Origin of the sequence: Pedobacter suwonensis (assembly GCF_007833675.1) — a bacterium.
GTDB classification, from domain to species: Bacteria; Bacteroidota; Bacteroidia; order Sphingobacteriales; family Sphingobacteriaceae; genus Pedobacter; species Pedobacter suwonensis.
Map to the genome: position 1 here is coordinate 576,716 of NZ_CP031708.1, position 115,343 is coordinate 692,058.

General features: G+C 41.4%; 109 protein-coding genes and 1 tRNA gene (1 of these 110 cut by a window edge). 39 read left to right on the top strand and 71 right to left on the bottom strand.

What is annotated here, in order from left to right; all coding sequences use genetic code 11:
- Positions 1–309 precede the first annotated feature (309 nt).
- The 3 genes from DV942_RS02265 (at position 310) to DV942_RS02275 (ending at position 3,072) form a co-directional block, all read left to right on the top strand.
- On the top strand, positions 310–1,149 hold the full coding sequence (locus DV942_RS02265) for a heme/hemin ABC transporter substrate-binding protein (protein ID WP_145854946.1): 840 nt from the start codon (positions 310–312) through the stop codon (positions 1,147–1,149).
- A complete protein-coding gene (locus tag DV942_RS02270) occupies positions 1,146–2,189 on the top strand; it encodes a FecCD family ABC transporter permease (protein WP_145854948.1) in 1,044 nt (347 codons plus the stop codon). The genes DV942_RS02265 and DV942_RS02270 overlap by 4 nt, the downstream gene beginning before the upstream one ends.
- A 67-nt stretch (positions 2,190–2,256) precedes the next feature.
- Positions 2,257–3,072, top strand: a complete 816-nt coding sequence (locus tag DV942_RS02275; RefSeq protein WP_450091372.1) for a heme ABC transporter ATP-binding protein — start codon at positions 2,257–2,259, stop codon at positions 3,070–3,072.
- Between the two features lie 144 nt (positions 3,073–3,216).
- Here DV942_RS02275 and DV942_RS02280 read toward each other — a convergent pair whose 3' ends face one another.
- Positions 3,217–4,194 (bottom strand): helix-turn-helix transcriptional regulator, encoded by a 978-nt coding sequence (locus DV942_RS02280; protein ID WP_090979809.1) that lies wholly within the window; start codon positions 4,192–4,194, stop codon positions 3,217–3,219.
- Between the two features lie 897 nt (positions 4,195–5,091).
- Here DV942_RS02280 and DV942_RS02285 point away from each other — a divergent pair.
- Complete coding sequence (locus DV942_RS02285) at positions 5,092–5,817, top strand: LytR/AlgR family response regulator transcription factor (RefSeq protein ID WP_090979810.1); 726 nt, start codon at positions 5,092–5,094, stop codon at positions 5,815–5,817.
- 110 nt (positions 5,818–5,927) lie between these two features.
- Here the strand turns inward: DV942_RS02285 and DV942_RS02290 are convergent, their stop codons facing one another.
- The gene (locus tag DV942_RS02290) at positions 5,928–6,107 is read right to left on the bottom strand and encodes a histone H1 (protein WP_057933955.1); all 180 of its coding nucleotides are present in this window, start codon (positions 6,105–6,107) and stop codon (positions 5,928–5,930) included.
- 581 nt (positions 6,108–6,688) lie between these two features.
- Between DV942_RS02290 and DV942_RS02295 the strand changes: the two genes are divergently transcribed.
- The 3 genes from DV942_RS02295 (at position 6,689) to map (ending at position 9,395) form a co-directional block, all read left to right on the top strand.
- Positions 6,689–7,615, top strand: coding sequence for a helix-turn-helix domain-containing protein (locus DV942_RS02295; protein WP_186462400.1), 927 nt, complete (start codon positions 6,689–6,691; stop codon positions 7,613–7,615).
- Positions 7,616–7,790: 175 nt separating this feature from the next.
- Positions 7,791–8,390 carry a Crp/Fnr family transcriptional regulator gene (locus tag DV942_RS02300; RefSeq protein WP_145854954.1) on the top strand — a complete coding sequence of 200 codons (600 nt, stop codon included), beginning with the start codon at positions 7,791–7,793 and terminating at the stop codon, positions 8,388–8,390.
- Between the two features lie 204 nt (positions 8,391–8,594).
- The gene (gene map / locus DV942_RS02305) at positions 8,595–9,395 is read left to right on the top strand and encodes a type I methionyl aminopeptidase (protein ID WP_145854956.1); all 801 of its coding nucleotides are present in this window, start codon (positions 8,595–8,597) and stop codon (positions 9,393–9,395) included.
- Between the two features lie 81 nt (positions 9,396–9,476).
- Here map and DV942_RS02310 read toward each other — a convergent pair whose 3' ends face one another.
- On the bottom strand, positions 9,477–10,601 hold the full coding sequence (locus DV942_RS02310; protein WP_145854958.1) for an AI-2E family transporter: 1,125 nt from the start codon (positions 10,599–10,601) through the stop codon (positions 9,477–9,479).
- A gap of 237 nt (positions 10,602–10,838) precedes the next feature.
- Between DV942_RS02310 and mnmE the strand changes: the two genes are divergently transcribed.
- Complete coding sequence (gene mnmE / locus DV942_RS02315) at positions 10,839–12,197, top strand: tRNA uridine-5-carboxymethylaminomethyl(34) synthesis GTPase MnmE (RefSeq protein ID WP_145854962.1); 1,359 nt, start codon at positions 10,839–10,841, stop codon at positions 12,195–12,197.
- Between the two features lie 124 nt (positions 12,198–12,321).
- Entirely contained in the window at positions 12,322–13,158 is an 837-nt protein-coding gene (locus tag DV942_RS02320) for an AbiJ-NTD4 domain-containing protein (RefSeq protein ID WP_145854965.1), read from the top strand.
- 350 nt (positions 13,159–13,508) lie between these two features.
- Here DV942_RS02320 and DV942_RS02325 read toward each other — a convergent pair whose 3' ends face one another.
- The 6 genes from DV942_RS02325 to DV942_RS02350 form a co-directional block, all read right to left on the bottom strand.
- Positions 13,509–15,476, bottom strand: a complete 1,968-nt coding sequence (locus tag DV942_RS02325) for an OmpA family protein (protein WP_145854967.1) — start codon at positions 15,474–15,476, stop codon at positions 13,509–13,511.
- A gap of 40 nt (positions 15,477–15,516) precedes the next feature.
- Positions 15,517–16,482 carry a PorP/SprF family type IX secretion system membrane protein gene (locus DV942_RS02330; RefSeq protein ID WP_145854969.1) on the bottom strand — a complete coding sequence of 322 codons (966 nt, stop codon included), beginning with the start codon at positions 16,480–16,482 and terminating at the stop codon, positions 15,517–15,519.
- A gap of 87 nt (positions 16,483–16,569) precedes the next feature.
- A complete protein-coding gene (locus tag DV942_RS02335; RefSeq protein WP_186462401.1) occupies positions 16,570–17,850 on the bottom strand; it encodes a gliding motility-associated C-terminal domain-containing protein in 1,281 nt (426 codons plus the stop codon).
- A 61-nt stretch (positions 17,851–17,911) separates the two neighbouring features.
- Positions 17,912–21,853, bottom strand: a complete 3,942-nt coding sequence (locus tag DV942_RS02340) for a hypothetical protein (RefSeq protein WP_145854974.1) — start codon at positions 21,851–21,853, stop codon at positions 17,912–17,914.
- Positions 21,854–21,907: 54 nt separating this feature from the next.
- On the bottom strand, positions 21,908–24,835 hold the full coding sequence (locus DV942_RS02345) for a collagen-like protein (protein ID WP_145854976.1): 2,928 nt from the start codon (positions 24,833–24,835) through the stop codon (positions 21,908–21,910).
- Between the two features lie 353 nt (positions 24,836–25,188).
- On the bottom strand, positions 25,189–25,404 hold the full coding sequence (locus tag DV942_RS02350; RefSeq protein ID WP_145854978.1) for a hypothetical protein: 216 nt from the start codon (positions 25,402–25,404) through the stop codon (positions 25,189–25,191).
- Between the two features lie 496 nt (positions 25,405–25,900).
- Here DV942_RS02350 and DV942_RS02355 point away from each other — a divergent pair, with 496 nt between their 5' ends.
- From DV942_RS02355 to DV942_RS02370, 5 genes are all read left to right on the top strand, one after another.
- On the top strand, positions 25,901–26,965 hold the full coding sequence (locus DV942_RS02355; protein ID WP_145854980.1) for a sensor histidine kinase: 1,065 nt from the start codon (positions 25,901–25,903) through the stop codon (positions 26,963–26,965).
- A complete protein-coding gene (locus DV942_RS02360) occupies positions 26,962–27,675 on the top strand; it encodes a LytR/AlgR family response regulator transcription factor (RefSeq protein ID WP_145854982.1) in 714 nt (237 codons plus the stop codon). Before DV942_RS02355 ends, DV942_RS02360 begins: the two co-directional genes overlap by 4 nt.
- A gap of 82 nt (positions 27,676–27,757) precedes the next feature.
- Positions 27,758–27,886 carry a hypothetical protein gene (locus DV942_RS23950; protein ID WP_280525550.1) on the top strand — a complete coding sequence of 43 codons (129 nt, stop codon included), beginning with the start codon at positions 27,758–27,760 and terminating at the stop codon, positions 27,884–27,886.
- 423 nt (positions 27,887–28,309) lie between these two features.
- Positions 28,310–29,056: a LytR/AlgR family response regulator transcription factor gene (locus DV942_RS02365; protein ID WP_145854984.1), complete on the top strand. Its 747-nt coding sequence runs from the start codon at positions 28,310–28,312 to the stop codon at positions 29,054–29,056.
- Positions 29,057–29,309: 253 nt separating this feature from the next.
- Complete coding sequence (locus tag DV942_RS02370) at positions 29,310–30,041, top strand: LytR/AlgR family response regulator transcription factor (protein ID WP_145854986.1); 732 nt, start codon at positions 29,310–29,312, stop codon at positions 30,039–30,041.
- Between the two features lie 18 nt (positions 30,042–30,059).
- Here DV942_RS02370 and DV942_RS23380 read toward each other — a convergent pair whose 3' ends face one another.
- Entirely contained in the window at positions 30,060–30,203 is a 144-nt protein-coding gene (locus tag DV942_RS23380; protein ID WP_186462402.1) for a hypothetical protein, read from the bottom strand.
- Between the two features lie 96 nt (positions 30,204–30,299).
- Here DV942_RS23380 and DV942_RS02375 point away from each other — a divergent pair, with 96 nt between their 5' ends.
- Positions 30,300–31,439, top strand: a complete 1,140-nt coding sequence (locus tag DV942_RS02375) for a sensor histidine kinase (protein ID WP_186462403.1) — start codon at positions 30,300–30,302, stop codon at positions 31,437–31,439.
- On the opposite strand, the gene DV942_RS02380 is transcribed toward DV942_RS02375, so the two are convergent.
- The 5 genes from DV942_RS02380 to DV942_RS02395 all read right to left on the bottom strand — a co-directional run bounded on the left by DV942_RS02380 (position 31,432) and on the right by DV942_RS02395 (position 36,234).
- Positions 31,432–33,615, bottom strand: coding sequence for a hypothetical protein (locus DV942_RS02380; protein WP_222431148.1), 2,184 nt, complete (start codon positions 33,613–33,615; stop codon positions 31,432–31,434). The two genes, DV942_RS02375 and DV942_RS02380, sit on opposite strands and share 8 nt — an antisense overlap.
- 505 nt (positions 33,616–34,120) lie before the next feature.
- Positions 34,121–34,948: a GLPGLI family protein gene (locus DV942_RS02385; protein ID WP_145854992.1), complete on the bottom strand. Its 828-nt coding sequence runs from the start codon at positions 34,946–34,948 to the stop codon at positions 34,121–34,123.
- 114 nt (positions 34,949–35,062) lie between these two features.
- Positions 35,063–35,233 carry a hypothetical protein gene (locus tag DV942_RS23385; protein WP_186462404.1) on the bottom strand — a complete coding sequence of 57 codons (171 nt, stop codon included), beginning with the start codon at positions 35,231–35,233 and terminating at the stop codon, positions 35,063–35,065.
- A 200-nt stretch (positions 35,234–35,433) separates the two neighbouring features.
- Positions 35,434–35,766 carry a hypothetical protein gene (locus DV942_RS02390; protein WP_145854994.1) on the bottom strand — a complete coding sequence of 111 codons (333 nt, stop codon included), beginning with the start codon at positions 35,764–35,766 and terminating at the stop codon, positions 35,434–35,436.
- Positions 35,767–35,850: 84 nt separating this feature from the next.
- On the bottom strand, positions 35,851–36,234 hold the full coding sequence (locus DV942_RS02395) for a DUF805 domain-containing protein (RefSeq protein ID WP_145854996.1): 384 nt from the start codon (positions 36,232–36,234) through the stop codon (positions 35,851–35,853).
- A gap of 278 nt (positions 36,235–36,512) precedes the next feature.
- On the opposite strand from DV942_RS02395, the gene DV942_RS02400 reads away from it, so the two are divergent.
- Both DV942_RS02400 and DV942_RS02405 read left to right on the top strand, forming a co-directional pair.
- Entirely contained in the window at positions 36,513–37,757 is a 1,245-nt protein-coding gene (locus DV942_RS02400; protein ID WP_145854998.1) for a DUF2252 domain-containing protein, read from the top strand.
- A gap of 195 nt (positions 37,758–37,952) precedes the next feature.
- On the top strand, positions 37,953–38,192 hold the full coding sequence (locus DV942_RS02405) for a hypothetical protein (protein WP_145855000.1): 240 nt from the start codon (positions 37,953–37,955) through the stop codon (positions 38,190–38,192).
- Between the two features lie 285 nt (positions 38,193–38,477).
- Here DV942_RS02405 and DV942_RS02410 read toward each other — a convergent pair whose 3' ends face one another.
- Positions 38,478–39,308 (bottom strand): M12 family metallopeptidase, encoded by an 831-nt coding sequence (locus DV942_RS02410; protein WP_145855002.1) that lies wholly within the window; start codon positions 39,306–39,308, stop codon positions 38,478–38,480.
- 716 nt (positions 39,309–40,024) lie between these two features.
- Here DV942_RS02410 and DV942_RS02415 point away from each other — a divergent pair.
- Positions 40,025–41,503: an ArnT family glycosyltransferase gene (locus tag DV942_RS02415; RefSeq protein WP_186462405.1), complete on the top strand. Its 1,479-nt coding sequence runs from the start codon at positions 40,025–40,027 to the stop codon at positions 41,501–41,503.
- A gap of 22 nt (positions 41,504–41,525) precedes the next feature.
- Here the strand turns inward: DV942_RS02415 and DV942_RS23955 are convergent, their stop codons facing one another.
- Together DV942_RS23955 and DV942_RS02420 are read right to left on the bottom strand one after the other, a co-directional pair.
- Positions 41,526–41,660, bottom strand: a complete 135-nt coding sequence (locus DV942_RS23955; protein ID WP_280525551.1) for a hypothetical protein — start codon at positions 41,658–41,660, stop codon at positions 41,526–41,528.
- 43 nt (positions 41,661–41,703) lie between these two features.
- Complete coding sequence (locus DV942_RS02420; protein ID WP_090979836.1) at positions 41,704–42,159, bottom strand: PA2169 family four-helix-bundle protein; 456 nt, start codon at positions 42,157–42,159, stop codon at positions 41,704–41,706.
- Between the two features lie 333 nt (positions 42,160–42,492).
- On the opposite strand from DV942_RS02420, the gene DV942_RS02425 reads away from it, so the two are divergent.
- The gene (locus tag DV942_RS02425) at positions 42,493–42,786 is read left to right on the top strand and encodes a hypothetical protein (protein ID WP_145855006.1); all 294 of its coding nucleotides are present in this window, start codon (positions 42,493–42,495) and stop codon (positions 42,784–42,786) included.
- A 188-nt stretch (positions 42,787–42,974) separates the two neighbouring features.
- The gene (gene infC / locus DV942_RS02430) at positions 42,975–43,544 is read left to right on the top strand and encodes a translation initiation factor IF-3 (protein WP_145855008.1); all 570 of its coding nucleotides are present in this window, start codon (positions 42,975–42,977) and stop codon (positions 43,542–43,544) included.
- A 331-nt stretch (positions 43,545–43,875) separates the two neighbouring features.
- Here infC and DV942_RS02435 read toward each other — a convergent pair whose 3' ends face one another.
- The gene (locus tag DV942_RS02435) at positions 43,876–44,709 is read right to left on the bottom strand and encodes an alpha/beta fold hydrolase (RefSeq protein WP_145855010.1); all 834 of its coding nucleotides are present in this window, start codon (positions 44,707–44,709) and stop codon (positions 43,876–43,878) included.
- Between the two features lie 158 nt (positions 44,710–44,867).
- Complete coding sequence (locus DV942_RS02440; RefSeq protein ID WP_145855012.1) at positions 44,868–45,347, bottom strand: hypothetical protein; 480 nt, start codon at positions 45,345–45,347, stop codon at positions 44,868–44,870.
- Between the two features lie 395 nt (positions 45,348–45,742).
- Here DV942_RS02440 and DV942_RS02445 point away from each other — a divergent pair, with 395 nt between their 5' ends.
- Positions 45,743–46,741, top strand: coding sequence for an OmpA family protein (locus DV942_RS02445; protein ID WP_145855014.1), 999 nt, complete (start codon positions 45,743–45,745; stop codon positions 46,739–46,741).
- 127 nt (positions 46,742–46,868) lie between these two features.
- Here DV942_RS02445 and DV942_RS02450 read toward each other — a convergent pair whose 3' ends face one another.
- Both DV942_RS02450 and DV942_RS02455 read right to left on the bottom strand, forming a co-directional pair.
- Positions 46,869–47,483 carry a class I SAM-dependent methyltransferase gene (locus DV942_RS02450; protein WP_145855016.1) on the bottom strand — a complete coding sequence of 205 codons (615 nt, stop codon included), beginning with the start codon at positions 47,481–47,483 and terminating at the stop codon, positions 46,869–46,871.
- Between the two features lie 184 nt (positions 47,484–47,667).
- Entirely contained in the window at positions 47,668–48,033 is a 366-nt protein-coding gene (locus DV942_RS02455) for a hypothetical protein (protein ID WP_145855019.1), read from the bottom strand.
- A gap of 141 nt (positions 48,034–48,174) precedes the next feature.
- On the opposite strand from DV942_RS02455, the gene DV942_RS02460 reads away from it, so the two are divergent.
- The 3 genes from DV942_RS02460 to DV942_RS02470 all read left to right on the top strand — a co-directional run bounded on the left by DV942_RS02460 (position 48,175) and on the right by DV942_RS02470 (position 52,012).
- The gene (locus DV942_RS02460; RefSeq protein WP_145855021.1) at positions 48,175–49,341 is read left to right on the top strand and encodes a hypothetical protein; all 1,167 of its coding nucleotides are present in this window, start codon (positions 48,175–48,177) and stop codon (positions 49,339–49,341) included.
- A 154-nt stretch (positions 49,342–49,495) separates the two neighbouring features.
- Positions 49,496–50,365 (top strand): helix-turn-helix domain-containing protein, encoded by an 870-nt coding sequence (locus DV942_RS02465; RefSeq protein WP_145855023.1) that lies wholly within the window; start codon positions 49,496–49,498, stop codon positions 50,363–50,365.
- 54 nt (positions 50,366–50,419) lie between these two features.
- The gene (locus DV942_RS02470; RefSeq protein WP_186462406.1) at positions 50,420–52,012 is read left to right on the top strand and encodes a S41 family peptidase; all 1,593 of its coding nucleotides are present in this window, start codon (positions 50,420–50,422) and stop codon (positions 52,010–52,012) included.
- Positions 52,013–52,316: 304 nt separating this feature from the next.
- Here the strand turns inward: DV942_RS02470 and DV942_RS02475 are convergent, their stop codons facing one another.
- A complete protein-coding gene (locus tag DV942_RS02475; protein WP_145855027.1) occupies positions 52,317–53,150 on the bottom strand; it encodes an XAC2610-related protein in 834 nt (277 codons plus the stop codon).
- Between the two features lie 120 nt (positions 53,151–53,270).
- Positions 53,271–53,594, bottom strand: a complete 324-nt coding sequence (locus DV942_RS02480) for a hypothetical protein (protein WP_145855029.1) — start codon at positions 53,592–53,594, stop codon at positions 53,271–53,273.
- 218 nt (positions 53,595–53,812) lie between these two features.
- On the opposite strand from DV942_RS02480, the gene DV942_RS02485 reads away from it, so the two are divergent.
- Positions 53,813–54,304 carry a 2'-5' RNA ligase family protein gene (locus DV942_RS02485; protein ID WP_145855031.1) on the top strand — a complete coding sequence of 164 codons (492 nt, stop codon included), beginning with the start codon at positions 53,813–53,815 and terminating at the stop codon, positions 54,302–54,304.
- 83 nt (positions 54,305–54,387) lie between these two features.
- Here DV942_RS02485 and DV942_RS02490 read toward each other — a convergent pair whose 3' ends face one another.
- The 9 genes from DV942_RS02490 to DV942_RS23960 all read right to left on the bottom strand — a co-directional run bounded on the left by DV942_RS02490 (position 54,388) and on the right by DV942_RS23960 (position 61,535).
- Positions 54,388–55,023 (bottom strand): alpha-ketoglutarate-dependent dioxygenase AlkB, encoded by a 636-nt coding sequence (locus DV942_RS02490; RefSeq protein ID WP_145855033.1) that lies wholly within the window; start codon positions 55,021–55,023, stop codon positions 54,388–54,390.
- Between the two features lie 146 nt (positions 55,024–55,169).
- Entirely contained in the window at positions 55,170–55,403 is a 234-nt protein-coding gene (locus tag DV942_RS02495) for a hypothetical protein (protein ID WP_134203675.1), read from the bottom strand.
- Between the two features lie 163 nt (positions 55,404–55,566).
- Positions 55,567–56,031, bottom strand: coding sequence for a hypothetical protein (locus DV942_RS02500; protein WP_145855035.1), 465 nt, complete (start codon positions 56,029–56,031; stop codon positions 55,567–55,569).
- A gap of 483 nt (positions 56,032–56,514) precedes the next feature.
- Positions 56,515–57,426 carry a helix-turn-helix domain-containing protein gene (locus DV942_RS02505; protein WP_145855037.1) on the bottom strand — a complete coding sequence of 304 codons (912 nt, stop codon included), beginning with the start codon at positions 57,424–57,426 and terminating at the stop codon, positions 56,515–56,517.
- Between the two features lie 74 nt (positions 57,427–57,500).
- Positions 57,501–58,238, bottom strand: a complete 738-nt coding sequence (locus DV942_RS02510; protein WP_145855040.1) for an SDR family oxidoreductase — start codon at positions 58,236–58,238, stop codon at positions 57,501–57,503.
- A complete protein-coding gene (locus DV942_RS02515; protein WP_145855042.1) occupies positions 58,192–59,151 on the bottom strand; it encodes an NmrA family NAD(P)-binding protein in 960 nt (319 codons plus the stop codon). The genes DV942_RS02510 and DV942_RS02515 overlap by 47 nt, the downstream gene beginning before the upstream one ends.
- A 330-nt stretch (positions 59,152–59,481) precedes the next feature.
- Entirely contained in the window at positions 59,482–59,889 is a 408-nt protein-coding gene (locus tag DV942_RS02520) for a S41 family peptidase (RefSeq protein ID WP_145855044.1), read from the bottom strand.
- Positions 59,890–59,940: 51 nt separating this feature from the next.
- Complete coding sequence (locus tag DV942_RS02525; protein ID WP_145855046.1) at positions 59,941–61,257, bottom strand: right-handed parallel beta-helix repeat-containing protein; 1,317 nt, start codon at positions 61,255–61,257, stop codon at positions 59,941–59,943.
- Positions 61,258–61,406: 149 nt separating this feature from the next.
- A complete protein-coding gene (locus tag DV942_RS23960) occupies positions 61,407–61,535 on the bottom strand; it encodes a hypothetical protein (protein WP_280525552.1) in 129 nt (42 codons plus the stop codon).
- Between the two features lie 102 nt (positions 61,536–61,637).
- Between DV942_RS23960 and DV942_RS02530 the strand changes: the two genes are divergently transcribed.
- From DV942_RS02530 to DV942_RS02540, 3 genes are all read left to right on the top strand, one after another.
- On the top strand, positions 61,638–61,937 hold the full coding sequence (locus DV942_RS02530) for a RebB family R body protein (RefSeq protein WP_145855048.1): 300 nt from the start codon (positions 61,638–61,640) through the stop codon (positions 61,935–61,937).
- A gap of 108 nt (positions 61,938–62,045) precedes the next feature.
- On the top strand, positions 62,046–62,252 hold the full coding sequence (locus tag DV942_RS02535; RefSeq protein WP_186462407.1) for a hypothetical protein: 207 nt from the start codon (positions 62,046–62,048) through the stop codon (positions 62,250–62,252).
- A gap of 267 nt (positions 62,253–62,519) precedes the next feature.
- A complete protein-coding gene (locus DV942_RS02540) occupies positions 62,520–63,080 on the top strand; it encodes an AAA family ATPase (RefSeq protein ID WP_145855050.1) in 561 nt (186 codons plus the stop codon).
- 61 nt (positions 63,081–63,141) lie between these two features.
- On the opposite strand, the gene DV942_RS02545 is transcribed toward DV942_RS02540, so the two are convergent.
- The 12 genes from DV942_RS02545 to DV942_RS02600 all read right to left on the bottom strand — a co-directional run bounded on the left by DV942_RS02545 (position 63,142) and on the right by DV942_RS02600 (position 73,479).
- Positions 63,142–64,236, bottom strand: coding sequence for a PepSY-associated TM helix domain-containing protein (locus DV942_RS02545; protein ID WP_145855052.1), 1,095 nt, complete (start codon positions 64,234–64,236; stop codon positions 63,142–63,144).
- 14 nt (positions 64,237–64,250) lie between these two features.
- Positions 64,251–66,437 carry a TonB-dependent siderophore receptor gene (locus DV942_RS02550; RefSeq protein WP_145855054.1) on the bottom strand — a complete coding sequence of 729 codons (2,187 nt, stop codon included), beginning with the start codon at positions 66,435–66,437 and terminating at the stop codon, positions 64,251–64,253.
- A gap of 67 nt (positions 66,438–66,504) precedes the next feature.
- The gene (locus DV942_RS02555) at positions 66,505–66,798 is read right to left on the bottom strand and encodes a hypothetical protein (protein ID WP_145855056.1); all 294 of its coding nucleotides are present in this window, start codon (positions 66,796–66,798) and stop codon (positions 66,505–66,507) included.
- A gap of 32 nt (positions 66,799–66,830) precedes the next feature.
- Entirely contained in the window at positions 66,831–67,085 is a 255-nt protein-coding gene (locus tag DV942_RS02560; RefSeq protein WP_145855058.1) for a YHS domain-containing protein, read from the bottom strand.
- 32 nt (positions 67,086–67,117) lie between these two features.
- Positions 67,118–67,795: an SCO family protein gene (locus tag DV942_RS02565; RefSeq protein ID WP_450091365.1), complete on the bottom strand. Its 678-nt coding sequence runs from the start codon at positions 67,793–67,795 to the stop codon at positions 67,118–67,120.
- Positions 67,776–68,285, bottom strand: a complete 510-nt coding sequence (locus tag DV942_RS02570) for a hypothetical protein (RefSeq protein ID WP_244950807.1) — start codon at positions 68,283–68,285, stop codon at positions 67,776–67,778. Before DV942_RS02570 ends, DV942_RS02565 begins: the two co-directional genes overlap by 20 nt.
- A gap of 23 nt (positions 68,286–68,308) precedes the next feature.
- Positions 68,309–69,235: a transporter family protein gene (locus DV942_RS02575; RefSeq protein WP_342354899.1), complete on the bottom strand. Its 927-nt coding sequence runs from the start codon at positions 69,233–69,235 to the stop codon at positions 68,309–68,311.
- A 9-nt stretch (positions 69,236–69,244) separates the two neighbouring features.
- Positions 69,245–70,291 (bottom strand): cytochrome-c peroxidase, encoded by a 1,047-nt coding sequence (locus DV942_RS02580; protein WP_145861568.1) that lies wholly within the window; start codon positions 70,289–70,291, stop codon positions 69,245–69,247.
- 5 nt (positions 70,292–70,296) lie between these two features.
- Entirely contained in the window at positions 70,297–71,157 is an 861-nt protein-coding gene (locus DV942_RS02585; protein ID WP_244950808.1) for an MbnP family protein, read from the bottom strand.
- A gap of 3 nt (positions 71,158–71,160) precedes the next feature.
- Positions 71,161–72,243 (bottom strand): cytochrome-c peroxidase, encoded by a 1,083-nt coding sequence (locus DV942_RS02590; RefSeq protein WP_145855062.1) that lies wholly within the window; start codon positions 72,241–72,243, stop codon positions 71,161–71,163.
- Between the two features lie 5 nt (positions 72,244–72,248).
- Positions 72,249–73,046 (bottom strand): MbnP family protein, encoded by a 798-nt coding sequence (locus DV942_RS02595; protein ID WP_145855064.1) that lies wholly within the window; start codon positions 73,044–73,046, stop codon positions 72,249–72,251.
- A gap of 217 nt (positions 73,047–73,263) precedes the next feature.
- Positions 73,264–73,479: a hypothetical protein gene (locus DV942_RS02600; protein WP_145855066.1), complete on the bottom strand. Its 216-nt coding sequence runs from the start codon at positions 73,477–73,479 to the stop codon at positions 73,264–73,266.
- Between the two features lie 322 nt (positions 73,480–73,801).
- Between DV942_RS02600 and DV942_RS02605 the strand changes: the two genes are divergently transcribed.
- A complete protein-coding gene (locus DV942_RS02605) occupies positions 73,802–74,098 on the top strand; it encodes a hypothetical protein (RefSeq protein ID WP_145855068.1) in 297 nt (98 codons plus the stop codon).
- A 131-nt stretch (positions 74,099–74,229) separates the two neighbouring features.
- Here DV942_RS02605 and DV942_RS23620 read toward each other — a convergent pair whose 3' ends face one another.
- Positions 74,230–74,529, bottom strand: a complete 300-nt coding sequence (locus DV942_RS23620; RefSeq protein WP_222431149.1) for a TonB-dependent receptor — start codon at positions 74,527–74,529, stop codon at positions 74,230–74,232.
- Between the two features lie 2 nt (positions 74,530–74,531).
- Positions 74,532–76,436: a TonB-dependent receptor gene (locus DV942_RS02610; RefSeq protein ID WP_222431150.1), complete on the bottom strand. Its 1,905-nt coding sequence runs from the start codon at positions 76,434–76,436 to the stop codon at positions 74,532–74,534.
- 517 nt (positions 76,437–76,953) lie between these two features.
- Between DV942_RS02610 and DV942_RS02615 the strand changes: the two genes are divergently transcribed.
- Both DV942_RS02615 and DV942_RS02620 read left to right on the top strand, forming a co-directional pair.
- Complete coding sequence (locus tag DV942_RS02615; protein ID WP_145855070.1) at positions 76,954–77,478, top strand: helix-turn-helix domain-containing protein; 525 nt, start codon at positions 76,954–76,956, stop codon at positions 77,476–77,478.
- Between the two features lie 29 nt (positions 77,479–77,507).
- On the top strand, positions 77,508–77,894 hold the full coding sequence (locus DV942_RS02620) for a VOC family protein (protein WP_145855072.1): 387 nt from the start codon (positions 77,508–77,510) through the stop codon (positions 77,892–77,894).
- 110 nt (positions 77,895–78,004) lie between these two features.
- Here the strand turns inward: DV942_RS02620 and DV942_RS02625 are convergent, their stop codons facing one another.
- Positions 78,005–78,784 (bottom strand): AraC family transcriptional regulator, encoded by a 780-nt coding sequence (locus tag DV942_RS02625; protein ID WP_145855074.1) that lies wholly within the window; start codon positions 78,782–78,784, stop codon positions 78,005–78,007.
- Positions 78,785–78,876: 92 nt separating this feature from the next.
- Here DV942_RS02625 and DV942_RS02630 point away from each other — a divergent pair, with 92 nt between their 5' ends.
- From DV942_RS02630 to DV942_RS02645, 4 genes are all read left to right on the top strand, one after another.
- Positions 78,877–79,137, top strand: a complete 261-nt coding sequence (locus tag DV942_RS02630; RefSeq protein ID WP_145855076.1) for a hypothetical protein — start codon at positions 78,877–78,879, stop codon at positions 79,135–79,137.
- Positions 79,124–80,458: a TolC family protein gene (locus tag DV942_RS02635; protein WP_145855078.1), complete on the top strand. Its 1,335-nt coding sequence runs from the start codon at positions 79,124–79,126 to the stop codon at positions 80,456–80,458. The genes DV942_RS02630 and DV942_RS02635 overlap by 14 nt, the downstream gene beginning before the upstream one ends.
- A gap of 10 nt (positions 80,459–80,468) precedes the next feature.
- Positions 80,469–81,515, top strand: coding sequence for an HlyD family secretion protein (locus DV942_RS02640; protein ID WP_145855080.1), 1,047 nt, complete (start codon positions 80,469–80,471; stop codon positions 81,513–81,515).
- Positions 81,516–81,595: 80 nt separating this feature from the next.
- Positions 81,596–83,107 carry an MFS transporter gene (locus DV942_RS02645; protein ID WP_244950809.1) on the top strand — a complete coding sequence of 504 codons (1,512 nt, stop codon included), beginning with the start codon at positions 81,596–81,598 and terminating at the stop codon, positions 83,105–83,107.
- A gap of 206 nt (positions 83,108–83,313) precedes the next feature.
- On the opposite strand, the gene DV942_RS02650 is transcribed toward DV942_RS02645, so the two are convergent.
- The 14 genes from DV942_RS02650 to DV942_RS02715 form a co-directional block, all read right to left on the bottom strand.
- Positions 83,314–83,985: a response regulator transcription factor gene (locus tag DV942_RS02650; RefSeq protein ID WP_145855084.1), complete on the bottom strand. Its 672-nt coding sequence runs from the start codon at positions 83,983–83,985 to the stop codon at positions 83,314–83,316.
- Between the two features lie 214 nt (positions 83,986–84,199).
- Positions 84,200–85,375, bottom strand: a complete 1,176-nt coding sequence (locus tag DV942_RS02655) for a Wadjet anti-phage system protein JetD domain-containing protein (protein WP_145855086.1) — start codon at positions 85,373–85,375, stop codon at positions 84,200–84,202.
- Positions 85,372–88,776 (bottom strand): ATP-binding protein, encoded by a 3,405-nt coding sequence (locus DV942_RS02660; RefSeq protein WP_145855088.1) that lies wholly within the window; start codon positions 88,774–88,776, stop codon positions 85,372–85,374. The genes DV942_RS02655 and DV942_RS02660 overlap by 4 nt, the downstream gene beginning before the upstream one ends.
- Before the next feature lie 8 nt (positions 88,777–88,784).
- Positions 88,785–89,798, bottom strand: coding sequence for a PDDEXK nuclease domain-containing protein (locus DV942_RS02665; RefSeq protein ID WP_145855090.1), 1,014 nt, complete (start codon positions 89,796–89,798; stop codon positions 88,785–88,787).
- Between the two features lie 11 nt (positions 89,799–89,809).
- Positions 89,810–90,379: a DUF4194 domain-containing protein gene (locus DV942_RS02670; protein ID WP_145855092.1), complete on the bottom strand. Its 570-nt coding sequence runs from the start codon at positions 90,377–90,379 to the stop codon at positions 89,810–89,812.
- A gap of 2 nt (positions 90,380–90,381) precedes the next feature.
- On the bottom strand, positions 90,382–91,806 hold the full coding sequence (locus DV942_RS02675) for a DUF3375 domain-containing protein (protein ID WP_145855094.1): 1,425 nt from the start codon (positions 91,804–91,806) through the stop codon (positions 90,382–90,384).
- A 226-nt stretch (positions 91,807–92,032) separates the two neighbouring features.
- The gene (locus DV942_RS02680; RefSeq protein WP_145855096.1) at positions 92,033–92,431 is read right to left on the bottom strand and encodes a type II toxin-antitoxin system VapC family toxin; all 399 of its coding nucleotides are present in this window, start codon (positions 92,429–92,431) and stop codon (positions 92,033–92,035) included.
- Positions 92,428–92,676 (bottom strand): hypothetical protein, encoded by a 249-nt coding sequence (locus DV942_RS02685; RefSeq protein ID WP_145855098.1) that lies wholly within the window; start codon positions 92,674–92,676, stop codon positions 92,428–92,430. The genes DV942_RS02680 and DV942_RS02685 overlap by 4 nt, the downstream gene beginning before the upstream one ends.
- Positions 92,677–92,958: 282 nt before the next feature.
- On the bottom strand, positions 92,959–93,237 hold the full coding sequence (locus DV942_RS24120) for a SymE family type I addiction module toxin (RefSeq protein ID WP_403001349.1): 279 nt from the start codon (positions 93,235–93,237) through the stop codon (positions 92,959–92,961).
- A gap of 227 nt (positions 93,238–93,464) precedes the next feature.
- The gene (locus DV942_RS02695) at positions 93,465–95,219 is read right to left on the bottom strand and encodes a UvrD-helicase domain-containing protein (protein WP_145855100.1); all 1,755 of its coding nucleotides are present in this window, start codon (positions 95,217–95,219) and stop codon (positions 93,465–93,467) included.
- Between the two features lie 3 nt (positions 95,220–95,222).
- Positions 95,223–97,355, bottom strand: coding sequence for an ATP-dependent nuclease (locus tag DV942_RS02700; protein ID WP_145855102.1), 2,133 nt, complete (start codon positions 97,353–97,355; stop codon positions 95,223–95,225).
- A gap of 184 nt (positions 97,356–97,539) precedes the next feature.
- Positions 97,540–98,118, bottom strand: coding sequence for an SbcC/MukB-like Walker B domain-containing protein (locus DV942_RS02705; protein WP_222431152.1), 579 nt, complete (start codon positions 98,116–98,118; stop codon positions 97,540–97,542).
- Positions 98,085–101,273, bottom strand: coding sequence for an AAA family ATPase (locus DV942_RS02710; protein WP_145855106.1), 3,189 nt, complete (start codon positions 101,271–101,273; stop codon positions 98,085–98,087). Before DV942_RS02710 ends, DV942_RS02705 begins: the two co-directional genes overlap by 34 nt.
- A 1-nt stretch (position 101,274) precedes the next feature.
- Positions 101,275–102,510, bottom strand: coding sequence for an exonuclease SbcCD subunit D (locus DV942_RS02715; RefSeq protein ID WP_145855108.1), 1,236 nt, complete (start codon positions 102,508–102,510; stop codon positions 101,275–101,277).
- 554 nt (positions 102,511–103,064) lie between these two features.
- On the opposite strand from DV942_RS02715, the gene DV942_RS02720 reads away from it, so the two are divergent.
- Positions 103,065–103,138: transfer RNA gene (locus tag DV942_RS02720), tRNA-Arg, on the top strand.
- Between the two features lie 227 nt (positions 103,139–103,365).
- Here the strand turns inward: DV942_RS02720 and DV942_RS02725 are convergent.
- A complete protein-coding gene (locus DV942_RS02725) occupies positions 103,366–103,491 on the bottom strand; it encodes an immunity protein Imm33 domain-containing protein (RefSeq protein WP_145855110.1) in 126 nt (41 codons plus the stop codon).
- 184 nt (positions 103,492–103,675) lie between these two features.
- Here DV942_RS02725 and DV942_RS02730 point away from each other — a divergent pair, with 184 nt between their 5' ends.
- Positions 103,676–104,062: a hypothetical protein gene (locus DV942_RS02730; protein WP_145855112.1), complete on the top strand. Its 387-nt coding sequence runs from the start codon at positions 103,676–103,678 to the stop codon at positions 104,060–104,062.
- 186 nt (positions 104,063–104,248) lie between these two features.
- Here DV942_RS02730 and DV942_RS02735 read toward each other — a convergent pair whose 3' ends face one another.
- From DV942_RS02735 to dinB, 3 genes are all read right to left on the bottom strand, one after another.
- Positions 104,249–104,491 carry a hypothetical protein gene (locus tag DV942_RS02735; RefSeq protein WP_145855116.1) on the bottom strand — a complete coding sequence of 81 codons (243 nt, stop codon included), beginning with the start codon at positions 104,489–104,491 and terminating at the stop codon, positions 104,249–104,251.
- 271 nt (positions 104,492–104,762) lie between these two features.
- On the bottom strand, positions 104,763–107,780 hold the full coding sequence (locus DV942_RS02740) for a DNA polymerase III subunit alpha (protein WP_145855118.1): 3,018 nt from the start codon (positions 107,778–107,780) through the stop codon (positions 104,763–104,765).
- 2 nt (positions 107,781–107,782) lie between these two features.
- The gene (gene dinB, locus DV942_RS02745) at positions 107,783–109,099 is read right to left on the bottom strand and encodes a DNA polymerase IV (RefSeq protein WP_145855120.1); all 1,317 of its coding nucleotides are present in this window, start codon (positions 109,097–109,099) and stop codon (positions 107,783–107,785) included.
- Between the two features lie 165 nt (positions 109,100–109,264).
- Here dinB and DV942_RS02750 point away from each other — a divergent pair, with 165 nt between their 5' ends.
- Both DV942_RS02750 and DV942_RS02755 read left to right on the top strand, forming a co-directional pair.
- Positions 109,265–109,471: a hypothetical protein gene (locus DV942_RS02750; RefSeq protein WP_145855122.1), complete on the top strand. Its 207-nt coding sequence runs from the start codon at positions 109,265–109,267 to the stop codon at positions 109,469–109,471.
- 57 nt (positions 109,472–109,528) lie between these two features.
- A complete protein-coding gene (locus DV942_RS02755) occupies positions 109,529–109,714 on the top strand; it encodes a hypothetical protein (RefSeq protein ID WP_145855124.1) in 186 nt (61 codons plus the stop codon).
- Positions 109,715–109,740: 26 nt separating this feature from the next.
- Here DV942_RS02755 and DV942_RS02760 read toward each other — a convergent pair whose 3' ends face one another.
- The 5 genes from DV942_RS02760 to proS form a co-directional block, all read right to left on the bottom strand.
- A complete protein-coding gene (locus tag DV942_RS02760; protein WP_090987053.1) occupies positions 109,741–110,388 on the bottom strand; it encodes a response regulator in 648 nt (215 codons plus the stop codon).
- A gap of 599 nt (positions 110,389–110,987) precedes the next feature.
- A complete protein-coding gene (locus tag DV942_RS02765; RefSeq protein ID WP_145855126.1) occupies positions 110,988–111,602 on the bottom strand; it encodes a Crp/Fnr family transcriptional regulator in 615 nt (204 codons plus the stop codon).
- A 112-nt stretch (positions 111,603–111,714) separates the two neighbouring features.
- Entirely contained in the window at positions 111,715–112,560 is an 846-nt protein-coding gene (locus DV942_RS02770) for a TIGR02757 family protein (protein WP_145855128.1), read from the bottom strand.
- 213 nt (positions 112,561–112,773) lie between these two features.
- The gene (locus DV942_RS02775; RefSeq protein WP_145855130.1) at positions 112,774–113,913 is read right to left on the bottom strand and encodes a cystathionine gamma-synthase; all 1,140 of its coding nucleotides are present in this window, start codon (positions 113,911–113,913) and stop codon (positions 112,774–112,776) included.
- A gap of 88 nt (positions 113,914–114,001) precedes the next feature.
- Positions 114,002–115,343: the 3' portion of a proline--tRNA ligase gene (proS, locus tag DV942_RS02780; RefSeq protein ID WP_145855132.1), read on the bottom strand. Its footprint extends 131 nt past the window's final position; 1,342 of the gene's 1,473 nt are visible here — the last part of the coding sequence; the start codon falls outside the window, past its right edge — the gene reads right to left on this strand; the stop codon is at positions 114,002–114,004.

Here is a 115,343-nt window from a genome sequence, read left to right on the forward strand (position 1 = left end):
CTAAATAAGAACACTGCAAACATCCCAATTAAGCGTCAGAATTGGTTTGTGCAATCCGTATTTTAATTTGTGCAATCCGTATTTTATTTTGTTCAAAACGTATTTTTTCCATCCCTCTTTTGCTCAAATCGACAGAAAAACCTCAATAAAATAACAGACAAACACCTTAATACCAATTACTTAATCGCAAAAATCCTTTACTTTTTTTTTCAAAAATGTTTAATTCAGTTTTACTCAGTTTCAATTTGAAATACTTGTATTTAGACTAATTAAATACTTTTTTTGTCTCATCAAGTAGCAGGTTTAAGCATGAAAAAATATTACGCCACAATTCTCATCATTTATTTCTCAATTGGTCTGCAATCAGTTAAGGCGCAGGCCAAGCGTATCATTACTTTAAGCAGCGCCATTAGCGAAACCGTATATGCTTTAGGGTATGGCAAGTATTTGGTGGCAACAGACGTGACCAGCGTATGGCCCGAAGAAATTAACAGGTTGCCGAAAGTAAGCAGGAACAGATCATTTTCTGTTGAAGCCATTATGGCCTATCGGCCAGATCTTGTGCTGGTTCCCGAAGGGGATTTTTCAAAAGAAAACCTCTACCAGTTTAAATCCTTAGGCATCCGCGTAATTCCCGTCCGCCAGGAATTTTCGGTTGATGGTGCAACCAAATTCATCAGGCAGGTTGGGGCAGCCATTGGCGATAAAGCCCGGGGTGAACAACTTGCACAGCAAACCACATTGCGAATCCGTAATACATTGAGTCAGTTAAAAAAGGGCATCAAGGTGCCGAAAGTGCTATTTATTTATGCGCGCGGTGTAGGCACCATGAATGTGGCCGGAAAAGGGAGCAGTATAGACGCCCTCATTAAACTGGCCGGTGGTAAAAATGCGATACAGGAGTTTAGCGATTTTAAACCTTACACCACAGAGGCGCTGATTAGAAGCAATCCAGATGTGATTCTGATGTTTGATTTTGGTTTAAAGAGTTTAGGTGGAAAGGAATCTTTTTTAAATTTCCCTGGTGTAGCTTATACCAACGCCGGAAAAAACAAAAGGATTGTGGAGATGAATGGTCCATTGCTCATCAATTTTAGCAATCGTTTACCTGAAGCCATTAAAGCCCTAAACAGCCAGATTTTCCAATGAGACGGTTATCAATATATACATTACTCAGCGCAGGCTTACTGGTTTCCATCTGTTTTTCGCTTGCTTCAGGCGCCATGCGCATTCCGATAAAAGAAGTGATCGACACGCTGACCCACAACCTGGGATTTACGCTGTTTGGAAATACCGGTCATGGCATCAACCAAAGCGTAATTATGATGATCAGGTTACCACGCACCTTGTTGGGTATATTGGTTGGTGCTGCACTGGGCGTTTCAGGGGCAGCCATCCAGGGTATATTCAGGAATCCACTGGCTGAGCCGGGCCTGGTGGGTATATCTGCAGGTGCATCTTTGATGGCAGTACTGATTATTGCTTTTGAAACCTTTTTATTTTCTGGTTTAAGCCAGCTTTTAGGTTATTATCTATTGGCTTTTGGTTCTTTTGCCGGCGCAGGAATTACGGCTATGCTGGTGTACAACCTTTCGAAGGTTAACGGACAGGCCAATGTTCCGACCATGTTGCTGGCCGGTATTGCAATTAATGCCATGGCAGGTGCATTAACCGGATTGGTTACCTACCTGGCCGATGAGCAGAAGCTGAGGAGTATTACTTTCTGGATGATGGGTAGCCTGGGCGGTGCCACCTGGCAAAATGTAGGTTGTTTGTTTCCTTTCGTAGGTATTGCCGTGTTTGGCCTCCCGTTTTTAGCCAAAGGTTTAAATTTGTTTGCCATTGGCGAAAACCAGGTTGAGCTGATCGGCCTGAACCCCCACCGCATCAAAATCCTGGTCGTGGTAATGGCCACCATGGCCGTAGGTGCTTCGGTTGCCGTTTCGGGCATTATCGGATTTATCGGTTTACTTATCCCCCACCTTACACGTTTAATTGGCGGTGTAGACCACCGTTTTGTACTTCCGGTTTCAGCATTGATGGGCGCGTTGGTACTCACCGTGGCGGATCTGGTTTCGAGATTAATCGTACAGCCTATCGAATTGCCAATAGGCGTGGTTACTGCCCTGATGGGTAGTCCCGTTTTCCTATACATCCTCATTAAAGACAAAAAGAAATTAGTTAATTAATTACCGGTTTATGCTTCGAGTAGAATCCATTACCTATAAACTGAACAAGAGGCTCCTCTTAAAAGACATATCGTTTAGCATCAGGCCGGGCGAAATGGTTGCGCTTTTAGGCTCGAACGGTGCCGGAAAGTCTACCCTGATGCGCTTACTTTCTGGTGAGCGGAAGCCCGATAGCGGGCGCATTATGCTGTATGGAGATGATCTTCGGGATTATAAGCGAAAGATACTGGCCACCAAAAGGGCGTACCTGCAACAGCACAACCCGGTTACCATGGCTTTTAGCGTGAAAGAAGTAGTAATGATGGGGAGGTATGGCTTTAAAGGCCTACCATCTGCAAAAAACGACGAGACTGCAGTATCAGAAACGATGGAACTTTGCGGATTGCTTGATTTTGCAGACCGCTCGATGCTTAGCCTTTCAGGCGGCGAGCAGCAAAGGGTACACCTGGCCAGGGTTTTGACTCAACTGTGGGATAACCCGGATGCTGTATTGCTGTTAGATGAGCCGACCAACAATATGGACTTGCAGTTTCAGCATCAAACCCTGTCTATCGCTGCTGCGATGGCTAAAAAAGGTTATATGATTATTGTGGTACTGCACGATGTTAACCTTGCTGCCCAATATGCCAGCCGGCTGATCATTTTAAAAGATGGCCGCAAATGGTGGGATGGCACCCCTGCGCAGGTGCTTACACCGCAGCACATTTATACGGCATTCGGCATTCACGCCCAGGCATATACAGACCAAAGCAGTTTAAAAACAGTTATCGTACCTAAAGAAATTAAACTTGATGCCGCAAAGTTCAATTCTAACCTGCAAGCTGCAGGGCAGCCCATTTATAATTTGGCAAATACCAGTATCGATGAATTGGCGACAATCTAATTATTCATTTGGCCAATCGTGCTATCCTGATAGCAACATTTTGAAAACGACATTTCTGCATCCACTATTACTTTCATAAAAACTAAGCCAGGCCATTGGTATTAACGGTACAAAAAGTAAGAATACGGGGCCCAGCTTATCGAATCAGAGCCGCAAATCGCTAGGTAAAATCCCATAATACTTTTTAAAAGCATTGGTGAAACTGGCTTGATGTTTAAAACCGATATTTACGCCTACTTCGTACATGTTTTTTCCTTCCTCTAAAATCAACCTTTTGGCTTCCTCCATCCTCAGGCGGGTTACAAAATCGTAAATGGTACTGCCAAAATATTTTTTAAAGCCCGTTCTCAATTTAAATTCGTTCAGCAATATCATCTTTGAAAGTTGCTTATGGGTTGGCGGATTGATATAATCGCGCTCCAGAATTTCCCGGGCTTCTTCCAGCTTTGGAATATCGCGATCAAGCAGCGGTTCCCTGCCGCCCTGCAGGTGCTGACTAAATTGCTCCAGCTGATACATAATCAGCTCGGTAATGCGTGCATCAGTAAACAAACGTTTCAATTCTCCGTCCTGCCTGCAGGTAATAATGGCATCAATCGCCCTGTACATTTCGGGTGTCATAAAAAGATCCTGGTCCGCAAAAGAGGTTGATATTCCTTTTTCCATTTCCTGTACAAACTGTTCATGTAAGGGAGAATACAGATCAACCAGACGGAGGTAATAATCTTTAGAAAGAACAATCAAAAAATATACAAACTCTGCATCCGGTTTCACATCATAAGCTTCTTTTGCCGAGGGGATATATCTGATGTTATGTCTGCTCAATCCATATTTAGCTGATGGATTACCTATTCCCGAAGTATTTTTGCGGCTAAAGATAAACTGACAGGTGATGGCCTCTCCTTCTACTTCAGTGAGGATGCGGGCCGGACCATCAAATTTCATCTCGGCGTGCACCAGGAACAGGCCATTTGTAGATAGCTGATAGTTTTTGATGGCTACAGGAGCATCCTTAATGGCTATTGATTTTTCTGACAATCGATGATCAGGCACATACCGATCTGGAATTTCTTCGCTAAACAGAAAATCTTTTTGATGTGCTAGTCTTGCCTTTACAATCATTTCAGGTCGGTTATCATTTAATCACTTACCAGACAAATATAATATTATTATTTATATTAATTCTAAATAAGGATGATTATTAATGATCAGCTATTTGAGAAAACAATGCTCAACTGTCAGGTAATCGTTTATTCATTGGCCTTACAGCGTGCTGAACGGGCCTTTGGCTTAAAGGGTGCCAACCTGAAATGAACGTGGAAAAAATTACCTAAGGGCGTTTATTTAGGGGTCTTTTAATAAGATATAGAAAGATGGACTCAGCAGGATATTAAAATAACATCTGTGTAAAACAGCCATTCTATTATTCGTATTAACAGATGTACAATGAATTTCGGCAAAAGGCCTGAAGGATAAAAAATTCCTATCTAAAAAAGAGCGCTGATTTAGATAGGAAAGAGAGATAATTTAAATCTGATGAGTTAATAGGTAGATGTTAGTATGGTGATCAATCTCAAGATGAAAATGATACATAAAATTGAGGCATTTTTCTTTAGGTTAAACTAAGATCGCATTCTGCACTCATTTTTAGCACTAACTTACATAGATCGGTGTATTTTCGTTATGGATAGGTGAAATTGGTAATCGAATCCACGGTTGCTTATCAAAATACCCCGCCATTTCTACCGGTATTTCATACCATTTATGTTGCCGCCTTTCGAACAAATCAAATAAATATCAATTAAACTGGCTTTCATCTACTCCCTTCAATTTTTATGGATAATGCAGTTATGAATTCTGTTAATTACGAAATTTAAAAGGGTCTCTGACATACTATAATGTAATTTTCATCATATAAATTACATCTAAAGAAGAAAATTCAAGGTAATACAGGATAAATTTTCTATTTTCAGAGCGAAAAGGTGTAATTTCGTTATATATGCAAAAGGAGTTTAACAAATGATTAGGTGTATAGCCATTGATGACCAGCAAAACTCGATATTGGGTCTTGAAAAATATATAGCAGATACGCCAAATATGGAACTCCTGGCTAGCTACACCGATCCGATGGCAGCTTTGAGCGAACTCAAAAATATCGATCTCGTAGATGTAATATTTATGGACATTGAAATGCCACAGCTTTCAGGCATTGAACTTTCTAAAGCAATCCGCTCCAAAACCCGAAAACTGATCTTTACTACCTCGCATGCGGAATATGCCTATGAAGCTTTCGAAGCAGAGGCAGATGCTTATCTGCTTAAACCTTACGGCTATGCTAAATTTGCCTTAACGCTAAACCGTGTTTTTGGAGAGGAGATAGAAGATTTTGCGCAGGAATCCTACTTCTTCGTCAAGAATAAATCTGAAGCACATAAAGCTGTTTTAGTACGATATGCAGACATTATCGCTTTTGAAAGTTTTCACAACTACATCAAAATCCATACAACAGAAAAAGTGATTATTGCTTATTTAAGCCTGAAAGATGTTAAAGAGCAGCTAAATATAGAAAAAGGCTTTATTCAATTGCACAGAGGTTATATTATTTCCATCAATCATATCTCACATGTTGAAGGTACAAGGATCACACTTTCTAACCAAACCAGCTTTACCGTTGGCGATCTGTACTATAATGATTTCCGTGATTTTTTTGCTGATAAACTGGTAACCAGCAAACGAAGCAAATAAGGTTTTCGTATCACATAACGTGCAGGGCACGAATAACGAGATCAGGAAGAAGGAGTTATATCATAAAACTTCATCACTTTTATGATATAACCTCTCTTTTAAGCGGTAAATTATTTTGCACTGTTTTTTTTATCGGTTACTTCAGCTCTGATTTCCTGGGCCAGAACTTTTAAGTCTTGCATGGCTTTACGTACACGTGTACCAGCAGCTGCATTACCGCCATCATAAAATTTGGTTACGTCTGCTTCAACTGAAGAGATTAAATCTTGCACTTTTTTAAATTTGTCCATAATTTTCTTTTGTAGGGATGATCTACATCCATTAGTTAAATAATATCACTTTCCGCTAGCAATAAACGGGCCGCAAAACTATTGTTTTTATAAGTTAAACTAACGTTTTTGCTACATCATTATTACAAACTACCTCAAAAAAACAGTGCAGTAACGAAGTATGGTAACAAAAATAGCTGCCGCAACACACAAAAGCTTCCTCATTTTTAACGCTTTATGCGTAGTGCCTGTTGTCGTCAAAAAAATTAAAATCGAGCCATTTAATTTTGTAATTATGTCTTATCTTGGTTGGAAATATGCAGTCGTTAAATCTTCTCATTTGCACCACTTGTTTATTACTACTCACCTTCTCCATACATCTCTTTTTTGCGAAAAAGGGGAATAGGTTTTTAAACCTATTGCTTTCCCTTGTATTTTTCGCACGTTTCGGACAGATCTTCACCTCGTTGCTTTTCAAAGCTGGTCAACCCGAGGCTTTGGCCATCTTCCATCAAACGTTTACACCGTTTTATTATGCTGCCCCAGCTTGTTTTTATTTATATGTTACAGGCTTTCTTCAGCACCGTAAACGGTTACAAAAAATGGAATGGCTTCATTTTATACCAGCTTTACTGGCCGTTATCCATGTTATCCCCTGGCATCTTTCCGTTATGCCTGATTGGAATTTGGTGGGAACACAGTTAGCCCAGAAAGGATACTTCTTTTTAAATGTAAAAACGGGGCTTTTTCCGCCATACTTCCATTATATATTTCGGCCATTAATGGTCATTTGTTATTTATGTGCCAGTTGGATTGCGGTCATCCGCCTCAAAAACAAACCTCAACAGTTCTTCGATAGCGAAGGCAGAAAATGGATCATCTTTTTTCTAAGGATCGGAACTTTTTTTCAGGTGTTTGGTCTGGCGCCCTTTATGTTAAAATACCTGAATATACCGTATGTTAATACCTATTTTATCGTATTAAACTGTTTGGCCCTGCTGCTTATTTTGTGGTATACGCTTCACAAGCCTTATATTTTTTATGGCTATTTGCTGGTGGCGGTTAACTGGACTAAAAAGCCTGAAGCCGGGGAAAACAGCACTGATGACCTACTAGTTCCTTTAAAAACAGAAAATCTGATACCTAGCCCTTCAAAAGCTAAAAAGTTTAACCTTTTAGATGAGCAGTTGGCAGACTATGCCCTCGCCATGAAAGAAATAATGGAAAGGGAGCAGCTCTACCTCCTTCACGATTTTCAGATTATGGACCTGGCGGCAAAACTTAACCTGCCGATCCATCACTGTTCTTTTGTAATCAACAAACACATCGGCAAAAATTTCCGCGATTGGATAAACGGTTACCGGATTGATCATTTTTTGAAACAATATCCCCTAAAATCAGATAAAATAACCATCGAAGCCATGGCATCAGAAGCTGGCTTTAAAAGCCACGCCACTTTTTATAATGCATTTAAAAAGGAAACAGGATTAATGCCAACTGCCTATTTTGCACAGGAAATGAGTTATTAACCCGTCAAATAACCATTTTGTAGTCTAACTATCGTATCGTTAGAGATGACAAAACACCTCATTCGTGAGTGTAGACCATAAACAGGATACCTTTGATTCCGGAATATTACAGGTGTATATCATTTCAATTGAATATGCTGGTACTATAATATTCTGTAATCAATATTAGTTTCATATGCACCACTCAACATCTTATTTACGTCCCCTCTTTAATTATCTTGAGCAATTTTGTCCTTTATCCAATGTGATCAAAGCCCAACATGAAAGATCCTGCAAGCTTATCCATGTAAAGAAAAATAAATATATTCTTTCTCCACTGGATAGTAATGCTTCTCTATATTTTTTGATAAGCGGGGTTGTACGTGGTTTTGTTCGCGATGGTAAAAAAGATATCAGTACCTGGTTCAGTTTAGGGAATGAATTAATAAGCGCTATACGTCATCCCGACCAGCAGTCTGGTCCTTCTATAGAATATCTTCAGGCCCTTGAAGACTGCAAGCTCATCTGCATTCCATACACTTTAATGGATTTCCTGTACAATAACTATCCTGAGACGAACCTGATCGGTAGAAAGCTGATGGAACGGCATCATTATGCGGCCTCAGAGCGCGCAATACTGTCGCGCATTCCCAAAGCTACCGGCAGATACCGAAAACTTCAGGAGAGTGGCCTCGATATCGACCGAATACCACAGCGTTACCTGGCCAGTTACCTGGGGGTACGTGGAGAAACCATGAGCAGAATAAGAAGCAAGATTTTGGAACCAAATTATTAAAACGCACTCAAATATTCCGGCAAACTTATAGCTAAACGCCAATGCTTTCAGTATATAGTTCACAGATCCTGGTTTTAGGTAAAGAAGTATATTTTTTAGCAATGAATATCAGGAGTGGTTATAGGAGCTTGCAGTTTACCCGACCATAAGGTATACGAAGATAAAAATAGCACGCTTTCAGCTTCTTTTGTTAAATTTGCAGCAATGATTTTATATAAAACCAACGAAGAAGTAGAACTGATGCAGATTAGCGCACTATTGGTGAGCGATACCCTTGCAGAAGTAGCTAAAATATTAAAGCCTGGCATCACCACCCTCGAAATAGACCGGTTAGCCAACGAATTTATTATGGATAATGGTGCTGTTCCATCCTTTTACAATTACAATGGCTTTCCTTTTCATATTATTACCTCGGTAAATGATGTAGTGGTACATGGTTTCCCTAGCAAGGATGAATTGAAAGATGGTGATATTATTTCAGTAGATGTTGGCACGATTAAAAACGGTTTTCACGGCGATCACGCTTATACTTTCATCATAGGCGAAGTATCACCTGAAATACTAAACCTGGTAAAAACGACCAAAGAGTCGCTTTTTCTGGGGATTAAGGAAGCCGTTGTGGGCAAACGCATCGGCGATATCAGTGCAGCCATTCAAAGCCATAACGAAAAGCAGGGATATGGCGTGGTAAGAGACCTGGTTGGCCACGGTTTGGGCAAAGAGATGCACGAAGATCCGCAGGTGCCGAACTATGGCAGAAGAGGCACTGGCTTACTTTTAAGGGAAAATCTGGTGATGGCCATTGAACCGATGATCAATATGGGAAAAAAAGATGTTTTTCTGGATGAAGATGGCTGGACGATCAGGACGGCAGACGGAAGTATGTCTGTACATTTTGAACACGACGTTTGTGTTAAAAAAGGCGAGGCACTTATCCTTTCCAATTATGCACCTATTGAGGCCGCAGAAAAGCAAAACAGCAACCTAAACACTTCTTATTATTAATATAGCAGAAAACGCAAGGAACTCTGACGATTATCAGAATCCTTGCGTTTATTTGTTTCTTTAAAATCTGTGATTTAGAAACTATTCTTTTTCGGTTCCCGATTTGGTAGCCACCGGTTTTTTCTTTCTGAAAATAGGAAAAGTCATCGGACTTCTGGCCGGGCGCTCGTCGCCAAGCAATACACCCCATTGTTTAAATGATTCGGTACGATCGAATATAATTTTAAGCACGGCCACAATAGGCAAGGCCAGGAACATCCCGGAAATCCCCGCTATACTGCCGCCTATAAATACCCCGATAATTGCAAATAAAGCATTTATCTTCACCTTCGAGCCTACAATACGCGGCATCAGGATATTATTATCCAGAAACTGAACAAAAGCAATTACACCTAAAACGGTAAGTACCGGCCATAACTCCTGCGATGAAGTAAGCGTTAACAGTACACCGATCACGTTACCGATTAAGGCACCCACATAAGGGATCAGGTTTAATATCGCGAAAATTACCCCGATTAGCAGGGCATGTTTAATACCGATTAACATCAATATCCCCCCCAATAAAATGGTCATATAGGTAATCTGAATTAACAGTCCGATCAGATAACTTTTAATAATCGATTCGGTTTCATAAATGGCTTCTTTAACTTTCGGGTGGTCATCCGCTTTAAACCACATAAAGATAAAACGCAAAATAATGTCTTTATAAAAAAGCATCAGGTAGATATAAATAGGCAACAAACCGATAAACACGAATATACCACTCAGGGTAACAGCAGCACCACCTGCCATTGATGTCCCCATGTTCATCAGGTCATCGCTTTTGGCCTGAATAAACGCTTTTTGCTGTTTATCATTGTAATGGGTAATGCGACTGATCCAATCGCTTAACGAATTGATATGTTGTGTTACATTGGCCTTTATCTGCGGAAAATCTTTAACCAAAATTCCAATCTGGTTGGAGAAAAACCAAATAATTAAAGCCACAAACAGGGCCACCAGTAAAATGGGTAAAATGATGGCTAACGATTCCGGCACTTTTTTTCTTTTTAAAAAGCGGTATACGGGCAGCAGCATAATGCTGATGAAAAAAGCCATCAATATCGGCATGATGATGTCTCGTCCGATCACCATCACCGCTGCAATGGCCATCAGGCCCAGTAATTCTATTGATCGTTTTACGGTTAGGGGTAATTTATTCGTCATAAAAAGCTTATTCTGATTTGAGATTTAAACACCGTCCGGTTTGAAATGTTTTGAATAATTGCTTTGCGTGTGGGGTTTAGCGTTTGGCGGCGAGAATTATTTTAAAGTTGGGAGCGTGGAGTTGCGAGACAATTAACCGGTTAACCAATTAAGCAGTTAACCCTAGTTAAAAAAATTACTTCCTGTACACCATATCCCCATAGATTAGCCTTATTTTTGCAGCTTTTAATACCCGATATGAACAATCAAGATACCATTATTGCTTTATCTACTCCTTCAGGTTCCGGCGCCATCGGCGTAATCCGTTTATCCGGTCCGGAGGCTATTTCATTGACCAATGCCGTATTTGCCGGAAAAGATTTAGAAAAGCAGGCCTCGCATACTTTACATTTTGGCCTGGTTAAAGATGGCGATCATATTGTGGATGAGGTGGTGACAGGTTTGTTTGTTGCCCCAAAATCTTACACAAAAGAAAATGTAGTCGAAATTTCCTGCCATGGGTCTAACTACATTATCCAACAGATTATTAATCTGCTGATCAGCAAAGGTGCCCGGGCAGCCAAACCGGGTGAATTTACCTTACGTGCCTTTTTAAATGGCGCTTTCGACCTGAGTCAGGCAGAAGCAGTCGCCGATTTAATTGCCTCCAACTCAAGGGCATCGCATGATGTGGCCATGCAGCAGATGCGCGGCGGTTTCGCCAACGAATTAAAAGGCCTGCGCGAACAGCTGATCCATTTTGCTTCGATGATTGAGCTCGAACTCGATTTTGCTGAGGAAGATGTAGAATTTGCCAACCGCGAACAGCTTAAAAGCCTGGTAAACAAAATCAATTACGTTTTGCAACGCCTAATTTCATCTTTTGAAATGGGAAATGTGATCAAAAACGGCGTGCCCATTGTTATTGCGGGTAAACCCAATGTAGGTAAATCTACCTTATTAAATGCCCTTTTAAATGAAGAACGTGCCATTGTTTCAGATATTGCCGGTACCACACGCGATACGATTGAAGATGAACTAACCATTGGCGGGGTAGTTTTCCGTTTTATCGATACGGCGGGAATACGTGATACGGCCGATATTATTGAAGCTTTGGGTGTAGAACGTACGCTGGAGAAAATGAAACAGGCCAAACTGATCATTTATATGGCCGATGCTACTCAAAGCATTGCCGAAATTGAAGAGCAGATCCGCGGTTTAACGCAATTGGGCATCCCCTATTTAATCCTGGTCAATAAAGCCGAACTCCTTAGCGATATGCAGCGTAAAGCTTTACAAACTTTAAATGTTGTTTTTACTACGGCTAAAGAGAAACAGGGTATTGATGAACTCAAAACCACCTTGCTGGAACAGGTTAACCTGCACCATATCAATACCAGCGAAACTTTGGTCACCAATATCCGCCATGTAGAAGCTTTAAAACAAACCGAACAGGCACTGCAAAGGGTTTTGGCGAATGTCGATAATCCGGTAACCTCTGATTTTTTAGCGATGGATATTAAACAGGCCCTGCATTACCTTGGTGAAATTACCGGTACCGTAACTACCGATGATTTGCTGGAGAATATTTTTACCAAGTTTTGTATCGGAAAGTAATAGAACATTCTCAAATCTGCTGAAGGATTTTTGAAAATTTGTTCCGTAGAGATAGATAATTATGAAGATGCACAAATTACTATTTTAATCTAGTAAGTAGATATAATTTTATAAAATTTAGATAATGCGTTTTTCTCAAAGGATAGGCAAAAAACCAGTCAAAAACATTTTTCAGGTAGAGAATATTGATGATGATTTGAAAACTAGATTATGGAATATTTTCTACTCTGCTCTAGAAAATATCGAATTCAAAGACATTGGTAGTTCTTCAAGAAAATGGTTTTATAATGCTTTATGGAAAGATTTCTTTAATTTACCATTAGATGAAATCCCTAAAACCAGATTTGGACTCGATGATCATCTTATAAAGAAATACATTAAGAGTTGGTTTGATGCCTCAGAATGGCATGAAGTATATGATTTTATAGAATATCTAGTACAAAAAAATGATCTTAAATTCAGTGGGGCATTCATTGAAAACATCAATGATGCATTGAGAATTGAAGTTTCAGCTTACAGAATTTTAGATAAAAATATTGTTCAAATAAATTCGGAAGAGGAAATATCAGAAATAAATCAAGCAATTGAAATTACTGATACAAGAAGTTCAGTTAATATACATTTAAAAACTGCTTTAAATATGCTTTCTGATAGGTCTTCACCAGATTATAGAAATTCTATTAAAGAATGTATATCTGCATTAGAGGCATATTGTAGAATCCTGATAGGTGAAGAAAAAGTAACACTAGGTAAAGCCCTAGCAATTCTTGAAAAGAAGTATGGATTACATACATCACTTAAAACAGCATTTACGGCGCTTTATGGTTATACAAGTGATGCAGGAGGGATAAGACATGCTATTTTAGAGGATGATGTTGAAATCAAATTTGAAGATGCTAAATTTATGATGGTGTCGTGTTCATCTTTCATAAATTATCTTTCCTCCAAACTTGCTCTATAAGTTCTGAGAGATTATTCATTTTAACCTATAATTACTTTTAGTCAACTATTTTTAGTTACATTTTTGGTAATGTTGATGACAACTTATTGATTTACAATACACTTTACTTTTTGTATCGGAAAGTAACCCCTAAAATAACCGTCGATTCCAACCACTACACGAAGATTAAATATATCATTTACAATACTTTAAACAAAAAACTTTACCACCACTCTTTTGGGATTTAATCTCCCGCTTAGCTTAAGTTTCTGTAAAATGAGAGGTTACTGAACAACCTGCCAGGCGTTCAGTAACGCAATTTCGTTATTCTATGAAATTGCTCTCTCTTTATTCTCTAGCAATCTTTTATTTTATTTCTTAACAATCGTAAACTCTGTTCTTCTGTTTAACTGATGCTCAGCAGGAGTACACTTTACTCCGTTTGCACATTGATTTAACAATCTGGTTTCTCCGTAACCAACTGCCGTAATCCTGTTTTTACTGATTCCTTTATCTACAATATATTGTACTGCAGCATCTGCCCTTCTTTGTGATAAAGCAAGGTTATAGGCATCATTTCCACGACTATCAGTATGTGAACCCAATTCAATCCAGATCGTTGGATTATCTGTCATTATTTTAACCAGCTTATCAAGTTCAATCGCGGCATCAGCGCGGATATTCGATTTGTCGAAATCATAATAAATGTTTTCCAGTTTAATCGCCTTATTGATTTCAATCGCCACCAGGTATAAATCTTTTTTAATCTCTGTCGACACAGTAAGGCCTACCGTCGTTAAAGACTTTCCGTCGCTTCTAAAACTGGTCTTTTCTCCTGTTAAAAGATAGTAAGCTTCCTTTTCAAGATTAAATTTGAATCTACCATTACTATCCGTTTCTACCTTTAATGCAGAACCACTGGTTTTATTTAGGGTAACAATGGCATTGCCTAGTGGCTGTCCTGTTGTTTTATTATAAACAATCCCGGTCAATTTAAAATTCAGCATTAATTGTTGGCTGAAGCTGTAAATATCATCTTCTCCTAAACCATCAATACGGTTAGAGGACAAAAACCCTGTTGTGGCCGTACTTAAATTGAACGTAAAGTCGTCTTGAGGAGAATTAACCGGGTAACCCATATTCTGAGGTTCAGATATCTTTCCTCCAAGTAGCCTGGCGCTAAAAATATCCAGGCCGCCCATCCCTATACGTCCATCACTACTAAAATAAAAATTATGGTTACCATCAAAAGATGGGCTTCGTTCATTACCCTCCGTATTAATTTCTGTTAAATTAACTGGTAAACCCCAATCTCCGGCATCTGTTTTATGGCAAACATATAGATCGGTACCACCTTTACCACCTGGCATATTTGAACTAAAATATAAAATTTTTCCATCTGCACTGATAAAGGGATCGCCTACCGAATATTCATTTGCCATATTGTATTTAAAAGCAACCGGCTTAGTCCATTTTCCTGAAGCATCCTTTTTGCTGTTATAAATTTCGATGTTAACCGTAGCCAGCTTTCCATTTAAGATTTTAACTTTTGTATAATCTAATTTCTCCGGAATCCGCGTAAGCGTGAAATACATTTCATCCCCCTTTTGGGTAAAGCTTGCCGGACCAACGTGGTATTCTGTTCCTGCTTCGATTGGGAATAAGGCAATACTATCTGAACCGGTTTTGGTGTAAAGCCTCAGGTAATGATTCCCTGTCCAGCCGTATATTTTTTTAGCAGTTGCTTTCAAACCATCGAATTTTAAAAATGGCTTATTCCCGCTTTGTTCATCTTTACTTGTTAAACCTCTGTCTGAGGAGAATACGATCATTCCTTTTTGCATCACTGCACCCCAGTCTGATTGTGGGCTGTTTAACGCTTTTTCATTATTGATGATAACGGATTTCGGTTCCTTCATCCAGTACATCGCCGAATCGCAGGAACGCAACCACATATTTTTTAATGACGGGTCAAGATTTTTATTTAAATCTGCATACTTATTAAACTGAATCCTGGCTTCGCTGTATTTTGAATTATTTTGCAGTGCTTTGGCGTACAATAAAGTGTTTTCCGACGGGCTTTTTTCCATCCCTGCAGCGATTGCATACCAACTTTCGGTTTGCTTATAATTGCGCTGGTATTGATAACAGGCCGCTAACCTTTGGGCAGCATGCAGCGTTGCCTTTTTCTTATAGGCCTGCTCGTAAAGATCAATTGCTTTCTCGTAATTATATTGCTCAAACTCTTTATCAGCTTCATTTAATACATATTGTGCTTTAACACTGTCCTGAAAACAGCACAGCATCAAAGCACAGATAATCAATACTTTTATCCTCATAAGTTCATTAATTTATTATTCTTATTGTTGTAGCGTTTATCTAGAAATACCTTGGTGTCATTAACCGGATGCTTTTCTTATTGAAGAAATAACCAACCGAAATCTCGTGGGTACCACCACTATACCCCTGTAAAGGTCCGATAGAAAAATCGTAGGCATAACCAATCCTTAAATTACTGCTTGCAAAAAACTGTGCCGCCGCCACGCCTGAATTTAAATTGCTCAAATCTTTCTGAAGATATTTCTTATCATAAAGCTTTACGCCCGTACGGTAAGAACCACCCAGCCATACTTTATCTGCAATAATAAAGAAAGCATTAACATCGAAGCTTGTAGGTCCTCCACGGTCGTCCTTTAGTAAAAATGAAGGCTTTAACTGTAGATCCTCATTAAGCGGCAGCAACATGCCTGCAGTTAAATAATAGTGTGGTTTGGGTTGGGCAATAAAAGCATAACGGTCAATATCGATGTACTGCGAAACCAGGTTATCTGCTGAAAAACCTGCGTAAAAGCGGTTGTTGGAAAAGTAAACACCGGCACGCGCATCAGGTACTATTGTACTCTGGATACCTACAGGCTGGTTCACCTCAAAATCGTTCGGATTTAACATCGATCCGTCAATCCCCAGTTGCAATGCTCCGACACCCACACCAAAGGCCAACCTCGAGGAGCCGTCTGCATTCATCGGGATACGGTAAGCGTAGTTTGCATAGGCCGACAGGTTGCGCTGCGATCCGATCCGGTCACTCGAAATCTGTAAGGCCAAACCAACATTGCCGTTGTTTGCAATCGCATCTACCGCGATAGACATGGTGGTGGGAGAACCCACAATACCCGTCCATTGGTTACGGTAAAACGCGTGAAGGTTTAACTGCTCTTTATAACCCGCATACGCCGGGTTAATGTAGATCCCGTTAAACATGTACTGACTAAACTGAGCATCCTGTTGTGCTTTCGCAAAAATTATGCTGAAAGTTAGTATTGTTAGTATGAATATCTTTTTCATTTTTATCTTAATTATGGGGCAAGCTGAATGGGGAACCAGTTAAAATCTGTTCTGCTTGTTTAACCATTCAGCATCCAATACTTAATCCTATTTCTTAAATGCCCTGATCAAAGTGATGTAGCCTTTAAACACCTGCCACGCTGCCCCTGCTGATTCCTTTACCCGAAGCACATAAAAATAAGTACCCTCATTCAAGCCTTCGCCAGTCCAGTTGTTCTGGTAGCCGGTTGCTTTATAAACCTGGTTGCCCCAGCGGTTAACGATAACCAGGTCATTCTCCGCAAATAGTTCCAATCCACGGATCTCGAAGGTTTCGTTCGTACCATCGCCGTTTGGTGTAAATAAATTGGGGATGAACAAGGCAGAGCCCGAAACAGCCAGCTTGGTAAAGTAACCGCCATTTGCTGCTATATCTGTAGCAAGAGCTACATTGTTGCGTGTATGGATACCAACACCAGGATTAGTTCCTTTCAAAATGTCCCAGTTATCACCGCTTAAATAACGGGCAATGGCGGCATTCCCATCTTTAAACAAACTGCCGTTGGTATTGCTGTTGTGCTGCAAAACCAGGTTTGCGGTAAGGGATGGGGAACCATAAATGTGCCAGGTACGGTCCATGCCCAACGTCGGATTTTTTACCGCCCGGTTTGCGCCAGCATAATCCTGAACGCTAACAAACAATTTGCCTGCACTGCCGGGAGTTAAGGTAGCTGGCGTATAATCTCCTTCGTCAATACCTACAGGGAAAACAAAACCATCGCTGCCTGCATAATCTTTTATCACATGGCCGGCAATGCTGTTGCCCGTAACCACCATCCTGGATTTACTGTAGCCCGCAATTTTACCCGAACTGTTAAAAGCCAGGTTATGTCCGTTCAGGATAATATCTGCACGGTCTACCGCTAAATCTAAAGTACGGCCAATGTTCAGCGCTGCCGATAAAGCACCTGAGGGATTAGCCGTATTGTAACCCGGATCGGAAACATTGGCAAGCATAATGTTCTCTGCATTGCGGTGCTCAATAATCAGGTTGATAAAGTTACCGTTGTTCCCATCAATATTGGTGGGGCCGGCGGCCATACCTGGATAAAAAGGGTTAGTACCTGGATTATAAATCACAATCTTTCCTGAGCCGGAAAACGTGGCACCAGGCGCAATCCATACATTTTTGCTATATATTTCCAGTACACCATCAATTTGCCAGTTTGCCTTCGGCCCAAAATAGGTTCCCTCGCTAAAGCGTTGCTCCGTGGTACCACTGGCTATGATAACCTGACTGTCATCAACCGTCATGCTCCCTGAACCCGTTTGGGCAAAGGCGCCGGAGGTAATCCCCAGGGTAAGCGCGGCTATTAATATTGTTCTCATACTCATATTTTTATCACTACTTTAAATTCTCAATACTTACATCAGAGGGGTATAGTTCTAACTATTTACCAACCCTAAATCTGAGGTTAGAATTGATGTAAGTACCATCACCAGCAAAGCATGGTTTTACGCTCAATGTCACACTGGTTTTATCACTTTCGCAATTGTTAAATGATTGACTAACATAATAGGTTTGCCCATTCATGATTACTGTACTGGTAGGAATTTCTGTTGTACTATTAATACTGGCATACCATTTAACTGTGCTTCCGGCAATATTAGTTACTACAACGTCGGCTAATGTGTTGATCGCTTTTTTACAAACGATAGCATTTGCTGTGGGTGCATCAGTATTCTTGTTAATGTTAATTTCATCATCTCTAAAACAAGTTACTGTTGTGCCATCAGAATAGGTAACTTCGATTTTATAAGTACCATATCCGGTTGTGCTGATATCTAAATTTGCAGTGGTTGCTATTACCTTGCTTGCATCAGCACCGTTACCTGCAGTTTTGTACCACTTGTAAGTAGTATTTGCATTACCATAAAATGCTGCAGAGCTAATAATATAAGTGCTTGGATTTGAAAGATTAATGCTATTGCATAACCAATCATTACCTAAACCTGCAAAAGCACCTGGATTATAGGGGGCATAGTTGATATTATTGTTATTTTGATTGGCAATCGTACTCTGCTCGCCAAAGTGGAGGGATTTACCACTTGCGTTAATGCTTTTTAAGTTAGCAAAATTAAAATCGGTAGTGGTACCAGTTACATTTACATTGGCACGATCACCCGCTATACTACTTTCAACAAACGTTACTCCACATGGTGTACCGCCTAAAAATAACGATTCTACAGTTTGTGTTTTACCAGACTGCAATGTATATGTTCTAGTAGGAGCGAATATCAGCGTTTTATATTCATTGTCACCACTAACAACACCAGTATTTTTAAACTCCACCTTATTCAGTTTTAATAAACCGGTTGTTGCAGAAATTCTACCTAATACTCCCTCAAAAGTTACATCATAATACGTTTGCCCGGCGAAGCCAAGCAAACCTGTGCTATTATTATTGGAAAAAGCTGTAAAATGAATATGTGAAGTACCTGAATTTAAGTTTACTAAGGAAGAGTTTGTAATAAAATTAGACGAACCGCCTGTTAAATACAATTGGGAACTTCCCAAGTTGATTACGCGAGGTTTTGTACCATTATTGGATGTAAATGATTGACGAATGTTAACCGTATATCCATTTGTATTCCAAGTACCTGCGGTATGGTTTAAACCGGCAACCGAAAAATCATCCAGCAAACTAATCGATTTCTCTTCCTCAAACTGTACAAATGAAACACTATTGTTTACATTCCCTGTTATAACGCCGTTGCTCTTTATGGTTTTATCTTCATTGCTGTGGCGATAATAGATATTGGTAATATCTATTGCCGGCATACCTGCCTGCCACTCACTTGAACCATAAATATTTAACGTCTGTTGCCCTATCTGCGTAAAAGACGGCGCCAATCCACTTCCTGAAAAGGTAATGTTGTGTGTGTAAGAAATATTATCTACTGATACCGTTTTTCCACTTGATGTAAAGCCGGATGCTGCATTAAAAAAGGTATTATCTGCAGGACCTGGTACGCAATAACCACCTATGCCGCCACTATTCTGGCTCCAATGAGATTTATCGTTCCAGTTGCCACTACCGCCTACCCAGTATAGGTCTTTCCCAACATATGGCGGAAAATTCCAACCTGTATTGTTCCCATTATCTACGGAGTTGGCTGCTGTAAAGTTGGCACCGCCAGAAACATTAGTATCTTTTATGATAGCGCCGGAAACACTAATAGTAACGCCGGAAGCCGCAACAATATTTGATTGTGTACCGGGAGTACTCGATGATATGGTAGTCCATCCTCCACATTGTGGTGTGTTTGAATCAAACAGCGTAGTAATGGTTTGTTTTTTACCAGACTGCAGTGTGTATGTTTTAGTGGGAGCGAATATCAGCTTTTTATATTCATTATCACCATTAACTAATCCATCATTTTTAAACTCAACCTTATTCAGCTTTAATAAACCGGTTGTTGCAGAAATTTTACCTAATACCCCCTCAAAAGTTACATCATAATACGTTTGCCCGGCGAAGCCAAGTAAACCTGTGCTACTACTGTTAGAAAAAATTGTAAAATGAATATGTGAAGTACCGGCATTTAAGGTTACTAAAGAAGAGTTTGTAATAAAATTAGATGTACTATTATTTAAATACAATTGGGAACTTCCCAAGTTGATTACGCGAGGCTTTGTACCACTATTGGATGTAAAAGATTGACGAATGTTAACCGTATATCCATTTGTATTCCAAGTACCTGCGGTATGGTTTAAACCGGCAACCGAAAAATCATCCAGCAAACTAATCGATTTCTCTTCCTCAAACTGTACAAATGACGCACTGTTGTTTATATTTCCTGTTGTAACGCCGTTGCTCTTTATGGTTTTATCTTCATTGCTGTGGCGATAATAGATATTGGTAATATCTATTGCCGGCATACCTGCCTGCCACTCACTTGAACCATAAATATTTAACGTTTGTTGCCCTATCTGCGTAAAAGACGGCGCCAATCCACTTCCTGAAAAGGTAATGTTGTGTGTGTAAGAAATATTATCTACTGATACCGTTTTTCCACTTGATGTAAAGCCGGATGCTGCATTAAAAAAGGTATTATCTGCAGGACCTGGTACGCAATAACCACCTATGCCGCCACTATTCTGGCTCCAATGAGATTTATCGTTCCAGTTGCCACTACCGCCTACCCAGTATAGGTCTTTCCCAACATATGGCGGAAAATTCCAACCTGTATTGTTCCCATTATCTACGGAGTTGGCTGCTGTAAAGTTGGCACCGCCAGAAACATTAGTATCTTTTATGATAGCTCCGGAAACACTAATAGTAACGCCGGAAGCCGCAACAATATTTGATTGTGTACCGGGAGTACTCGATGCTATGGTAGTCCATCCTCCACATTGTGGTGTGTTTGAATCAAACAGCGTAGTAATGGTTTGTTTTTTACCAGACTGCAGTGTGTATGTTTTAGTGGGAGCGAATATCAGCGTTTTATATTCATTATCACCATTAATTAATCCATCATTTTTAAACTCAACCTTATTCAGCTTTAATAAACCGGTTGTTGCAGAAATTTTACCTAATACCCCCTCAAAAGTTACATCATAATACGTTTGCCCGGCGAAGCCAAGTAAACCTGTGCTACTACTGTTAGAAAAAATTGTAAAATGAATATGTGAAGTACCTGCATTTAAGGTTACTAAAGAAGAGTTTGTAATAAAACTAGATGTACTATTATTTAAATACAATTGGGAACTTCCCAAGTTGATTATGCGAGGCTTTGTACCACTATTGGATGTAAAAGATTGACGAATGTTAACCGTATATCCATTTGTATTCCAAGCACCTGCGGTATGGTTTAAACCGACAACCGAAAAAACATCCAGCAAACTAATCGATTTCTCTTCCTCAAACTGTACAAATGACGCACTGTTGTTTATATTCCCTGTTATAACGCCGTTGCTCTTTATGGTTTTATCTTCATTGCTGTGGCGATAATAGATATTGGTGATATCTATTGCCCGCATACCTGCCTGCCACTCACTTGAACCATAAATATTTAACGTTTGTTGCCCTATCTGCGTAAAAGCCGGCGCCACTCCACCTCCCGAAAAGGTAATGTTATGGCAGTTGCCAGTAATATTTAATGTAATGCTTCTATTTGTAGCCGTAAAGCCAGAATTTGAATCAAAGAAAACGTTGTCGGTTGGTCCAGGAATAACCGAAGGTATTAATGCACCACCAGAAGATGTACGCCAATGACTAATCTGCGACCAATCTCCACTACCTCCTACCCAATAATAACTAGCCGCCTCTGCATTTTTAAAACTTAGAAACAATATCAATATTAATATTGTTGAAAACCTGTAGTTCATATACTAATTGTATTTAATTTTCTATAACATCACTTATTAATTGCATAAAGCATATTATTTAACTTTAAATACAATGTTCATATAAGTTTTTTCAGTGACTATTGGAGCTGTTACCACTTTATAACTCATCACCCCGGAATCTGTAAGCGCAACGTTAGTAAATACCGATTTATCAAAATAGGTTACAAAATATTCTAATCCACTAGCACTAATAATAGGCAATGTTGTGGCACCTGGACTTTTAATACTACTTGTGTTATCGGTCATTCCAAATTGATTATTGTAAATTGCGTATAGATCAACTGTAAATCCATTATTGGCTGCATCATAAGTTATCCCTACTGGCAGATTCCCGTTATCTACGGTTGGAAGTACAACTGTTGGCGCATAAAAGAATCTAGCTGGTGCTACATTTATTGTTTTTAAAACGCCAGAATTAGCGTCGGCTACAACGATTTTATCCATGTCATTTCCTGGTTGTAAACCTGTGATTGCTAAGGTATTTGATGGAATCGTTGTACCACCGGTTGTAATGATTGTCGGTTTAGCCAAGATACCCCCCAACTGTGTATTCGTCCCTGTTTTAGTTAAACCGTTATCAGCTGTATTTGCAGCTAATACTGTAAGATCTACTGTTTTAGTATTTCCACGTTCTAAGATCAGCGTTAATATTTTGGTTGTATTATCCAAACTAAAATCTGTAATAGACTGGTTGTCTGTATCAACAACAGTATTATTAATGATATAAGGATCTTCAGGTGTACCTGTACCGGTAATATTAATATTTGCACCTGCCTTTGAAACGCCACCCTGACCATTTGTACCAGGATCTCCTTTTGGCCCGGTAGCACCGGTTAAACCAACAGGCCCCTGTGCGCCGGTGTCGCCTTTATCACCTGCATCACCCTTATCTCCTTTTGGTCCGGCAATCCCTTGGGGCCCTTGTTCACCAGTATCTCCCTTATCACCTTTGGCACCGGCATCTCCTTTTGGTCCGGTAGCACCGGTTAAACCAACAGGGCCCTGTGCTCCGGTGTCGCCTTTATCACCCTTTGCGCCATCAGTTCCATTAACACCATTTACTCCGGCAACCCCTTGAGGCCCGGTATCTCCTTTATCACCCTTTGGTCCGGCAGCTCCGGTTAAACCAATAGGTCCCTGTGCACCGGTGTCGCCTTTATCACCTGCATCACCCTTTGGTCCGGTAGCTCCGTTTAAGCCAATAGGACCTTGTGCTCCGGTGTCGCCTTTATCGCCCTTTGCGCCATCAGTTCCATTAATACCATTTACTCCGGCAATCCCTTGAGGCCCGGTATCTCCTTTATCACCTTTGGCACCAGCATCACCTTTTGGCCCGGTAGCACCGGTTAAACCAATAGGTCCCTGTGCTCCGGTTAAACCAATAGGTCCCTGCGCACCGGTTAAACCAATAGGTCCCTGCGCACCGGTGTCACCTTTATCACCTGCATCACCCTTATCTCCTTTTGGTCCGGCAATCCCTTGGGGCCCTTGTTCACCAGTATCTCCCTTATCACCTTTGGCACCGGCATCACCCTTTGGTCCGGTAGCTCCGGTTAAGCCAATAGGACCCTGTGCTCCGGTGTCGCCCTTATCTCCCTTTGGCCCGGTAGCACCAGTTAAACCAATAGGTCCCTGTGCTCCAGTGTCGCCCTTATCTCCCTTTGCGCCATCAGTTCCATTAACACCATTTACTCCGGCAACCCCTTGAGGCCCGGTATCTCCTTTATCACCTTTTGGTCCGGTAGCACCGGTTAAGCCCATAGGTCCCTGTGCACCAGTGTCTCCTTTATCACCCTTTGGTCCGGCAGCTCCGGTTAAACCAATAGGTCCTTGTGCTCCAGTATCTCCTTTATCACCCTTTGGCCCGGTAGCACCAGCATCACCTTTTGGTCCTGTAGCACCGGTTAAACCAGTAGGTCCCTGTGCGCCGGTGTCGCCCTTATCTCCCTTTGCGCCGTCAGCGCCATTAATACCATTTACTCCGGCAATACCTTGAGGCCCGGTATCTCCTTTATCACCTTTGGCACCAGCATCACCTTTTGGTCCGGTAGCTCCGGTTAAGCCAATAGGACCCTGTGCTCCGGTGTCGCCTTTATCACCTGCATCGCCCTTATCTCCTTTTGGTCCGGCAATCCCTTGGGGCCCTTGTTCACCAGTATCTCCCTTATCACCTTTGGCACCGGCATCACCTTTTGGTCCGGTGGCCCCGGTTAAGCCAATAGGTCCCTGTACGCCGGTGTCGCCCTTATCTCCCTTTGCGCCATCAGTTCCATTAATACCATTTACTCCGGCAATCCCTTGAGGCCCGGTATCACCTTTGGTACCAGCATCACCTTTTGGCCCTGTAGCACCGGTTAAACCAGTAGGTCCCTGTGCTCCAGTGTCTCCTTTATCACCCTTTGGCCCGGTAGTACCAGTTAAACCAGTAGGTCCCTGTGCACCAGTGTCGCCTTTATCACCCTTTGGCCCGGCAGCACCAGTTAAGCCAATAGGCCCTTGTACACCGGTATCTCCCTTATCACCTTTGGCACCAGCATCACCTTTTGGCCCGGTAGCACCGGTTAAACCGATAGGCCCCTGTGCACCGGTATCCCCTTTATCACCCTTTGGTCCGGTAGCACCAGTTAAACCAACAGGCCCTTGTGCACCGGTATCTCCTTTTGAATTTTTTACCCATTTTGTTCCGTCATTGTAATAAATCCCAGGTACCACATCTTTACTGGTTGCTATATTATAAACCATCATCCCAGCAACATGGGCTGTTAGCGGCGATGGATTGATGGTTTCAATAAGCGATACCCTAACATGGAGTAAACCTTTGTTGTTACTTTCCAATTCCAGTAATGCATCTTTATTTGCAAGATTTCCTCCTGTAAGGGTGCCATCTTTTATTTTTTGTTGAGCATTTAAATTCAATGCGAACACTGAAATACCCAGCAGAATTAGTAGTTGTTTTTTCATATTCTTTATTTAATAATTTAATAGTTTTAAGGTCAGCGACAGCTGTTCCCTGGTATTTTGAATGACTGTGGTACAATAGATTGAATAAGCCCTAACAATAGAATCAGTATGTTTTGTTATCCAAAAAGCATTCAATCAAAAAGTTTATTTTTCGTGAAACGGGTTAAATAATTTTAGTTTAACTCCATCCATTTTACTGTTGTCAGCTTTTATTTTTCTCCTCTCTAAGCTGCCTGGGTCTAATGCCCCTACCCTGTTGAAATAAGTCTAAAATGTTTCAAATCAAGAAATCAATTCCAGTACTACTGGTTCCAATACCAGCGGAGATCACCTCATTTCGTTCTTCAAAAGCATTATTCTCCGATTCCGAGAAGTGTATGGATGACTCTGGAAACTTCAAGTTTCTGCCGGATTACCTGTATCTGATCTGTAATTAGTTCCTGCATGTTAAATGGCGCTGCCAAATTTGTAGCAATGATAGGTTTCCCCGTGCCGAACCTCATTACACCAACTGACTGGTTTAATTGCGGACTGAAGTTCTCATTCATCATTTGCGAATGATCAGCCATGTATTGTATTTGCCTGATCTCCTATACCATATAAGTTTGTACACAGCTGATAAGTTAACGGCTTAACTGCTTTTTTGAATGTTCAGGTCGAATCTGAAATGGCGCCAATCAAAGAATCAATCACTTCGATGGTTAATATGCATAATGGCCCGTGGGGGTTTTCGTACCGAACTGATCGGATAATGATTCCTGCTTTTTGAGCAAAAACATCTAAAGTTTCCAACGTCAGCAAACTGAAGAAGATGTATGATATTTTCAAAGCAAATGAGAGTATGTGGATTATTTTCCAACAAATCTAGCCCTCAGATAGCTCATGAATTTGATTATTATACCAAGTTGCCCAGTTATTATATTAAGCCACTAAATAGATATACCAAATTTTTTAACACAAATAAAATAGTTGAAAATTGCAGTTTGATAGAAGTAGTGACGCTGTTGATATAAAAAATACGAATCATATCCATTTTAGTAATACTTTTATGCAGTAAACAAAAATATGTTAACGAGCAACCAAAAACATTTAGAACAGATCTCCTATAGATTAGATTTATTTACACACAGCAAGTACCGTAACCATCGACACCTCAGCATCTGGACCCTCTACTGGCTTATTTTCTTGAGCAATTGTCAGAGTCCGGGTGATATTGAGCCTTATGCCACCTATTTTAGATTTGGCATTTCCGTTACTATTTTTATACAGGCATATTTAAATATGTACTGGCTCGTACCGATTTACTTATTAAATAAGAATCTGTTAATTTATCTCATCAAAATCTTTATCATGCTGGTATTTTTCAGCCTGATCGTTGATTTAGCAACTTTACTAATACCTAATATTGTGCTTGAAGATCCTTCAAAGAGGTTATATGATCCAAAGCCCAAATTGTATTTTACTTTTGCACTTATTTTTGTACTGGCATCATCAGCTATAAAATTTTTCCAGAGATGGATTCAACATTCCAGTGAAATCACCGAACTTAGCAAAATCAACATCAGATCTGAATCAGAACAGGTCAAAAATCAGATCAATACGCATTTCTTATTTAATATGTTGAATAATGCAAATGTGCTCATTGATAAAGATCCTCAAAAAGCCTCAAAGGTATTAATCAGTTTACATGATTTACTGCGTTATCAGTTGTACGACAGTTCAAGACCTGAGGTGCTGCTCACTTCAGAAATCAATTTTTTAACTGACTGCTTAAATCTGGAAATCATCCGAAGGGATCATTTTGATTTTATTATATCAAAAGAAGGTTTGTTGAATGGCGTTCAGGTTCCCTCATTTTTGTTTATTACCTTTGTTGAAAATGCCATCAAACATAGTCATGATGGTGATAATCCCTCCTATGTAAATGTTTATTTTGAATATAAGGATGGCTGGGTAAATTTCAGGTGTATCAATTCAAAACCATTACATTTAATCCGCACCAATCAATCGGGCGGTTTGGGACTGGTAAATATCAAGCGGCGTCTCGATCTTATTTCCGGAATAAATCATCAGCTCAATATCTTTGAAAACAAAAAAACGTATACTGTTGAATTATCTATTAAATTATGAACTGTATCGTTATTGATGATGAGCCCCTAGCCAGGGAAGCGATGAAGAAGCTGATAGTGCAACTCCCAGAGCTCCAATTTAAAGCCGAGTTTTCTCATTCAGACACTGCCCTGACCTATATCAAGACTAATAAAATTGATCTTATTTTTTTAGATATTCAAATGCCGGGTGTAGATGGCATTTCTTTTGCCCGAATGATTACTGATACCATTCAGATCATCTTCACCACAGCCTTTTACAGTTATGCGGTGGAGAGTTATGAGCTTAATGCTGTGGACTATCTGCTGAAGCCCATTAAAACTGAACGATTCAAAAAAGCTGTGGAGAAAGCAATTGTTTATCAAAATCTTTTAAAAAGGGCTTCTGCAAGTGTTGACCAGATTAATCTGGAATATTTTTTCATAAGGTCCGAAAAAAAGGTTATGAAGGTTTCCTTTGCTGATGTTCTGTATATCGAAGGACTAAAAGATTATGTTATCTTACATACGAAATCGCAAAAAATCATCGCCGCGATGAATATCAAAACCATACAAGGTCAATTGCCTCAGGACATTTTCATAAGAGTAAGCAAATCTTATGTCATTAATAAAAGAAATATTGATTATTTTGATAACAATACGGTTTACATGGATTTGCATGAGATTCCAATTGGAAACTCCTATCGGGATTTTTTTTTTGATATTGTTAAAAAGGACCTGGTAAGCAAATAAAAAAGGCAAATTTGAAACCTGAACTTAATAACCGAGATGCGTTTCCCAAACCCATACGATCTTCTTCTGTTTAAAAATCCTGATGCTTCCTGTACAGGTAAGCGCTCTGCATTACCTTGGTGAAATTACCGGTACCGTAACTACTGATGATTTGCTGGAGAATATTTTTACCAAGTTTTGTATCGGAAGTAAACGTGCAAAAAGACACTAATTAGACTGATTGCTCAAAATCATAAAAACTGGTTAATTAAACTTTGTTTTAAGGTTTTTGTCATCTGTCTTCTAGATAATCAACGCACTGTATAGGCGCTTTAAATCCACTAAAAAAAGGGATACTTGTTCTGTGTGATCTAGTCTAAAAGTGCTTTTCGGGCCTTGAAAATCTTATAAATGATACCTGTTAGGTCTGAAAGAGTTATGGATACCAAAATCTTTCCTTGAAAACACTCAAATTGGATCATTACATTGAAAACTGAAATTGTGGATATAGAATCACTTTACATCTAAAAACAGTACACTCATGTTGCTTTGTAGTGAACTTTTCTTTAAATTAGGCATTACACTTGGTTTTTAGTTAATATTATGTAGCTACTAAATTTAATACTCAGATTTTATAATCCGCAAACCGTGAAGAATGTATAAATGTATCATAATTGACGATGAGCTACATGCCATTGCTGGGGTGAAAAAGTATTTGGAATCCCTACCAAATATCGATCTGGTAGCTGCATATAGCGATCCTTATGCAGCACTAACTGAAATTGAGACATTTAAAGATATTGATTTGATTCTTATGGATATTGATATGCCCAATATCTCTGGAATTGAGCTGTCGAAATCAATACGGGCAAAAACTAGAAAGCTTATTTTTACCACAGGACATACCAAATATGGTTATGAAGCCTTCAAGGCTGATGCGGACGATTATCTGTTAAAACCTTATACGCTTGGCGAGTTTATGATCGCTATTAACAAAGCGCTTTTAAAACCAACAGATCATATATCCAATAGCAGTTCTACATTTCTCGTTAAAAACAAGGACGATGGAAATCGAATAGTTGCTATTAAATATTCTGACGTAATTGCTGTGGAAAGCCAGCTCAATTATGTAAGTATACACACATCAAGCACAAAAGTAACCACGTACATGTCGTTGGGTGAAATGGTTAAAGTATTAAGTCCAGCAACAGGATTTCTACAGTTTCATCGAAGTTATATCATATCATATAATTTTATAGATTATATAGATGGAAATACCATTAAGATGAAAAATGGATTATTCATTACCGTTCGCGAATATTACAAGAAAAGTTTTGCCGATTTCATAAATAAGAATCTGATCAGATCCAAAAACAAAATCAAAACAGATACCCATAAGTAGACTGCCGGCCAATTGCAGATATTAATCGTTTAAATTCTGTAATACTAACCTGCTTCTGATCATACGCCGTAAGCACTGCTAATTTAGGATAAATTACAGACTGCACTCTACTGATTTATTGAGGTTGAGCATGCCTTCGGTATGACTGAAAGTTCCTCCAATGTATAATACCTCATTGAAGTAAAACACTGTTCTATCGCTTGACGCGAAAAAGCTAAAAGTATAATTTAGGGTAATCTAATTTTCCTCCTATATGTACCGATGCGTAATCGTTGATGATGAGCCCCATGCAATTGAGGGTTTAAAAAAATATTTAAGCAGCTTCGAACGGTTGATTTTAGCTGCTTCGTTTACTAACCCTTTAACAGCTTTAAAATATTTCGAGTCTATTGATTGTATTGATCTTGTGCTATTAGACATCAATATGCCTAATATCAATGGTATTGAACTTTCCAAAATACTAAGGAATAAAACCAAAAGAATAGTCTTCACCACAGCACATACTCAGTACGGATATGAAGCCTTTAAAATTGAAGCTGATGACTATCTTTTGAAACCTTTTACATTAGGAGAATTTATAACCTCAATGAACAAAATATTTTCTTTGGATGCTCAGAAATGCAACTCATTAAAGAAAAACACATCATTTCTGGTCAAAAGTAAAGAAGACAGGTACAAAATGCTTAATATAAAATTCTCCGATGTTGTGGCAGTGGAAAGTAAAATGAATTATGTAATGATCCATACTTTAAAACGGAAAATACTCACTTATATGACCTTATCGGAGGTTTCAGATATCTTCGCTCACCATCCGGGTTTTTTAAAATTCCAGAGAAGTTTCATTCTTGCAGAAGAACATATCGATTATATATCTGGCAATTCAATTAAAATGGTTAATGGTTGTGAAATGACTGTAGGCGATTATTATAAAAAGGATTTTCTATCGTTTGTTTCTGAAAAATTAATAAAAACAAAGAGGAGGTAAATTCTCCTCTTTGCCTTATTACTTTTTAAAGATGTGCGTCTGGGCAGTGGTAACCAACGTAGTTGTAGGTTCTGTTTCTGCATAGCCTGAATAAATCGGGCTGTTTGATTTTTTGAAAATAAAAATGGTTCTGGCCTTGAGTTTTGTCTTTACTTGTTGCATGTTTATGTATTTTTTTCGCAACTTAGTTTGTATATTTTCAGTAAAAAATAATGTTACATTTAATGGATGTTAACCTACATAGAAAGCAGAAATTGCATGAAAAAGATTTTAGACAAATTAAAGCGAAGCTCCATCCATTTTATTGTTTGGTCTGTTTTTATAATATACGAAACGCTAATTGTAGGCTTAATATTTGATATTTTTGAAAATCCGGTTACCTATCTTTTTCACTATATTGTGATAATCGTTTTTTTTTATGGTTTTTCTGACCTGGGCTTACCCTGGTCGTTCAGGAAAAATCTGCAAGCGTTTTGGAGGTTACCTTTAATAATATTGCTCAGTCTGGCCGCTTATGTTTTTTTTCACTACGTGACCAATTTATTGCTGATCTACATCAATGTAATTACGGTTAGGCGTCCATATCTTTTAGATCAGCAGTTTATCTTGAAGAATATCTACCGTGGCATATATTTTATGTTTTTTTCAATAGGCTATTTTGTTTTTAAAAAAACACAGGTAGAAAAACGCGAAAAAGAACAATTAAAGAAGCTCCATCTGCACAACATTATCAAACAGCAAAAAACCGAGCAGGAACTTGTAAGATCCCACAATTCCATGTTAAAAGCGCAGATAGCCCCCCATTTCCTCTTCAATACCCTCGATTTTATATACCATACGATGGAGCATAATGTGCAGTTAGCTTCCGATGCTGTTATCCATCTTTCCAGAATAATGCGTTTCGCAATCGATTCGGATCATATGGGCGAAGTTATCCCCTTGGGAGCAGAGATCAAACATGTCGAAACACTATTTTCATTATATCAATTACGAAATACCAAAACATTAATACGGTTAAATTATTCTCCGGAAATCGTTTCACTTCCATTCATCCCTCTCGTATTATTGACCCTGGCTGAAAATATGATCAAGCATGGAGAATTTTCAGATCCACAGCAACAGGCTGTTGTCAATTTTTTATATAAAAACGACACTTTAACTATTACCACAAGGAATATGCAGACAAAAAACATCAATATTCATTCTGGTAAATCGGGTTTAGACAATATAAAAAAGCGTCTCGAATATAAATATGGAACACAGGTTTCATTAAAATACTCGGTCCTGAACGATGTTTTTATTTTAATCTTAATTGTTCCGGGAATTAAAAGAAATCATTTGTCAGATGACACTAATGCCCCCGATATCCCTGCATTAAATATTTCAAACCTTACCTAAAGTTAAACTTTACTGCGAATACTAATTGAGATGGACGGAGTTTAAATACATCTTCAGTTGTTTGATTTTCATTTACTATCAATTGCCTATAACTATTCGCATTTAGGATATTTGCCCACTTCAAATCAAAATCTATTTTTCTTTTAGCCCATGAAAATCGATACCCAACATCTAAAAAAGAATTTATGAAGGTGTTACCTAAAAAACTATACTTGAACTGATCAAAGCTTACATCCAGATTATGGTTCAAAAACGGAGAAATAAATAATTGAGACTTTTGCGAGAAAGAATTAATCCTCGTTATATTAAAATTATTTCTCACACGATTGAAAGATGCTATTGCATAATAGTCTATATTGAGCCACTTTAATTTGTTATAGTTTAGTTTCAAACTGATGGATTGAGCATGGCTATGGCTATGGAGAAAGTTGTCGTTGACGTAACTATTCGTATTCCCATTGCTAATGAGATAAGTAAATAAGGTATTGATTTTTTGTTCGGAAAAGAATTTGCCCAGCGTTATTTGATAATTGGTAAAGTGCTGTGGATTCTCCATATTAAGAGCCTCAAGAACCTGTTGTCCATTCTCATAAACTTTTCTGTTAAAAATAACATTTCCCAGCTTACTTGAGTAGCTATAACCTATGTTGAAGGATGTATTGTCGATTACATTCTCATAAACAAGATTGGTTCCTAAATTTTGTATTTTGGTTCTTGAAATGTCGGAGCCGTAAGCATTCAGGTCCAATCCGCTTAATATATAACCGGGATAGAGGGTTTCCAGCGTTGCAAAATCATTACTAACTGCTGCTGTAGCAACGATCTTATATCTATTAGAGAGCCGATATTCCGATTGCAGACTAGGCTCAAAAGTGTTGACATGCAGATCCTTACGAAATTCATATTGTCTGGAAAGTGCAGTGATATTATTAAGTTTAGCTGGAAATGCCGTAAGAATTTTAAGTTTTTTTCCGTTGTAATTGATGTCGATAGATGCAAATGACGTAAAAACGTTATAAACGATGTTGTTGACGTATTTATCTGCCGATGTTTGAGTAGCGTTTATATCCGAAATCCCTGAACGTAGCGAACTCCGGTCAGCTTGTAAACCGAACTTTGGTGTTAAGGTAATATCATTGAAAGAAAGTGAGGACGACAAGGTATTTTTTGTCTCGCTTTTTCTTAGATATAGATCCTGAACTATCAAATCAGACCTTACGAAAGACATATCAGGGAAATACAACGACGTTAAAGGAGAAACCTGATACTGCTGCCTTGCGTTGGAAAAATTGATATAAGATTGTAAACTGACTGAATATCTCTGCTCGGTTCCAATCGGGATAATTGCACTCAGAGAATTTTGCAAAGCATATTCAGGGGAGTTAAGATACTGTTCAATCGAAGATTTACCAAACCGAATGTTTCCAGTATCATTAGATCTGTCATGTTTGAAAAACAAAATGTTCTTTAAAAAATTGCTATCAGTGTTTTGTGTCAGAATGAGCCTTGCGTTTATCTGTTGTTTACCCAGTCGGGTTAAGCTAGAACGCCCATATGAGATCATGCTTTGCTGATTGCCGTAGGAATCAAATTGTTTGATAATCGTTTCTTGCCCTCCCTCCTGCTCAATTCTATCGTTCAGATAACTTACATTTCCACTTAACTCCATTTTTTTTGTCAGGTTGAACAACAGATTAGCCGATGCGGCATGTGTCCTGTTAAACAGATACCGCTCCTGGGCTATGGTTGGAAAAGTAGGTTGAGATATGCTAATCCACTTATTATCGGTGGCCTCTTTAGTTATACCTTCCGAAACATCCATGACACCTAGATTATTCATCTCTTTAGTTATATCTTCACCAGTATTGTTTGATTTGTAGTTTAATAAAGATTGATATTTTTTGCTAAACAACATCGGTGTGAGCTTAGTTTGCCAAGCGAGCGGACTTAATCCGGCACCTATTTCCCCTCTTCCCGTTGTGGTTACATTTTTCTTTAGTTTGATATTAATGGCAGCACGCGGCGAATACAGTTTATCCTTTAGAAGTCTGATGGGTTGATGGTTTGGAAGTATTTCTAATTTATCGATATCAATATTTGGTAGCGAATTCGTTATAATTCCGTAGTTGCCAGCCATAAGATCCTTTCCTTCAATATAAAATTTATTAATTGCCAATCCCTGATACCTGATCTGGCCATTAGCGCTCACTTCTATACCGGGTACTTTTTTAAGAACATCTCCCAGAGTACGGTCCTGTAAGCTTGCAAAGGAATTTAAATCATAACTTAGCGTATCTCCTTTCTTCACAATCGGTGGTTTCCTAACGTCAACTTCAGCAAGTTCAATTACCTTTTGCCGTAAATTAAAATTTAACTGTTGAGTTCGGTTTTCAATCGATTGATAAAAGGTTTCATAATTCATTGCTTTTACGGCCAATTGCAGTTTCTTAGCTTTCGAAACAAAAGAAAGTCTGAACCTACCTTCTGAATCGCTTAATACGAATGAAATCACTGTACTGTCAGTAGGTACTATTACGCTGACTGATCCGTAAGCAATAGGTTCTCCGCTCGGTGAAAGTAACTTTCCCGAAAGGACAGTTTGACTTCTAGCTAAAAATGATAATAGAAATATGAGCAGAAAAAGGGTACATCTCAACATTGCGCTATTGAATTCCCAGAGGTTAAGGCAGTAATTCTATAGGATTGTTATCCCTCATACGCTTCTTGTCCATGCCATCCTGCATGCGCTTGAAATACTCTGGACCCCGTCCTTCAATTTGAACGTTTTTGAACATTGCTGTTGTATATTTACCTGTACGGTACAACTCCAAACACTTCGCTTTGCTAACTTTTAGCACATTATCCATTGGAACCCGGGGATAGGTAATTTGCTCTTTTTTAAACTTTACAAGTTCATATCGATAGCTACCAGTAGCATCGGCTATTTCTATGATTAATCCTGGCAAACCGTAAAATTTATATGGTCCGAAGGGAAAAGTATAATCATTAGCATACCAGGCAATCCATTTGCGTCCAAACAAAACAGTCTCCGCCCTTGTGCAAGAAATGTTATTGATTCTTTTTGTCTGGTTTTTGATTTGCCATTTAGGCAATATAGTCTCTGTATATTGAGGACTGGTTGGTACACTTAAATTAGCAACAGTAGTAACGGTAACCTGTTCTTTGTTAAGATCTGTAACAATATACTCTTCAAAATTGGAAGGATATTTCATTCCAATGGCAATACGCTCATTTTGAGGCCTATCCTTATAATTACTTGTCTTTCTAATACTATCAAGAAGAAATCTGGATACAGACCTAAAACCTGAAATTCGCTGATTAAACATCAGTAACATGTATTCAGACTTTTGTTGAGCCTGCAGACTATCTGATTTGAAGTAGAACTTATATTGAGCGCTCCATTCAAACTTATCATTATCTTTAGATTGAGCTAGAGATATTTTAGCTATTAAGAGGATGAAAAAGCCAAAAAAAAATGGTTTCAACATTGATTTAGATTTCTTTCAAGGTAACTGATACCTCAAATAATTACAATATGATCATTAATTTAAGAAAAAGTAAATTTCTTCATGGCAACGAAGCCATGAAGAAACATAGGTAAATTAACGGGTAATTTCTACCGAGTCCGGTGTTTCATTACAGTCAGCCTCATTGATAGAATTCATCATTGAAGTTAATGTAGCGTCACTCCAATTCTGATCACTGATGATTTGCACAGTAGTGCCACAAGTGGTGTGAAAAGTGTACCTTGTTTTAGCGAAAGACGCTGCCATGATTGAGAAAAACAGTACGGTGGTTAATAACACTTTTTTCATTTCTTTTTTATTTTGAGGTTAACAATAAATAATTATTCATATTTATTATTTTTATTAAAATCTATCAAATTTGCTATATAGAACAGTATATTTTCTATATATAATAACTTTTTATAGGGACGGCTTTTTAAAGGAACATAGTATTAGCCTTTGTTTTCTCACAACCAATATGGCGATATTCTTCGTGACATCATCTCAGGTATCGCCAATCTATTACACCCCCTCGAGTTGTTTTCTTTGTATACAATCTTAAAACTACCCTTATTTGGCAACAGTTCTTTTGTGATGTAATTTACCGCTCTGCCTTCCATTTCTGTTTTCATATTACTGTACAAAGTGGTAATACTACGGAGAAAAGATTCACCACCCATCGCTGCTATGCAATTTTTAACAATGGCAATTGGATCAGGCTTTGCAACCTCCCGAGCCGGAAGCGTAGTGCCAAAAAGGGTAAATAACAGTAAAATGGATATCGTTTTTGGAAACTTCATGTTTTTTATGGGTCGAACGTTTTATTTTAAATGATTGGGTTTATTTATCGTATTGATTTTGGTCTTGTTTTATTCCTGAAAAGCTCACACTTGATCATGCTCCCCTGCCGCAATCGTTTTGCCGGTTTTAAAGTCATATCCAAATGCATCATAACGCTCATTACCTTCGCATTTTGGATGATCACCGTACTCATTGGGACCATAATCGCCGGGCAAAAAAAACATCATCAGCATGTAAAAAGGTACCAATTGCCACCAGCCTGATTTACCTAAGTCATGGCAGCGTTTAGCACCCTGCGACATCAACAAATAGATTGGCAATAATTTTGTAAATTCAATCCAGCTGCCAACTGACTTATTATTCTCCACAATCAGCACAAAAAAATGAACAATAAAATAAAAGATGTGGGTTAAGGCAAATTCCGTACGGCGGATTCTGCCATAAAAAGAAAAGGGATCTTTGAACATTAGAGAGGCGTTATTTCGTTACGAGTTTAAATTTGAATAAAAATACTGATTTTTATAAGAGATGTCAAACATTTATTTCTCAGAAATCAGATGAAATAACCGGTTTATCATTAACGGTCACCAAAAATTCAATAACGGCTGCAAAAGGCCAATAAATGATGGCCACTGCCGCTAACACCGCAAATGAAAGTTAAAAAATGCCTTGCCGGCTACAACGCTGAGCACAAAGCCAAAACCATTATGCCCATCAGTTTGTACTAGCTATAAGTGATAAATATATGTCAGCACGTTCAGATAAAATAAAAGCATTCAACAAAAACCGATTGCCCTCAATCACCCGGCTTAAATACAGCGCAATGCTCGAAAATGCATTCAGGTTCTACCGCGGTACCTGCCATCTTTTCTACGAAAGGATTGCTGAACTAAAAGCAATGCCCAAATCGCCAGTTGGCTGGATCAGCGGCGACCTGCACCTCGAAAATTTTGGCAGTTATAAAGGGGATAACAAACTGGTATACTTTGATCTCAACGATTTCGATGAAGCGGTAAAGGCACCGGTACTATGGGAAGTAGTGCGTCTGGTGACCAGCATTTTTATTGCTTTCCAAACCCTGGAGATCGATGGGGAACAAGCCATGAATATGGCTGCCCTATTCCTGAAAAGCTATGGTACCACCCTGATTGGTGGAAAAGCCATGGACCTGGATCCCAGAACATCCAAAGGCATTACCGGTGATTTTCTAAAACGTGCGGAACGGAGTTCTGCAGACGAGCTATTGCAGAAAAGGACGTTAAAAAAAGGGCGGAAACTGCTGCTGGATACCAGCGATGAGCGGCACTTTAAACTAAAAAAAGAATTAAAAGCCGAATTAATCAACCACATGGAAAACTGGTTGTCGCACAACAACGATAGCCCATATAACTACCGGGTGAAAGATGTTGTTTACCGCCTTGCCGGAACAGGAAGCCTGGGACAAAAACGCTACCTCTTTCTGCTTAAAAGCATACGCAAAAAAGACCGCTACCTGCTCATTGATATGAAACAAGCCTACCCATCCTCTCTCTCCCCTTATCTGGACATTCAGCAACCCACATGGGAAAATGAGGCCCAGCGCATTGTTTCCGTGCAGAAACGCATGCAACATGTTTCGGCGTCACTGCTTTCTACTGCAACGTTCAAAGGCGAAGACTACGTTGTTCAGGAATTACAGCCCGTAAAAGACACCCTGAAGTTTAAACTCATCAAAGAAGAATACCGTAAACTTTACCAGGTAATTGATGATATGGGCATGCTTACCGCATCCTCGCAACTCAGGAGTTCGGGCATGGATGGGTCTGCTACAAAAGATGAGTTGAAAGCTTTTGCCATCAAGGCAGGGTGGCAGCAACAAATCCTTAATATTGCCACCGAACAGGCCGCCCTGGTATGTGCAGATTACGGCGCCTTTCAGCAGGATTACAGAAACGGCGCCTATGAAAGCCAGCCAACGGGCAGGGCGAAAACTGAGCCGGCAATGGATTAAAGCCTGTTTTCCCTCGTACCTTTTGATGCCCGTAACTGTTTAGGGGCCATTTACAAACCAGGCCACACAAAAAAGGACCTCTTAAAACAGGAATACACGCCAAAGAACAGGCATTTTGAGTATCGTCCAAACCAAACCGCAAAAAATTTGTCTTATAGTAGCGCCTGCACCAAATGCAGACCAACAGTTACTACTATGGAAAACTTAACATTATCTGAAAATGCAAAAGGGTTTATGGATTACGCTATAGACACCATAAATGCCATGGATGGTGCCCCGGAGCACAGTGCAGCACAAAAGGATGAGGTGATCACCAGGATCAGTACGCTTAAAAATTTACTAGGTGAACTGGAACAGTCTTACCTTGAAAATACGCCAACTGATACGGCTCCACCTGTGGATCCCGAATATATTGCAGCTGCCGGACACAGTTAAACACATTATCAGCTTATCATCCTGGCAACAAAAGGTATTTGGCCAGGGTGAAAAAATGATGTCATTCGCTAAGCTTAAAGATTTTTTTTATTCCGCTGATAAAACCTGACAATTTTTTTTCACCAGGCACAATAAATAGCAAAAAATTACGCTTATATATTTGAGAGCGTTAATTTAGATTAAACGGGAAACTATCTTAGGATAGGTTCCCGTTTTTCATTTCCCGCGTAATTAATGTCATGCGACATTTTAACATCGGTTTAAGCAATTGGCAAAAATCGGATACTAAATCCCATAAATAGTTTTTACCCAGCTGGCATCTTTGGTGGATGGTGATTTTGTACCACTCCATGAATTATCAATCCAGGTAGAACCGTCTAACCTGGTCGTGGTTGGAAGACTGCTGTTTATTGCACCATATCCATTGTATGATCCATAAAGCATAATGGAACTGATATCAAATGTCGTCCCTCCATAATTCATACCTGTAAGTTTATTATAACCCGATTGAGCTGACGCACTTATATTGTCCCATTTTACTAAAATATAGGAGTCACGGTCTGCACGTAGCTGCTCGTGGTGTAACCCGATAGCATGGCCTAACTCATGAACAACAATACCTTTAGCTTCCGGATTGGAAAGATTCATCGTGGCACCGCTAACATAACCTACCGTACAATTATTTACACTGCCAGGCTGTATCGTCAGGTAGTAGCCGGAAGTTACGGCTTCAAATATAATCCCCGATTTTGCAGTCCAGTCGGCCATGGCGGTTAATATAGTATTGGTCTGCGCAGTGGTAAATCCGGCCGCAAACCGATAGGAAACTTTATGGTTTGGCCACTTGTATGCCCCGGCTGGTCCGTGTCCTTCAGTTGTCACTTCCGGCAGTTTTGTAGTGATTTGTTCATCCGGAATGACCATATCGCCGTTGAAGATATTTTTACCGTCAATTCGTTCATAACTGATCAACGATCCCAAATAATAGCCCTGTCTTATTTCCGAAGCTTTTTTTTCTACCGAAACATTTAATTCATCGTTACTCGTTTTTTTACAGGCCTGAGCAAGTAACAGCGATCCCGCCAATAACAGCATAGATAGTTTTGTGTTTTTCATAATATTGATTTTGTAGATTTAATACTAACTTAATGTATTTATTCAATATTATAAAATATTTTTTTTAACGACATCGTTTAGTTCTCAGCTGATTTTTGGTAAAATGAACGGACTGCAGCTGTAATCTCAAACCATATATGTCCCTGCCAAATCATGAAGATGTCCTGGCAAGCTGAACATAACGATACCCGCAAATTTATGCTTTGGCCAGCGCTAAACCTGTTATGTTGAAACAGGCTCGTTTTTTATTTCTGACCTATAGTTATCCAATTTACCAAAATCCCTTACACAGCAATGTGTGTGATTTTACTCATCATGATACCCAGCTATACAAGATTTGGTATTCACGTAATCCAAACATTATTCGAATAATAGCAGCACAGCAATCTTAAAATTTATACAGGCTTTACCAGAAATGGGAGAATAGCCCGGATTACTTACTTTACAGTCTGCACAAAAGTTTTACGCATAAGCAACCATGTACAACCTGTGTTGCTTTGCGCTGAAATAGTCCAAATCTGAATATTCATACCTGAATTACATCCTTTTTAAACCAATTTACCCCTTTGCTGTTATAATAGATATGAATCTGCAGCATCGAAATCAATACGCTACCCAATTTCCCCTCTTCAATGGTTAATATTTCCAGTAGCCAGGATTTAGTCCGCAGCATCTGGAGACCTCATCTCTTGATTATATTCTTCGGAATCTTAAAATTGTTGATCCATTTAATTGCCTTAAAAGGATATGGCTATCATGCTGATGAAATTTATTACGTTGAACTCGGAAAGGAATGGCAATGGGGTTTCCCTGATATATCACCATTTGTAACCTGGATCGCGCATGTATCCAATCTGCTTTTCGGTTCATCTTTAACCGGCTACCGAATCCTGCCTTGCCTTTTCTCCGCTGCAACCGTCGTAATCACGGGCTATATGACTTACTTCCTGGGCGGAAAACGTTTGGCCATCACCATCGCTTGCTCCGCAATCATTTGTTCGCCGGCATTTTTAGCAACTTCCTATCTCCTGCAACCGGCTGTATTTGATGAGTTCTTCTGGGCCCTCCTATCCTTCGCCCTCATCGCCTACCATAAAAGCCGTAAAACTCCTTTCTTATGGCTTATGGCAGTGGCATTGGCATTCGGCATACTAAACAAGTACAGCATCCTGTTATTGGTCTTTTCAGCACTCACTGCCTGGTTAATTTGCGGGCAGCGAACCCATGTTCCCCACTGGAAAAAGCTATTGCCACCTGCCCTTGTTTTCCTGTTGATTTTAGCACCACATATCGCCTGGCAAATAGAACAAGGCTTTCCTATTTTTAAATTCACAGCCGAAGTAGCGAAGACGAACTTTGACGTTGACCTCAGCGATTACCTGCTGCAACTGTTTTTCTTTCACGGCGCATCGGTAGCGGTATGGTCTGCAGGCCTGATTTTTCTGATCACCAACCCTAAAAGCAAAGAATACTTATTTCTGGGCATCGCATCTTTAATGGTAATTGCAGTACTATCCGTATTAAAGGGCAAGCTCTATTACGGACTGGGACTCTTCCCCCTGCTATTTGCTAACGGTGGATATTGCTGGGAGCGCATGTTAAATCACTTTAAAACCGCTTATCAAGTCACGTTTACCGGTATGCTTTATGTTTTTGCACTGCTCAGCCTTCCGGTAGTTATTCCTATATTTTCTGTTAACGGTAATCAATTTTACCTGTCTGAAATGGTCAGGCTAACCGGTTTTTCCCGACCGCTTCGTTATGAGGATGGCTCTTATGGTAAAATGCCACAGTTTTTTGCCGACATGACAGATTGGGAACACCTGACCACCAGAGTAGCAGCAGTTAGCCGGCAACCGGGTACATTCGGCAAAGCCAGCGTAATTTTAACTAATGATTATGCCATCGCCGGCGCCTTAAAACACTATGGTAATGCAGCGCTTCCCCTGGTAATATCGGCAAAAAACAGCTTTCTAAACCAGTCGCCAAAAAACCTGGACCAGCACACCATCATTTACCTCACTAAATCAACCGGGCTCGACATTCTGCTTATTGCAGATCAGGTAATCCTTATGGATACCATATACTCAAAAAATTCGCATATCAACGGAATACGGATTTACAGGCTATCGTTTCCCAGCAAGGCGTTCAAACAACAATACGCCAGAGATCGGCTGATGTTCGTAAAAAGCTGAGGGGCAGCACCAGCCTCTTACTTTATTTCACCGTTCCATCCAGTCTGCCGTGATGCAGCTGCATCTTACTTTTAGGTTCGAACAAATGAGGATGATACCTGTTGCCATAAAGGCTAACCATTCTTTTTACATTTGGTACCAATACAAAAAAAGCCATCAATTTAATTTTGACGGCTTTTATCTTTAAAAAATTCAATCGCTTAAGCGTGGGCATCACGCAATGCTTTGATTGCATCATGGCTGGTATTAATGCCTTCCTGCTGTTTTAACAATACCGATCTAACATTTTCTCCAAGCTCATTTTCTGCAAGTGCATCACGGTATGCTTTTTTAATCGCATCTTCACCGCGTTCACACTCCGCCAGGATACTGTGTCTGTCATCACCACCAAAGGTTGCTTTAATATCAATCCATGCCCTGTGCAAAGTTCCTAAAATAGTATTTCCAGTGTCAGGAGTTTCAGCATTTCTGCCTACCAGCCCGGCCAGTTCTATCACGTTGTCGCGGCTATCAGATGATAGTTTTTCAAAAGTTGCCTTTAAATCAATGTTTTCCTCTTTTAAATCGGCTGCTGCTTTATCAAAACCATCTGCTCTATCATTGTTGATCTGAATAAGGTCGTTTAAGATTTCAACTGTTTTTTCTGTATTTTCCATAGTTAAATATAATTTCTAAATACAACAGGGTGCGCATAAATATGTTTGGATCAAACGAAATAAATCTTAAAACCTATAAGTATTTTGCTTCAGCCCGTTCCTGATTATTGCATCAAACGCCTATCGTATATAGCTAAACAAGTTCAAACCAGTAGGGAGCGCCAGAACCAGCCTTCCGGTGTAAACCAGTTACCATCCATTCCGCTCAATAAATGTGGCAGGAAAGCGCAGAAGATGCCAAATGGCATATCAGAAAGCCCTCACATGAAGTCTGGTTTAACAGCAAAAAATATATTTTTTTAAACTTTTTAGCTTTCTATTCGTCTGTTTTATATGATAGAAACACAAGAAACCTTTAATTTCACCACAATGCCCTTTATCAGTGGCATTTTAGCGCTAATTTTCGGGGCATTTATTTTCATCTTCGCCATCTGGCGAAAAAACAAACGCAGAAAACTAACCGGAATCAACGGGTTTACCTGCGCAGACAGGATGGTAAACACCAAGAGTACAGAAAAACTATTGCAGTTTTTAGCCCTTGTGCTGCTGATCTCAGGTTTTATGCTCATTACCTTCGAAGCGATGAGGATTGAAGACAAGGTGATGACCGAAGAGACGACCAGCTAAAAAGACGCAACTGCTGAGTCAGGATTCTACCCACATCCTCTGGCTGGTTCTGCAGCGGAAATACAAAAGTACTTACAGCGTCATGATTTCGCTATCAGCTTGCTTAGCTCCGCTAAAAAGGCTATATTACCATTATTGTCCAGATTAACTGCTCCGTTAACAGAATTTTTCACTAAAACTTTTCAAATTTGGCATTAAAAAAAGCAGGATTTTACAGGGGGCCACGCTTGCCCTTCAGAAAAAAAGAAGCAGAACATAAAATAAATGAGCTGATTACCGCACCAGAGGTGCGTTTAACGGGCGACAATGTTGAAACCAACATTTACCCGCTCACACAGGCACTCCAAATGGCTAAAGAACTGGATCTGGATCTGGTTGAAATCTCACCGAAAGCCATCCCACCCGTTTGCCGGATCATCGACTACAGTAAATTTCTTTACGAACAGAAAAAGAAACAAAAGGAGATTAAAAGTAAAGCCAAACAGACCATCATCAAAGATATCCGTTTCGGCCCGAATACTGACGATCACGATTTTCAATTTAAACTTAAACACGCCGTTTCCTTTCTCGAAAGTGGCGAAAAAGTACGTGCCTTTGTTCACTTTAAAGGCCGTTCAATTGTATATAAAGACCAGGGCGAAATTTTATTGCTGCGATTTGCGCAAGGCCTGGAAGAAGTAGGCAAGGTTGAACTATTGCCAAAACTCGAAGGTAAAAGGATGTTTCTTACCCTGGCCCCCAAAACGGCGAAAAAATAAAGTCGCAATCTGAATTTTCAGGATTTAATTGCCCGGCAACCTGCCAGCAGCGGTTATCTTGAACCAGACGGCTATTTATAGCTAAGCCTGGCCAGCCGCTGCAATGGCCTGTTCCGGGCTTAAAACAATCAGCTTATCGCTTTTGTAAACCGCCTTCACCAATAGTCGGCTGCTATAGAATAGCATGCAAACCATCATTCTGATGCTGCCGGTAAATAATGGGCTGAAGATGTTAGATTAAACCGTTAGCGGTACATCCGTTACCATCTTTTCATTGAGCAGTAAATTGTTCAGGCAGGGCGGTTTGGTTCCTGCCTGATTTAAAGAAAGGTTACTTACGTATAAAATCAATCAGATCTGCATTCAACCGGTCTTTTGCAGTAATAAAAAGGCCATGCGGCTCGCCCTCATAAACCAGATATTCTGCATGAGGCAAAAGCCTAGCAGCCTGCTCGCCGGTGGCTTTAATTGGCACGGTCTGGTCTTCATCTCCATGGATGATCAGTGTAGGTACCTGTATCGACGACATTTCGGCCCTCAAATCTGTAGAAGAAAATGCTGCTGCCGAAGACAGGGTCGACTTTAAGGTGGCCTGCATTGCAATGTTCAGGTCAGTGGCCAGCCTTTCGCTGCTTACTGGTTTATTAAGTAGTCCCTGCCCATAAAACTGTTTGGAAAAAGTGCCTAAAAAGCCGGGGCGGTCATCAATAAGCCCTGCTGTAATCTCATCTATTTTCTCCTGCGGCACGCCATCCGGATTGTCGGGCGTTTGTAGCATAAAGGGCGCGATAGAACTGATTAAAATGGCTTTCGAAATGCCTTTACCACCATGTTTGCTAAAGTAGCGCACCACTTCTCCGCCACCCATTGAAAATCCGGCCAGTACCGCGTTTTCCAGGCCAAGCTCATCAACCAGTGCCTTTAAATCATCAGCCAGTGTATCATAATCGTAACCCGTTAGTGGTTTGTCTGATTTACCAAAGCCTCTTCTGTCATAGCTGATTACCCTGAATCCGGCATCGGTAAGCGCGGTAGACTGATAGTCCCACATCTGGTGATCGAGTGGCCAGCCGTGGATCAGGATTACCGGTGTACCCGTACCCAGATCTTGATAGTGCAGGTTAATTTCTTCGCCATTTGCGGATGTTGTTTTTACGAATTTCATAGGTTTTTAATTTTATTGATTTTTTAAAGCATACAGATGGAGAACAGCCGCTGGCAGGCAATGTTTTTAATTTTCAATCCACCCCTCCTAAATTCACAAAACCAGTGGTTGTTGCAAACTCCGCTCGTGTATATTTTCAGGCGATCAAGAAAGATCAGCTACAGTTTTTTAAATTCTATTTCCATTGTTTCCCTTCTAATCGTGCCCTCCTGGTCATCTGACAACTTGCGTTCCAGAAACAGTTTCATATTGCTTTGATCAACAACGTTCACATTGAAATCATAATCCGTGTCAATAATCAGTTTTGATTTACCGTTCGCATCAATAGCTACCTGGTAAGCAAATGTCCTTTCCCTGCCGCCGTCATTCTGGTAAAGGATATCATTATCCCTGAAATCCCAAACCGGAGCAGGTTTAGTTCCTGATAAATCTTCCTGGTTAATCACCTGGCCATTGGCGCCGTAGTAGGTAATTAAGCCTTTAGATAATTCCCATTTACCCAACACTTTGCGCTTTAGCGTGGCGGCAGTTTCCGGCTGCTCCTCCCCTGCACCATTTTTCTTACAAGATGAAACCATCAATGCCGTGCTAAGCAGCAGGGTTAAAAAAAGCAATGTTTTCTGTATCTCTTTTTTCATAAATTATTTTTAACCACTAACATCCATTTCTATAAAATGTTTGTCACAACGGTTACGCAATGCATTGAATCAGTTAAAAGGTCATGCGCTGGAACTGCAATCAACTAATTCAAATTTTACCTTCTGAAAACGATTTTGGATATTATCATGTTGCATAATAAGTGCAGGAAATCATTGGGTAAAAAATGGTTTAATTGCGGTATTTTTTTCTACTGGTATTCCGGTATTTTTCAGTATTAAGGGAAGATACCGGTGTGGATTTGTAACGATGTTTAACTTTTACAGCTAAATTCGCTACAGCATTTTTGGTCAAATCGGGAAATTAAATCCCTTTTTACACCACAAAGGCAATTTTGTAAGTTGACATTTTACCCTTAACTAAAATTCATGTACCGATGAAAAAAATTGGATTTTTATTCGCACTGGCCGCTATTGTTATTTCCTGTAAACAAAAGCCGAAAGAAAATAATGTACAGGCTGCTCAACAGGAGGAACAAGCAGCCCGGCAACAGGTTAAACCAGACACTACACCAGCATTTAGCTTCGAAACCATACCTTATACCAGGGCCGATCTCGGCGTATTTCCGTTTTTCACTTTGCCCAAAGGACTAGCAGAAATGAACAAACCCCTGCTGAATGATTTCGACATTTGCTTCTTCCCCATTAACGGGGTGATGAAAGGCTTTGAAGGCAAATTATACAAGGCTAACATCATCGGTCAGGAGGGAACAAAATTCTCTCAGCACTATTTTGAAAGCAGCGTAGATAATTACCTTAAATCCGTTGGCGCCGTTAAAGTTTACTCCGGAACCATTACAAGTGAGGAATATGAACGTTACCATAAACAAGATCCGAATAAAGGTGACGAAGGAGACATTGGCTATGATGGAGACCAAATTAATGTTTATGCCATCCGAAGTAAAGAACAAGGGAATATCCTGGTGCAGTATTCAGCTACAAATCTTGGCGCAAAGCTGAATATCCTGCAACAAAAAGCACTTACCCAAACCATTGGCAAAATCACCGCTGACTCGATTATAAAGGATCTTGCTCACCGTGGAAAGTCTATTCTGTATATTCATTTCGATACCGATCAATCCGGCATCACAACTGCTGGTGCAGAAACCGTAAATCAAATTGCCGAAGCCCTAAACAAAGATCAAAACCTGAAAATCAGCATCGAAGGGCATACTGATAATACTGGTGAGGCCGCCCACAACAAAAAACTGTCGGCTGATCGGGCCAATGCCGTATTGGCCGCGCTGGTAAAGCTTCATATCGCAAAGTCGCGCCTCTCGGCCAGGGGCTTCGGGGCTGAGCGCCCTCTGGTGGCCAATGATTCTGAAGAGAACAAGGCAAAAAATCGAAGGGTTGAGTTGGTTAAAGTCAACTAACAGGGAAATTTAATGGGCCTGAATCTGAGCCAGTACACTTTCCCGATCAATCATGTCCGGATCCGGTATTTCAATCCGTAAAGGAAAATCATACTACTGATCGGCGCTGCAGGCTGTTTAAACCGGGCTATGATTTCCGTACACACCAGGTGGTCATGGCCCTGCTGTTTTGTACGTTGGTTGTTTTAATCGGTTCGTGAAGTTGCCCGCCAAGGTTTTTCGTAAGCCTCACCAGCATCTCCTGGTTAACAAGAAAGCGTTCTGATCCGTCAGGAAGCATATACCTGCCATTCCCGATAAAACGGACCAGTGATTCGATACCGATCTCTGAAGCCAGGCGGCAGAAAAAATACCCGCCTGGTTTAAGTACACGCCACATGGAAGTTAACATTGCTTCAAAATGTTCCTGGTTCATGGCAAAGTGCAGTACGGCCGAACTGATCACCAGATCAAAACTTTCATTTTCAAAAGGCAATTGTTCTACAGGAGCAATGCTAAAGTTTTCTTCCGGATTGATGTGAGGAAAAACACTTGCCGCTATTTTAAGCTGTATTATCGCTTCAGGATCCCGATCTACTCCATAAACCTGTGCACCACTTTTTAAAAAGTACAGCAGGTTTCGCCCTGTTCCGCATCCGGCATCCAAAACGGTTTTGCACTCATTGTAAGTACCTTTTAGTAGCTGATCGAATAAATAAATATCAATATCTCCGAAAGTTTCCTGTATCTGCTCGCTTTTCATCTCTGCCGCAAATATAACGACAAATTGCCGGGATGGCATTACAATTTATAATTTCTACCAATGCGGCGAAAAACATGAAAGATTCTTAATCCGGCGCCATTGGTGTTGCTATAGATTTAAGTTTGTGCATTAACGATATGCTAAAATACCGAACAATTTCGCCTCCTGTATTTACCCACCCCGGTTATTCCCAGGTTTCCCATTCACCCTGCTGCACATCGTATTTTGCATATTCACCAGAGTCTGTAAATTCCGAAACGGTAATGCCGACTTCGAAAATCGAATCTTTATTCCAGCCCGCGGTAAAGTAAACCGCTGCTTTGGTTAATAAAGCCGTTCCGTAATCTTCGTCCGGATGATTAAAATGCAATCCATAACTGTTTTCATCCGATAGCATATAGCCATAGCTCAATAATCTTTCTTTCAACGCTTCAAACTGCGCTGCTGTAAAGGGAACCAGATTTTCAGTGTTTTCAAAAAAGCCTTCATCAGGTATGGCCTGCTGTTTTGCTTTGGTTTCAATCCGGTAAAGGGAAATATCGTAACTCATACTGCCTAATGTTAAATGGGTTTAACCAATAATGACCTATAGATTTAATTATTTTTCTGTTCATCTGTAACATTTAATCAACTGAATTGTTAGTTACCATTGCCGGAAAAAGTGTTATTTCAAAAGAATCATTTCAATATCATGATCAACAAAACATTGAAGTTATTTTTTATCAAATCGATTATCGTGCTGGGCTTCATACACCTCGCCTATTTTATTTACGGTTATTTTAGGTTTGTGGGGATCGGTAAGATCTACATTTACACGGAATTTTACCGTTTCAAGTTTTACGATGATGTATCCATTTCTCACTTTTTTATCAGCGGTTTATTTTTATTGACTGTGCTCATTCTGCTGATCCGGAATCATGCCAGAGAAAGGTATAGCGGACTAAATCTGATCAAAATCGGGGCTATACTGCTGTTCATCGTGTTTTTATCCTTAAGCTTCTTCATGAATTATAACTTTGGCATGAACGCTAAACTTAAACAGGAGTTACCGGCAAAAACTTTCAATGCAGATAAAAGGCTGTTAAACGTCTTAAATCCCTTTTTATACCCTGGCTCGCACTACAATTCAGAAACCTTGTTCAATGTAACCAATATTTTGTATCCTAAGCCCTACCCGGTAATGGAAGTGAGGGATACTGTTTTTTATGATCCGGCAAACAAAGCATATTACAGCCTGGAATCGGCCTACTACAGCATCGATACTTTGAAAATGCTTACCTCAGCTTACAATAAACTAAAAAGCGCCACCAACATTCCCGTTGAGTTGCCGGGTCTCGATCAGCAGGGATTCCAGAAAAGAATCCTATCCAAAACCGTGCGCAAGGATAGTACCGAAATCGTATTCAGAGGGGCTGCAGTCAACCCGAGGTTTGACGACAGCATCTGTGTCTTTCTCGAAAACAAAACATTAATCAGCCCGGTTGAGGTAGAAGGTATTGCAATACAGCAGCGGCAAAGCGCCATAAACCGCTACCAGCTCCTTTATCAATTACCACAGGATTCTTTACTTCATGCTTTTCAAAAACTAGACTTGTTGTTAAAAAGATATCAGGTCGAATCTTCCATCAATCCGGTAACACTTACCCGGGATGTATTCCGTTTCAGGGATGGAGATCGGGAACAGCTATACCAGATCAGGAACAATTTTAACCGAAACGCACTGGTTGAGAAAGTCAAAATTTTAAACCGGCTGTTTTACCAGCCTCAGTTTTTTCATCCTGCTATCCGGCCAGGCTTTTTGGATTTGCCGTGTTTGTGCTTACAATTTATTTACGAAAGCCAAAACCCGGCGCGGTAAAACCGTAAAACCTGCTGCCGTTTATTGATAGGAGAAACAGGATCGCTATTCACCTAGTACTGCAGCATATCTTTACTTCGTATTCAGTTTTAATCCATAATTTAGCCCCTTAAATCTGCTTCGCGCACGATTTATACCGAATGCCAGCAAAAATATGGAGAAAAGCCTGCTCAAAACCACCATCCTAAAACCCGAGAACCCGGTATTAAAGCAATATGTAGAATATTTTTTATTCCTCCGTAAAAAAGATCAGCTACCTGTTCAGTATACTACTTTTCCCAATAACAATTTGTGCCTGGCCATTTACCGGCACAACCAGGTCAACCACCAGCGTCACGAAAAACTGAACCATTGTGTTATCCGGGCAGGCCGGGAGGAATTTACCAGCCGCATCTATGGCTTTCATCACATGCCTTTCCGGGTAGATATCCAACAGGAACTGGATCAGATCTGTGTGATTTTCCATCCAGCTGCCTTAAAAGCCTTTACCCGGCTCAACTTTGATGAAATTGACCATGCCGGCCAGGTATTTGAACAACTTTTTCAACCCAAAGAGCCCTATTTTCTTGAACAGCTGTTCGGCGAAACCGATCCTGCCAGGCAAGCCGGTCGGCTTGAAGCTTTGTTATTGCATCAGCTGGAAGAACACCGCATTGCAAAAATCAGCGAAGCCCTTTACCATTTGTCGCTTGCGCAGCCACATCGCCAAAATATAAGTGTAGAAATGCTCTGTCAAAAACTTGGAGTCAGCGATACCACACTCTTCAGGCTTTTTAAAACCGGTTTGGGTCAAAACCCACAGAAATACCTCAAAATCATTAGGTTCAGGCAAGCATTACACGACCTGACCACTACACCAAATCCGCTTACAACGGTTGCGCTACGCCACCATTACTATGATCAGGCGCATTTTATAAGAGATTTTAAAACTTTTACCGGTTATTCGCCCAAGAAACTGCTGAATATGGTATCTGTACAGCAACAATCCCTTACCTGGATTTACCAGGAAAAGCAAGGTGAATGATTTTTACAATTTCTTTTGCCACTAATGCTTTTCCTTTGTGGAAAATCATCTGATATGCGATACCTGTTCATCCTGCTGGCCTTTTGTCTGGCTACTTCCTGTGCTTTAAAACAAAAGCAATACCCAAACCCCGCTCCATCTTCTGATGCTTTACCGCAGTTAACGGAGCAGCAAATGCGCGCCGAGCACGATACGCTGGTTTCCTATATCAGACAGGTAAGTCCGGTCATCTATTTTAACAAAGAAGTAAGGGGAATCGATTTCAGCCGGCACGCCGCCCGCTTAAGAAAACAGATCGGTCCAAAAACCACTATGGAAGCGTATTTACATATCATTAAAAAGACACTTAATGCCGCACAAGACGGGCATACAAGTCAGCTGAATACGGTCCTGCTGGATATTGCAAAGAAATACTGGATCCCGGGCGGCCTTGTATCCTTTGATAGTGCATCCACTCAAAATATGTATAAGTACGTCAAATACCTCAAAGAAAGTTTTTATTCAAAGGCAGATCTTAACCTGATCTACACTTCAGGATCGTACTATAATTTAATGCCGTTCAGCTACAAAGGTAAAGCCTACCCTGCCGGCATGGAACTGATTCGCTGCAATGGCAAAAATATCCATGAGTTTGTGTCCACCCTTACCCAACTTTATGCTCCGTTGCGCTGGGATAGGGTAAATAACCGGGTTTATGACGAAAATTTCTACTGGCCGGCCGAAATCTATAAGCAGGATACTTTAAGAATGACTTTTGTGGATAAGCAATGCAGGCGGCATCAGCTGAACATCCACAAAAACGACTCCGTAACCTACCTGGCCAAAAAGCTAAACCACTATGGTTATTTCAGCCAGACCGATACGGTGGTAACCCATTACTTTGAACAGGAAGGTATATTTTATGCCAAACTCCCGGCCATGCGCACGGAACTGGGCGATATGATTAAACGGCGCATGGAGGCTATTTTTGCCCGGCACCCTGTAAACAGCGTGGTCATCGATATCAGGGGCAACGGCGGCGGCTCAGACCAAACCTATAATATTTTTTTAAAGAAACTGCTGAGCGATACCTTGAAGAAGGACGTTGTGGTCGGCCGGAACTTCAGTTCCGAAACCCGGAAAAAATATCACCTCAACCGCGATTCCGTCATCAACAGCAATAACAAAACCTTTAATCCCGGCGTACCTCAATTCAAATCGCAGGAAATGTATTTCATCAAACAATCTTTTAATTTTGTAACGCCAGATCTTGCCAGGTTTCCCTTTAACGGAAAGATTTATATCCTCCAGGATAAATTTATTTACTCTTCGGCCAGTAATCTTTCCAGTTTGGCGCAAAATGCCAAACAATTGATCAGCATTGGCGAAACACCAGATCTGTTGGGCGGACTGCAGGCCGATGTACTCATCAAAATGCTGCCCTACAGCAAATTTATTTTCAGGGTAGAACCGCAGGTCGATTTTACCGGCATCAAAAAGCTTGAGGATGTTTTCCAGAACCATGTAGAATACCCGGTATCCTATCCCATTGAAAATCTGCATCTAAGAACAATAAGCAAAGATATATTCGGGAAAAACTTTTTGTTAAAAAACGATCCCATGTTCAGAAAGGTACTGGAATTAGAACAAATTGCCTTAGCTAACTGATCGCTTTATAAATGATGAATTTCCAACCTGTTTATCAGCTATTTATAGATGATTTGAATTAAAGAACCGGTTACCAGGTCATAAATCACCTGATGAAGTAAATTAAACCTCCTCAACCATCCGCTTGCCCTCACCCTCGTACGATGGTCCGGTTTTATTTCCGGGCCGGCCTGAAAAAATTAAGCCTCATTCCATGTTAATGGGGTGTATCCTGATCAGGCTTTTTTTAACGCCTTTAAACTAAGTAATCCAATTCAAGCTCTAATCGGTTTTGATCAGCGAGATGGCCCCTAATCAACAGTGTTTAGTTTGCTGCTTTTCGGGAGCTTAGCCAAACGAGTCGATTTCGGGATTGATATTGATATACATTAGTCCACCAGCTTGCCCCACCCCTACAGGCGGTAATAAACCGTTTATTTTTCTGATCTAAGGTTACATCACAAAATCCGGTACATTTAGCGCGCGGATCCTGAGGTTCAGCAAGTCGCTCAAAACGCTTTGATACGGGGTTGTACAAATAAATGGTAAAAGTGCGGTATACCCCCATCCCGGCATCCGGAATGGAAAATGCCACATCGTCATAACCGTCAAAATTATAATCGGCTATAGTTCCTTTACGTTGTGGGTCCGGACTGTCAAAACCGGGTAACCGTGCTGTTTTTGTAAGTTTACCCGGATAGCGGAACGTTAACCGGTCATCCATCCCTTTCGAAAAAGATATGAGCGCTCCATGCAACAGGTAACCTGCCTTTTCCGCATCCGCTTCCGGGTTCTTCACCTGCTCCAGTTTAAATCGCTTTTGGTCTTTGTTGCGTATGTACCATGCAGCTGAAACTTGATTGGCCTGCTCACTTAACTGGTAGGTTCCGGTCACTTTTCCGTCCAATACTTCATCCCAAACATAAGTAAGCTGTACTGCCGGGGCTTCTCCCTGTGTCTTCCGGCTTTTTAGCCGAAGGGGAATTACGCCCTGCTGCCCAAGGTATTTTACATAAGCACCCTTTCCGCCCGTACCATAATAAATGTTCATCAAAAAGGGCTTGGCTTCCGCGCCCGATTTAAGCAAAAAAGGCTGGGCCTTAACACCAACGCTCGTCAGGACCAAAGCCATTATCAGTTTTAATGTTTTTATCCTCATCAACATAAGCTAATTGTTATCACCATATTGATCACGTTTGTAACCTCTTGTAATAAGGGAATTGCAGGCATTTTATTTGTACATAGGATAGATATCAAAATCAAATTGTATCGGTCAGGTTTAACGTTTTGTCACCCAATTCACGTCAGTATCATTTTCTGCCAAATAATCAAATGTGGCAAAACAGTTCCCCTTTCGGGTACGCACCGTTCCTTTAAAAGCGTAGGGGCAGTTACCTGCAGATTTCCAAAAGCGCGCTGCCGACTGTGCAAAAAGCAATAAATCGGTGCCGTCCCGCACAATGAATGTCATGTCCCGGTCGCCTTCATTGCGCGCAGGGATGCTTTCCAGAAAATGATGCCGGTAATAGTGGTTACCCGGTGCCCATGTTTGTTCAGGGTATAGGGTATGAGTGGTAAGGGCCATTAAGCTAAATTTATCCATAACTGCATTGTTATGCTGTTTGCTAACTTTAACATCCAAACGGCACAAAAAGTTTATCAAAAGGCGTCAGGCTTTTCATTTAAACAAACAATCCTGTACACCTTTTTGTTCAGCTGTTGTTTTAAGGCCATACCATCGCCCGTTTACATTTACAACTAAAAAAAAGTAAAATGCATTGATGCCTGAGGGCGTTTCCTTGATTCATTACCCGATCATACATGAGCAATCCCTTAATTGTAACCCTAAAAATGGATGAAAAAAGCCAGGCATTTTTTGATGTCAAACGCAGGGCTTATTTTCCGCCGGAACGGAATTTTCTGGAGGCACACCTGATGGTATTTCACTATCTGCCCAACACCGAAGAAACCAGATCCTTTCTTAAAGCCTTCCGCTTTCCCCGTTTCGTAGCCAAAGCAACGGGGCTGATGACACTGGGGCGCGGGGTGGCCTACCGGGTGGAATGTGCTGAAATAAAACAGTTGCACCAGCTACTCGCCAAACACTTTTACGCGACGCTCAGCGCGCAGGACCGGCAGGGTTACCGGCCACATGTGACCATCCAGAATAAGGTAAACCCTGAAACGGCCAGGCTCCTGTTTGATGCGCTGAAGAGCAATTTCGAAAGTTTTAACGTGGGCATTGAGGCCATTCAGGTTTTTTCTTACCTGGGCGGGCCCTGGCAACATGAATTTGATGTGGATTTAATATAGTTTATTGCTCCTGAGGTCATCAAAAAATTCATTGCCCTTATCCAATGTTCAGCAAAGCAATTGCTGGTAGGGATAGGGTAAATCTAGCCTCCGACAATCGTCAGCTTAAATTTTTCGCGCAGGATAGCGGCCACCCTGCCCTCTGGATTCATCTGTTGCACCTTTGATGGCTTTACCTTGCGGTAGGTAATGGACAGTCTTCGCCCCCGGTGTCTGATCATGCCATTTATCAGGTCTTTTTTTCTTGGCGGAATGCCATGGTTCCATTTTTTACGGGCATCATCCTGCATGATGTACAGCGATCGTGCTGGTATTTCGATATCAACCACCTCCCCGTCTTTTACCTTGGTAAAGCGCATCATGCAGCCGCTTGCCAGGTTGAGGCCACAGATCTGGTTTTCATAATAATTGCGGTCTTTATGGGGCCTGATGCCTTCACCCGGCTGGTATTCGTTAATGATCACCTGATCGGGGGCATGCTCCAGATTTTTTTCGGTAAATATTTTCCGCGCAACTTCGCTAATGGCGGGCGGGATGGGCAGCGGAATGCCAATAAGCGCGTAGGGTGATTCCAGCTCATTGCGGAAACCATAGTACTGCAGCCGCCTGGCGTAATCCACCATCCAGGGTTGCGCATCTATTTCAGCTATTAGTTGTTGTTCCAGCGCTTCGCTGATAAAATCAGGATAGATCAAAAATCCGGGTACCGGTGTTTCCATGTTTCTACAACAGTAAAAACAAGCTGGTGGTTTTAACCGGTCGGGATGGTTTTCACTCCTTTTCCATTAAAAACGAAAAACGCCTGTCCATTTCCCGACAAACGTTTTCCTGGTACCGATCAGGCTAAAAACCCTAAAATCCATTTTTAACCGGCATTCTGGTATACCACTTCGAAACTGCCGTACATGGCCATTTCTGCGCTGTGCGCAACTGAAAGTTTTAGCTTCAGCTTTTCAATCACTTCATTGGCATACACAATGCTTTTGTTCAGATCTTTTATTCCGCGAACCTCTATCCCCCTGGCCAGGCGTTTAAACTTGGATGGTTCAAATTTTTCAATGAATTTTTCAATATCAGATGTTTGTGTCATTTTACTCATAGTATGATGATTTTACCATAGCAAACCCGGGCAGTGAGGTTTTGTTTGCCTGCTGCATGGCATAAAGTATTAACAAATCATCAGGCAAAAAGCCATTAAACTGGCAATCAGTTTATTAAATCCTAAGAATCGTTAATAAGTTTCAAATTTTAAAAATAGAAGCTCAGGGCTGCTTTACCGGTTTCAAAACACAGTGTTCAGGTGCGTAGTATACGCTTTTGGTTGGATGGGTCACTGTCCACTGTAAACGCTGCCCCGGCAAAAAAGAAAGTTCAAAACTTCCTTTGTCTTTTGGCATACCAAAAAAGCTGTAAAATTTCCCGATCAGCTTTCCTTTTTGGATGGTGCCGGTCAGATTATAGATGACGTCTGGGTCACAATCCGTTTTCCCCCCACTTTGGGCAATGGCACAGTATTGTCCTTTTACCCGGTTCCCCTCCTGGTGTAAAGTCAGCGTAAACTGCGATTCGGGTACCCCCTGCTCGCCCATCACTACATATTTCCAGGTCCCTTCAAAACGGGGCGGCGCCGTTGCAGCGGTTAAAGGTTTAACAGCCTGATCAACAGGGTTTAAAGGATTAGTAACTGTACTAAAGGCGAAGAAGAGGTTTAAAAAAAGATTAACCATGAATGCGTGCTAAAAATATAAAGTTTTGCTTTACCATGCGATGGAAACGGCAAGCTCTTCGCTGATGCTGCACATGATGTTGCCTATCCGTAACCACCTCATTGTTATGCGATCTACCGCTTAACATCCCAATAGCAGAAAAGTTTTGGCAATCCTGTACAGCCATGAGGACAGCGGTTTAGCTTTATGGACGGCCAGTGCTAAAGTCGCATTCATTTAAGGAACAAATCGCAGAGCAGCGTCACCCCGGACACAGTAGAAAGACTTTTTCCTGCCATTTACCAGGCAAGGCTCAAGAAGATGTTAATGAGCGGGTTATGCAAAATTATTCAACAGATTTAGTCCACTTACAGATCCTCTTAAAAAAGCTTTACTTTAATAAATCTCTATAGGTTCTTCCAATGGGACGCCCTTTGCAACTTTTTAGCTGAACTGCCTGGGTGCTGATCGCAGCTATATCTTTCTTTAATACGATATTTGATTTCAATTGAAAGCCTGCCTGAATTCCAGAGGCGTCCGGCCGGTTTTGCTTTTAAACAGTCTGGTGAAGGACTGCGGATATTCGAATCCCATCCGGTAGGCGATTTCCGAGACCGAAACATCAGTGGTGGACAAAATCTCTTTTGCCGTTTCGATAAAACGGTGGTGAATGTGCTGCTGGGTATTAAGGCCTGTTAAGGAACGAAGCATATCACTCAGGTAACCGGCCGAGACATTTAACCGGTCGGCTACGTGCTGTACGGAAGGCAAACCGTTTTCCAACTGCGCTTCATCCCGGAAATAAAAATCCAGCACCTTCTCAAACTTTCCGATCAGGTGGTCATTCGCTGCCTTATCCGTCATAAACTGCCGCTTGTAATAGCGGCTGCAGTAATTGAGGAGCAGTTCGATCTGCGAGATCACCACCTCCTGGCTGAAATCATCGGTCCTTGCCTGGAGTTCCTCATCAATAATATCGAAGACCGAAAACAGGGTTCTTTTTTCTTTTTCCGAAACGTGCAGCGCTTCATCTGCCGCGTAAGAGAAAAACCCGTACTGCCTGATTTTCTTTGCCAGAGGATAGGAAAGGAAAAAATCGGGATGGAGTAAAATAAGGCATCCTTTTCCTTTATTGGCAACAGGTTTTTCAAAGCGCTGGCCGGGAGCGGTGAACACCAGTCCGCCCTCGCCAAAATCGTAATGGTGCTGGCCGTACCTGGCCCTCCCCATCGTATCCTTGTAGGCGATTTTATAAAAATCCAGCACCAGGTAATCCGGTAAGGCCTCATCGGGCAAGCTCATGTCTTCCAGCCGGATAAAACTCACCAGCGGGTGTTCGGGCTTCGGTAACCCGAACATTTTATGGAACTCGGACAGTGAACGGAAGTTATGCAGGTTGTGGGGTTTGCTTTTCATCTTTTAAAATTTAAAACCCGCAGCCGGAAGATGATTTCATTTCTGGGGTTGGTGTCTCAAAAATAGCGAATTAATTACCAGGGGGTCTCTCCGTTTTCAGGATTATATTCTTCACTGATGAATTTTCCGGAAGGCCCCTCCGCTCCGATCATGGCGTATCGGGCAATCCGTTTACCTCCCTGCGCTGCCGTTCCGGTACCGCGGTGGTTATTGAAATCCGTTGCCACGAAGCCCGGGCAAACGGCATTTACCCTGAAGGCGGTATCCCTGAGCTCATAGGCCAGGTTGATGGTATACATGTTCATGGCTGCCTTTGAAGCGGTATAAACAGCTGCCTTGTGGCTGTAATACATCCAGTCCGGATCAGAATGCAGTGTGAGGGAACAGCCGCTGGAGGAAACATTCACAATTCTGGGTGCCGCTGATTTCCGGAGAAGGTCCATAAATGCCTGGGTTACCCTGATCACGCCGTAAAGATTGGTATCCATCACCTTATCAAAAGCTTCAACCGGAGCTTCCAGGGCAGCCTGCGGCATCCCGCCGTTAATGCCTGCATTATTGATGAGCACATCCAGAACCTCCGTTTGCTTTCCGATCTCTGCTCTTGCTTCTTCCACCGAATTCAGGTCGGTGACATCCAACTGCACCGCTTTTATATTTTCAAAGCCCTCTTTCTGAAACTGCCGTACCGCCGATTCCCCGTTTTCCATATTCCGGCTTCCGATGAAGACAAAATAACCGTTCTCTAAAAGCTGTCTGGCGGTTTCAAGTCCTACACCTTTGTTGGCGCCTGTAATCAATGCTGTTTTCATAACCAATTATTTTATTTTTGTTAAATACCCCGGCGAATTCCTTGGCGAAATCCTTTAATTTCACCTGTCCGAATTCCGGCTGGTGTGCATAAAAATCTTCATATAAGCTGCCGTCTCCCTGGGCCTGCTGCATGGCCACCAGCCCTTTGACAATCCATTCGTTAATGCCGGCAGAAAGCATCTGATCCAGCAATTGTTCAGCGGGGATGATTTCCCACTTCAAATCCCTGCCAATGGATTGTCCCAGTGCGGCGGCAATTTCATCAGGAGACACCTCATCGCTGGCAATATAGTGGACCGTTCTTCCGCGGAAGGGCTTTTCCATCTCTTCTGCAATCGTGGCTGCAATATCATAGGGCGAAACCCATGGTTCCTTTCGTCCGCCGCCGTAGCTTTGAATGATTTTCCCCTGCAACTGTATCGTCGGCAGCCAACGGTAGATGTTGCTGAAGAATCCGACCGGACGCATGAACTTGATGAAAACCGCTTCCGGAAGCGTCTGTAAAATCTGCTCCACATGGTGATGAACCAGGAGGCTGCCGGTTCCGGCCGCCGAATGCGCCCCAATACTGCTTAAATGGATGACTTTTTTAATTCCTGAATCCTGAACGGCCTTAACGTACTGACGGGCAATTTTCTTAAATTCAGCCAAAAAATCGATCTCCTGATCAAAAACGCTTCCGATGCCTTCCCAGGCTTCCATCAGATATACGGCATCGGCCACTCTGAATGTCTCCTTTAAAAATTCCGCATCCTGAATGCTTCCGATGGCTGCACTGGCACCCAATTTCTTAATTTCAGCAGTTCTTTCTTCTTTGCTGCTGATTACCGTAACCTGGTGTCCGGCAGTTACCAGTAATGTAGTGAGTGGTTTTCCGATGTTCCCTAAAGAACCTGTTAATACGATTTTCATTGTTCTGATTTTATAAGGACAAAGTTGCATCAACCGGCGGCCACGGAGTAAACAGAATCGGGGAAATATTTAACCGAAACGGAAAGTTTAGCCGAAGTGCAGATGCAGGCTTATTCAGTTAAATTGAACCCAAAGTAGCATTCGGATCATAAGGCTGGAAGAGGGATACCGGATGCAGGAAGAAAATCATTAGCAATTTTGCCTTAATAACGAAAGAATCCAGGTAGTCTTCCGGAAAGGCAAATAACAGAAACCTTTTTTGGATATTTAAAACATGAAAAATTTATCAGCATATACCGGCCGGTTTAGAAATGTGGATCACGTTTCAACCTATCGCCCGCTGATGTTTTTCTCCATATCCTTCAACGCCCAATTCAATTCCAAATCTCTGGCAGCCAGCCCATCTTCAATCTGGTAAGTAATCTCAACATCCGGCATCAGACCTCTGCCGTCAATACGGGTAATGTCACCAAAAAAAGCGGGAAGCGTTCCATAACGGAGCAACAGCTTACTCGTAGGCAGGCTAAGGCTTTTGAGCGTCAAAGCCGTCCATACGTTTTTACTGCCACCTGTTTCTTCACCAACAAATGTTACATTTTTCAGGGCTTTTAAATTCGCAGCGAGTAAACTGCCTGTCGAAAAAGTACCACCGTCAATCAATACATATATTTTACCCTTAAATGTAAATGGATGAGGCGTGATCAACTCGAAGTATGAACATGAATTACAAAAGTTCATATCATAAAAAAAGAAGCTGCCTCAGTATGGAGACAGTTTTCTTTTTCTTGTTTACATAGAAATATTGCTATTTACGACATTGTGAGCACCCTCATAATACAAGTTGGTCGTCGTGTTGCCTTTGAAAATATTATTACTAATGATATTATAATCCCCCTGATTTTCTGAAAGGCCAACTTTCATGTCATACCCTCCATTAGGATCTTTAGGGGTAAGCGATCCTATTTGATTGCTTTGTATGCAGAATTCTTTGCAGCGCAACATAAAAATGCCTGTATCCTTACATTGCTCGATTTGATTATTGGTTATTGATCCCACTTCACAGTCGGCCATTTGCAATCCCATATAACCACTTGTATAAATGTCGTTTCCGTTAAAATCTATACGTGCGCAACTATTCAGGTAAACAGCACTTACCCCAACTGTTCTACCTGCAGAGAACCAATTACTTTTTATTCTGACTGAATAATAACCTACAACTGCCACAGCTTGCCCGCCTATGTTATCTATATCATTCGAGTCTACGATTAACACAGCAAAATGGTAATCAGGATCATTCGATTCAGCATAAATACCCTGAGCTGAAGGACGATCCGTATCACTACCACCAATGTAGTTGTTTTTGATAATGACGGTTGCAGCATTAATCAATCTTATAAAAGAATTACCTCCACATTTTTCCATGGTATTGTTCTCAATGACATTATGTGTGCCTTTGCTGATTACAATCTGTGATTCAACCATCCCGCTTATGAAACAATTGAATATGCTTACATTATTTGAATTGATACAATTAACCGCGTTGGTAAACCCACCAGTTATTCTTAAATTTTCAATAATAACACTATACCCGTGGTTATTGACTTTGATAGCACAGAAATTTGGATCAGCAACATATGTAGGAGAATAAAAAGAAAGTTCTTTCACTCTGCTAAATTCGCCCATTGTAAGTATTGGTTTATCTGTCTCAAAAGCCTGAAGTTCAGAGAGCGTACTTTCACCAAAAAACGCCTGGTTTCCCTGCAAAACCAGGCCTGATACCGCATATTTCCCTTCAGGAATAAATATATTTAATCCTGTTTTTATAGCATTTTGAAAATAAACTGAATCATTAGAACCATCACCTTTCGCCCCAAACCATTTCACGTTTAGTTCACCAGTGTACCGTCTTTTCCATCTGCCAACTGTAACTCCTGGAAATGCTGATTTGATTATTCTCCCTCCATCCACATCTTCATTTGCCGTGCTATCCCAAAAGAAGTCACCACCACCATGGTCACCTGGTGTATAATAGCCTAATACATGCACAAAACCGTTAACGGAAGGGTCAATGTTGTTCACTAACTGATAAATTGAATTAGCTGTCATAATATTTGATGTTTTTTGTAATCAAATATACTGATCTCCTTCAGTGGCCCGGATACAATACAAGGCTATTTTTTCCAGTAGAGGGTTAACCTGATCCGATAGGTACCGGCCCCAAATATCATGCTCAGCTCAGTGTGCACCGCATCAGTTTAACAAAGTGTTTTCTGGCTGAGGTAGCTTTGCCCTTCAAAAGGAACTGATTTGGGTTTTTCATCAGCCTGGTTAGGTTTGCCAAACGTTTGAATAAGCTGTTCCCTGATCCGGGCATATTCTGCCATACAGATTTCGGAATAACCAGAAAGCAGAAAAGGGATTAAACTTTAAAAAGTTTTTTTTAACCCGCTATTTCTTAACTTTATATCAAACTAAAAGACAACCTCATGAATCAGGCAGAAAACCAATCGGCAGCAAGAATCCAGTCGACATGCATTAATGAACAAGTTACAGACGCTGTTACGCAGGCTAATGTAAAAGTTGCAGCGGAAGCACCAGCAATCGCATTGGGAAATGTTTACAAGACGGCGGCAAATGCTACCGGGATTATATTTGAAAATGCCGTAAACGCCCAGCAACAGCAAAATATTTTCGGGCAGGCTACCACCGATCAAGGCATTGTACAGCTTTACAATATTGATACAGATGGTGATGCCATTGCTGTTTCAAAAATTTTAAAACCGTAAACCCGGGCCGAACCGCTATTTAAGCCTGGCGCAGAGAACATTTTAAAACTGATAGCCGGGCTTAGTCCTTAATTTTGTCATTTTAGCCAGTACTTTCGCATCAGCAGATTGAACTGGTTAAAAAATACGGGTACAGCAAGTAATTACGGGCCCTGGCTTGATGCCAATGCAGCACAGGCTTGGTCTATCCGCAATAACCAGGGCCTGATGTGGAATATATGGGGAACCCACACCCCGGAAAGCACACGTAATGCTTTTAAAACTACCTGTGGCGTTGCAATGGTTAACGGCATTTACTATATCGTTAATGATTAAGGCGTAATAAAATGCAGCGGCTACAGCCATTTACGGTGCAAAAGGCGCCAACGCTGTGATACTGATCGAAATCAAAAAAGCTTACAGGAAAAAGATCAGGTTGTCAAAATAAACACGGCCCGATAACCGGATAAGTACTCTTTTCCCATAAATGGTTACCATCCATGTGATGAAGCATCATTAAGCTATCAAACTGATTTGCAAGAATGGTATGATCATGAAATTCCAAATGATGTCCTCTTATTCCCATTTAAAAACATCAATGATATGAATAACAAACTGAATACTGATAAAACGGATCTTTTTATCATCACAGGCGGTCCGGGTGTAGGTAAAACTACATTGATTAATGGTTTAGCAAATAAAGGTTTTACAATTGCTACTGAATCTGCCCGGGCAATTATCAAAGATCAGGTTGATCACAACGGCGACGGTGTGCCGTGGAAAAATAAACAGCGGTATGCCGAATTGATGTTCAAAGAATCGCTAAAAGCTTATCATCAAATTGTTGATATGCATCCTGATAGAATTGCTTTTTTTGATCGTGGCCTGCCTGATACTTTGTGCTACATGAAAATGGAAAAGATACCCGTAACTGAAAAATGTTATGAAACGATAAAAGCTACGGTTTACAATAAAAAGGTTTTTATCCTGCCACCATGGGAAGAAATTTATGAAACCGATACGGAACGAAAGCAAAGCTGGGATGAAGCAGTTTTTACCTATGAGAAAATGAAAGAAACTTATACAGCATTGGGATATGACGTGGTTACTGTTCCAATTGGGAACGTTGAGCGTAGATGTGCTTTTATTTTAGCGCATGTTTAGCTAATGATAATAAGAATTGGTTTTTACCAGGCTAAACCCAAAATTTAATAAATTTCATGGCCTATCTTTTTTTTCGTTTTAGCCAAAGCAGTGCCCCGCTTATGGATAAGAAACCCGGTGTGAGGCCAAACAGCACATATATCCATTTTAAGATATCACCGCCAAAAGCACCCGCATGAAGTTCGTAAGCCATATGCTCAAGCCGTTCAGATAGCCCCTGCTCATCAATTACCTTTTTATCTTTCATTTCGCCGGTCTGCGCATCGAAGGTAATGCCGCTGGCCTTGCCCTTCAGCAGCACATTGCTGGTTTGGGGCATTTGGCCACGCAATAAAATGTCAGTACCTTTTACCGTTGGAATATTTACCGCAATTGGAACAAAGCCTGGAATAGTTTTACAGGCCAGGGCCACCAGGTGATCGATATTTGCAGGGACTTCATAGTTTGCCTGCTGCTTTGGAAGCACCCACATGGCAGGGCTGAAATACTCCCTAAGCATCCAGAAGCCGGTAAAAAACAGTATGATATTAAACAGCAATGCCCAAACGCCGATAATGCGGTGCAGGGAGGAGATGCCCGTTCGATAACTTTTAAAGTTCAGTCCTGCCCTGAAGCGCAAGGCTTTCCAGAAATGTTTGCGGTAAATTACCGTGCCTGTAATAAGCGATAGCAGCATCACCAGACCGAGTATCCCGCTGATCAGCATTCCCGGAATACCCAGTTGCAGGCTATAGTGAAGCGTATAAACCCAGCGCAGAAAGGATGGCGAAAACTGATCATAACCGCCTTCTCTGAGGATCTTTCCATTGTAGGGATTTACGAAAACATAATACAGGTAGTTATCAGATACTTTTTGCTGCCTTTTGTAAAGCATAAACTCATAACTGTCATACCTGTCTCTTGGAAAATCGTGCAGGACGAGTTTTTTAAGGTTTGGATGGCTATGCAGCACCATCCGGTAAAGCTCATCGGCAGGAAGCTTTTTTGCTGCGGGGACCAGACGGTGGAGCTCAGGATTGAAATAGCGCTCAAGCTCATGCCTGAAAACCAGCAGCGAACCGCTCATTCCATAAAGCAAAAAGAATATGCCTGCTGCAAGGCCTAGCCATCCGTGGAGCTTAAAGGATATCTTTGTTAAACGTTTCTTCCAATCCATCACTTTCCTAAATATTAAAATTTATAGCCAATATTTAACCTAAATTCCCTTGGTGGATAAGGTACATAGGCATAGGCGCCAATGGTTGCTGAAGATGGTGTAATCCAGGCGCTTCCGTAATTAAACCTGTTCAGGATATTGTTTACCATTCCGTTTACGCTGAAGTGGCCTTGCGACCAGCCTATGCCACCATCTAACCTGAACACCGGGGCAAGGGATAGTTTTTGAAGTTCATAGCGGCCTGCCCTACCCACCTGTAGCTGGTAGCCTGCTGATATGGATAAGCCCCGCACTTTCTCAACCGGCAACAGGTAATGCAGCCAGGTATTCTGGATATGCTTTACCGTAAAAGGCGTGGTGAGTCCCAGCCTGGCCGGATTTTCATCTTTCGAAATGTGACTGTCGGTATAGGCATAATTGATTACTGCATTAAGGCCTTTAACAATCTCCCCCTTAAGGTCAAACTCTATCCCTTTTGAGGTGGTTTGGCCGAGCTGCGTCTGGATATTGGTGGAAGGATCAGTCACTTTAACATTATCGCGGGTAATCCTGTAAATGGACACTGTTGTATTCCATTTTCCGCCCATCCAGTCTTTTTTAAGGCCTGCTTCCATATTTTCGCCCCTTAATGGCTTAAATGCTTCGCCGCTGGTTGTATTTACGCCGCTCTGCGGGGTAAAGGTCTGGTCATAGAGTGCATATACCGAAAAATCAGACCTCAGCGAATAGCTCAATCCCAATTTTGGCGTAAAGGCCGTATTGTTAGTCTCGCCCAAACTGGTTTTTGTCGGGCTTTTTTGTACGCCGGTTTTGCTAAAAGTTAGCCTTGCTCCCAAAGTCATCCTTAATTTATTTTCAAACAGCCCAAGTTCGTCCTGCACATAAGCAGCCTGATAAGAGATGGATTGTTGATCAGTCGCGATAGCTGATAATGAGCCCGCTCTCACGTTGGCATCAAAAGAAATGCCGTAAACGGGATGGTTGGCATCAAGCGGATAAAGGGTTTGGTTGGCGGTCGGATCACCAGATCCGGAATAGGAGATGAACTTTTTACGGTTAACATCTACCCCACCCAGCAACTGGTGGCGGACACTACCGGTAGAAAACTCACCACTGATGTAGGGCTGGATGGCCATTACACCGGTATTCAAGCGCTCGTAAGTTGCCCTGCGCATAATCAGGTTGGGCTGGGCCGCATTGTAACGCGAAACAAAGAAGTAAGTACCTTCCAGGTGGTCCCTGGCATAGGCAGTATTGATTGTCAAATGCCAGTTTTTGTTAAAAGAGTGGTGGTAGCTTAAAAAGCCATTGTGCTCGATGGATTTAAACGGCGCCTTATTCGGATCGTTTATGGTAAAATCTGCCGGCAAACTTGCAAATCCATTGGGGGCGAAAACGGTAGCAAAATACTGCTGGTAACGCTGGTCCTGGAAAAGATACTCAGCAGAAATATAAGAATGATCGTTTATATTGTACCTGATGACCGGATTTACCACCACCTTATCATTGAAATTATACTTCTGGAAGGACCTGGACTTTTGCCCGGCAGCATTTAAACGGTACTGCCATTTTCCACTTTTATCAAGATTTCCATCCAAATCTGCGCTGAGGCGGTACAGGTTAAAGCTTCCCGTAGTAAAACTTACCTCACGGTTCCCGGTACCGGTAGGCTGCTTAGTGAGCACGTTATAAGATCCGGCAGGGTCGAATAAACCATTGATATAACTCGATGGACCTTTAATAAATTCTACGCGGCCAATAATGGCTGCATCTTCAGCGCTGGGCCCTGCATAGATCATGGATAGGTCCAGGCCGTTACGCATCGGGGTAATCTGCGCCCCGCGCATAAATACCGAAGAATTGTACAGGTCTGCGTTGTTGTTTCGCAGTGCCCCGCTCACGTTTCGCGTTACGCTTTCATTAATGGTGGTGGCCTGCTGGTCTTCAATGAGGCGCTGATCAATTTCCTGAATGTTCTGCGGCAGCTGCAACAGCGGGGTACTCAGCTTCAGCGCAGCTGAAGATTTGTTGAGGTTATACCTGCGGTAATAGCGCGAGCTGATCCTAACTTCATCGAGTACCTTTGCCGATGTATCTGGTGCAGCGCTCACGGTGTCCTTTTTTAACTTTGTTTTTTGCTGGGCACTTACCCCAACCGTTAAGGCTAAAAAACATAAGCCTGTAATCACTATTCTTTTCATTTAATCTTTTTGTCGCTACAAATCCCAACAATGGTATGTAAACGGTCATGCACCTGTTTAAGCCCGGCTAAATCAATTCACCCTCAACCTTACGCTTAACGAGTTTATCCGGCGCTGCACTTTCCAGGCAGCGCTTGTGGATAGCGGGGATGATTCCAGGCCCCGAAAATTCGGCCGGGATGACGCATTTGTGCAGCAATACTGCACTTTCCGGGAGCTCACCAGCGCGCTTTTTTACCGGAGCGCGGTTTCCTGATGCTGCCGGGTGAAAGCTCTGTGAAATGATGGCATGAAAATGCCCCGATGCCGGCCATTGATCAAAGTTATCCTGCGACCTGAGGTTGAGGGAAAACAGGATCATACCAAGGGTGATGACAAATATTTTTTCATTATTTATTTTCCGATATATTTTTTGGGTTCTGCTACAAATTTATTTTTGCAGCCTTCCGAGCAAAATCCGTAAACCGTTTTTTGATATATGGCTGTTCTCGTATTGCCCGCTTTCACTTTCATTTTGCACACCGGATCGGTGGCATCCTTTTTCAGCGTGTCTGTTTGCAGCGTTACCACCATCATCTTTTCATTTGCCTTTGCGGCAGCCATACTCAGCAACAGGACCACCCCTGGCAGGTATATTATTTTTTTCATGTTTTTTATTTTTTTTGTTCAGGCTTCGATTGTTATTTTTCTTTCAAAAGAATATCCATGTCTGCCATAAGCTTTTCTACCTGATCTTGCTTCGTTCCATCATACGCTTCGCGCACCCTCCGGTGCTTATCGATCAGCACCAGATAACCCTGGTGCACATAACCTCCCGGAGCGGCCTTGTCTTCGTTGACCGAAACCAGGTAATCCTTTTGGGCCATGGCGTAAACAAGGTCCTTAGTTCCCCACACAAACTGCCATTGTTTACCTGCTGCCCCAAGCCTGCTACGGTAGGCCTTCAGTCTCGATGGAATATCATAACGGTAATCAATCGTGTGGGATAAGAACATCACCTCCGGATTGCCCTTATATTTTTCATATACTTTTAAAAGGTTGCGGTGCATGATGGGGCAAATGGTTGGGCAGGAAGTAAAAAAGAAATCCGCCACATAGATTTTGCCGTCAAAATCTTTATTGGTCACCATGATGCTATCCTGGTTTAAAAAGCCAAAATCCGATATGGTTTTGTAAACCGTATCAATCACGGGTTTTCCATCTACCATGGTCTGCTTCACCCCATCCGGTATCAGCGGCAATCTGCGCGCGGTTTGCCCGCACGAGCAGATTATGGCTACCACTGCAAGCAGCAGCAGGCACTTTAAAGTTTCCTTTTTCATCGCTCCGCTTTTTAAATTAATGTTTACTGTGGTCATGTTCAGCCGCTGCTGAAGCAGGTTTCAGGTTAAACTTTTCCAGGTAAGCATCCGATTCATCCAGTGCCTTTTTGTATTCACCATCAAGCTTTTTAATCCTGATCATCTCACCCTGAAAATACTTCACCGCCTCTCCATTACTCTTTCCCTCAATATCTGGCTGGAAATCATGCATCCAGTCCATCATGTTATCATCTGCCTTGTTCAGCTTTGCAATCAATAAACTGATTTTATTTTTTTCCTCCGTGGTATCAAGATCAGGCTTTGCCTGCTTAAGCTCCTTTAACCTTACTTTGGAAAGGGTATCCAGTACCATTCTGTTTTTCACTGCCTTTTCCCCGTCTCCCATTACCTTATCATGAAGATCCATCACCTCCTGCCGTACGGTTTTATAATCGGGTTCACTTTTACAGCCAATGGTCATTGCTGCACAGAAGGCAAATGCGCCTAAGGCACCTAAACTTTTTTTGATTAAATTTTTAATATCCATAACTTGAATTTTAGACTGTGTATTTAAAACGGAATACTCATGTGTACCATCAGGCGGTTTCCGGCATATGCCCTTCCGCCCGCCAGGTCCTGCGATCTGATGTTCTGGTAATTGGCGCCTATCGAAAGTCCTTTCATGGCAACCTCCAGGCCTGCAACTGCTGAAAGCGAATAGCCGCCAGACACGTCGACCATATATTTTTTGTTCTCCACATCCTTGTCCGCAGTCTCATAGAGTAGCCCAGCGTTTGGCGCTACCGTTACGCTATGGGCGATGCGGAACTTATAGTACACCAGCGCGTTTGCGGTAAACTTATTGCCGTAACGGTATGCATATTGGTTTTCGGTATTTATTTTATAGTTGGCATTCAGGTTCAGTCCAAGGTCGTTATAGCGGATATCATAAGCCGCATTTACTGTAAAATCGGTACTTGCGGTACCCAGCTGGAAGTTGTTGGGCGATTCCTGAACGGCCAGGCGCTCGGCAGGTTCATATTTCCCGGTAGGCACCTTAATCCCAGCACCCACCCAAAGCGACTGGACAAGTAGTTTTTCGCCCAGGGTACCAGTATGGTTGAACAGGTTATAATAGCCCATCACCGCAATATCACCCATTCCGTTCTTTGTACCATTTGCTTCCTGGCTTTTACGCTGGTTGAAGTTATAAGGAACAAATGCTAAAACGCGGAACTTCTTTCCAAAGTTCCATCCGCCCCAAAGCTCGGCGCTCTGGTAGGTCTCGTCTGCGGTCAGCGGCGTGCGCTCCCCTTGCGGCCCAAGGTGGGTGTGCAGGGATTTGTACTGATAGCGCAGTCCTAAAAACCGCTTGTTATATTCGGGCAGGATCCCGATATAGTAACTTCCTACCCCACAGCCGCAGATATCGCAGGCCAGGGACGGAAAGCCAAGTGCCATCAGAAAAACCCATATCAATGTTTTTTTTATGCTCATGCTAAAGTGTTATTGTTCGGCCAGGGCCGGGTTGTTTATAAAAGTCTCATCGTTTAGTGTGCCTAAAAATGCCAGGAGTTTACCCTTGTCATCATCACTTAGGGCAATGCCCAGCCTGGCGCCATTCTTTAGGATAGGATCCAGGTTTGGCAGGTCCTGCACCTGCGAATGATAATGTTCCAGTACGCCGTCAAGCGTTAAAAACCTGCCATCATGCATGTAAGGCGCTGTATATTTCAGGTTTCGGAGTGATGGTACCTTGAACTTGTACCTGTCTGTTGCGATCAGCGTAGCGGTATATAATCCCTGGTCGTTAATAGGACTCAGAGAGAGCCCGTTATTGTGAAAAGATCCGTCGGTGAACAAAGGCTCGCTGTGGCAAGAAGCACATTTCTCTTTAAACAGCAGATAACCTTGCTGCTCCTGGGTGGTAAAGGATACACCCGCTTCCTTTCTCATCACTTTATCGTATTTAGAATTGCTGCTGATGCACATCACCATAAACTGCGATAGTGCTTTCATCATCTTTGCAGTGGTGATTTCCTCCGTGCCAAAAGCGTTTTTGAACAGGGTAGTATACTTTGGAAGCAGGCGCAGCTTCGCCATCACATTCTCAACGCTTTCATCCATTTCTTCATGGTTGGTGATGGGCGCAACAGGCTGCAGGTCGAGGTCAAAAATGCCTCCGCCCCACATAAAAGCCTTGTTCCAGGCCAGGTTCATAATTGGCGGAGAGTTCCGGGTACCCAGGCGGTCATCTATGCCATGGCTCACGTCATGCCCGTGCTGCGTAAAAGCAGAAGACTGGATATGGCAGGAGCCGCAGCTTACCGTATTGTTTCTGGAAAGCCTGGCTTCATAAAAAAGGCTTCGCCCAAGCTCAAAGCCTGCCTTGGTTACCGGATTGGCAGAAAGCTTGTAAACGGGCTCCGGAAAATTGGCCGGTTGCTGAAATCCCAGAAAGGCCTCCACCTGCTCTTGCACCATATCGCTCTTCTTGCAGGCGTAAACAAAAAGGCATAGCGAAAAAATAATCAATATCTGTTTTTTATTCATCATGCCTAGTTTTCGGTGTGGTCGTGTCTGAACATCGTGGTCAGGTTTTTTGCAATGTTTACGCTATAATCGCTGAACATCACATTGGGATGAGCGGCGATACTAAAGCCATCAGGCCCGTTAAATACCTTCATCGCATCTACAAAAAGGTGAACGTTACTCTGCCTGTCCTTTCTCACTTTGGCAATACCTGCAGTGGTCAGATCAACAGTGATGGTTTTGATATTGTTGATGGTCGGCGCAGCATAACCACCAAAGCCGCCGATGTGGTATTTGAATTGTTTCTTTCCGGTGGGATCACCATTTGCGTCATCCGAGATCACCCCGGAATTGCCTTCAAACCTGAAAAATATGTACCCGGAGTTCCAGCCCCAGTACATGCCCCCGCTATCATGATCGCCATTTGCTGCCGGGTCAAGTACTCCTGTACGCTTATCAATACCCATGGTACTTCTCAGGCTATCTACACCTAGAGTAAAAGTCAGCCTGGTATAATCGCCCTCAGGCACACGTACTTTTGCAAAACGGGTAGCTTTGTCTGATGATCTGATCAGAAAATAACTGCTATCCTGTTTTACTGCGTATTCTTTTCCATCTGCGGTAGCCACCTTAATGTTGCTGATGAAATACTGCAGCATGGAAACGGTAAACTTTTCGCCGGCTGCGTTGGTATAGGGCGCAGCGGTATTATTGAAGGTAAGCGTGCGGTCGCCGATGATGTTATCAAACTCTACTGAAAAAGGTGCCAGATTGGTCTCCACAAATTCCGGAGCGGGTTCATCACCCTTTTTACAGGAGGCCAGTATTGAAAAACAGGCCAGGAGCAAAATTAACTGATTATATTTTCTATTAAATTTTTCCATCATACATTAATTAGGATTACTGAATTTTTTATTTTTTGTGAAAGCATCATCCGTAAGGGCGGATAGGAAAGCTTTTATGGCCGCTTTTTCTGCCTGCGAGATCGGAATACCCAAATTGCCATTATTTTGATACAGGGCCCGATCTACAGTTGCTGAATAGGTGATTCCCGAACGATAGTGATCTAAAACCTGGTCCAGGTTACTGAATCGTCCATCATGCATATACGGAGCGGTGAGCATCACGTTCCTTAATGAAGGGGTTTTGAATTTGCCCATATCAGCCAAATCAAAGCTCACGCGGTACCTTCCCTGGTAAATTCCTTCCAGGTCGGCTGGAAAAGCAGCATCAATGCCGTTGTTGTGATAGCTGTAGTCGGTAAAAAGTTCACCTTGGTGGCAGCTCCCGCATTTTGCATTTACCAGCGCAAGTCCCTGTAGTTCCTGGCTGCTCAATGTCGCGCCAGGCACTTTCCTGATGTAAAGGTCGTACCTTGAGCCAGCAGAAATCAGTGTCCTTTGAAACTGTGCCAATGCCTTGAGTACATCCGTTGAGGTGATTTCCCTGTTAAACACCAGTTTAAACCTTTTAACGTAATCCGGTACCGCTTTAAGTTCCCTTTCCAGCTCATAAAGATCCTGGTGCATTTCATCCTCGCTGGTCAATGGCCCTAAAGCCTGCGATTCGAGATTCTTTGAGCCACCGTCCCAAAAAAGGCCGCTTTTTGCCCATGCCAGGTTAAACAGTGTTGGTGTATGGCGGTGAAGGGGCTTAGCCGACACCCCGATACTGGTTAATGCGGTTGCATCAGAAAAGGCAATATCCTGCCTGTGGCATGATGCACAGGACAGTTTGTTGTTTCCTGATAATCTTGCGTCATAAAATAAGATCCTCCCCAGCTCAATTCCTTCAGCACTAAGCGGATTGTCCGCATCGTCTGCTACCTTCGGCAAATTACCCGGCACTTCCAGTCTGGCTGGTGTCGGTGCCGGGAAATTTTCAACCGGGCGGTTATCCTTTTTACAGGATATCACCGTGCCCGATAGCAGCATCAAGGCAGAAAGATGCAGGACTGCATATTTGCCGTTCATGCCAGTTAGTTTGCAGACTTAACTGAAAAAACTTTACCACCGTAATTGGCGGCTACAGCGCTCATTACAGCAGCCTGCGATGCGCCGACAGTTGGTGTAGTTATCACATCAATGCCGTCAAATGCTTTTGAAAGGTCTACGTTAATAACAATATTTGCTGATTTTGAAGAACCGATTTTAATGCTTTGTGGAAGATTCAATGCCACCGTTTTATAATTGGCGTTTAAGCCTGTTTCTACCTTAAGCGTTTTGCTGGCAGTGCCTTCTTTAACGGTTCCTGTAGCCGAGGTAAAGATATAGCTCGTCAGCCACATCCACGATACGTTGGTCATCCCGTTCAACTGAGAAAGCTCACCCGACTGAAGGCTCATATTATCGTTATATTTCTGGTCTACACCAACGCCGAACTTAATGGCTTTATAATCACCAGCAGGAATTTCTTTCAGCACTACGTCTTCGCGTTTTGTTGCCGGATAGATGGTTCCGGCATTATCGTTGTTTACCCCTACAAGGTTTATAACACCTGTTTCTTCCAATAAATAATAAGATCCTGGAACCTTTACTTCGTCGCCTGCTGCATTTACCAGCACTACGTTGCTGACCCAGTATCTGAACTTTGTAAAATTAAAGGTTTTGGTTCCCAGGGTGAAGTCTTTGTTCAATGCAAAATCACTGCCATTGAATGTAGCATCGAAAGTAACGGTAGTTTTTCCAGCACCATCAGCAACGGTAACCAGCTCATCTTTTGAACATGAAGCAAATAAAACTGTAGCTAATAATATGATCGTTAAAAATTTTTTCATTTTTTTAAATATAATTCGTTGGGGCATACCTATCGCATGCCATTAAGGTATGGGTTTGTAATTTGGATTTTGAGGGAGATGATCCCGAAAATAAAATACAGGCCTAAACGTCAGCGCTAGCCAAAAAAAGTGGCAACGATGGATTAGAATTATACGAATGCGAGGCAATCAGAAAATTCCTGAATGCATCCGGCAAAAAAAGATAAAACAAATGGGTTTAAGCCTGAAGACTTAAGGCTTTTGGCGGCTGGAATATAGAAAATGCACGGTGCATGGTACCAAGCACTGGTCGTTCCGGATAGATCATTTTAACAGTTGAGCGTTTAAAGGTAAAGGACGAGGCAGCAGTAGGCAACGCTTCCATGTAATGGCTACGCTGGTTTTCCCTTTCCTGTTTTTTCTCCTTTTCCTCGGCCTGCTTTAATTTCTTCATCAGAAAACATTTCCCATTACAGTGCATCCACGGGCGGTTCCTGTTCTCGCATAGTTTCTCTGTTATATACTTCTGGTTTACTTCGAAACCGGCATAGATAAAAAAACGCGAAAAATTGGATCCGATCAGTGCAAATAATAAAGATATGGCAACAAACCTGTTCAACATTTCGCCGCAAAGATAAGGATAAACAAGCCCGAAAACGAAATAAAACAGATAAATTATAGGGATATTGCTTTTAAAAAATGTGCAAAAATGAATTAGCCACAGAAACGCAGAAATCACGGAGTAGATTAAATTTTTCTGTGTTTTTCTTGCCTTCGTGGCAAACATAACGCTTAGGCATGCGCAGAAAGAGCTGGAAACTAAAAGAGAAAAAGTTAAAAGCGATTTCCCTGATATAAATTACCACAAAGCCCCTACAAAAAACAATTTTGAGGTGAAAATTTGCTGGATTGAGTCGTTTATCCCTTTAGTTCAGGAATATTTTGTTGCGCCAGCGTTAACCGGCTCAATTGATATCTCCGGGCCTTATGTTTACAGCAAAATAAACCCTGTGCCAGCGTTCAACACCGGGCTGCACCAGGGGACTCAGCAGGTTTCCTTCATTTTTATTTAATAATCTAACTGTGGTGTTGTTGATGGCCTTGCCAGCGGTATTTGCTTGCAGCCTTTCCTGATGCTGGATTTTACGGTTGGCGGGTTCCTGCTTTTTCTTCTTTCCGTACAACTTTTTGCTCTGGTCATCTATCAGAACTTGAGCGATACAGTAGCTCTGATACTGAAAGGCGTTCCCGGCGTAAAATGAATCTCCTCAACTGGCAGGGGCTCATTCTGCAACCTCGATTCGGTTGCAAACTGCGTTTCATTCCATGCCCTGTTAAAAATGTTTTCGGTAATAATGCCAAAAGTAAAACGCTTCAAGGTATAGTTCACATTGGCATCGGTAATAAAATAACCCTTTGCAATAATTGAGTTATCGCCGTTAGCCGGACGTGAGGCAAGATAGCGGGCCTTAATGCTTCCGGAGAAGTTATTCAGGTCTTTCATGCTCAGCCCCCGGTAAAGGTAAAAGGTGGCGCCAGGGGAATGTAATTTGCCCCTTCCGGCTCATCCAGTGCCCTTCCGTGGTTGTAGGTCATATCGCCATTTAAGAAAAACCAATTGTTTAACTGGTAGCGCAGTCCAAAATCAATTCCCTTCCTTGATGTTCTTCCACTGGGCTCAATTACCCCTTCATCACCAACATATACAAATTCCTGTTGCAGGTAGAGATACCATAGGGCTGCGTTTAGTATCAAACGTGGTGCCGGTTTCCAGCTTGCCCCAAGGTCAGCTCCATAAGCAGCCGGCAGGATTTCCTGAGTCTTCTTTGCTATCACCACGCGCGAATCATTGCTATGAAATCCCTTCCCCATTTTCAAAAAGAACTGTAGGTCTTTACTCTGGTTATACAGAAAATTCAGCTTAGGACTTAGCGTAGCCTTTCCTGTACGCGCAGCAAAATTACCATTCAAATGATCAATATACTTAAAGTTAAAATAATCCAGGCGCACGGCAGGATTGATCAGGAGTTTACCCATATCAATCTCTGTATTCAAAAAGGCATAAGCATTAATTTCAGAAACATCGCCAAACTGAACCTGTTCAAGGGTAGTGCGCCGGTTTAGCGTATGGGAAAGCTCAATATCTTTAACCTGGTCTGCCCTTAAGCCGGTACCGAACTGCATGCCGTAGTCCGCAGCTGATGAACTGTATTTCTTACTCAATACCGATTGCAGCCCGTATATGTTCCTGCCCTCTTGCTGTTTAATCTGGTCTCCGTTCACCGGATCATTAAGAAAAAAAGTAAAATTGCTGTAAAGCCCGAAATCATAACGGCTATAAAAGGCACTGGATTTGAGCGAGGTGCTTTCATTAATGAATTGATCATACTGCAGATTGAGATTACTGCGGCTGGTTTTTCCACCCTCATTGGCATCAATAGCCCCAAACCGGGAAATGAGTCCTTCATCTACCGCACGTTGTGGAATCTGGCCGGAGGCGAGCCATGAACTATTAAAGTGCATTACTGAAAACGAAAGCTTATCGAGGTTATTGAACAACCGGGTATATTTTCCCATCAGGTTGAGCCTTTTAAAATCCTGGCTAGCCTCAAAAGGACCATCGGTTTTCATGTAACTCCCGGCCACATAGGCCGCCTGTTTGGCATCATTTACCAGATTGATCAATCCAAGTCCCTTAAAGGTATTAAACTTTCCGCCCTCGAGCGTAAGGGAGCTGTGATCTAATCTGTCCTTGGTCTGGAATGCGACGTAGCCGGCGGTAGCCAGGTTACCCTTATCTGCATGATAGGGGCCTTTATCAAAATCAATCTTTTCCACCAGTTCAGGAATCAGGAAATGCAGGTCTGCATAACCCTGCCCGTGTGCATGACTGACCATGTTTACCGGCATACCGTCTACAGAAATGTTGATATCTGTTCCATGATCCAGGTCGAAGCCACGAAGAAAAAGTTGTTCTGCCTTTCCCCCGCCGGCATGCTGGCCGATAAAGAGGCCGGGTACTTTTCTTAAAAGTTCCTGCGAAGAATTTACCGGGCTTGTAGCGAGATCCACAGCCGCTACAGACGAGAGGTGGTTTATACCTTCCGATACAACCACTTCATTTAGCTGGAAATTAGCGGGTGATAAACTGATATCCATTACAAATCCGTCTACAACTGTTGTCACAGGTGAATAACCCAGCAACGTTACCCGGATGGAATCGCCCCTTCTTACATCTTTCATCAGAAAAAAACCAGCCTCATTAGTATGTGCATGCTTTTTACTCCGCAGGTTCTGCAGGTAAACATCTGCTAAAGGGAAATCGCCGGTAGTGCTTATCTTACCCTTTAAAACTTGCGCAAAAAGACTCGTTGAGCATAAGCTCAGCAGCATCACATAGAAAATCTTCATCGGGGGCGAAACTACTAAATGTTATAAATTATTTCGCATTAGCTCATCCCTTTCTAGAAAAAAACGAATACCAGTGAGTTGGCACACCCTGTGTTTCGGAGGGGAGTTCATCTTTTTTAATAAAATCAGGTTTCTTTTTGCAGGATGAAAAATTTAAAGCCATTAACAATAGTGCTGCTTGCTGCATTAACGCCGCAAACGACCATGAACGAAATTGAACTCAACAAAGATGTGGCAAGCCGCTAAATTCATAGCTTTGTATTCGAATGATCATAGATGAGCTCGCATAGAAATAAATTAGCATACATCTGCCTGAAACCCGATGAAACGCTGCAACCCTTTGTAGAAAGCATCTGGATGGTAAAAAAACCACTCTGACGAAGAAAATGCAGGTATTGTTGTTCCGGATGGGAAAATAGATTTATTTCTTTTCGCAGATAGAAATGGAAACTTTGAGCTATTTATTTCAGGTATTTGTTCTGAGCCGGTGGTTAAACCGCCCTTTCCACAATCCACTATGTTTGCCATCAGCTTTTATCCCATTGCAGCCGAATATGTTTTTAAAGCATCTTTTGCTGAGCTGCAAAATACAAGAAAGATACTACCTGCTGATTATTGGGGATTTTCAAAGGATGACCTGGACGACTTTCAAACCTTTCAACAAAAAGCCGTCAATATCGTTTCTTCTCTGTTGCAGGAAGATATTGACGACAGGAAAATCAAGTTGTTCGAATCAATTTATGCAGCCAGAGGAGAAATTACGGTAAAAGCGCTGCAAGAAAAAATTTACTGGAGCAGCAGACAGATGAACCGTTATTTTAATAAATGGTTTGGAATAACCTTGAAGTCATATCTTAATATCATCCGGTTCTCAAATTCGCTGAAGCAATTGAAAAACGGTGATTTTTACCCGCAACTCGGTTATGCAGACCAGTCGCATTTTATAAGGGAAGTGAAAAAGTTTGCCGGGGTAAAACCGTTTATCTTAAATAAAAACGAAAACGACCGATTTATCCAATTGAGCCTGATGCCGGAAAAGTAATTTTGTTCTGTAATTAAAACACGAATAAAATGGATCTGAACCACATCAACATCGTCGTAAAAAACGTAAATAATGCTATAAATCTATTTATAAAACATTTAGGTTTTAGTTTAATTGTCAATCGGAACAGCAAAATGGCAGTTCTGGAAAACGGCAATCATTTCGCCCTGGTTATTTGGGGACAGGAATTAAACCATAAGGAAAATGTCCCTGCATATCCTGACAATTTCCACATCGGATTTTATCAGAAAAATGAGCTAGCCGTTTGGGAGATCTATGAAAAGTTAAAGACAGAAGCCAACTTATCATTTGAAAGCGAACCTAAGAAAATCAGGAATACGTTTGGTTTCTATTTCTTTTTTGAAAAGCTGATGATCGAAATCAGTATTACTCCATTTCAGGATAATGTTGCATAACATTACCTGCCGGCTGCCAACAGGCCACTTAATTTTAGATCACACCAATAAAAATTACCATTAGCTATTTTAGGGGTTGGTTATAGCCAGAAAAACCATAGCCGTACTTCTTATTTGGTTTTAAATTCAGTCGGTCTCATATTGGTCAGTTGCTGAAAATTATTGCTAAACGCTGCAATATTCGAATAGCCAATTTCATAGGCAATCTCCGTCATGTTCAAATCTGTATCTTTTATCAGTTCCATCGCCCGGATAATCCGCAGCATCTTTAAGTATTGAACAAAAGTAATATGCAATTTCGTTTGAAATAATCTGGTCAGGCTACGCACACTCATTCCCGATTGCCGGGCAATAATAGCTAAACTTAAGTTTTCATTTAACCGGTTTCTAAAGCTTTCGATAAGGGCATTGAGCCGTTTATCGTCTGTAGTAGGAAGCTGGATGGAGAATTTTTTAAGATTTTCCTTTGATAATACGCCCTTAAGCGTTATTAAAAATTCAAATTCCCATGACCCTTTAAAATAGTCGCCTTGCCATCTCTCACTAAATGAAAGCATTTCTGCAAGAAGCTTACTCACCGGATAAATGCCAAGTTCGTCATAAAAACCTACTGCTTTTTTTTCAGGGAAGTATATATTGACAATGTACAGATCCTGTGTATTAAACATCAGGTTGTGAGGATAATTTTTGGGTATCCAGATGTAATGATTTGACGGAATATAAAAATCCTTTTCGGCTGTCTGCAAATAAGCAATCCCGCCATAAACCAATAACAATTGAGTCTTATTATGCTGGTGAGCAGGCAAACGCTGTTCCGTCTGTTGTCTCATCACCACGATGGAATCAGGGTTTTGATCTACCAACTTGATTAATTCACTCAGAATTTTCATATGGCCGAATATAACAAATATTAGGCTAATTATATATAATAATAGCCTAAGGTGTTGGGTAATTTTGCTGTGTTAACATTAGAAAAATCATTATGGAACATCGCATCATAAAGCCTGAAAAAGATTTTAAGGCGCAATCGCAAGCCAAAAAACCAGAACATCAATTACCTTATAAAGATGATGAAAACGATAAAGGCAGCATCTCCTTGCCGCATTCTACCTATTCAGGTCCCTTCATGTCAATGATAGATTTAAGCTATGCTTTTGATGAGTTGAAAAAGCTGCTGAAACAATGGCTGGAAAAAAGAAAGAAACCAATCATTTATAAAAACAAAACCAATGAAACAATATAAAACAGCTCCGATTTTGGGCCTGCTGTTGCTGTTATCTACATCCTCTGTTTACGCCCAGCATACAGAAAAAGTCCAGGCTTTGAGTTTGGAAGAAATATGGAAAGTGGCTGAAACGAATAACCGGCAGCTGAAACTAGCTGACCTAAATTATCAGCAAAGTAAAATAGAAATATTGGAAGCCAAAGACCGTTTGCTCCCGGGTCTTTCGGTTGGTGGAGACGTAAAACTTAATTCCAAATTTCTGATTTACGACAATGGATTATTCTCTTCACCACAGGATGTGCCCGTAAAAGGCTATGGATACGGAGCAGGTTACCACCTGAACTTTAACCTATCCAGTGGTGGCCAGGATAAAAGGAACATCACCCTAAAAAAGGAAGAAGAGACACGGAAACAATATGAACTGGATCTGCAAAAGCATAGCGTAAAATATCATCTAGCAGTTGCTTATTTTGATCTCTATAAATTTTTGCATTTCTATCATTTTCTTAATGCAGAAATTGAAGCAGAACAAAAGCAATTGAGATGGATAGAAAGTCTGCATAAAAACGGTACGGTGCTCAAGAGTGATGTACTAAGAACCTCCGTAAAATTGTCTCAACTGCAACTTAGTCTTTCCGATGTTGGCAAAAAGATCGAAATAGCTAAACAAAGCCTCAATATTCTGATGGGACGTAAAAATGATACTGCGCTGGCCATCAGATACGAAGATGCAATAGAATTAAACGCCATTGCAGATGGTGGCTACAATGATTATGTAAACATTGCTTTCAACAAATCTCCTGAATACAAGATAGTCAATAGTGATATCAAATGGAGCGAACTCAACGTAAAGCAAGTGAAAGCTACCCTATTGCCCAAAGTGGCCTTATACTCCAGTTACAATTATACTTACCCGCAGATTTCCTTCTATCCGTATTCGAATGACTTGTGGGGATTTGGTCAGACAGGCATTAAAGTACAGTATGCTATTGATCATCTGTACAAAAGCAAACATACCATTGCCCATGCCCGGGTTATCAGCAACCAGGCTAAAGAAAAAGCAGAAATAAAGAAGGATGAAATCTCCCTTCAGGTAAAAGAAGCTTATTTACAGCAACAACAGGCCTGGGAGCGCGTGGAAACAGCAGAACAAAACATCATCAGAACCACTGAAGCCCTTCGTGTCATCAGGAGTAGCTACTTAAATCAGGAATCACTCCTCACCGATCTTTTGGAAGCAGAAAACGCTTTACTGGAAGCAAAATTCAACCTGACAACGGCACAAACAAACGTAAAAGTAACCCATATCAAACTATTGGCAATCGCAGGCATTCTTTAATCAAAATATAATGAACAAAAATAAAACAGATAAAATGGTGGTAAGCCTTACCAAATGGCTGGGAATTACATTATTCACAGGGATGATAATTTGGGTGGCTACCTATTTCTTAAAGGGATATCGCTATGAGCAGACCACTGATGCACAGGTAGATGCTTATCTCTCACCGATAAACGCAAAAGTGGGTGGCTATATCAGCAAAATATATTACAAGGACAATCAGCTCGTTAAAAAAGGCGATACACTTGTAGTTATTGAGCCGGACGAGTATGGACTGAAAAAAGATGCTGCATCAGCAGAACTCATGAGTGCACACGCCAAATTACCCATATTGGCTGCCAACGAAGAAACGCAGCTTAAAAGTATGGAGGTTATAAAAGCACAATTGGCAGGGGCTCAGGCTAGATTGAACCAACAGCAAAAAGAATTTAACCGTTATAAAAACCTACTGGCAGATGAATCTGCCACACAACAAAAATTTGATAACATCAGTACTTCTTTATCCATTGCACAGTCAGATTATGATCAGGCCAAAGCATCTTTACACGTAGCACAATCTAAACTTCACGATTTTAAAGCGCAGCATCATGCTATACAGGCAGAGATAAAAATCAAAGAAACACTTCTTAAAAGACAGGAGCTGGACATTCGATATACAGTTGTCACTGCACCTTTTGATGGACAAATTGGTAAAAAAACCATTCAGGAAGGTCAACTGATACAACCCGGGCAAACATTGGCTTTTTTGCTAAACAAAGCTGAGGAAAAATGGGTAGTTGCAAATTTTAAAGAAACACAGATCAGCAACTTCAAAACCGGGCAAGCAGTAGCCATTGAGGTTGATGCTTTTCCAAATGAAAAATTCAGTGGTACCATCGAATCACTTTCGCCAACCACTGGTTCACGTTATTCCCTACTTCCACCAGATAATGCTACCGGTAATTTTGTCAAAATCATCCACCGTATCCCTGTAAGGATTAAACTGACTGATGCGCCTGAAAAATCAGCAAAACTCTCTGCCGGAATGAATGCCAGTGTTTACGTTTTAAAAGATTAATGATGCAAGCACACAAAATATCAATTTTCAAATCGCGGGTGTCAGAATGGGTGGCAAGATCCGTCATATCTGCCATTCTGATGACCTGTCTGTTTAGCTTCGCTTTTTATGGCAGTCCGGTTGCAGCAATGGGTTTTTATGGGATACAGCCTACCGATGTGCAATATGGCATGGTTGTGATTTATGGTTCTACCGTTGCTTTCCTGGCACTTGATTTCCGGATCGTAAAATATGTTGCACCAAGGAAATATTTACTGATCGCCCTTGCCGTAAATGCAATATGTGCTGTGATCTGTTTTTACTTCAAAGACTGGACATTGTTTGTGGTTTGCCAGTTTTTTCAGGGAATTACCTGTGCATTGATGTCAGGGATTGTTTTACAGCTTATTTTCCCAAGATTACCTTCTGTACGCGCCCGTGTAATTGCTTTTAGCCTGCTGTATGGCAGCATACAGATTGCCGTTCCCTTTTATTCTGTTTTTACCAGCGTGGTCATTTATTTTTTTGATTTTAACTGGTTATCCTACGGATTGATGATCCTAATCCTCATGCTAACAATTGCGGTATTGCTCACCATGAATAGTGAAGCGCGGTTTAGCAAAAAGATTCCGCTTTATCAGGTAGATTGGCCAGGTTATCTGTTCTATGTATCTTTTATCTTAATCATGGGATACATCCTGGTATACGGGCGACAATTAGGATGGTACGGCAGTTCGTTAATCACCACGCTCAGTGTAGCTGATCTTCTTATTCTTTCAGTTTTCATCAACAGGGCATTGAAGCTTAAACGGCCATTAATCAACTTACAGATTTTCAAGGCAAAGAATTTTGTAACCGGGCTGGTACTACTTTTTACATTTTATATTTTTAAAGGAAGCACCGGACTTGCCTACGGCTACCTTGAAGTAATTTTAGGAAATGACCCACTGAGCACCATTCCTATCTGGACGGCTGTAATTTTAGGGACCGTACTGAGTATGTTCGTTACTTCCAGGTTTATCCTGATGGGTTACAACTTAATCAGGATAATTATTGTTGGCTTTGGCATAATGGCAATTTATTATGCTTATATGATATTATTTGTTTCTGTTCAGGGCGAAACCATTGATTTTATCCTACCTATGTTTATTTATGGTGTAGCAACCGGCGTATTATTTGTGCCTATTGTTTCATTCACCGCTTCATCAGCACCTCCCAAAATTGCCATTAATGCATCGCTTGTAGGCATATTGGCCAGGTTTACAGGGTTTACAGCCAGTCTGGCACTGAATAACGAACTTCAATTATTTGCAAAATCAGCAGTTCGGGAAAAAATCCGGGAAACCCTCACAGAAACCAATCCGCAATGGCCAGCCACCCTGCTCAATATTCAAAATCAATATCTCCATGCAGGTAGCGATATCTATACTTCAAAAGCATTATCTACAGGCTATTTTAATCAAATGCTAGGCCGTCAAATATTGGCTCGTGCCACAAGAGATTATTATGATCTGATGCTTACGGGTGTGTTTTTCGTAATTATTATTTTACTCTTGTTACCTCAAATTCGACATGTTATTTTGAGATTAAAAAAAGGTAATACACCTTATTAAAATCATTTTATTGAAGACATTTAAAGCTTCTTCCGGATAAATTTTATATTGAAAAATTAAGCAATAAGCACTACAGCACAAATAGCTTTTATCTTAATTAGAAACATTTACGAGGGGTAATCATGAATAAAATCAGCATTAGGTGCATTTTACTTTGAGGCGGACCATAATTTTTCGACTTCACATGATTTAAAAGTCGCAAAGATTCATACAATGCCCCTTTCTTTGCAATGCCAGGCCAGCAAAAATGTCGTTGGGATATTTAATTTCTCCCGAAGGGCTTTAAGTTTTTTCTCGATATGGCTCAGGCTGGAGGAGGCCATTCCCTTTTTTTTGAAATAGGCTGCTATCGATTTTTGCTTTACCCCTTCGGTGGTGAGTTTTAAAATAAGTTTTTCTTCTCCGGTCAGTTCAGCTAAAATTTCATCACCCGGATAGCGGCGAAGATTGGCTGAGCAATATTTCTGACCATCGTTAACGGCTTTTATTGCTGTTTTAAAAGCATTAACTGCGCCAAAAGATTTATGCACATAGGCATCAATCTGGTACTCTTTAAAAAGCCGGTCGGCAATGTTTTTACGGTCATCTGCCGAAAAAACCATCACTTTGATTGCCGGCTGTATTTCCTTAACCGCCTGGATCAATTCCCAGCCGGAAGAAATTTCCCTTCTTTCAGTATCACCCTTAAAAGATAACTCAGCAATAAGCAACTGATAGGGATTAGCTTCACTGATGGCCTTTTTTACCCGGCTATAGGCATAATCGCAGTTCACTACATAATCGCGGTTATCCTGTACAATGCCCAGGTCTTCCAATGCCATCCTCAATGCGACATTCATAAAATCTTCGTCTTCTGCAATCAGTACTTTTTTAAACATATATCATTACCTTAAATTATTTAAGCCTTTTAAGGCTCCGGGCTCAAAATTAATCAGGATCAAACATGATAAATTACGGTTTCCCTTTCGGATATTCTGGATCAAAAATTCTGCATCAAAACGGCCAACTAAAATCTAAAATCATGGTCGGGATCAAAAAAAATGTCTATTTTAAAAACGGGTGAAAATTCGGATGATTATTAATCCAAAAAAGTCAATTACTTTCTATTTCCATCACGTTCTTTAGACACCCATCCACATACACCTGCGGAATTTTCTCCTGCTCCAGCCTGTTTTTTTCCAAAGTCTTTAAATACTGGAAAAGATCGTTCTCCTCTTTGGTTAGGAGGTTGAGATTTTGGGATTGGTTTCTGGCGCCGCTTACGGCGTAGTTTTGGAAAGTTTCAAAAGTCGTCCGGTCCATCATAACGCTTTGGGCATGCGGATGGTACGAGCGTAGCTGATGCAGGATCTGAAAGCCATGTTCATCAATATCGCCCCAGTACAGGACTTTTTTGTCTGAAAGCCAAAGCGCATTTTTCAGGTAAGCAATATTAAAGCCGCCGCCGTTCCATATGGCAACGGTGGATTCTAATAGCGGTAAGGTTAAAAAATTCATTTTATTTTCGGCAATCAGGATATTTTCCACCGGAAGTTCAAGGGCTTCGAAATCAGATAGTGGAATGCTGATATCCCTGAACTTGAAATCCGGATGTGGGTTTTCATCCAGAAAGCGGAGCCTGACCAATGGCTCATCGTACCGCAAAAAGAACCGTTCGGCGAAACGCTTTTGTTGGGCTGAACGCACATGATCGGGAATCAGGAAATCGAGTAAGGATTGAATCAACGCATTGTTTTCTTCAATAAATTTGGTATGGATCTCGATGGGCAGCTGCCGCAGGTAAAGATTGGGCCGGGGTGTCTCTATAAAATATCGGCAAACCTTCAGCACATCATTCCAGCTGATTTCTCCTTTTGTTAACCATAAGCAATTGTTCAAGGTCCAGTCTTTCAATCCTGGAATAGTATCGATAATGGTGTTATAATTGGCTATAAATAGTCGCCATTCCTTTGCACAGCCAATAACATAGAGATAATCATCAATCGTTTCAAAAACTACGCTATCCGGCAAATCATGGCTGCCTGTCCGCCTGAAATTCCTACCGGCGGTCTGCACGAGGTAGCCTTTACCGGTTTGATTTTTCGAATGGCGGTATAATTCTTCTATTTCCTTTTGCAGGACTTCAAACCGTTCGGTAATATGTCCCGATTTTACTTTCCCGATACGGTCTATTATCTTCGGGAAAAAGGATTCTTCCATAATATGGCTTTGCAACAAGGGCTTCCACCATTTCAATGCCTGTTTTTTAATTTCTGCCGGACTGATCATATTTCGGGTGTGTTATTGAAAATTCCGTTATGTTTATCGCGTTCGCTCTCATATTCTTCTTTGGTGAAATTACTTACCTGCGAGTTGTTGCCTTCGCGGTTGCTCACAAAGTGAAAGGAATTGACATGTCCTTCTATCACATGGATTTTCTGCAGTGGCGTAACGATCAGCAGTTGGAGATTCAATTTTTTAAACAACTCCAGTCCGTAACGGGTACTTTCGTCGCTGCCTCTGCCGAAGGCTTCATCAATCACTACGAAACGGAAACTTTTGCTTTTTCGCTCTCCGAACTGCAACCCAAACTGATAGGCCAAAGCACTGGCCAGGATGGTGTAGGCCAGTTTCTCCTTCTGTCCGCCGCTTTTTCCGCCTGAACCTTCATAAAATTCTTTTTCCGTACCATCTGAGCGGTAACGTTCGCTGGCGTTAAACTCAAACCACTGGCGCACATCCGTAACGGTTGAGGTCCAGTCGCGGTCTGCATTTTCCATGCTGGCAAAGCGGTCCAAGATCCTTTTCACCTGTTCGTATTTTTCCTCGGTGTATAAATCATTGTGGCTGCTAAAGGAATGGATATAGCATTTTTTCAATTCTTCCCTGAAAAGCCGTACTTCTTTATTAGGGGTGGCATCCATTAAAATGGTGATGTAGGTATCCTGCACGGCATTATACACAATTTCCGAAAGGTGTTCGTTAATGATCCGGATTTTCTGTTTGATGTCTTTTTCGTGTTTCTGCAATTGGCTGTCGAACACGGCAATGCTGTTGATCACGTTTTTATTCAGTTCCTCCTTGAAGCGCTCTTCATGCCGTTTCAGATCTTCAGATTCCAGCTGTCTGAACTTTTTAATGTATTCTGCACGGGCATCGATGCTGTCGGTAACTTCACTATATTCGGCCCGGGAATGTTCCTTGATTTCACGCATCCTTTTTTCAATATGGGTGCGGTAACCGGCCTGGCGTAAGCGAAGCTTTTTCAATTCGCCGTTTTCACCCTGAAATTGCTTGCGGAATTCTTCCTGCCGATTTTCTATGCCCCTGAGGTTGACTTTTACATTATTCAGTTTTTCGTCAATCAGCGGATACCACTTTTCTTTCAGATGAGGTGCTAGCTGTTGTGTTTGGTGCAATGCATGTCCCTGCTGCTCCTGATAACCCTGAATTTTTGTTTTAAAACCGCCAATGTCTTCCGTGAGTTGGTTTTGTCGAGACTTTCCATCCGAAATCTGCTGATCCACTTCACTTTTGTTGCGTTGCAGCTCGGCAAGCTTATCATTGTTATTCAGCAATTGATTGCGTTCCTGTTCCAGTTCATAGATTTTGGAAACATGATACTGCCAGTTAATGCGGGAAAAATCTTTTACGTAAAGCAAAAACCCCAGCAGTTGTTTCTGTTCGCTGTTTTTTTGTCCTTTCTCTTCAATATCCTTTAGCGTGGTTTTTAATTCATGAATCGTACGTTCCAACTTATCGACCGAACTTTCCAGTACTTTTATTTTTTCGGCATTGCTCCAGCCCAATACATAATTTCGTCGGTCATCAATGCGTTTGCGGTCGTCTTTGGTATGGCGGATGCGACCACTCTTGATCAGCCCTTGCCGGGTGATACCGAAAGGAACATGTTGTAAACCATCCACATCGGTGCAAATATAATCGCCAAAGCTGCGTTGCAGGTAATTTTCCAGCCAATCGTAAAAGGGCGTTTCAGGTTTGATGTCTATTTTGTATGTTATGCTGTCTTCATCCAATTCTTTAAGGATTCGGCTACTGCCATTCAAGTCCGCTTCCAAATAGGTTAGTTTGATACCCCTTCCATCAGCACCTTTTAACGGATTGTTGTTGACATAATGGCTTACGCTCCGGTAATGCTTTCCGGGAACGAGTAAGCTGATGCCGGCATCACGGAGCAGTTTTTCGATAGCGCCTTCCCATTGGCCTTCCTGTTCATTCACTTTCAGCAATTCCCCCGCGAAAGGCAAATCTTCCTCGTCAATCCTTAAATCAGCACAGAGTTGCGACCGAAAAGCCACCAGCCAGGCCGGGATCTGTGTTTTACGTTCTTTGAGCGATTGCAGTTCTTTTCGCTCTGCGTGATATTCCGCTTCCTGTTTTCGCAGGTCAGTCACCTGATTGTCCCGCTGCTCTCTTAATTCTTCTTCTAAACGGCCGCAGTTTTCAATCAATTCATTGGCCCGACTAATGTTGTTCTGAAAGTCTTTTTCGTGCTTTATGCTTGCCAACCCAGTCTGTAAAGCGAGACGATCATAATCATCAAATTCCTTTTGCTTGGTTTCTTTGTCCTGCTCGTGCCGCCTGATCTCTGTGGCAATCTGTTCAATTCGTGTTCCGCCATTATTGGCGATGTCCTGTATAATTGTTTGCCGGCGTTCTTCCCAGGCTTCCAGCTCCTGTGTAATGGTGCGTTGCTGTTGTTCTGCTTTTGCGAGTTCGTAGCGGGTTTCATCGATCGCCTGTTCCAACAGTTCCCATTTCTTTTCCGCAAACCATACCGGCATGACTTCCAGCATGGCCTCTATGTCTTCAATTTCCCGACTAACCTTGTCGTAATTTTCACTGGCTTCGGCCAATGGTTTCAGGATTTGATATTGTTCGCGGGTGTTTACTACAGCGGCGTGGGCTTTGTTAAGGTCGTCGAAGCGTTTGAGCAGGGCATCAATCTGTTCTTTGACATCGGTTTTTTCCAGCATCTGTTCGCGGACAAAATCGGTCAGGCTGCTGACGGATTTCATGGAAACGGTCTGATAAAACAAATCGATCGCTTTATCGCTGTTCATGCCGAAAAGCCGGCGGAAATGCTCGCTGTATTGCGAGAAATTATCGTTGAACAATTGTACACCTGGTGTGTTGCGGAGGTTCTTCCGCAGCTCATTGATATCGCCGAAATGCTGGAAATGGTCTTTAATGGTTAAAGGGATTGTTCCGATGATGAGCAGTTTTTCTACTTTTCCCTCTTTGCCGATCCAGAAAAACTGGGCCAGACAAATGTGTTCGTTATAACCCTGGTTGTAAAAATTCCCGATAATAACGGAATAGGTATGATCTTCCGGACGCAGGTAAACCTTCTTCGCCGTTTTGGTGATTTCTTCCTTTTCTTTTTTAAATTCTCCTCGCACGTAGCTCAGCAGGTTGCGCTCTTTCCCCTCGGCACCGGCGGCTTTATTGAAGATGATTTTATGGTGCGGGACGAGCAGGCAGGTCAGAGCGTCTACAAGAGTGGATTTCCCTGAACCGATATCGCCTGTCAGCAGGGCATTTTGTCCGTTAGGCTGGATCTGCCAGCGCACCTGGTTAAAGGTTCCCCAGTTAAGCACTTCGAGGTATTGCAGGCGGTAGCCGGACAGGCTGAAGTCTTCCGGATGGGTATCAAATAGTTCTTCCATAACGGTGCTTATTGTTTAGTCTGATTTTCCCTATCCAGTTCTATACGTACCTGATCGGCTTCTATCAGTTGTTTCAGTTCCTCTTCATCCGGCAGGTAAAGCCGGTATTTGCTGGCAAAAAGTTTCTCATTTTCTGCCAATACCGAGTATTTAACGATGGTTTCATCTTTTTCGGTGCAAAGGATGATGCCAACGGTAGGGTTATCGTCGGCTCCTTTTTTCAGGTCGTTGTACATGCGTACATACATATCCATCTGGCCGATGGCTTCGTGAGATAATTTATTGGTTTTCAAATCAATCAGTACAAAACACTTCAGGTAGTAATTATAAAAAACAAGATCAATAAAAAAATCTGAAGTGTCAGTTACGATATGCTGCTGTCTGGCTACAAAGGCGAAACCTTTCCCCAGCTCCATCAGAAACTTTTGCAGATGTGTGATCAGTGCGGTTTCAATCTGCAGTTCATTTTGTTTAGGATCGGTTGATAAACCTAAAAATTCAAAAATATAAGGGTCTTTGATAAAATGATCTGCCTTTTGCGGTTCCTTTGCCGGTTTATCGGATGTTTTCAATAAGCGGCCTAAATACTGACTGTCGATATTACGTTGGAGTGTCCGGGTATTCCAATTACCTTCAATGGCATAGTCGACATATTGCAGCCTGAGTTTTTGATTTTCAACCCTGCTGATTATCCTGTAATGTGTCCAGCTCAATTCGGTACGCACTGCGTTCCAAATTTGGAAAGCCTGGAAAAACGCCCTCATGTTGTTTAGGTTACGTTCATTGAAGCCTTTGCCGAACGCAATTGTCAATTGTTCAGCCAGCTTCTTCAGTACGTTTCTTCCATAGGCCGCTCTACTTTTTCCCTGTTGTTCATCTTCAACAATTAATTGGCCGATCTCCCAATACATTTTAAGCAAAATGCTATTGGTACTGCGGTAGGTTGCCGTTCTGGCCGCCTCTATAATTTGAGCCACGGCATGGAACAATGGTGGATTATGAGATTGTATGTTGGCTTTCATTTTTTTCAAAATTAATCGTTGGTATTTTTTTCAGCGGCATAATTCCGGAACTTCTGTAAGGTTTCGTCAATCACATCGGCGTTTACAAAACCTTTGATGATGCGGTGTATTTCATAGTTTTTTTCATGGTCTTCCAGCTTTCTCAGGAAACCAATGTCGACCACTTTATTAATAGCGGTATTGATTTTTTCCTGTTGTTTGGCTTCGTCATTAGCGTTAGGTAAAAATACTTTCACCCGGTTAATGATCTCCTGTTCGCTGATGATGGAACGTACCGAGCCGCCCTGTGCATCGTGTTCCAGTAAAAACTTTCTCAGGACGATACAGACTAAAGAGGTCATAAAATTGAGCGATCGTTTATCGGCCATTCTCGGCAGGGGCTTTTCATCGTCTTCCCATTCTTTCTGGCGGAGAAAGGCGTAACCTTCGCTCTTGTCCAGGAAGAGTTCCAGTCCGATCGGGATAAAATATTTCTTCACATCGGCTTCGTACTGCAGCAGGTTTTCCCAGGTTTCTTTCTGGTGGCTGTAAACGATTCCTTTCAATAAGGCAATGAGGCTGGTGGAGTAGCGGTATTCCATGTTTATCGGTTAAAGATGATGACCGGGGTTTGCATGCGATAGGTTTTTCCGGTGCTTTGGTTTTCAATGATGTGGTATTCAGATTGTTCACGGTTGACGACATGTTTTTCTTCGTTGGTGGCGATCTGCATGTAGCCTAATATTTCGGCAACGCCTTTGGTAGGCTTATACTGATAGAGCAGATCCGAAAGCGCTACCTGCGAACGGTTTTTCAGCAGAGTTTTTACGTTGTTGCGGAGAAGTTCTATGTCGACATAAAACTGTTCAAACAGCAGGTCGGTATCCGCCGAGGCCACGCCGTCAGCAATTTCCGTGGCTGCAAAGGCCACTTTCACCGGCGGGGTAAAAAGCGGTCGATCCATGGTAAAGGAAGGTTTGAAAACGTCATTGATTTCCATCCACACGGCTTGCTGATCAAGCGATTCTTTATGTTCGAGCAGCAGGCTTTCAATCTGTTCGATACTTTGCAGGATGTGCCGGCTTTCGGAAAGGTTCTTTTGCTCTACAAATTTCCGAAGCTGTTCAATCAGTCCGTCGTTGCTCCGGTTTACCTTGTCTCCGGCATCCACAAGGTTGGTTTTGATCCTATCTACGGTTTGTTCTTTTTTGATTTCGACAATCGCGGGGATGGCATTGATCTTATCCAGCAATTCTTCGAGTTCTTCCTGCATCTGCTCGCTCATGAGAAACTCCCAGAACGCTTTAAAACTTTTGCCCTGATCGGTGTTCCACAAAAAATCCTGCTGCTGAAAGACATTGTCGAGCAGATCGGCTTTGGCCAGGCTGCTTTTGATAATGGTCTGGCGGGTCTGGGTATCGAGTTCCCTGAAATTTTCTTCCACCTGCCGGAAATCCGACAGTAAACGCTTGGCAGTTTCTTCGGCCAGAAAGTAATTTTCCTTGAGCTGGGTATCGGAAGGTTGCTCGAAATTTCCCAAGCGGATCTGTTCGATTTCTTCGTCAATCTTCCGGCGCTCTTCCTGCAGCTGCTGGATGCGTTCGTAAGGTCCGGAGGTAGTGTTCACGATCTGCTGGAGCAAACGGAAAAACTGGATGAGGCGACTGTGGGTACCTACAAATTGTTGTTTGTTCAGGTCTTCGAGCCATTTGAGTGCATTTTCCGTCGCCGGCGAAAGTTCGTACACGGGTTCGTCGGCCCTTTCGTAATAGCGGCGCAGATAACCCTGCTCGGCCCATTTCTGTAAATAATCTACCGGTGCTTTCTGGTAATCTTCAATGCCTTGCCTTTGGAGGGAAAAGAGGTAATCGCCCAGGATGCTTTGCAATTCGCTTTGCAGGTACCAAATCCTGTCCTGCTGTTTGAAAACCAAATGGAAAAAGCTCACCAGTAACGGGAAATGTTCCGCCCGGAGGAGCTGGAGGGTTTTGTCGTTTTTGTAGAGGGAGAGCGCTTTTTCGTAGTTCATGGTTAAGATAGAAATTATGTGGTAAAGCTCTTCTATCTCCCTTTGAAAGTTTTAAAAGAGCTTTTTAATTTTGTTCCATATCTTTTTTAATGCTCCGCTCACGTAAAGAGGAGATTTCCAGATCAAAACTTCAATAGCATGATCAGGGTTAAACTTTGCAAAATGCTCAATCAAAACCGCTCAGCTCATTTTTTGGCAATATACCTTAACATCTGCTAGGTTATGATTAAGTTGTCCAATCTTCAATAACAATTCCGTCAAGTCGGTCAAAATCGCTTACGTTTTTTGTTACCAGGGTCAGGTTATTGAAAACAGCTGTTGTTCCGATCAGCAAATCAAAATCGTCTAACATGCGGCCTTTGGTTCTCAGTCGGGCTTTTTCTTTTGCATAAATGTCGAGAACAGGAAAGATGGGAAGAATGATAAACTTTGCTATAAATGCTTCTGTGTTTTTACGATTATTTTCTTTGTGAATGCTGTTTTCAACACCAAATTTAAGTTCTGCTACGGTAACTTCAGACACAAAGCAGTTTTCTTCGCCTATAGCTTTTATTTTTTTGTGCAGATCAAACTTTCCTTTGATGAAATAAATGCATATATTGGTGTCGAGCAAGTATTTTTTCACAACTCTTCTCTTTTTCTGGTAAAGTTTCTTGCTGCTTTAAGTTCTGCAACCAATTCATCGGCGGTTTGGTCAGATTCCCAGGAGCCATATAACGCATCCAAAGAAATTTCTTTTTCTTTCTTTTTTGTCGTTTTCATTGATTTTGACAGTCGGGCGATCAGTTCCAACTTATTGTCTGGACTTAAACTTTTCAGCAAGGTAAAGTAACTGTCTATCAAGTTGATATTTATATCTGCTGTTTTCATTTTCTGTCGTTATTTATTAATACAAAGATAATAAAAAAGTGTTTTCGCTTTAGACGACCGTTGTCGTAATTGTTCTACTCACATATTCTCTATTACGAATTTAACAATTTTTAGCATTACATTGCTGTATCAATCCTTTTATCCAGATCAGGTCGTCAGCTGTTTTTTTTTGGATTTCTCATTGTTGTTTCAGATGGTTGTAACTATTGGATTTGTCGGCAAATGGTTTATCAACCATTTTAAAGCAGCCTACCAACGATGTTGCCGATAGGCTACTGGATTTTATTCTTTGTCAATCTCAATGACCAACTTACCCTGTAAGGTAGTAATGATTACATGTGAATGGCATTCGAAACCGATTTGCTCCAACCATTTTCCTTGTAACATGATTTGCGGAACAATTGACTTGTTCCAAGTATAATCTCTACACTTCGGTTGAATTTTTAACCTTCTCATTCCGTTGGGAAGTTTTGGTTTTCGGGGTTCACAGGCTCCGCATTTACAGATTTTGTTCGGTTGTAACTCCTGGATTACTTTTGTTGTTTTTTTCGTGTGTCGCATAGTTGAAAAAAATAAACGCCCAGGTCGCTGCGACACACGTCGGAAACCGAAGATAGGCCGGACTTACACCGGATCGCCTGAGCTATGTTGTTAATAAGAAAATTTGTCGGATTAGCTCCAACGTGTATCGCGTCATAAATATAGGAATTTTATTTTAATTGGTTAGAGATAATGGTTAATACTTATTTTTTTAGTTATAAAAACCTGTGATGTATAAATTCTCACACCTAATCATAAGAATAGATAATATCCTGAAGATGGCCTGTAATCGAATAAGGACGTCCACCTTTCGTCTTTCTCCCTTCTTCAGCAATTAAATGGAGATGTTTTTTAGACCGGGAGCAAATAACGTAGAGAAGTTTTTTTGAAGCATTAACAGCATCTAACTCATTCCAGTTAGGAATATATCCATGTAACAAACCAAATGCTATAACAGTATGAAACTCTTCGCCTTTAATACCATGACAGGTATTTATAACTACACCTAATGTATGGCTAAATAATCTTTTAAAACTTGTGATATCTTTTGCGTAGTTAAATTCTGGTTTTTCCAAACGCTTTTTAGAACTTTCGAAAAAATATTCCCAATGTAATTTTAAAGTAGGTGATCTTTCAATTTTTACATCTAGTAAATTCAATAATGACTCAAAACATTCTTCTAGGTATTCTAATCCATCTTCTTTTTCAGATGAAATTGAATTAATAAGTTTTAATAGAGCCTTTGATTTTCTTTCTCTATCAGCTAAAATTTCTATTCCCAGACTCTCAAGTTCATTTATTAATTCAATTGACCAACGTCCTCTCATGAAATATGTTTTAGGAGATGGAGAAACTAAAAATAATCTTGCAACCTTAAACCAAACATTCTCTTTATTTTTTAACAATGGGGATAGTCCAATAGCATCAAAATTTACATTTGGTAAAAGTGTTTTTAGTTTTCGGCCCATAGGTATAACTAACCACCATTGCGGGGCTAAAACACAAATTTCATTTTCAGGAACCCCATTATCAAGATTTTGTTGAATGATTCCTGCAATATATTCATCTAAGCCGTCTTTATCGAGATTTTTATTAAAAGTAATTAAACCATGTTCGTCTGCATATTCACTTAATGATTCTATATTAATCCCTGCACTTTGATAGTTTCTATAATAATCAATAACTCTTTGTGAACTTCTATAATTTCCAGATAATTCCAACTCTGAAATAACTATATTTCCAAACTGAGTACTTATAGCCTCTACAGACTTTGCAACACCTCCGAGAGAACCATAAATAGCCTGATCTTTATCACCAACCATAAATAATAACGTTTTGCTATCATAAACATCAATTATTTTTGATAAGATTGCATATTGCAATTCCTGAGTATCTTGATATTCATCTACTGCGATCAAATGGAATAAATTATTTAGCGTCTTTCCAATTTTCGGATATTCATCCAAAACTTTATACGCATAATAAAGTATCAAATCAAAATCAATTAATTTTTCGCTTATCAAAATATCATGATACTCTTCCAAAAGATCATGATATTTCACATTAGGCTCAGCAAATGTTCCATCTGTATTTCTTCTTGTGGTAATTCTTTCCCACCATTCAAAGCCATAATCTTCTTTTAATGAAGAAAGTAGTTCTTCGGACTTATATTCATCGGCAATTACAAATCCATTCTTAATTTCATCTATATAACTTGCGTATGGCCGAAGTATCCATTCCAGACAGAAAGAGTGAATGGTTCCTGCCCATAATTTTTCTGGAATAAAATCCATTTTTAAAAGTCTCTTTTTGATTTCTTCAGCAGCCCTATTAGTAAAAGTTAAGGCAACGATAGTCTTTTTACTCTTCGTTATTTTATCTAATTCGTATGCAACTTTATAGGCTAAAACTCTAGTTTTACCACTACCAGGGCAAGCAGTCAATAAAACATGCCCAGACGCAAGCACCGCATCTCTTTGCTGATCATTTAAATTATCCAACATATTTCATGATTTTTGGAATTTAACAAACTTACTTAATTGATCTTCAGGCAGTTTATTTATGTAAAACTCTATTGCTTCACCAATATTTTCATATAATTCAAGTTCTTGAAGTAAACCTGAATAATCAGCTTCATCCCCTTGAGTTCTTCTATCTATTAATGACTTTAGTCTATATTTAGCAATGTTGAATAAAATTTGATTCGTAATGTGGGGGCTAGCAAACGCAACAGCTTTAAGAATGTATGATGGGATATATGTTAAATGATCAATATGATCTTCTAGCATTAATGCAAACCAACCTTTACCAAATGAGTTTGCTAATCTCAAAATTTCTCTCCCATATAAACTAACCTCTTTTTTATTTAATAAGTCGTTTATTCTTTTTTTATCAGCATCTCGTTTGTAATTATCGTTTACTAATTGAGTGACTTCAAATGAATTTCCAGATTTAATAAATTCCACCTCAAATGTATATTCTCCATAAAATGCGTTAACCCATTCATTATCATTACCAAATTCATCCAATAATTTTTTTCTGTTGGCGCCTGATTTTTGAGAATTTCTGCAAGCTCGTTCCTCTGTATTGTCAGTATTTTCATCTTCCGGAAGATAAAGAATTGATTTGTCGAGATCCGTAATAATTGCACAATTCTTTCTTACTCGTTCGTTATGAAATAAGGTGGCAATATTCTGGAATCCTGTACTTCCTATATTAATTAGACTTACTCCAATTTCATCAAGTGAAAGACCGAATACCTTTTTAAATAATATAGGTATCAAAATTTGTTCAGCGTCACCTTCTACTAATGCCACTCCTTTAGCGAATAATAAATTAGTTCTTACAGCATCCAAATATCTTTCAAGTGCTGTAATTTGTGATGGTTCCAATCCACTAGACGGACTAAATACTAAAGCTTGTTTATTAGACCGACTTAATATATTCACAGAACTAATCTTACTTACCGACGAAATATTTGTTGAATGCGTAGTGATTATTACCTGTGTGTTATGACTATGAAGTTTATCAAATAGTGTTTTTTGAATATGGGTATGTATATGTGCTTCCGGTTCTTCTATCATTAAGAAATTAGCAATCTTATCTAATGCTTTTACTTTTTCGTATTCCAATAATTTCAAGGATAGATAAATAAGATTCGCACCGCCTAAGCTTAATTCGCTAACTCTGCCTTTATAATCAGGCTCATCCGGATCTCCAACCCATAGTTTTAATGATTGCAATAGACGTTCTATTTCTGATGGTACTTCCGATTTTATTTCGATATTAGGCGCATACGTTTCTCCAACAGCTTGTTTAACACTTTTAGCAATGCCACTTGAAATGTTTTTTACTTCTTCTAATTCACTTATCTCATTATTCAACTCTACTACCTTAGTTATTATACTATCTTTTTTAGCGACATCAATACTTTTTTCTTTACCTCTTAATAAACTTAATAGAGGACTATCTTTATAGGAACGGAGATCTGCTTCTACATCTCTTAGAGCCTTTATAAATGTACAAGAGAGTTCGTTTGGAATTGAAAATCCATATAAACGAATACCATATATATCTTCCAATTCATCATCTGGATTTGGAAATTCTATCTTATCAAAATCTCCAACATATTTGAGATAATTGTCTTCAATAGAAAAATCAGTATTCCCTCGTCCTCTAAACGTTAATTCGTAATCATTCAGGGTGATTGAATCAATTATTTCTTGAAGTTCAACTTTTGATCCTACTAAATTCTGAGAACATTCGTATAGTTCCTTTCTTTTATTTTCTCTTGGCCGGAATATGAGAGAGTAAGTTCCCTTAGTAGAATCATACTCATCCATTGTTCCGGCTTTATGCACAGCGATTGCTTGAGCTTCTTCACTTACATCCAAATCAGAAAATTCAATTTGAATAATTATCCAATGTCCTTTCCATGGGTTCAAGCAACGATTAAAATCAGACTCATAAAGCTTGATGTTTCTAGGTAGATTTTCATCTATCAACAATCTGATAGCATGAAGGATATTAGTTTTACCTGATCCATTTTCACCAATCACGGTGTTTACACCCTTTTGAAAATTCAAATTAATATTTTTGAAATTCCTAAAATTTCTGATAGAGAGTTTTGATATGAACATAGATTAGAGTTTATTAATTTGTAAATATGTAAGTCAACTTAATAGATTATATAATGAAATTGGTTTGGAATACATTTTAAACCATATGTGGTAAACTTCTAGTTTTCAATACATATATTGAATAGTAATAAAAAGAATTTCCTTTTTTAAAATTTTTATTTTCATAATCACATAATTTTTATAGTTAAACTCCCATCACCTCCACCTTACTCCTCCCGCTCTGCTGCTTGCTCACCTTAATCTGTACCGGGATCCGTTCGGTCATTTCCTGCACGTGGGAGATCACGCCGACTTTACGGCCCTGGTTGTGGAGGCGTTCGAGGGCATCCATAGCAATATTGAGGGTGTTGGGATCCAGCGAGCCGAAACCTTCATCGATAAATAAAGATTCCACTTTCATACGGCTGGACGACAGGGAGGCAAGGCCCAAAGCCAAAGCCAGCGACACGAGGAAAGATTCTCCACCCGAAAGCGAATACACGGTACGCACTTCGTCGCCCATGTCCTGATCCACCACCTGCAAACCGAGAGATGCCGGAATGCGTTCGATCCGGTAGCGGCTGGTGAGGGCCTGTAAATGGATATTGGCATACCCCAATAGTACATCCAGCGTATATTCCTGCGCAATCTGCCGGAATTTCTTCCCGTCAGCCGAACCGATAATATCGTTGAGCTTGGCCCAGTTTTCGGTAACGGTAGCCTGTGCCGAAATACGCCTCAACAGATCACCTATCTTGTTTTTGTGGGCTTCGTCCTGCTGCAAGCGGAAACTGTTTTCCCTTTTTTGTGCTTCTTTTCTTCCACTTCTGATCGGGCAGTCGTCTGCAAGATCATCAGTTCTTCAAGCGGTATTTCCCCGTTACCGTTTTGCTGATGACTGTCTAAAGCCTTTTTCCGTTCGGTCAGGATGCTGTTGGCTCTGGTCAGTTCCTCATCAATGGCCTGCAATGCCGCCCGTTCGTTTTCGATCCAGTCATTTCCTAAAGCGAGTAATTGGTGAAGGTCTTCCAGATTGAGCGATTGACCGTTCTTTTGATTATAATCGTTCAGCCAGTCCTGCAATTGGCGGGAAGTTTGCTGAATGCCGCTCTCCAATGTGGTTAGGGCATTCGTGAGTTCCTCCTGCTGGGTGAGGATTTTGGTCTGTTCGATAGCCAAATGTTGCTGTTTGGTTTTCAGTAGCGCTACATCTTCCTGTGCTTTAGTAACCGCCTGTTTGAACTGAAGTTCCGTTTCATCAGCGGACTGACCATCAAATAGGTTTTTACGTTGTTTAGTAAGATCCACGTACGATTGCTGTTGCGTACGGTGGATTTCGATTTTACTATTGGCTTCCGTTTCCAGCGTTTTGGCCTGGTTTTCCAGTTCTTTCAGCGTGGCTTCGAGAGCGGCTTTTTCCCGGGTATGGACTTCCAGCTTTTCGGCCTGGGTTTGCCATTGTTGAGCAAAGACAGTGATGTTTTCCACAAAGGTTTCCGGGGCTGCTTTCCAGTTGTTCATCCAGCCGGATGTTGTAAAGTGTGGTGCAAGAAGCTGTTCAATTTCACCCAGATGGGCGGTAGCCAGTTCTTGTTCACGTTTAGCCTGGCTTTGCTGCTCGTCATAAAGCGATAAGCTATTTTGAAGGTCTTTCAGCTGTCCGGCAAGCGTGTCGGTATTTTCTTTCAGTTGGTCGATCCCGGTTTTTGCGGCTTCCAGTTCCTGCTTCTGCCCGGCATAGGCTTGTAACTGGGCAGAGAGATCGGCTTGTTTGGTTTTAAGGGTTTGTAATTGCGCTGCGATCCAGTCCGATTTTTCGGAATCGGGAATATTCAAACTATTTTTGGCGATATCAGATTGTTCCCAGGTTTGCTTTTGGGTTGCCAAGGCTGATTCTTTAGCATGTATTTCTTCCTTTCGCCGCTGAATATTTTGCTGTAGGATTGTGCATTCCTGTTCCAGCGCATCATGACGGCTGTGGAGGCTGAGATGGTATTGCGTTTTCTCCTGGCTGGATTTTTCCAATTGGGCCAACACTTTTTCCAGTTGCGGATTTTGTATGGCATAGGGATGATGGGTGCTGCCACATACCGGACAGGGTTTATCTTCCACCAAAGCTTCCCTAAGTGTCTCAACATTTTCAGCCGATGCGAGACGGGCTTGTTGCAAGATTTGGTCTGCGGTATTGCTTTCCGCTTTCGCTAAGGGGAGTTCTTGTTTGAGTTGTTGTAAAAGTTCTTGTTTTGCCTGATGATCGGCTTGTTCCTGTACCTGCTTCTGCCATAAGTGTTCCCATTCGGTCTGTGCATAATGCAAAAGCTGCCACTGCGCCTGTGCTCTGACGGTTTCTTCTACTTTTTGATCGGTTTCTGTTTTATCGAGGGTTAAGCGTTCCATCGGAATAGAGCGTAACGCTTCGGACTTTGAATCATACGTTTTCCGATTTTCGTCCAGCAGTTGAAGCTGATTTTTCCAGCTGTCCGCAAGGGTTTTCTGTTGCACTTCAGCCGCCTGGATTTTATCCTTTAACTCCACTAATTTTTCGGAAGAAGCTTTTTGGTTCTTCAACAGTTTTTGGGCATCTTCCAGTTTGGAAAGGATAAGGTCTTTGTTTTCGGCAATCGGTTTTCGGGCTGCCTGTTCGGTTTGCCATTGCGTAATGCTTTCAATCTGGGAAACAACATCGGTGAAGGCTTGCTGTTTTCCTTTTAAGATATCCTTATGTTGCCGGTTCAGCCCGGCTGCTTTTTCAGCCTCTTCTTGCAGTCGGTCGACCTGTTGTTTTTTCTCTCCCAGCAGGGTATCCAGTTTGCGGGCCTCCTCCAATAGCGGCAGCGCATCGGTAAGGTTCTTGTTTTGAAAGGAAAGTTGATGCTCTGCCTGTTGAAGCTGCTTTTCAAGACTTTCTTTTTGTTGCTGTAAGGAAATCAGGGTTTCCTTTACCGTTGCCAGCACTGTTGTTTTAACGGTATGTTGTTCCTGTGACTGCACTAAAGCGTCTGCCCAGCTTCGGGTCTGCTGTGCCTGTTCGGCCATGCGCAAGTGCCTGCTTCTTGGTAAGGCGGAATCTTTGTTTTCCGTTGCCTGCTGTACCATCAGGATGGCTTCATCATGGCCCTGACTGTATTTGGCGAGCTGCTCATACCAGCTGATTCCTGCGTTTAACCTTTCGATTTCTTTATCCAGGTCTGTGATCTGCCTCTCCAAAAGCTCCTGATCTGCGGCCAGCGTTTGTAGTTCTTCATCGCTCAACGTTAGAATGCCTTCTTTTTGCAACTGAAGGTCACGCAGCAGCACTTCTTCTGCTTTATATTTTTCGTAGATCTTCTTGGAAATCTCGGAGTAGATATGGGTTCCGGTCAGCTTTTCAAGTAGGGAAGATTTCTCATCCCGATTAGCTTTCATAAAAGCGGTAAAATCACCCTGTGCCAGCAATACTGAACGGGTAAACTGTTCGAAATTTAAGCCGACCAACCTTGCAATTTCGCTGTAGGTTTCGGCTTTTCTTCCTGGAAGATCAACCTGATTGGAGATGTTTTTTAAGGTCACGGAATCCGACTGCATGCTTCCGTCGGCCCGGTTTCTGGCCCGTCGAACACTCCAGGTTGCCCGGTAGTTCTGTCCGTCGATTCCCCTGAAGTCCACCTCTGCAAATCCATCAGCGGTTCCATCACGCAGAATGCCACGTATATCGCCCTGACTCAGAGTGCTGCCCTGAACATCTTTGATTTCCACACCTGTTTCCCTTGCTTGCAGATACCGCGGTGTTTTGCCATATAAGGCAAGGCACAACGCATCCAGTATGGTCGATTTTCCGGCTCCCGTAGCGCCGGTAATGGCAAAGATGCCCGCCGAACATAAGGGTTCTGCCGTGAAATCAATTTCAGTAGTGCCTTCCAGCGAAGCTAAATTTTTGATGCGTATGGCTAATATCTTCATCTCATCCGGCGTTTTGGTTGACTTCCTGCGCTACCTGTTGGAACAATTGCATGATTTCCTGTGGCACTTCGCTCTGGTATCTGGCTTGGTAGGCTTTACCGAAAACATCAATGGGCTGCAGTTCATTCAGCTTTTCAGCGGTGATGAGTTCGGGTGTTGCTGCGGCAGCGGCCGGATACTGGGCATCAATTTTAGCTAATCGTACCGCTTTACCAGCCAGGGCGGTTTCTATTTTATGGCGTAAAGCAGGCTCAGGCCCATCAAGCAACACACGCACCTGCAGATAAGGGAGGTTATCCATGCCTGCAACCGAATCTGGCAATTGCTCCAACTGGGCAATGACTTCATGCAAAGGCTGATGCTGATTCGGAACCCGTTGCAGCGGTACAAATACCGGAATTTCAATCGCCTTCAAATTACTGATTTCTTGATCCAAATCAAAAACAATGACCTGATGTTTATAATGAATTTCTGAAAAGGACATCGGCAAAGGACTGCCACAATAACGGATGTGTTCCTTTCCGCCTATTTTCTGCGCTTTGTGGATGTGTCCCAAAGCGACATATTTGATATCGGGATGAAAAGCACTCGCTGAAATACATTCCACACCGCCCATGATCAGCCTTTCGGTTTTATCCAGATCGGTAATCTCTGCCTGCTGGGTATGCAGGTGTCCCATGGCAATAATAGTCTGGTCTTCCGTGCTGTATTGTTGGGCATACGCAAAGGCTTCCTGATATAAAGCGGCGACGCCTTCGGTATAAGGATTGGCGCAATCGGCAATGGCAGGATAATCGCCCATCCGCAAGAACGGTATGGCCAGGCAAAAAGCCTTAACAGCTCCGGTAGCATCGGGAATTTTAATCAGTAGTTTTTCGTAATCTATATTTCCGTCAACGTCTTTTTCTACCAAACCGATAATATGTACATTTGACGATTCCAGTAAAGGTTTGGGTGCTTCCAAACGTGCTGCAGAGTCATGGTTTCCCGCCGTAATGATAATTTGCAGATGAGGTACGGCTCTGGTCGCTTCATTCAGGAAACGGTAAAACATCCTCACCGAGGCCGCCGAAGGATTGGAGCTGTCGAAAATATCACCACTGATCAGCAAGACTTCAATGTTTTCTGCCAGCAAGGTATCAATCAGCCAGTTCAGAAACTGCTGATGGTCATAGCTGCGGTCGTATTCGTGAAACAGCTGGCCAATGTGCCAGTCTGCGGTATGGAGGAATTTCATAATAATAGGGATTTAATACTCAACATTTATTCTATAAAACTTAGAATAAAAAACATAGCCAATATTAGCCATGCAGATAATGCAATGCTTTAGTAAAGCTGCTTATCGAATTATATTAGAGCTTGTTTATTTGGTTCTTTCATGATGAGGCGTTATTGATTGATGCAATTTAATCAATTCAAATTCAGAAACAAATTTCCCAAATAATTATCTACCCACGTAAATTCTTCCTTCACTACTAAAGTATCAGATCGAAATTAAGGTAAACAAACCACAGAACGATAAGGGAAACCGTAAGGTTAGGAAGTTTATTTTTATAATGAGTGAGGCAATAGCGAGTAAAAAGTATCCTCTACCTGCTATTATTGATGAATATGGCCAGATAATTGGCCCTTTTTGCTATTTAAAACGGATTTGATAACCTGAAGCTTTAATTTTAATTGCTTCTTTTTTAAACACTTATTTAAAATAGCAAAAGTGTACCCTAAATAGTTTAAAATATATTTTTACATATTAAACAGAACTTCTATATTTGCAGCTCATTAAAAAAATGGGCCTCGGTAGCTCAGTTGGATAGAGCAACGGTTTTCTAAACCGTGGGTCAGGGGTTCGAATCCCTTCCGGGGTACTTAAGATGGCTTTCAGATCAAATCTGAGAGCCATTTTTATTTTTAGATATGCTACTTCTATTCGGAATTTTGCGCACCGGTTTAAAATGATTTAATTAATTATAAATCGAAACGTTTGGTTTGACGGGTTATACAGGTACCACATACCATTACTTCTGAATATCCGGATTGCAACCTATTTCTTTCTTTTAACGGGATGGTTTTAGTTTTGGATAGGCAATGATGGCTATCCGATATCATCACTGAACTCACTTGTTCCGTCTATACGCTCCAAATCAGTGCCAACCGGTAAGTGCAGATATGGGATAATGGCCTGATCATAGTTTGCAATGGTATTGACTTCGTAGATCATGGTATGAGTATGGTCACCTAAAAGTTATTCTCTAACATGCAAACCTGATTAACAGGCTGGTTAACTGAACCGGTGAACTTTAAACACAACTAGCGTAAGCCTTTTCTAATGTTATTGACCATCCGAGCCGCCTAAAACAATTACTAAAACGGTCTGTTAAATCTAATTAAAGTTAGTGCACAATATGATGAAATACCTGATGATGATACTGTATTGTTTGCTGATCTCTACAGTACTAAGTTTGCTTGGGGTATTTATTTTGCAGACGATGAAGGTAATGGGTACAGCAGACGCTGATTTTATCAACTTACCTTATGGCATTGCAGTCGGTTTCAATATCTGCCTGGCTTTTGGCACCCTGCCAATATTGTTTAACCTCAATAATACGGTGAAGATTAGCCCGCTAATGAGTGGCTTAAGCTTTTTTCTACTGCCATTTATACTGGTATTACTCGCCTTATTATTGATGTGGGACGAGCCGTGGCCAGGCGTACTCTTTGCGCTTCCTTATTTATCAGTATTAATTATTTTCTTTATGCGCTTTAGGCGCGGACAGCATTTAAATCAATAAGATTTCCTTGCAACTGGTATTGAACATGCGATACCTGGAGGGAAGTTTACAAAGTGATGAATAGCTGGCCGACCGGATGTAGCGTAAGTAAATGAAGCACCTGCTGTATTGGTACCATAATGATTACTAAGCGGGATTGATTACAATGATCGCCCGGGTCTGTAAACCTATAATTTACACCCAAAACTAAGCATCTTCCCCATTCCAAACATCATCATCAGCCTGCCTGATTTTTTTGTGACCGGAACTGACGCTCTTTAATTCTTCGTGGTGGTAATTTCTTTCGGGATTTTCGGGTAAGGTATCAGCATGATGATCTGGAACTTGCTGCCCGTGCCCCGGTTTTTTTAGCTCGGGTAAATCATCGTGTATAACAGCAGGTGTTAAAATTTTCTTTGTGGGTTTATTGCGGTTTTCCATAATGATCATGGTATCAAATTTTAAGCCACAAGCAACAAGCGGTTAATTTTTTTAGGGCGAGGGTAGCTGATGGGTTAAAAGCAGTAACTGAAAAAGGGCAATTATGCAGGGGTTACCAAAATCAGTTTAACATACCCCACTCCCCTTTAACCATGATAATTACCTTAAAAAGATCGTTTAGATAAACTTCCGGTTGGAAACTTATGGCGAAACCTTTACAGCGACAATAAAAAACGCCATTGGATGGTTTTATTTTCAGCCCCATCCCCTCACCTGTTTGTTAATGAATAGCAACCGGATTTAGCTGAATCGCTAATTTGGCAAACCTGAGCACCTCTATGCTCTGAAAACCGAAATCCTCTACCACTTTGCCTAAAATGAGGTAACAGCCTTTCCCTTTAAAAGGATATTGCGGACTGGTGTTGGGGAAATGGGTGGTATCAAAAAAATCGCCCCTGGCATCTAAAAAGGTACCGAACCACATTTTGTTATTTTTAACGGTATGTACGGTTTTTTCGCATACATAATTCCCCACCATCCGTACCGTTTGGCCGAGGTACCGGGGCAGATCGGCCGCCATCACCTCCCCGCGGAAGGGTGTTTTTAGAAAATCGAACATGTTATAGTTGAGCGGATAACCCAACAGCTCTAACTCTGTATAGGCATTTTCGAGATCAGAATCTGCCAGTGCCGGGAGCTGATAGGTTTTATAACTGAGTTTAAACAGTTCGGCATGGTTTACTTTTTTCTGTTTAAAACCCAGGTATTGATGTACATCCCAGAGCAGGGTTTTACGATCTTTGCCGGTAAAGCGCAGGGCACCAAGCCTGATGAGGATAATGGCCTGTTCCAGTGAGATACAGGTCCGCTTTACAAAATCTTCGAGATGGAGATACGGACCATTTGCGGCACGCTCTTGCGGAATGATTTTAATAACTTTTTCTTCCAGCCCCTGAATGCCGATAAAGCCGAGGTAGACATCCTCCCCCCTGATATTGACCACCTCATCGCTATGGTTAACGCAGGGCAGGTGCACTTTGGCACCTGTTTTCTGCAGTTCGTACACGTAAACCCAGCGGCTGTAAAAACCACCATAATTATTCAGTACCGCTACCATAAACTCCATAGGGTAATAGGTTTTAAGGTAAAGGCTCTGGTAACTTTCAACAGCAAAGGAGGCCGAATGTGCTTTTGAAAAACTGTAACCGGCAAAAGAGGAGATTTGCCGCCAAACTTCGGTAATAAGCGCTTCTGAATGGCCCTGTTTTCTGGCTGAGGCAAAAAATTTATTGACCAGTTCATCAAAAGCCAGTTTTGAGCGGTACTTTCCGCTCATGGCTTTACGCAGGATATCGGCATCAGCCAGATTTAAACCCGCAAAATAATGGCATACTTTGATCACATCTTCCTGGTACACCATTACGCCATAGGTTTCGCTGAGCTGCTGTTTCATCACATCGCACAGGTACACCACTTTTTCGGGGGCATGGTAACGTTCTATATACGATTTCATCATACCTGAACTGGCCACGCCCGGGCGGATGATGGAACTGGCGGCCACGAGGGTAAGGTAATTATCACATTTGAGTTTTTTGAGCAATTGCCGCATGGCCGGCGATTCGATGTAAAAACAACCGATGGGCTGCCCTTCCTTAAGGATTGCATTTACTTTCTGGTCTTTTTTAAAGCTTTTGAAATCGTGGATATCGATGTCTTTATTTTTATTCTGTTTAATGAGCTGCACCGCCTCGCGGATGTGCCCGATACCCCGCTGGCTTAAAATATCGAACTTTTCATAACCGATGGCTTCAGCCTCATACATATCCCATTGCACCGTAGGGAAACCTTTTGGGGGCATATCTAACGCGGTATAATAGGTAATTGGCTCCTGGGAAATCAAAATCCCGCCGGCATGGATAGAACGTTGATTGGGCATACTCTTGAGGTACCGGTGTACAGCCAGCAACTTCTGGTAAGTTGCATCCGACGGATTTTCGCGTTCTTTGGCAGGATCGGTAAAACCATCTATTTCTGCTTTAGGCAACCCCAAAACCTTACCAATTTCCCTGATTACTGCACGGTCTTTAAAAGTGCTCATGGTACCCAAAAACGCAACATGCCATTTTGGATAACGTTTAAAAATATATTTCTGAATGGTCTCCCGCTCATCCCAGGAGAAATCGATATCAAAATCGGGCGGACTGGTTCGTTTCTCATGCAGGAAACGTTCGAAATACAGATCGAGATCAATGGGATCTACATCGGTAATGCGCAAGCAATAGGCAACCATACTGTTGGCGCCCGAGCCGCGGCCCACGTGGTAAAAACCACATTTATTGATGGCATACCTTACAATATCAAACGTGATGAGGAAATAAGCGCAGAAGTTTTTAAGTTCGATGATGCGAAGTTCTTTTTCCAGCCGTTTAAGGGCCTCCTGGTGGTATTCGCCATAACGGTATTTAAGCCCTAATGTGGCCAGCCGGCGGAGCATTTTTTTATCGCCCTCTACCCCTGTTTTGGTATAATGAAACCTGTTTTTTGAGCTGGGTACGGTACTATCTTCAAAATAGGCGCTTAAATCGCAGCTGTTGATCAGCTTTTGGGTATTCTGAACAATAAAAGGATACTGCTCAAACCGCTGGGTAAGTTCGGCCTCGGGAATGAGAAATTCATCGGGATCACATTTTTCGTCGTCAGGAACCTTGCTTAAAAGGGTATTGAGTGCAATGGCCCGTAAATACTCATGCAAACGATAGGTAACTTTATCACTTACGGTAACGGGATGCCATACCAGCAGCTTGTCTTTTTGCTTTAAAAGCGGATGTTGATACAAATGATTGAGTTGTTTTGCACGGATGCCAACATATTCGTTTGCTTTTAACGTTTTATCGAACGTTTTATAAAAGGGGTAAACGATATACACATTTTCCATTGCCGGCGGCGCTTCAGGAAGCGGAAGGTGATTGATATGATGGTGGCTTAAAAATGTATTGAGCTCGCGCATGCCTTCCTTATTTTTGGCAATGCCCACATAGCGTAAACCATTATCGCCGCGGAATTCGATACCGGCTACCGGCTTGATCTGATAAGGGATATTACCTTTGTGTATATCATCGGCCTCTTTGGCAATGCCCTGTTTGTAACACTCGCGGATAAACTCAACCGCCCCGCCTGAGTTATTGATATCAGTAAGCACCATTTGGTGAATACCCAGATGCCGTGCGGCAGCAATAAGCTGACTAATGCTTTGTGTACCATATTTAAGGCTATAAGAAGAATGCACATTTAAAAACATAATTACTCGTATGATTTGGTGCCTGTTGTTCCCTTCTCCCTCATAAAACTTCTGATTTTTGACCGCTTTCTGATTTCAGGCGCCTGTTCTGTTTCGCCGGCATTTTCGATCAGTTTTTTATTTTTACGCGGGTTGTATTTGATCACTTTCCCTTGTTCATCGCGGGGTGGCTGGGTAACAATACAGGCCTTTACCACTGCTTCGGCACCATAACTGTTGCGCACCCTATCCATGGCCTGGCAAAGGCTATACTCCTCTTCAGCAACGTTATACAGGCCAATCTGTTCGTAACCACTTACCAAGTGAGAAAGTTTTACGCCTACCAGGCGCAGCAGCATCCGTTTTGCATATACTTTTTCGAAGAGGCGATGGGCTTTGCTGATCAGAAATGAATCAAGCGAGGTATAAGGGATCCGCTCCTGTTGGGTAACGGTTTCGAAATTGGTATAACGCACGGTTACGGTAATGCAGGCAGTGAGTTTTTGCTGGTTGCGCAGCTGGAAGGTTAACCCACTGACCATACCGGTTATAATGGCTTTTAATTTAGCCATATCCATGGTATCGCTTTCAAAAGTGGCCTGTGTGCCGATAGATTTTCTTTCGCGGTAAGGCACCACGGGCGAAAGATCGATCCCGTTTGCCTTTTGCCATAAGCTTAAGCCATGCTGCCCCAAAATTTTAAACATCAGCTGTTGCGGGATCTGCGTAAGTGTGCGGATATCGCGAACCCCCATTTCGCTCAGTTTTTTATAGGTGGCATGGCCAATGCCCGGAATTTTATGGATAGCCAAAGGATCGAGAAAGGGACGCAACTCAGGAAAACTGACCTGCCTTTCGCCATCAGGCTTCGATTCGTTCGTGGCGATTTTAGCTACGGTTTTATTGATCGACAGGCCAAAGGAAATAGGCAGGTGCAGCTCTTTCATAATGGTTTGCCGGAGTGCAGATGCGAATTTCATGCAGCCAAAGAAGCGGTCCATACCGGTCATATCGATATAATGCTCATCAATACTGGCCTTTTCAAAAAGCGGAACCTGATCGGCAATTATCTCGGTAATCTCATGCGAGGCTTTGGAATATTCTTCCATATCGCCTTTTAAAAATATGGCCTGGGGGCATAATAATTTAGCCGTCCTGCCCGGCATTGCAGAATGTATGCCATATTTTCGCGCCTCGTAACTACAGGAAGCAACTACCCCTCTGTCGCCGCCGCCACCGATAATTACCGGCTTACCGGATAACCCGGGATTTTTTCTGATTTCTACAGATACAAAAAATGCATCCTGATCCATATGAATAATCTGCCTGTTTTGATCCATTTTTTAATGATAAGGGTGATTGAAATCAAAATTACTAATATTTTTAGCTTATTTAAAAATTATAGCGCCAGGGGTTGCGAATAAATACTAACAAATTTAGCTGACAATTAACGAAATAGTTTACACCTCCACTAAAAATGATGCAAACCATGATGTATTGCGGCAATGAATGGAACTGATGGTGTGCAGGTTAGGATGCAGCGCACCTGGCTTGTTAAGCGAACTGCCGAATGGGAAACGGATATGGACCGCGAAAATTTGCCCGTGCCTTTGGCCCGGGTCTGTACTCCCCGCATTGATAGCGGCTTAAATTTTACGATAGCGATAAGCCAAACGCCACAACAATCATTTGCCGGCCTGCCGCTTTGGTGATAAAAATAAAACTTTGTGTTATTTTAAACTGTTAACTTAACAATCAACACGATGACTATGGAAACTAAAGACAATAAAAAAGCAGCTGAAAAAGCGCAAAATGAAAAAGGAAGCTCAAAAGGTAAGGCTTCCTTTGATCAGAATGGCGAAGGCGCATCAGAAAAATTTGGCCAGGCGGGTTCAACACCTAATGAATCAGGCGATGGTGGACCTGGCGCAGTAAACAAAAACAAAGAAAATTAAAAGATAAAAAGAGTGTAACACTCTTTTTATCTTTCGTAAATACTCATCTTCTCGGCCAGTTCGATGATGCTTTTGATTTTAAGCTTTTGAAAAAGCCTAAGTTTATACGTACTTACAGTACCCATTTGAAGGTTTAACTGATTGGAAATTTCCAGTACACCAATGCCTTTTGTTAAAAGTTCTGCTACTTCCAGTTCACGGCCGGATAGTTTGGTGAAAGGATTATCGGCATCGTTACCCAATATGCTGTTAAACATATTTTCTTTAACATTTCTGCTGGAGTAACGGCTACCGGCTAAAATCGTAGTGATTGCCGTTACAATTTCTGACTCTTCAGCATTTTTGGTTAGATAACCAGATGCACCTGATTTTAAATAAGGTACAGCATAAATGTTTTCATTTAATGAAGAGAATACCAGAATTTTTGCATTGGGCTGAACCACCTTAAGCTGATCGATTACCTTGAGGTTGTTACCACCCGGCAAATTCACATCAATGATGATTAAGCTCGGTAATTTTTCGGTTTCTACCAGCGCCTGCTCCATTGTAGCGGCGTGAATGATTTCAACACCAGGCCAAAAGTCTGATATTAAGCCTTTTAAACCACGACGGATAATTTCGTGATCATCGGCGATGAGTACAGTAAAAGTACTTACGGCATTTTTTGTTTTCATGTATAATTAAGGATATTCTGCAAGTTAGCAAAAAGTTACTTTTTCCATACAATTGTAGTGAATTTTTTGTTAAAAATTGTAAATATTATTATACACAATTCAACTTTTTTGTTAAAAACTTAAAATATGTAGCTGAACAATCAATGAATTTCCTGTGTACACCATTCTAACCCAGGGCCTAAACACCTGCCTGTTGATGGCTGCTACCACTACCTTTTCAGCAGTTTAACACTGCCATGGCGCATGAGCAGCCCCCATATGATTTTGATGTAAGACGGATGAAAGGAAGGAAATAACCTACTGGTTAATAAACAGATAACAACCATCACAGACTTAAAAAACAGCTTTGGATTGAGGAGAAAAATAAAATATCAGTATTGGTTACTGACGCATATAATGGAAAACATTTTAAACAGTAACGGCCACTAATGTATACCCAATAATACATATTAAAAAAAAACGTACCTGAATTTGAGGGCGTGTATAAAAAATATTTTATTGACAAAAGTCAACTAAATATTTCAGGGTGTTATTAATACTACATACTGGTAAACGCCAATACATGAAATACAGAAGCAAAGAAAACTCATTAAAAATGATCAGATCCTGGCACGGATACGGCTCAGCGTTTCCAGCCTGATGGCGAGGAAAGAAGCAATGTATTTTAGTGAAACCCGGTTAATAAGATCGGGAAAAGAAACCAGGAAGCGTTGGTATCGTTTTTCAGCAGAAGAAATTCTGCAGAGATAGGCCCGTTCTTCTGCCGATCGGTAATACAACTCCATCATCTTCCTGCCCACAATATTCGCTTCGGTAAAGTTCTCGTACAGGTGTTCTGACAGAACGTGCGGAATGGCAATCAAATCAACATCTTCCAATGCCTGTAAATATTCATCTGATTCGCTTTCTAACCATAAATTGCGTATGGTACCCACTACTTCGTTTTCTTTCGCAATCCAGGTGGTAATTTCAGTACTTCCGTCTTTGATAAATCCCCTGACAACGCCTTTCACGATCAAAAATAGATATTTATTGCGGTCAACCGGTGAAATGACGTATTTGTTCTTTCTATAGCTGACTGGAAACGTATGCTTATTGATGCGTCTTTCAATTTCATCATTTAATGGATGAAACTTCTTGAAAATATCGATCAGTGGCGAAGAATTGTTGTATTTTTTCCACTTGTCCTCATCAGATAAATTAACTGCAATCATAGCATTAGGGTTCGGATAGACAAATTTCTCCTTTTAAAGAAATTTGCCCTGTAATAATAAGCACATTGATTTTAAAAAAGAAGTTTTTAATCACTTATCACTCAAAATGACATTAAAACGTTTTCTCTACCCCAAGGCCAAATAGTGCAAAGTCGTACTTCACCGGATCTAGGGGGTCGAATTCCTTTAACCGGGCAGTTAACTCTACCGCTGTTAACCAATCGGTTTGCTTTCGGTTAATGAGACCTAACAACCGCCCTACCCTATCTACATGCACATCGCAAGGGCAAATCAGATCTTTAGGCTTCAGCCTGTCCCAGATCCCGAAATCAACGCCGTTATGATCGGCCCTGACCATCCACCTTAAAAACATATTTAAACGCTTGCAGGTTGATTTTTGCTGTGGTGAAGAGATATGCTTTTTGGTACGGTGCGGAAAATCATCAAGCGAAAAAAAATACTGCCTGAAATAATTGAGGCTTTGCTCAATGGAAACCTGGAGCTGCCCGGCTAAACAAACCTCGGGAGCGGCATAGCTTACCACTTCAGCTACCTCGATACAGGCGTCAGGAAATACTGCTTGTTTAGGTAGAAAAGCCTGTTCCAAACTATCAAACCGGCTGTAATGCATATTGAAGAACGAAATAAAATAAAGAAGATCTGTGTCGTTAAAGGTACGGTGCTTAAAGTGAAGCAGCCGTTTTAAATCATTGTCGTTATGGTTCAGCACAAAATCGTATGGGGCATTGTCCATCCGGTTAAGCAGATCGCGGCATTTACTGATGATGGTTTTCCGTTGACCCCAGGCCAGAACCGCAGCAAAAAAACCAGCAATTTCGATATCCTGTTTTTTATCAAAAAGATGCGGAATGCAAACCGGATCGTTTGCGATAAAATCAGGATGATTGTACTGCTCGGCTTTGCGATCAAGAAAATTCTCTAGCTCCAGAAATTGCATATGGGTAATTATTTTTTACGAAAACAGCAGCACATCAGCAGCTAACTAAACCGGGTTGAAACGGTATCCTTTTTTGTTTTGGAGATTTTGATAAAGCCGCCACTTCGGAAAAAAGATGTAGTGTAAAGACGGACGAACAAAACCTTAGCACGGCAGCTGCTTTACAAAAAATAAAAAACCGGGCAAATGATAACCATAATGCCCGATAGAATTTTAAGCCAATGCGCGTTCCAGATCTTCCAAAAGATCATCAATATCTTCTACCCCTACGCTTAAACGCAGCAGATTATCTGTTACACCAACTTTCTCCCTTTCTTCTTTTGGAATGGAACCATGCGTCATGGTAGCCGGGTGATTGATTAAAGATTCTACCCCGCCTAAAGATTCGGCAAGTGTAAATACCTTAAAGTTAGATGAAATCCGGAAGGTTTCTTCCAGATCAGCATTTTTCAACGTAATCGAAATCATGCCCCCAAAGCCCCGCATCTGTTTTTTAGCCACCGCATGGTTAGGATGATCTTCGAAACCCGGCCAATAGATTTTATCAACCTTTGGATGTGTATTTAGATAATGTGCAATACGCTCCCCGTTTTCGCAATGTGCCCTCATCCGGAGATGAAGCGTTTTGATGCCCCTTAAAACCAAAAAGGCATCTTGCGGACCTGGTGTTGCACCGCAGGCATTGTAAATAAACCACAGCTCTTTATACAATTGCTCATTATTGGTTACCAGAGCCCCCATTACCACATCAGAGTGGCCACCGATATATTTGGTTACCGAATGCATCACAATGTCGGCACCGAGATCGATGGGGTTTTGCAGATATGGCGATGCAAAGGTATTGTCGACAGTTAATATAAGGTTTTTCTCCTTGGTAATTTTTGCTACCCCTTCAATATCAATAATCTGCATGGTTGGATTGGTTGGTGTTTCTATCCAAACCAGCTTTGTTTTATCATTAATGTAAGGCAACATATTTTCTGGCCTGGAAAGATCCAGAAAATGGAATTTGATGCCATATTTGCTATATATTTTAGTGAAAATACGGTATGAGCCACCATAAAGATCATTTCCGGTAATCACTTCATCGCCCGGTTGCAATAATTTTAATACCGCATCAGTAGCGCCCATCCCGCTGGAAAAGGCTAGGCCATATTTGGCATTCTCTAATGCAGCCAAACAATCTTCCAAAGCCTTACGGGTAGGGTTTGTTCCTCTTGAATACTCGTAGCCCTTGTTATCTCCGGGAGATTTTTGCCAATAGGTGGAGGTTTGATATATGGGTGTCATTACGGCACCAGTAGTTGGATCAGGCTCTTGCCCGGCATGTATGGCTTTAGTTGCGAATTTCATTTTTTTCTAGTTTTGAGATTTGAGACAATAGATGTGAGATACAAGATTTGTTTTCTCTCAAATCTTATATCTCACATTTAAAATCTACCTAATATGCTCTTGCAAACAATACCCTTTGGGTAGACGGCTTTCCTGAATAAATACAAACGCCATCTTCCAGTTTATTATTTAACGGAATACAACGTATAGTTGCTTTAGTTTCTTCCTTAATTTTTTGTTCCGTTTCCGGCGTTCCGTCCCAATGTGCCGAAATAAAACCGGCTTTGGTATCCAGCAGTTCCTGAAACTCTTCGTAGCTGTTCGCTTCGGTGATGTGTTCATCGCGATAAGCCAATGCCTTGTTGAACATACTCTGCTGAATATCTTCCAATAATTTGGCTACATAGATATCCAGGCCTTCCTGCGGTACTGTTTGTTTAACTTTGGTATCTCTGCGCGCAATTTCTACCGTTTTATTTTCCAGGTCACGGCCGCCAATCGCGATGCGCACCGGCACGCCTTTCATTTCGTAATCTGCAAATTTAAAGCCCGGGCGTTGGGTATCACGGTCGTCATATTTAACCGAAATGCCCATACCTTTTAAACGCAAACTTAATTCGTTAACGTATGCTGAGATTTTGACCAGATCTTCATCATTTTTGTAAATGGGAACAATAACTACCTGTACCGGTGCCAGTTTCGGTGGAATAACCAGACCTGAGTCATCACTATGGGCCATAATCAATGCACCCATTAAACGGGTAGAAACGCCCCATGATGTAGCCCATACATGGTCTAATTTTCCATCTTTGCCTGTAAATTTAACATCAAAAGCTTTTGCAAAATTCTGTCCTAAAAAGTGCGAGGTACCCGCCTGCAGCGCTTTACCATCCTGCATCAGTGCTTCAATGCAATAGGTATCCAGCGCACCGGCAAAACGCTCATTCGGAGATTTACGTCCCCTGATTACCGGAACGGCTAACCAGTTTTCTGCAAAATCGGCATAGATATGCAACATACGTTCGGTTTCTTCAATCGCCTCTTCTGCAGTGGCGTGGGCTGTATGTCCTTCCTGCCATAAAAATTCAGCCGTACGCAGAAACAGCCTTGTACGCATCTCCCACCTTACTACATTGGCCCATTGGTTAATGAGTATGGGTAAATCGCGGTATGACTGGATCCACCCCTTATAGGTATTCCAGATAATGGTTTCTGAAGTTGGCCTGACGATTAATTCTTCTTCCAATTTGGCAGTTTCGTCTACAATGATATTGCCATTACCGTCATTTTTAAGCCGGTAATGTGTGACAACAGCACATTCTGTCGCAAATCCCTCTACGTGAGAGGCTTCCTTTGAAAAAAATGACTTTGGGATGAATAATGGAAAATAAGCATTCTGATGCCCGGTATCTTTAAACATCTTATCGAGTATGGCCTGCATTTTTTCCCAT

Excerpts from the sequence above, each read along its gene's own strand:
- DV942_RS24120 (WP_403001349.1), bottom strand. The coding sequence starts at position 93,237 with ATGCGACACACGAAAAAAACAACAAAAGTAATCCAGGAGTTACAACCG.
- DV942_RS02395 (WP_145854996.1), bottom strand. The coding sequence starts at position 36,234 with ATGTTCAAAGATCCCTTTTCTTTTTATGGCAGAATCCGCCGTACGGAA.
- DV942_RS02475 (WP_145855027.1), bottom strand. The coding sequence starts at position 53,150 with ATGAGGATAAAAACATTAAAACTGATAATGGCTTTGGTCCTGACGAGC.
- DV942_RS23960 (WP_280525552.1), bottom strand. The coding sequence starts at position 61,535 with ATGGCAGAATATGCCCGGATCAGGGAACAGCTTATTCAAACGTTTGGC.
- DV942_RS02470 (WP_186462406.1), top strand. The coding sequence starts at position 50,420 with ATGCGATACCTGTTCATCCTGCTGGCCTTTTGTCTGGCTACTTCCTGT.
- DV942_RS02615 (WP_145855070.1), top strand. The coding sequence starts at position 76,954 with ATGTTTGCCATCAGCTTTTATCCCATTGCAGCCGAATATGTTTTTAAA.
- DV942_RS02285 (WP_090979810.1), top strand. The coding sequence starts at position 5,092 with ATGATTAGGTGTATAGCCATTGATGACCAGCAAAACTCGATATTGGGT.
- DV942_RS02435 (WP_145855010.1), bottom strand. The coding sequence starts at position 44,709 with ATGAAATTCGTAAAAACAACATCCGCAAATGGCGAAGAAATTAACCTG.
- DV942_RS02490 (WP_145855033.1), bottom strand. The coding sequence starts at position 55,023 with ATGGAAACACCGGTACCCGGATTTTTGATCTATCCTGATTTTATCAGC.
- DV942_RS02635 (WP_145855078.1), top strand. The coding sequence starts at position 79,124 with ATGAAACAATATAAAACAGCTCCGATTTTGGGCCTGCTGTTGCTGTTA.
- DV942_RS02330 (WP_145854969.1), bottom strand. The coding sequence starts at position 16,482 with ATGAAAAAGATATTCATACTAACAATACTAACTTTCAGCATAATTTTT.
- DV942_RS02655 (WP_145855086.1), bottom strand. The coding sequence starts at position 85,375 with ATGATCAGTCCGGCAGAAATTAAAAAACAGGCATTGAAATGGTGGAAG.
- DV942_RS02500 (WP_145855035.1), bottom strand. The coding sequence starts at position 56,031 with ATGGTTAATCTTTTTTTAAACCTCTTCTTCGCCTTTAGTACAGTTACT.
- DV942_RS02770 (WP_145855128.1), bottom strand. The coding sequence starts at position 112,560 with ATGCAATTTCTGGAGCTAGAGAATTTTCTTGATCGCAAAGCCGAGCAG.
- dinB (WP_145855120.1), bottom strand. The coding sequence starts at position 109,099 with ATGGATCAAAACAGGCAGATTATTCATATGGATCAGGATGCATTTTTT.
- DV942_RS02715 (WP_145855108.1), bottom strand. The coding sequence starts at position 102,510 with ATGAAATTCCTCCATACCGCAGACTGGCACATTGGCCAGCTGTTTCAC.
- DV942_RS02660 (WP_145855088.1), bottom strand. The coding sequence starts at position 88,776 with ATGGAAGAACTATTTGATACCCATCCGGAAGACTTCAGCCTGTCCGGC.
- DV942_RS02560 (WP_145855058.1), bottom strand. The coding sequence starts at position 67,085 with ATGAAAAAAATAATATACCTGCCAGGGGTGGTCCTGTTGCTGAGTATG.
- DV942_RS02645 (WP_244950809.1), top strand. The coding sequence starts at position 81,596 with ATGACCTGTCTGTTTAGCTTCGCTTTTTATGGCAGTCCGGTTGCAGCA.
- DV942_RS02445 (WP_145855014.1), top strand. The coding sequence starts at position 45,743 with ATGAAAAAAATTGGATTTTTATTCGCACTGGCCGCTATTGTTATTTCC.
- DV942_RS02360 (WP_145854982.1), top strand. The coding sequence starts at position 26,962 with ATGAACTGTATCGTTATTGATGATGAGCCCCTAGCCAGGGAAGCGATG.
- DV942_RS02540 (WP_145855050.1), top strand. The coding sequence starts at position 62,520 with ATGAATAACAAACTGAATACTGATAAAACGGATCTTTTTATCATCACA.
- DV942_RS02610 (WP_222431150.1), bottom strand. The coding sequence starts at position 76,436 with ATGAAGATTTTCTATGTGATGCTGCTGAGCTTATGCTCAACGAGTCTT.
- DV942_RS02590 (WP_145855062.1), bottom strand. The coding sequence starts at position 72,243 with ATGAACGGCAAATATGCAGTCCTGCATCTTTCTGCCTTGATGCTGCTA.
- DV942_RS02340 (WP_145854974.1), bottom strand. The coding sequence starts at position 21,853 with ATGAACTACAGGTTTTCAACAATATTAATATTGATATTGTTTCTAAGT.
- DV942_RS02520 (WP_145855044.1), bottom strand. The coding sequence starts at position 59,889 with ATGAACTTTTGTAATTCATGTTCATACTTCGAGTTGATCACGCCTCAT.
- DV942_RS02570 (WP_244950807.1), bottom strand. The coding sequence starts at position 68,285 with ATGGATATTAAAAATTTAATCAAAAAAAGTTTAGGTGCCTTAGGCGCA.
- DV942_RS02775 (WP_145855130.1), bottom strand. The coding sequence starts at position 113,913 with ATGAAATTCGCAACTAAAGCCATACATGCCGGGCAAGAGCCTGATCCA.
- DV942_RS02480 (WP_145855029.1), bottom strand. The coding sequence starts at position 53,594 with ATGGATAAATTTAGCTTAATGGCCCTTACCACTCATACCCTATACCCT.
- DV942_RS02465 (WP_145855023.1), top strand. The coding sequence starts at position 49,496 with ATGGAGAAAAGCCTGCTCAAAACCACCATCCTAAAACCCGAGAACCCG.
- DV942_RS02390 (WP_145854994.1), bottom strand. The coding sequence starts at position 35,766 with ATGAAGTTTCCAAAAACGATATCCATTTTACTGTTATTTACCCTTTTT.
- DV942_RS02565 (WP_450091365.1), bottom strand. The coding sequence starts at position 67,795 with ATGACCACAGTAAACATTAATTTAAAAAGCGGAGCGATGAAAAAGGAA.
- DV942_RS02530 (WP_145855048.1), top strand. The coding sequence starts at position 61,638 with ATGAATCAGGCAGAAAACCAATCGGCAGCAAGAATCCAGTCGACATGC.
- DV942_RS02410 (WP_145855002.1), bottom strand. The coding sequence starts at position 39,308 with ATGAAAAACACAAAACTATCTATGCTGTTATTGGCGGGATCGCTGTTA.
- DV942_RS02675 (WP_145855094.1), bottom strand. The coding sequence starts at position 91,806 with ATGAACTACGAAAAAGCGCTCTCCCTCTACAAAAACGACAAAACCCTC.
- DV942_RS02620 (WP_145855072.1), top strand. The coding sequence starts at position 77,508 with ATGGATCTGAACCACATCAACATCGTCGTAAAAAACGTAAATAATGCT.
- DV942_RS02265 (WP_145854946.1), top strand. The coding sequence starts at position 310 with ATGAAAAAATATTACGCCACAATTCTCATCATTTATTTCTCAATTGGT.
- DV942_RS02630 (WP_145855076.1), top strand. The coding sequence starts at position 78,877 with ATGGAACATCGCATCATAAAGCCTGAAAAAGATTTTAAGGCGCAATCG.
- DV942_RS02385 (WP_145854992.1), bottom strand. The coding sequence starts at position 34,948 with ATGTTGAAACCATTTTTTTTTGGCTTTTTCATCCTCTTAATAGCTAAA.
- DV942_RS02710 (WP_145855106.1), bottom strand. The coding sequence starts at position 101,273 with ATGAAGATATTAGCCATACGCATCAAAAATTTAGCTTCGCTGGAAGGC.
- DV942_RS02555 (WP_145855056.1), bottom strand. The coding sequence starts at position 66,798 with ATGATCCTGTTTTCCCTCAACCTCAGGTCGCAGGATAACTTTGATCAA.
- DV942_RS02730 (WP_145855112.1), top strand. The coding sequence starts at position 103,676 with ATGATGAAATACCTGATGATGATACTGTATTGTTTGCTGATCTCTACA.
- DV942_RS02510 (WP_145855040.1), bottom strand. The coding sequence starts at position 58,238 with ATGAAAACAGCATTGATTACAGGCGCCAACAAAGGTGTAGGACTTGAA.
- DV942_RS02670 (WP_145855092.1), bottom strand. The coding sequence starts at position 90,379 with ATGGAATACCGCTACTCCACCAGCCTCATTGCCTTATTGAAAGGAATC.
- DV942_RS02625 (WP_145855074.1), bottom strand. The coding sequence starts at position 78,784 with ATGAAAATTCTGAGTGAATTAATCAAGTTGGTAGATCAAAACCCTGAT.
- DV942_RS02335 (WP_186462401.1), bottom strand. The coding sequence starts at position 17,850 with ATGAGAACAATATTAATAGCCGCGCTTACCCTGGGGATTACCTCCGGC.
- DV942_RS02355 (WP_145854980.1), top strand. The coding sequence starts at position 25,901 with ATGTTAACGAGCAACCAAAAACATTTAGAACAGATCTCCTATAGATTA.
- map (WP_145854956.1), top strand. The coding sequence starts at position 8,595 with ATGATTTTATATAAAACCAACGAAGAAGTAGAACTGATGCAGATTAGC.
- DV942_RS02495 (WP_134203675.1), bottom strand. The coding sequence starts at position 55,403 with ATGAGTAAAATGACACAAACATCTGATATTGAAAAATTCATTGAAAAA.
- DV942_RS02370 (WP_145854986.1), top strand. The coding sequence starts at position 29,310 with ATGTACCGATGCGTAATCGTTGATGATGAGCCCCATGCAATTGAGGGT.
- DV942_RS02595 (WP_145855064.1), bottom strand. The coding sequence starts at position 73,046 with ATGAAAAAATTTTTAACGATCATATTATTAGCTACAGTTTTATTTGCT.
- DV942_RS23380 (WP_186462402.1), bottom strand. The coding sequence starts at position 30,203 with ATGCAACAAGTAAAGACAAAACTCAAGGCCAGAACCATTTTTATTTTC.
- DV942_RS02650 (WP_145855084.1), bottom strand. The coding sequence starts at position 83,985 with ATGTTTAAAAAAGTACTGATTGCAGAAGACGAAGATTTTATGAATGTC.
- DV942_RS02325 (WP_145854967.1), bottom strand. The coding sequence starts at position 15,476 with ATGAGGATAAAAGTATTGATTATCTGTGCTTTGATGCTGTGCTGTTTT.
- DV942_RS02685 (WP_145855098.1), bottom strand. The coding sequence starts at position 92,676 with ATGAAAACAGCAGATATAAATATCAACTTGATAGACAGTTACTTTACC.
- DV942_RS02400 (WP_145854998.1), top strand. The coding sequence starts at position 36,513 with ATGTCAGCACGTTCAGATAAAATAAAAGCATTCAACAAAAACCGATTG.
- DV942_RS02515 (WP_145855042.1), bottom strand. The coding sequence starts at position 59,151 with ATGAAAATCGTATTAACAGGTTCTTTAGGGAACATCGGAAAACCACTC.
- DV942_RS02505 (WP_145855037.1), bottom strand. The coding sequence starts at position 57,426 with ATGAAAAGCAAACCCCACAACCTGCATAACTTCCGTTCACTGTCCGAG.
- DV942_RS02485 (WP_145855031.1), top strand. The coding sequence starts at position 53,813 with ATGAGCAATCCCTTAATTGTAACCCTAAAAATGGATGAAAAAAGCCAG.
- DV942_RS23385 (WP_186462404.1), bottom strand. The coding sequence starts at position 35,233 with ATGGCAGCGTCTTTCGCTAAAACAAGGTACACTTTTCACACCACTTGT.
- DV942_RS02290 (WP_057933955.1), bottom strand. The coding sequence starts at position 6,107 with ATGGACAAATTTAAAAAAGTGCAAGATTTAATCTCTTCAGTTGAAGCA.
- DV942_RS02295 (WP_186462400.1), top strand. The coding sequence starts at position 6,689 with ATGGAATGGCTTCATTTTATACCAGCTTTACTGGCCGTTATCCATGTT.
- DV942_RS02580 (WP_145861568.1), bottom strand. The coding sequence starts at position 70,291 with ATGAATAAAAAACAGATATTGATTATTTTTTCGCTATGCCTTTTTGTT.
- DV942_RS02350 (WP_145854978.1), bottom strand. The coding sequence starts at position 25,404 with ATGGCTGATCATTCGCAAATGATGAATGAGAACTTCAGTCCGCAATTA.
- DV942_RS02405 (WP_145855000.1), top strand. The coding sequence starts at position 37,953 with ATGGAAAACTTAACATTATCTGAAAATGCAAAAGGGTTTATGGATTAC.
- DV942_RS02300 (WP_145854954.1), top strand. The coding sequence starts at position 7,791 with ATGCACCACTCAACATCTTATTTACGTCCCCTCTTTAATTATCTTGAG.
- DV942_RS02375 (WP_186462403.1), top strand. The coding sequence starts at position 30,300 with ATGAAAAAGATTTTAGACAAATTAAAGCGAAGCTCCATCCATTTTATT.
- DV942_RS02525 (WP_145855046.1), bottom strand. The coding sequence starts at position 61,257 with ATGACAGCTAATTCAATTTATCAGTTAGTGAACAACATTGACCCTTCC.
- DV942_RS02545 (WP_145855052.1), bottom strand. The coding sequence starts at position 64,236 with ATGGATTGGAAGAAACGTTTAACAAAGATATCCTTTAAGCTCCACGGA.
- DV942_RS02425 (WP_145855006.1), top strand. The coding sequence starts at position 42,493 with ATGATAGAAACACAAGAAACCTTTAATTTCACCACAATGCCCTTTATC.
- DV942_RS23620 (WP_222431149.1), bottom strand. The coding sequence starts at position 74,529 with ATGAAAGACCTGAATAACTTCTCCGGAAGCATTAAGGCCCGCTATCTT.
- DV942_RS02735 (WP_145855116.1), bottom strand. The coding sequence starts at position 104,491 with ATGATCATTATGGAAAACCGCAATAAACCCACAAAGAAAATTTTAACA.
- DV942_RS02585 (WP_244950808.1), bottom strand. The coding sequence starts at position 71,157 with ATGATGGAAAAATTTAATAGAAAATATAATCAGTTAATTTTGCTCCTG.
- DV942_RS02440 (WP_145855012.1), bottom strand. The coding sequence starts at position 45,347 with ATGAAAAAAGAGATACAGAAAACATTGCTTTTTTTAACCCTGCTGCTT.
- DV942_RS02455 (WP_145855019.1), bottom strand. The coding sequence starts at position 48,033 with ATGAGTTACGATATTTCCCTTTACCGGATTGAAACCAAAGCAAAACAG.
- DV942_RS02280 (WP_090979809.1), bottom strand. The coding sequence starts at position 4,194 with ATGATTGTAAAGGCAAGACTAGCACATCAAAAAGATTTTCTGTTTAGC.
- DV942_RS02320 (WP_145854965.1), top strand. The coding sequence starts at position 12,322 with ATGCGTTTTTCTCAAAGGATAGGCAAAAAACCAGTCAAAAACATTTTT.
- DV942_RS02760 (WP_090987053.1), bottom strand. The coding sequence starts at position 110,388 with ATGAAAACAAAAAATGCCGTAAGTACTTTTACTGTACTCATCGCCGAT.
- DV942_RS02345 (WP_145854976.1), bottom strand. The coding sequence starts at position 24,835 with ATGAAAAAACAACTACTAATTCTGCTGGGTATTTCAGTGTTCGCATTG.
- DV942_RS02725 (WP_145855110.1), bottom strand. The coding sequence starts at position 103,491 with ATGATCTACGAAGTCAATACCATTGCAAACTATGATCAGGCCATTATC.
- DV942_RS02740 (WP_145855118.1), bottom strand. The coding sequence starts at position 107,780 with ATGTTTTTAAATGTGCATTCTTCTTATAGCCTTAAATATGGTACACAA.
- DV942_RS23950 (WP_280525550.1), top strand. The coding sequence starts at position 27,758 with ATGCTTCCTGTACAGGTAAGCGCTCTGCATTACCTTGGTGAAATTACC.
- mnmE (WP_145854962.1), top strand. The coding sequence starts at position 10,839 with ATGAACAATCAAGATACCATTATTGCTTTATCTACTCCTTCAGGTTCC.
- DV942_RS02420 (WP_090979836.1), bottom strand. The coding sequence starts at position 42,159 with ATGGAAAATACAGAAAAAACAGTTGAAATCTTAAACGACCTTATTCAG.
- DV942_RS23955 (WP_280525551.1), bottom strand. The coding sequence starts at position 41,660 with ATGGCTTTTTTTGTATTGGTACCAAATGTAAAAAGAATGGTTAGCCTT.
- DV942_RS02640 (WP_145855080.1), top strand. The coding sequence starts at position 80,469 with ATGAACAAAAATAAAACAGATAAAATGGTGGTAAGCCTTACCAAATGG.
- DV942_RS02755 (WP_145855124.1), top strand. The coding sequence starts at position 109,529 with ATGGAAACTAAAGACAATAAAAAAGCAGCTGAAAAAGCGCAAAATGAA.
- DV942_RS02460 (WP_145855021.1), top strand. The coding sequence starts at position 48,175 with ATGATCAACAAAACATTGAAGTTATTTTTTATCAAATCGATTATCGTG.
- DV942_RS02600 (WP_145855066.1), bottom strand. The coding sequence starts at position 73,479 with ATGAAGAAATTAAAGCAGGCCGAGGAAAAGGAGAAAAAACAGGAAAGG.
- DV942_RS02575 (WP_342354899.1), bottom strand. The coding sequence starts at position 69,235 with ATGAGCATAAAAAAAACATTGATATGGGTTTTTCTGATGGCACTTGGC.
- DV942_RS02700 (WP_145855102.1), bottom strand. The coding sequence starts at position 97,355 with ATGTTCATATCAAAACTCTCTATCAGAAATTTTAGGAATTTCAAAAAT.
- DV942_RS02750 (WP_145855122.1), top strand. The coding sequence starts at position 109,265 with ATGAATGGAACTGATGGTGTGCAGGTTAGGATGCAGCGCACCTGGCTT.
- DV942_RS02270 (WP_145854948.1), top strand. The coding sequence starts at position 1,146 with ATGAGACGGTTATCAATATATACATTACTCAGCGCAGGCTTACTGGTT.
- DV942_RS02665 (WP_145855090.1), bottom strand. The coding sequence starts at position 89,798 with ATGAAAGCCAACATACAATCTCATAATCCACCATTGTTCCATGCCGTG.
- DV942_RS02450 (WP_145855016.1), bottom strand. The coding sequence starts at position 47,483 with ATGAAAAGCGAGCAGATACAGGAAACTTTCGGAGATATTGATATTTAT.
- DV942_RS02765 (WP_145855126.1), bottom strand. The coding sequence starts at position 111,602 with ATGATTGCAGTTAATTTATCTGATGAGGACAAGTGGAAAAAATACAAC.
- DV942_RS02365 (WP_145854984.1), top strand. The coding sequence starts at position 28,310 with ATGTATAAATGTATCATAATTGACGATGAGCTACATGCCATTGCTGGG.
- DV942_RS02310 (WP_145854958.1), bottom strand. The coding sequence starts at position 10,601 with ATGACGAATAAATTACCCCTAACCGTAAAACGATCAATAGAATTACTG.
- DV942_RS02695 (WP_145855100.1), bottom strand. The coding sequence starts at position 95,219 with ATGTTGGATAATTTAAATGATCAGCAAAGAGATGCGGTGCTTGCGTCT.
- DV942_RS02550 (WP_145855054.1), bottom strand. The coding sequence starts at position 66,437 with ATGAAAAGAATAGTGATTACAGGCTTATGTTTTTTAGCCTTAACGGTT.